This window comes from Pseudomonas sp. 10S4 (genome assembly GCF_034344865.1).
Taxonomy (GTDB): Bacteria; Pseudomonadota; Gammaproteobacteria; order Pseudomonadales; family Pseudomonadaceae; genus Aquipseudomonas.
Genome location: NZ_CP133774.1, coordinates 6,603,156 through 6,710,535 on the forward strand (window position 1 = coordinate 6,603,156; position 107,380 = coordinate 6,710,535).

Annotated in this window: 125 protein-coding genes, 4 tRNA genes and 11 pseudogenes (2 of these 140 only partly in view); 51 read left to right on the forward strand and 89 right to left on the reverse strand. The window is 57.1% G+C overall.

Annotated features, from left to right (window positions below; genetic code table 11):
• The 10 genes and pseudogenes from RHM58_RS30775 to RHM58_RS30820 all read right to left on the reverse strand — a co-directional run.
• Positions 1–50 carry the beginning of a SurA N-terminal domain-containing protein gene (locus RHM58_RS30775; protein ID WP_322269031.1) on the reverse strand. The gene continues 1,822 nt to the left of window position 1, outside the view, so only the first 50 of its 1,872 coding nucleotides appear in the window; its start codon is at positions 48–50; the stop codon falls past the left edge of the window.
• Between the two features lie 233 nt (positions 51–283).
• A complete protein-coding gene (locus RHM58_RS30780) occupies positions 284–556 on the reverse strand; it encodes an HU family DNA-binding protein (protein ID WP_002552737.1) in 273 nt (90 codons plus the stop codon).
• A 149-nt stretch (positions 557–705) separates the two neighbouring features.
• Positions 706–3,104 (reverse strand): annotated as a pseudogene (lon, locus tag RHM58_RS30785) (endopeptidase La).
• Positions 3,105–3,265: 161 nt separating this feature from the next.
• The gene (gene clpX, locus RHM58_RS30790) at positions 3,266–4,549 is read right to left on the reverse strand and encodes an ATP-dependent Clp protease ATP-binding subunit ClpX (protein WP_007901798.1); all 1,284 of its coding nucleotides are present in this window, start codon (positions 4,547–4,549) and stop codon (positions 3,266–3,268) included.
• Between the two features lie 112 nt (positions 4,550–4,661).
• On the reverse strand, positions 4,662–5,297 hold the full coding sequence (clpP, locus tag RHM58_RS30795) for an ATP-dependent Clp endopeptidase proteolytic subunit ClpP (protein WP_054053844.1): 636 nt from the start codon (positions 5,295–5,297) through the stop codon (positions 4,662–4,664).
• A 94-nt stretch (positions 5,298–5,391) separates the two neighbouring features.
• On the reverse strand, positions 5,392–6,702 hold the full coding sequence (gene tig / locus RHM58_RS30800; protein WP_201204718.1) for a trigger factor: 1,311 nt from the start codon (positions 6,700–6,702) through the stop codon (positions 5,392–5,394).
• A gap of 401 nt (positions 6,703–7,103) precedes the next feature.
• A tRNA-His gene (locus RHM58_RS30805) sits at positions 7,104–7,179 on the reverse strand.
• Positions 7,180–7,256: 77 nt separating this feature from the next.
• Positions 7,257–7,341: transfer RNA gene (locus RHM58_RS30810), tRNA-Leu, on the reverse strand.
• Between the two features lie 56 nt (positions 7,342–7,397).
• Positions 7,398–7,473, reverse strand: a tRNA-His gene (locus tag RHM58_RS30815).
• 34 nt (positions 7,474–7,507) lie between these two features.
• Positions 7,508–7,584, reverse strand: a tRNA-Arg gene (locus RHM58_RS30820).
• A gap of 272 nt (positions 7,585–7,856) precedes the next feature.
• On the opposite strand from RHM58_RS30820, the gene folD reads away from it, so the two are divergent.
• Both folD and mddA read left to right on the forward strand, forming a co-directional pair.
• Positions 7,857–8,711, forward strand: coding sequence for a bifunctional methylenetetrahydrofolate dehydrogenase/methenyltetrahydrofolate cyclohydrolase FolD (gene folD / locus RHM58_RS30825; protein ID WP_201197050.1), 855 nt, complete (start codon positions 7,857–7,859; stop codon positions 8,709–8,711).
• 199 nt (positions 8,712–8,910) lie between these two features.
• Positions 8,911–9,711, forward strand: coding sequence for a methanethiol S-methyltransferase (gene mddA / locus RHM58_RS30830; protein WP_322270926.1), 801 nt, complete (start codon positions 8,911–8,913; stop codon positions 9,709–9,711).
• 33 nt (positions 9,712–9,744) lie between these two features.
• Here the strand turns inward: mddA and RHM58_RS30835 are convergent, their stop codons facing one another.
• Complete coding sequence (locus tag RHM58_RS30835) at positions 9,745–9,939, reverse strand: hypothetical protein (RefSeq protein ID WP_322269032.1); 195 nt, start codon at positions 9,937–9,939, stop codon at positions 9,745–9,747.
• Between the two features lie 154 nt (positions 9,940–10,093).
• The gene (locus tag RHM58_RS30840; protein WP_322269033.1) at positions 10,094–10,609 is read right to left on the reverse strand and encodes a hypothetical protein; all 516 of its coding nucleotides are present in this window, start codon (positions 10,607–10,609) and stop codon (positions 10,094–10,096) included.
• 869 nt (positions 10,610–11,478) lie between these two features.
• On the opposite strand from RHM58_RS30840, the gene RHM58_RS30850 reads away from it, so the two are divergent.
• Entirely contained in the window at positions 11,479–11,688 is a 210-nt protein-coding gene (locus RHM58_RS30850; protein WP_322269034.1) for a hypothetical protein, read from the forward strand.
• 204 nt (positions 11,689–11,892) lie between these two features.
• Here the strand turns inward: RHM58_RS30850 and RHM58_RS30855 are convergent, their stop codons facing one another.
• Entirely contained in the window at positions 11,893–12,774 is an 882-nt protein-coding gene (locus RHM58_RS30855) for a LysR family transcriptional regulator (protein WP_322269035.1), read from the reverse strand.
• A 274-nt stretch (positions 12,775–13,048) separates the two neighbouring features.
• Between RHM58_RS30855 and RHM58_RS30860 the strand changes: the two are divergent.
• The 4 genes and pseudogenes from RHM58_RS30860 to RHM58_RS30875 all read left to right on the forward strand — a co-directional run bounded on the left by RHM58_RS30860 (position 13,049) and on the right by RHM58_RS30875 (position 16,503).
• Positions 13,049–13,947, forward strand: a pseudogene (locus tag RHM58_RS30860) (NAD-dependent epimerase/dehydratase family protein).
• Positions 13,944–14,789: an SDR family NAD(P)-dependent oxidoreductase gene (locus RHM58_RS30865; protein WP_322269036.1), complete on the forward strand. Its 846-nt coding sequence runs from the start codon at positions 13,944–13,946 to the stop codon at positions 14,787–14,789. The pseudogene RHM58_RS30860 and the gene RHM58_RS30865 overlap by 4 nt, the downstream one beginning before the upstream one ends.
• 24 nt (positions 14,790–14,813) lie before the next feature.
• Positions 14,814–15,284, forward strand: coding sequence for a nuclear transport factor 2 family protein (locus RHM58_RS30870; RefSeq protein WP_322269037.1), 471 nt, complete (start codon positions 14,814–14,816; stop codon positions 15,282–15,284).
• Between the two features lie 88 nt (positions 15,285–15,372).
• Positions 15,373–16,503, forward strand: a complete 1,131-nt coding sequence (locus tag RHM58_RS30875; protein ID WP_416195282.1) for an alkene reductase — start codon at positions 15,373–15,375, stop codon at positions 16,501–16,503.
• Positions 16,504–16,810: 307 nt separating this feature from the next.
• Here the strand turns inward: RHM58_RS30875 and RHM58_RS30880 are convergent, their stop codons facing one another.
• The 10 genes and pseudogenes from RHM58_RS30880 to RHM58_RS30925 all read right to left on the reverse strand — a co-directional run bounded on the left by RHM58_RS30880 (position 16,811) and on the right by RHM58_RS30925 (position 23,598).
• Positions 16,811–17,440, reverse strand: a complete 630-nt coding sequence (locus tag RHM58_RS30880; protein ID WP_322269038.1) for a hypothetical protein — start codon at positions 17,438–17,440, stop codon at positions 16,811–16,813.
• Positions 17,437–17,895, reverse strand: a complete 459-nt coding sequence (locus tag RHM58_RS30885) for a hypothetical protein (protein ID WP_322269039.1) — start codon at positions 17,893–17,895, stop codon at positions 17,437–17,439. Before RHM58_RS30885 ends, RHM58_RS30880 begins: the two co-directional genes overlap by 4 nt.
• Positions 17,896–17,942: 47 nt before the next feature.
• A complete protein-coding gene (locus tag RHM58_RS30890; RefSeq protein WP_322269040.1) occupies positions 17,943–19,319 on the reverse strand; it encodes an MFS transporter in 1,377 nt (458 codons plus the stop codon).
• On the reverse strand, positions 19,294–19,734 hold the full coding sequence (locus RHM58_RS34230; protein WP_416195349.1) for a rhodanese-like domain-containing protein: 441 nt from the start codon (positions 19,732–19,734) through the stop codon (positions 19,294–19,296). Before RHM58_RS34230 ends, RHM58_RS30890 begins: the two co-directional genes overlap by 26 nt.
• A 3-nt stretch (positions 19,735–19,737) precedes the next feature.
• A pseudogene (locus RHM58_RS34235) lies at positions 19,738–20,420 on the reverse strand (HesA/MoeB/ThiF family protein); the annotation flags it as partial.
• A gap of 1 nt (position 20,421) precedes the next feature.
• A complete protein-coding gene (locus tag RHM58_RS30905) occupies positions 20,422–20,694 on the reverse strand; it encodes a MoaD/ThiS family protein (protein WP_322269041.1) in 273 nt (90 codons plus the stop codon).
• Between the two features lie 3 nt (positions 20,695–20,697).
• On the reverse strand, positions 20,698–21,414 hold the full coding sequence (locus RHM58_RS30910) for a hypothetical protein (RefSeq protein WP_322269042.1): 717 nt from the start codon (positions 21,412–21,414) through the stop codon (positions 20,698–20,700).
• 28 nt (positions 21,415–21,442) lie between these two features.
• Positions 21,443–22,132: a TfuA-like protein gene (locus RHM58_RS30915; protein ID WP_102678558.1), complete on the reverse strand. Its 690-nt coding sequence runs from the start codon at positions 22,130–22,132 to the stop codon at positions 21,443–21,445.
• Entirely contained in the window at positions 22,113–23,330 is a 1,218-nt protein-coding gene (locus RHM58_RS30920) for a YcaO-like family protein (protein WP_322269043.1), read from the reverse strand. The genes RHM58_RS30915 and RHM58_RS30920 overlap by 20 nt, the downstream gene beginning before the upstream one ends.
• Positions 23,331–23,421: 91 nt before the next feature.
• Positions 23,422–23,598 (reverse strand): hypothetical protein, encoded by a 177-nt coding sequence (locus tag RHM58_RS30925; protein ID WP_158245990.1) that lies wholly within the window; start codon positions 23,596–23,598, stop codon positions 23,422–23,424.
• A gap of 479 nt (positions 23,599–24,077) precedes the next feature.
• Between RHM58_RS30925 and RHM58_RS30930 the strand changes: the two are divergent.
• A pseudogene (locus tag RHM58_RS30930) lies at positions 24,078–25,049 on the forward strand (IS1182 family transposase); the annotation flags it as partial.
• 242 nt (positions 25,050–25,291) lie between these two features.
• Here the strand turns inward: RHM58_RS30930 and RHM58_RS30935 are convergent.
• Complete coding sequence (locus RHM58_RS30935; RefSeq protein WP_322268856.1) at positions 25,292–25,834, reverse strand: demethoxyubiquinone hydroxylase family protein; 543 nt, start codon at positions 25,832–25,834, stop codon at positions 25,292–25,294.
• Between the two features lie 302 nt (positions 25,835–26,136).
• On the opposite strand from RHM58_RS30935, the gene RHM58_RS30940 reads away from it, so the two are divergent.
• On the forward strand, positions 26,137–26,493 hold the full coding sequence (locus tag RHM58_RS30940; RefSeq protein ID WP_201257080.1) for a VOC family protein: 357 nt from the start codon (positions 26,137–26,139) through the stop codon (positions 26,491–26,493).
• 469 nt (positions 26,494–26,962) lie between these two features.
• On the forward strand, positions 26,963–27,124 hold the full coding sequence (locus RHM58_RS30945; protein WP_322269044.1) for a hypothetical protein: 162 nt from the start codon (positions 26,963–26,965) through the stop codon (positions 27,122–27,124).
• A gap of 989 nt (positions 27,125–28,113) precedes the next feature.
• Here RHM58_RS30945 and RHM58_RS30950 read toward each other — a convergent pair.
• The 17 genes and pseudogenes from RHM58_RS30950 to RHM58_RS31030 all read right to left on the reverse strand — a co-directional run bounded on the left by RHM58_RS30950 (position 28,114) and on the right by RHM58_RS31030 (position 43,362).
• Entirely contained in the window at positions 28,114–28,581 is a 468-nt protein-coding gene (locus RHM58_RS30950; RefSeq protein WP_416195350.1) for a lysis system i-spanin subunit Rz, read from the reverse strand.
• A 47-nt stretch (positions 28,582–28,628) separates the two neighbouring features.
• On the reverse strand, positions 28,629–29,054 hold the full coding sequence (locus RHM58_RS30955; protein WP_322269046.1) for a structural protein: 426 nt from the start codon (positions 29,052–29,054) through the stop codon (positions 28,629–28,631).
• Between the two features lie 62 nt (positions 29,055–29,116).
• The gene (locus tag RHM58_RS30960; RefSeq protein ID WP_322269047.1) at positions 29,117–29,482 is read right to left on the reverse strand and encodes a phage tail protein; all 366 of its coding nucleotides are present in this window, start codon (positions 29,480–29,482) and stop codon (positions 29,117–29,119) included.
• The gene (locus RHM58_RS30965; protein WP_322269048.1) at positions 29,479–29,808 is read right to left on the reverse strand and encodes a hypothetical protein; all 330 of its coding nucleotides are present in this window, start codon (positions 29,806–29,808) and stop codon (positions 29,479–29,481) included. Before RHM58_RS30965 ends, RHM58_RS30960 begins: the two co-directional genes overlap by 4 nt.
• A gap of 12 nt (positions 29,809–29,820) precedes the next feature.
• Entirely contained in the window at positions 29,821–30,207 is a 387-nt protein-coding gene (locus tag RHM58_RS30970) for a hypothetical protein (protein ID WP_322269049.1), read from the reverse strand.
• A 29-nt stretch (positions 30,208–30,236) separates the two neighbouring features.
• Positions 30,237–30,818 carry a hypothetical protein gene (locus RHM58_RS34240; protein WP_416195283.1) on the reverse strand — a complete coding sequence of 194 codons (582 nt, stop codon included), beginning with the start codon at positions 30,816–30,818 and terminating at the stop codon, positions 30,237–30,239.
• A 950-nt stretch (positions 30,819–31,768) separates the two neighbouring features.
• Positions 31,769–32,071 carry a hypothetical protein gene (locus RHM58_RS30980; protein ID WP_322269050.1) on the reverse strand — a complete coding sequence of 101 codons (303 nt, stop codon included), beginning with the start codon at positions 32,069–32,071 and terminating at the stop codon, positions 31,769–31,771.
• Position 32,072: 1 nt separating this feature from the next.
• The gene (locus RHM58_RS30985; RefSeq protein WP_322269051.1) at positions 32,073–35,765 is read right to left on the reverse strand and encodes a phage tail protein; all 3,693 of its coding nucleotides are present in this window, start codon (positions 35,763–35,765) and stop codon (positions 32,073–32,075) included.
• A 57-nt stretch (positions 35,766–35,822) separates the two neighbouring features.
• Positions 35,823–36,406 (reverse strand): annotated as a pseudogene (locus tag RHM58_RS30990) (tail assembly protein).
• A gap of 42 nt (positions 36,407–36,448) precedes the next feature.
• Positions 36,449–36,868 carry a hypothetical protein gene (locus RHM58_RS30995; protein ID WP_322269052.1) on the reverse strand — a complete coding sequence of 140 codons (420 nt, stop codon included), beginning with the start codon at positions 36,866–36,868 and terminating at the stop codon, positions 36,449–36,451.
• A 33-nt stretch (positions 36,869–36,901) separates the two neighbouring features.
• Positions 36,902–37,657 carry a C40 family peptidase gene (locus RHM58_RS31000; RefSeq protein ID WP_322269053.1) on the reverse strand — a complete coding sequence of 252 codons (756 nt, stop codon included), beginning with the start codon at positions 37,655–37,657 and terminating at the stop codon, positions 36,902–36,904.
• A 2-nt stretch (positions 37,658–37,659) separates the two neighbouring features.
• Entirely contained in the window at positions 37,660–38,409 is a 750-nt protein-coding gene (locus RHM58_RS31005) for a phage minor tail protein L (RefSeq protein WP_322269054.1), read from the reverse strand.
• Between the two features lie 9 nt (positions 38,410–38,418).
• Positions 38,419–38,757 carry a phage tail protein gene (locus RHM58_RS31010; protein ID WP_322269055.1) on the reverse strand — a complete coding sequence of 113 codons (339 nt, stop codon included), beginning with the start codon at positions 38,755–38,757 and terminating at the stop codon, positions 38,419–38,421.
• A 2-nt stretch (positions 38,758–38,759) separates the two neighbouring features.
• Complete coding sequence (locus RHM58_RS31015) at positions 38,760–42,011, reverse strand: phage tail tape measure protein (protein WP_322269056.1); 3,252 nt, start codon at positions 42,009–42,011, stop codon at positions 38,760–38,762.
• Positions 42,008–42,262, reverse strand: a complete 255-nt coding sequence (locus RHM58_RS31020; protein ID WP_322269057.1) for a DUF1799 domain-containing protein — start codon at positions 42,260–42,262, stop codon at positions 42,008–42,010. The genes RHM58_RS31015 and RHM58_RS31020 overlap by 4 nt, the downstream gene beginning before the upstream one ends.
• A 62-nt stretch (positions 42,263–42,324) precedes the next feature.
• Positions 42,325–42,705 (reverse strand): phage tail assembly chaperone, encoded by a 381-nt coding sequence (locus tag RHM58_RS31025; RefSeq protein ID WP_322269058.1) that lies wholly within the window; start codon positions 42,703–42,705, stop codon positions 42,325–42,327.
• 3 nt (positions 42,706–42,708) lie between these two features.
• On the reverse strand, positions 42,709–43,362 hold the full coding sequence (locus RHM58_RS31030; RefSeq protein ID WP_322269059.1) for a phage tail protein: 654 nt from the start codon (positions 43,360–43,362) through the stop codon (positions 42,709–42,711).
• A 175-nt stretch (positions 43,363–43,537) separates the two neighbouring features.
• Between RHM58_RS31030 and RHM58_RS31035 the strand changes: the two genes are divergently transcribed.
• Entirely contained in the window at positions 43,538–43,774 is a 237-nt protein-coding gene (locus RHM58_RS31035; RefSeq protein WP_322269060.1) for a hypothetical protein, read from the forward strand.
• 1 nt (position 43,775) lies between these two features.
• Here RHM58_RS31035 and RHM58_RS31040 read toward each other — a convergent pair whose 3' ends face one another.
• The 12 genes and pseudogenes from RHM58_RS31040 to RHM58_RS31095 form a co-directional block, all read right to left on the reverse strand.
• Positions 43,776–44,192 carry a phage tail terminator-like protein gene (locus tag RHM58_RS31040; RefSeq protein WP_322269061.1) on the reverse strand — a complete coding sequence of 139 codons (417 nt, stop codon included), beginning with the start codon at positions 44,190–44,192 and terminating at the stop codon, positions 43,776–43,778.
• Positions 44,189–44,842: a hypothetical protein gene (locus tag RHM58_RS31045; RefSeq protein WP_322269062.1), complete on the reverse strand. Its 654-nt coding sequence runs from the start codon at positions 44,840–44,842 to the stop codon at positions 44,189–44,191. Before RHM58_RS31045 ends, RHM58_RS31040 begins: the two co-directional genes overlap by 4 nt.
• Positions 44,839–45,207 carry a hypothetical protein gene (locus tag RHM58_RS31050; protein WP_322269063.1) on the reverse strand — a complete coding sequence of 123 codons (369 nt, stop codon included), beginning with the start codon at positions 45,205–45,207 and terminating at the stop codon, positions 44,839–44,841. Before RHM58_RS31050 ends, RHM58_RS31045 begins: the two co-directional genes overlap by 4 nt.
• 47 nt (positions 45,208–45,254) lie before the next feature.
• The gene (locus tag RHM58_RS31055) at positions 45,255–45,443 is read right to left on the reverse strand and encodes a hypothetical protein (protein WP_322269064.1); all 189 of its coding nucleotides are present in this window, start codon (positions 45,441–45,443) and stop codon (positions 45,255–45,257) included.
• Positions 45,444–45,479: 36 nt separating this feature from the next.
• Positions 45,480–45,983: a DnaT-like ssDNA-binding protein gene (locus RHM58_RS31060; RefSeq protein ID WP_322269065.1), complete on the reverse strand. Its 504-nt coding sequence runs from the start codon at positions 45,981–45,983 to the stop codon at positions 45,480–45,482.
• 3 nt (positions 45,984–45,986) lie between these two features.
• Positions 45,987–46,304, reverse strand: coding sequence for a hypothetical protein (locus tag RHM58_RS31065; protein WP_322269066.1), 318 nt, complete (start codon positions 46,302–46,304; stop codon positions 45,987–45,989).
• Positions 46,305–46,350: 46 nt separating this feature from the next.
• Positions 46,351–47,313, reverse strand: a complete 963-nt coding sequence (locus RHM58_RS31070) for a major capsid protein (protein WP_322269067.1) — start codon at positions 47,311–47,313, stop codon at positions 46,351–46,353.
• Between the two features lie 12 nt (positions 47,314–47,325).
• Complete coding sequence (locus tag RHM58_RS31075) at positions 47,326–48,054, reverse strand: hypothetical protein (protein WP_322269068.1); 729 nt, start codon at positions 48,052–48,054, stop codon at positions 47,326–47,328.
• An 82-nt stretch (positions 48,055–48,136) separates the two neighbouring features.
• Positions 48,137–49,221, reverse strand: a pseudogene (locus tag RHM58_RS31080) (minor capsid protein).
• Positions 49,196–50,611, reverse strand: coding sequence for a DUF4055 domain-containing protein (locus RHM58_RS31085; protein ID WP_322269069.1), 1,416 nt, complete (start codon positions 50,609–50,611; stop codon positions 49,196–49,198). Before RHM58_RS31085 ends, RHM58_RS31080 begins: the two are co-directional and overlap by 26 nt.
• Positions 50,608–52,095, reverse strand: coding sequence for a terminase (locus RHM58_RS31090; RefSeq protein WP_322269070.1), 1,488 nt, complete (start codon positions 52,093–52,095; stop codon positions 50,608–50,610). The genes RHM58_RS31085 and RHM58_RS31090 overlap by 4 nt, the downstream gene beginning before the upstream one ends.
• Before the next feature lies 1 nt (position 52,096).
• The gene (locus RHM58_RS31095) at positions 52,097–52,705 is read right to left on the reverse strand and encodes a hypothetical protein (protein WP_322269071.1); all 609 of its coding nucleotides are present in this window, start codon (positions 52,703–52,705) and stop codon (positions 52,097–52,099) included.
• An 88-nt stretch (positions 52,706–52,793) separates the two neighbouring features.
• Between RHM58_RS31095 and RHM58_RS31100 the strand changes: the two genes are divergently transcribed.
• Both RHM58_RS31100 and RHM58_RS31105 read left to right on the forward strand, forming a co-directional pair.
• Positions 52,794–53,003, forward strand: coding sequence for a hypothetical protein (locus RHM58_RS31100; protein WP_322269072.1), 210 nt, complete (start codon positions 52,794–52,796; stop codon positions 53,001–53,003).
• A 314-nt stretch (positions 53,004–53,317) separates the two neighbouring features.
• Positions 53,318–53,506: a hypothetical protein gene (locus tag RHM58_RS31105; protein WP_201194723.1), complete on the forward strand. Its 189-nt coding sequence runs from the start codon at positions 53,318–53,320 to the stop codon at positions 53,504–53,506.
• Between the two features lie 11 nt (positions 53,507–53,517).
• Here the strand turns inward: RHM58_RS31105 and RHM58_RS31110 are convergent, their stop codons facing one another.
• The 13 genes and pseudogenes from RHM58_RS31110 to RHM58_RS31170 form a co-directional block, all read right to left on the reverse strand.
• Positions 53,518–53,706 (reverse strand): hypothetical protein, encoded by a 189-nt coding sequence (locus RHM58_RS31110; protein ID WP_322269073.1) that lies wholly within the window; start codon positions 53,704–53,706, stop codon positions 53,518–53,520.
• 53 nt (positions 53,707–53,759) lie between these two features.
• Positions 53,760–54,092, reverse strand: coding sequence for a phage holin, lambda family (locus RHM58_RS31115; protein ID WP_085747314.1), 333 nt, complete (start codon positions 54,090–54,092; stop codon positions 53,760–53,762).
• Positions 54,093–54,257: 165 nt separating this feature from the next.
• On the reverse strand, positions 54,258–54,878 hold the full coding sequence (locus RHM58_RS31120) for a hypothetical protein (RefSeq protein ID WP_322269074.1): 621 nt from the start codon (positions 54,876–54,878) through the stop codon (positions 54,258–54,260).
• Positions 54,879–54,996: 118 nt separating this feature from the next.
• Positions 54,997–55,692, reverse strand: a complete 696-nt coding sequence (locus tag RHM58_RS31125) for a hypothetical protein (protein WP_322270930.1) — start codon at positions 55,690–55,692, stop codon at positions 54,997–54,999.
• Positions 55,689–56,297 carry a recombination protein NinG gene (locus tag RHM58_RS31130; RefSeq protein WP_322269075.1) on the reverse strand — a complete coding sequence of 203 codons (609 nt, stop codon included), beginning with the start codon at positions 56,295–56,297 and terminating at the stop codon, positions 55,689–55,691. The genes RHM58_RS31125 and RHM58_RS31130 overlap by 4 nt, the downstream gene beginning before the upstream one ends.
• Entirely contained in the window at positions 56,294–56,881 is a 588-nt protein-coding gene (locus RHM58_RS31135; protein WP_322269076.1) for a DUF1367 family protein, read from the reverse strand. Before RHM58_RS31135 ends, RHM58_RS31130 begins: the two co-directional genes overlap by 4 nt.
• 171 nt (positions 56,882–57,052) lie before the next feature.
• Positions 57,053–57,571 carry a hypothetical protein gene (locus RHM58_RS31140; protein WP_322269077.1) on the reverse strand — a complete coding sequence of 173 codons (519 nt, stop codon included), beginning with the start codon at positions 57,569–57,571 and terminating at the stop codon, positions 57,053–57,055.
• Positions 57,568–58,071: a hypothetical protein gene (locus tag RHM58_RS31145; RefSeq protein ID WP_322269078.1), complete on the reverse strand. Its 504-nt coding sequence runs from the start codon at positions 58,069–58,071 to the stop codon at positions 57,568–57,570. The genes RHM58_RS31140 and RHM58_RS31145 overlap by 4 nt, the downstream gene beginning before the upstream one ends.
• On the reverse strand, positions 58,071–58,865 hold the full coding sequence (locus RHM58_RS31150; protein ID WP_322269079.1) for a hypothetical protein: 795 nt from the start codon (positions 58,863–58,865) through the stop codon (positions 58,071–58,073). The genes RHM58_RS31145 and RHM58_RS31150 overlap by 1 nt, the downstream gene beginning before the upstream one ends.
• Positions 58,852–59,831: pseudogene (locus tag RHM58_RS31155) on the reverse strand (phage replication protein). The gene RHM58_RS31150 and the pseudogene RHM58_RS31155 overlap by 14 nt, the downstream one beginning before the upstream one ends.
• Before the next feature lie 69 nt (positions 59,832–59,900).
• Positions 59,901–60,746 carry a phage antirepressor KilAC domain-containing protein gene (locus tag RHM58_RS31160; RefSeq protein ID WP_322269080.1) on the reverse strand — a complete coding sequence of 282 codons (846 nt, stop codon included), beginning with the start codon at positions 60,744–60,746 and terminating at the stop codon, positions 59,901–59,903.
• A 61-nt stretch (positions 60,747–60,807) separates the two neighbouring features.
• Entirely contained in the window at positions 60,808–61,275 is a 468-nt protein-coding gene (locus RHM58_RS31165) for a YmfL family putative regulatory protein (protein WP_322269081.1), read from the reverse strand.
• Between the two features lie 118 nt (positions 61,276–61,393).
• Complete coding sequence (locus RHM58_RS31170; protein WP_322269082.1) at positions 61,394–61,597, reverse strand: Cro/CI family transcriptional regulator; 204 nt, start codon at positions 61,595–61,597, stop codon at positions 61,394–61,396.
• Between the two features lie 106 nt (positions 61,598–61,703).
• Between RHM58_RS31170 and RHM58_RS31175 the strand changes: the two genes are divergently transcribed.
• The 4 genes from RHM58_RS31175 to RHM58_RS31190 all read left to right on the forward strand — a co-directional run bounded on the left by RHM58_RS31175 (position 61,704) and on the right by RHM58_RS31190 (position 65,258).
• Positions 61,704–62,399 (forward strand): helix-turn-helix domain-containing protein, encoded by a 696-nt coding sequence (locus RHM58_RS31175; protein ID WP_322269083.1) that lies wholly within the window; start codon positions 61,704–61,706, stop codon positions 62,397–62,399.
• Between the two features lie 93 nt (positions 62,400–62,492).
• Positions 62,493–63,170 carry a HipA family kinase gene (locus tag RHM58_RS31180; RefSeq protein ID WP_322269084.1) on the forward strand — a complete coding sequence of 226 codons (678 nt, stop codon included), beginning with the start codon at positions 62,493–62,495 and terminating at the stop codon, positions 63,168–63,170.
• Positions 63,151–64,029 (forward strand): hypothetical protein, encoded by an 879-nt coding sequence (locus RHM58_RS31185; RefSeq protein WP_322269085.1) that lies wholly within the window; start codon positions 63,151–63,153, stop codon positions 64,027–64,029. Before RHM58_RS31180 ends, RHM58_RS31185 begins: the two co-directional genes overlap by 20 nt.
• Positions 64,030–64,502: 473 nt before the next feature.
• On the forward strand, positions 64,503–65,258 hold the full coding sequence (locus RHM58_RS31190) for a hypothetical protein (protein WP_322269086.1): 756 nt from the start codon (positions 64,503–64,505) through the stop codon (positions 65,256–65,258).
• A gap of 300 nt (positions 65,259–65,558) precedes the next feature.
• Here RHM58_RS31190 and RHM58_RS31195 read toward each other — a convergent pair whose 3' ends face one another.
• Positions 65,559–65,798, reverse strand: coding sequence for a YceK/YidQ family lipoprotein (locus RHM58_RS31195; protein ID WP_322269087.1), 240 nt, complete (start codon positions 65,796–65,798; stop codon positions 65,559–65,561).
• A gap of 176 nt (positions 65,799–65,974) precedes the next feature.
• Between RHM58_RS31195 and RHM58_RS31200 the strand changes: the two genes are divergently transcribed.
• The 10 genes from RHM58_RS31200 to RHM58_RS31245 all read left to right on the forward strand — a co-directional run bounded on the left by RHM58_RS31200 (position 65,975) and on the right by RHM58_RS31245 (position 71,377).
• Complete coding sequence (locus tag RHM58_RS31200) at positions 65,975–66,379, forward strand: hypothetical protein (protein WP_322269088.1); 405 nt, start codon at positions 65,975–65,977, stop codon at positions 66,377–66,379.
• Positions 66,376–66,567 carry a hypothetical protein gene (locus tag RHM58_RS31205; protein ID WP_322269089.1) on the forward strand — a complete coding sequence of 64 codons (192 nt, stop codon included), beginning with the start codon at positions 66,376–66,378 and terminating at the stop codon, positions 66,565–66,567. The genes RHM58_RS31200 and RHM58_RS31205 overlap by 4 nt, the downstream gene beginning before the upstream one ends.
• Positions 66,564–66,758, forward strand: a complete 195-nt coding sequence (locus RHM58_RS31210) for a hypothetical protein (RefSeq protein WP_322269090.1) — start codon at positions 66,564–66,566, stop codon at positions 66,756–66,758. The genes RHM58_RS31205 and RHM58_RS31210 overlap by 4 nt, the downstream gene beginning before the upstream one ends.
• A complete protein-coding gene (locus RHM58_RS31215; protein WP_322269091.1) occupies positions 66,755–67,126 on the forward strand; it encodes a hypothetical protein in 372 nt (123 codons plus the stop codon). Before RHM58_RS31210 ends, RHM58_RS31215 begins: the two co-directional genes overlap by 4 nt.
• 158 nt (positions 67,127–67,284) lie before the next feature.
• Positions 67,285–68,406, forward strand: a complete 1,122-nt coding sequence (locus tag RHM58_RS31220; RefSeq protein ID WP_322269092.1) for a hypothetical protein — start codon at positions 67,285–67,287, stop codon at positions 68,404–68,406.
• A 55-nt stretch (positions 68,407–68,461) separates the two neighbouring features.
• Complete coding sequence (locus RHM58_RS31225; protein WP_322269093.1) at positions 68,462–69,451, forward strand: RecT family recombinase; 990 nt, start codon at positions 68,462–68,464, stop codon at positions 69,449–69,451.
• A complete protein-coding gene (locus RHM58_RS31230; protein WP_322269094.1) occupies positions 69,451–70,113 on the forward strand; it encodes a lambda exonuclease family protein in 663 nt (220 codons plus the stop codon). Before RHM58_RS31225 ends, RHM58_RS31230 begins: the two co-directional genes overlap by 1 nt.
• Before the next feature lie 2 nt (positions 70,114–70,115).
• Entirely contained in the window at positions 70,116–70,358 is a 243-nt protein-coding gene (locus tag RHM58_RS31235) for a hypothetical protein (protein WP_322269095.1), read from the forward strand.
• On the forward strand, positions 70,355–70,816 hold the full coding sequence (locus RHM58_RS31240; protein ID WP_322269096.1) for a hypothetical protein: 462 nt from the start codon (positions 70,355–70,357) through the stop codon (positions 70,814–70,816). The genes RHM58_RS31235 and RHM58_RS31240 overlap by 4 nt, the downstream gene beginning before the upstream one ends.
• An 81-nt stretch (positions 70,817–70,897) precedes the next feature.
• A complete protein-coding gene (locus RHM58_RS31245) occupies positions 70,898–71,377 on the forward strand; it encodes a hypothetical protein (RefSeq protein WP_322269097.1) in 480 nt (159 codons plus the stop codon).
• Positions 71,378–71,421: 44 nt separating this feature from the next.
• Here the strand turns inward: RHM58_RS31245 and RHM58_RS31250 are convergent, their stop codons facing one another.
• Positions 71,422–72,198: a DUF2971 domain-containing protein gene (locus RHM58_RS31250; RefSeq protein ID WP_322269098.1), complete on the reverse strand. Its 777-nt coding sequence runs from the start codon at positions 72,196–72,198 to the stop codon at positions 71,422–71,424.
• Between the two features lie 100 nt (positions 72,199–72,298).
• On the opposite strand from RHM58_RS31250, the gene RHM58_RS31255 reads away from it, so the two are divergent.
• Positions 72,299–72,607 (forward strand): hypothetical protein, encoded by a 309-nt coding sequence (locus tag RHM58_RS31255; RefSeq protein ID WP_322269099.1) that lies wholly within the window; start codon positions 72,299–72,301, stop codon positions 72,605–72,607.
• Between the two features lie 4 nt (positions 72,608–72,611).
• Positions 72,612–72,920 carry a hypothetical protein gene (locus RHM58_RS31260; protein ID WP_322269100.1) on the forward strand — a complete coding sequence of 103 codons (309 nt, stop codon included), beginning with the start codon at positions 72,612–72,614 and terminating at the stop codon, positions 72,918–72,920.
• Between the two features lie 79 nt (positions 72,921–72,999).
• On the opposite strand, the gene RHM58_RS31265 is transcribed toward RHM58_RS31260, so the two are convergent.
• Positions 73,000–73,215, reverse strand: coding sequence for a hypothetical protein (locus RHM58_RS31265; RefSeq protein WP_322269101.1), 216 nt, complete (start codon positions 73,213–73,215; stop codon positions 73,000–73,002).
• Positions 73,216–73,264: 49 nt separating this feature from the next.
• Here RHM58_RS31265 and RHM58_RS31270 point away from each other — a divergent pair.
• Positions 73,265–75,177: pseudogene (locus RHM58_RS31270) on the forward strand (DNA cytosine methyltransferase).
• A gap of 61 nt (positions 75,178–75,238) precedes the next feature.
• Here RHM58_RS31270 and RHM58_RS31275 read toward each other — a convergent pair.
• Together RHM58_RS31275 and RHM58_RS31280 are read right to left on the reverse strand one after the other, a co-directional pair.
• Entirely contained in the window at positions 75,239–75,460 is a 222-nt protein-coding gene (locus RHM58_RS31275; RefSeq protein ID WP_322269102.1) for a hypothetical protein, read from the reverse strand.
• A 161-nt stretch (positions 75,461–75,621) separates the two neighbouring features.
• Positions 75,622–75,861 carry a hypothetical protein gene (locus tag RHM58_RS31280; protein WP_322269103.1) on the reverse strand — a complete coding sequence of 80 codons (240 nt, stop codon included), beginning with the start codon at positions 75,859–75,861 and terminating at the stop codon, positions 75,622–75,624.
• An 86-nt stretch (positions 75,862–75,947) separates the two neighbouring features.
• On the opposite strand from RHM58_RS31280, the gene RHM58_RS31285 reads away from it, so the two are divergent.
• A complete protein-coding gene (locus RHM58_RS31285) occupies positions 75,948–76,655 on the forward strand; it encodes a hypothetical protein (RefSeq protein ID WP_322269104.1) in 708 nt (235 codons plus the stop codon).
• Positions 76,656–76,726: 71 nt separating this feature from the next.
• Here the strand turns inward: RHM58_RS31285 and RHM58_RS31290 are convergent, their stop codons facing one another.
• Positions 76,727–76,918, reverse strand: coding sequence for a hypothetical protein (locus RHM58_RS31290; protein WP_322269105.1), 192 nt, complete (start codon positions 76,916–76,918; stop codon positions 76,727–76,729).
• Between the two features lie 161 nt (positions 76,919–77,079).
• Here RHM58_RS31290 and RHM58_RS31295 point away from each other — a divergent pair, with 161 nt between their 5' ends.
• The 6 genes from RHM58_RS31295 to pbpG all read left to right on the forward strand — a co-directional run bounded on the left by RHM58_RS31295 (position 77,080) and on the right by pbpG (position 81,130).
• Positions 77,080–77,403, forward strand: coding sequence for a hypothetical protein (locus tag RHM58_RS31295; RefSeq protein ID WP_322269106.1), 324 nt, complete (start codon positions 77,080–77,082; stop codon positions 77,401–77,403).
• On the forward strand, positions 77,400–77,627 hold the full coding sequence (locus RHM58_RS31300) for a hypothetical protein (protein WP_322269107.1): 228 nt from the start codon (positions 77,400–77,402) through the stop codon (positions 77,625–77,627). Before RHM58_RS31295 ends, RHM58_RS31300 begins: the two co-directional genes overlap by 4 nt.
• Before the next feature lie 49 nt (positions 77,628–77,676).
• The gene (locus RHM58_RS31305; protein WP_322269108.1) at positions 77,677–78,153 is read left to right on the forward strand and encodes an SAM-dependent methyltransferase; all 477 of its coding nucleotides are present in this window, start codon (positions 77,677–77,679) and stop codon (positions 78,151–78,153) included.
• 157 nt (positions 78,154–78,310) lie between these two features.
• Positions 78,311–78,595 carry a hypothetical protein gene (locus RHM58_RS31310; RefSeq protein WP_322269109.1) on the forward strand — a complete coding sequence of 95 codons (285 nt, stop codon included), beginning with the start codon at positions 78,311–78,313 and terminating at the stop codon, positions 78,593–78,595.
• Positions 78,596–78,867: 272 nt separating this feature from the next.
• The gene (locus RHM58_RS31315) at positions 78,868–80,061 is read left to right on the forward strand and encodes a tyrosine-type recombinase/integrase (protein WP_322269110.1); all 1,194 of its coding nucleotides are present in this window, start codon (positions 78,868–78,870) and stop codon (positions 80,059–80,061) included.
• Positions 80,062–80,191: 130 nt separating this feature from the next.
• Positions 80,192–81,130 (forward strand): D-alanyl-D-alanine endopeptidase, encoded by a 939-nt coding sequence (pbpG, locus tag RHM58_RS31320; protein WP_322269111.1) that lies wholly within the window; start codon positions 80,192–80,194, stop codon positions 81,128–81,130.
• A 54-nt stretch (positions 81,131–81,184) separates the two neighbouring features.
• On the opposite strand, the gene RHM58_RS31325 is transcribed toward pbpG, so the two are convergent.
• From RHM58_RS31325 to RHM58_RS31335, 3 genes are all read right to left on the reverse strand, one after another.
• Entirely contained in the window at positions 81,185–81,400 is a 216-nt protein-coding gene (locus tag RHM58_RS31325) for a hypothetical protein (RefSeq protein ID WP_322269112.1), read from the reverse strand.
• A gap of 17 nt (positions 81,401–81,417) precedes the next feature.
• A complete protein-coding gene (locus RHM58_RS31330) occupies positions 81,418–81,624 on the reverse strand; it encodes a DUF6021 family protein (RefSeq protein WP_322269113.1) in 207 nt (68 codons plus the stop codon).
• A gap of 110 nt (positions 81,625–81,734) precedes the next feature.
• Positions 81,735–82,463, reverse strand: a complete 729-nt coding sequence (locus RHM58_RS31335) for a peptidase C39 family protein (RefSeq protein ID WP_322269114.1) — start codon at positions 82,461–82,463, stop codon at positions 81,735–81,737.
• A 167-nt stretch (positions 82,464–82,630) separates the two neighbouring features.
• Between RHM58_RS31335 and RHM58_RS31340 the strand changes: the two genes are divergently transcribed.
• Complete coding sequence (locus tag RHM58_RS31340) at positions 82,631–82,801, forward strand: hypothetical protein (RefSeq protein ID WP_201204730.1); 171 nt, start codon at positions 82,631–82,633, stop codon at positions 82,799–82,801.
• A gap of 68 nt (positions 82,802–82,869) precedes the next feature.
• Here RHM58_RS31340 and RHM58_RS31345 read toward each other — a convergent pair whose 3' ends face one another.
• Positions 82,870–83,619: a TerC family protein gene (locus tag RHM58_RS31345; RefSeq protein ID WP_322269115.1), complete on the reverse strand. Its 750-nt coding sequence runs from the start codon at positions 83,617–83,619 to the stop codon at positions 82,870–82,872.
• 29 nt (positions 83,620–83,648) lie between these two features.
• Positions 83,649–83,891 carry a hypothetical protein gene (locus tag RHM58_RS31350; RefSeq protein ID WP_322269116.1) on the reverse strand — a complete coding sequence of 81 codons (243 nt, stop codon included), beginning with the start codon at positions 83,889–83,891 and terminating at the stop codon, positions 83,649–83,651.
• 240 nt (positions 83,892–84,131) lie between these two features.
• Here RHM58_RS31350 and nhaR point away from each other — a divergent pair, with 240 nt between their 5' ends.
• Entirely contained in the window at positions 84,132–85,031 is a 900-nt protein-coding gene (gene nhaR / locus RHM58_RS31355) for a transcriptional activator NhaR (protein ID WP_201255454.1), read from the forward strand.
• Here the strand turns inward: nhaR and RHM58_RS31360 are convergent.
• The gene (locus tag RHM58_RS31360) at positions 85,018–86,178 is read right to left on the reverse strand and encodes an MFS transporter (RefSeq protein WP_201255453.1); all 1,161 of its coding nucleotides are present in this window, start codon (positions 86,176–86,178) and stop codon (positions 85,018–85,020) included. The genes nhaR and RHM58_RS31360 overlap by 14 nt on opposite strands.
• A gap of 336 nt (positions 86,179–86,514) precedes the next feature.
• Here RHM58_RS31360 and sstT point away from each other — a divergent pair, with 336 nt between their 5' ends.
• Positions 86,515–87,747: a serine/threonine transporter SstT gene (gene sstT / locus RHM58_RS31365; protein ID WP_201255452.1), complete on the forward strand. Its 1,233-nt coding sequence runs from the start codon at positions 86,515–86,517 to the stop codon at positions 87,745–87,747.
• Positions 87,748–87,890: 143 nt separating this feature from the next.
• On the opposite strand, the gene RHM58_RS31370 is transcribed toward sstT, so the two are convergent.
• Positions 87,891–88,400 (reverse strand): DUF1993 domain-containing protein, encoded by a 510-nt coding sequence (locus tag RHM58_RS31370; protein WP_201197038.1) that lies wholly within the window; start codon positions 88,398–88,400, stop codon positions 87,891–87,893.
• Between the two features lie 139 nt (positions 88,401–88,539).
• Here RHM58_RS31370 and RHM58_RS31375 point away from each other — a divergent pair, with 139 nt between their 5' ends.
• Positions 88,540–89,187 carry a YceH family protein gene (locus RHM58_RS31375; protein ID WP_201204742.1) on the forward strand — a complete coding sequence of 216 codons (648 nt, stop codon included), beginning with the start codon at positions 88,540–88,542 and terminating at the stop codon, positions 89,185–89,187.
• Positions 89,188–89,318: 131 nt separating this feature from the next.
• On the opposite strand, the gene RHM58_RS31380 is transcribed toward RHM58_RS31375, so the two are convergent.
• Both RHM58_RS31380 and RHM58_RS31385 read right to left on the reverse strand, forming a co-directional pair.
• Entirely contained in the window at positions 89,319–89,837 is a 519-nt protein-coding gene (locus tag RHM58_RS31380; protein ID WP_201255451.1) for a cupin domain-containing protein, read from the reverse strand.
• Positions 89,838–90,000: 163 nt separating this feature from the next.
• The gene (locus tag RHM58_RS31385) at positions 90,001–90,819 is read right to left on the reverse strand and encodes a shikimate 5-dehydrogenase (RefSeq protein WP_201255450.1); all 819 of its coding nucleotides are present in this window, start codon (positions 90,817–90,819) and stop codon (positions 90,001–90,003) included.
• A gap of 247 nt (positions 90,820–91,066) precedes the next feature.
• Here RHM58_RS31385 and RHM58_RS31390 point away from each other — a divergent pair, with 247 nt between their 5' ends.
• From RHM58_RS31390 to RHM58_RS31400, 3 genes are all read left to right on the forward strand, one after another.
• Positions 91,067–91,402 (forward strand): hypothetical protein, encoded by a 336-nt coding sequence (locus RHM58_RS31390; protein WP_201255449.1) that lies wholly within the window; start codon positions 91,067–91,069, stop codon positions 91,400–91,402.
• 248 nt (positions 91,403–91,650) lie between these two features.
• A complete protein-coding gene (locus tag RHM58_RS31395) occupies positions 91,651–91,845 on the forward strand; it encodes a hypothetical protein (RefSeq protein WP_123409983.1) in 195 nt (64 codons plus the stop codon).
• Positions 91,846–91,945: 100 nt separating this feature from the next.
• On the forward strand, positions 91,946–92,128 hold the full coding sequence (locus tag RHM58_RS31400; protein WP_201204751.1) for a hypothetical protein: 183 nt from the start codon (positions 91,946–91,948) through the stop codon (positions 92,126–92,128).
• Here the strand turns inward: RHM58_RS31400 and RHM58_RS31405 are convergent.
• Positions 92,125–93,186: an AI-2E family transporter gene (locus tag RHM58_RS31405; protein ID WP_201204753.1), complete on the reverse strand. Its 1,062-nt coding sequence runs from the start codon at positions 93,184–93,186 to the stop codon at positions 92,125–92,127. The two genes, RHM58_RS31400 and RHM58_RS31405, sit on opposite strands and share 4 nt — an antisense overlap.
• Positions 93,187–93,346: 160 nt before the next feature.
• On the opposite strand from RHM58_RS31405, the gene yegQ reads away from it, so the two are divergent.
• Positions 93,347–94,684 (forward strand): tRNA 5-hydroxyuridine modification protein YegQ, encoded by a 1,338-nt coding sequence (gene yegQ, locus RHM58_RS31410; RefSeq protein ID WP_322269117.1) that lies wholly within the window; start codon positions 93,347–93,349, stop codon positions 94,682–94,684.
• 176 nt (positions 94,685–94,860) lie between these two features.
• Here yegQ and RHM58_RS31415 read toward each other — a convergent pair.
• Positions 94,861–95,496: pseudogene (locus tag RHM58_RS31415) on the reverse strand (LysR substrate-binding domain-containing protein); the annotation flags it as partial.
• Here RHM58_RS31415 and RHM58_RS31420 point away from each other — a divergent pair.
• Positions 95,475–96,038 (forward strand): annotated as a pseudogene (locus tag RHM58_RS31420) (DMT family transporter); the annotation flags it as partial. The pseudogenes RHM58_RS31415 and RHM58_RS31420 sit on opposite strands and share 22 nt — an antisense overlap.
• 136 nt (positions 96,039–96,174) lie before the next feature.
• Here the strand turns inward: RHM58_RS31420 and RHM58_RS31425 are convergent.
• Positions 96,175–96,891, reverse strand: a complete 717-nt coding sequence (locus tag RHM58_RS31425) for a FadR/GntR family transcriptional regulator (protein WP_201255447.1) — start codon at positions 96,889–96,891, stop codon at positions 96,175–96,177.
• A gap of 302 nt (positions 96,892–97,193) precedes the next feature.
• Between RHM58_RS31425 and RHM58_RS31430 the strand changes: the two genes are divergently transcribed.
• Both RHM58_RS31430 and gudD read left to right on the forward strand, forming a co-directional pair.
• Positions 97,194–98,519 carry an MFS transporter gene (locus RHM58_RS31430; RefSeq protein ID WP_416195351.1) on the forward strand — a complete coding sequence of 442 codons (1,326 nt, stop codon included), beginning with the start codon at positions 97,194–97,196 and terminating at the stop codon, positions 98,517–98,519.
• Positions 98,520–98,543: 24 nt separating this feature from the next.
• Complete coding sequence (gene gudD, locus RHM58_RS31435; protein WP_201255445.1) at positions 98,544–99,887, forward strand: glucarate dehydratase; 1,344 nt, start codon at positions 98,544–98,546, stop codon at positions 99,885–99,887.
• A 121-nt stretch (positions 99,888–100,008) separates the two neighbouring features.
• Here gudD and RHM58_RS31440 read toward each other — a convergent pair whose 3' ends face one another.
• The gene (locus RHM58_RS31440; RefSeq protein WP_322269118.1) at positions 100,009–100,893 is read right to left on the reverse strand and encodes a LysR family transcriptional regulator; all 885 of its coding nucleotides are present in this window, start codon (positions 100,891–100,893) and stop codon (positions 100,009–100,011) included.
• A 146-nt stretch (positions 100,894–101,039) separates the two neighbouring features.
• On the opposite strand from RHM58_RS31440, the gene ampC reads away from it, so the two are divergent.
• Together ampC and RHM58_RS31450 are read left to right on the forward strand one after the other, a co-directional pair.
• Positions 101,040–102,209, forward strand: coding sequence for a class C beta-lactamase (ampC, locus tag RHM58_RS31445; protein ID WP_201256206.1), 1,170 nt, complete (start codon positions 101,040–101,042; stop codon positions 102,207–102,209).
• 321 nt (positions 102,210–102,530) lie between these two features.
• Positions 102,531–103,325 carry an SDR family NAD(P)-dependent oxidoreductase gene (locus RHM58_RS31450; RefSeq protein ID WP_322269119.1) on the forward strand — a complete coding sequence of 265 codons (795 nt, stop codon included), beginning with the start codon at positions 102,531–102,533 and terminating at the stop codon, positions 103,323–103,325.
• A 118-nt stretch (positions 103,326–103,443) separates the two neighbouring features.
• On the opposite strand, the gene RHM58_RS31455 is transcribed toward RHM58_RS31450, so the two are convergent.
• Positions 103,444–104,007 carry a DUF4174 domain-containing protein gene (locus RHM58_RS31455; RefSeq protein WP_201256200.1) on the reverse strand — a complete coding sequence of 188 codons (564 nt, stop codon included), beginning with the start codon at positions 104,005–104,007 and terminating at the stop codon, positions 103,444–103,446.
• A gap of 227 nt (positions 104,008–104,234) precedes the next feature.
• On the opposite strand from RHM58_RS31455, the gene RHM58_RS31460 reads away from it, so the two are divergent.
• Positions 104,235–104,702 (forward strand): GNAT family N-acetyltransferase, encoded by a 468-nt coding sequence (locus RHM58_RS31460; RefSeq protein WP_322269120.1) that lies wholly within the window; start codon positions 104,235–104,237, stop codon positions 104,700–104,702.
• A 163-nt stretch (positions 104,703–104,865) separates the two neighbouring features.
• Here RHM58_RS31460 and RHM58_RS31465 read toward each other — a convergent pair whose 3' ends face one another.
• From RHM58_RS31465 to RHM58_RS31475, 3 genes and pseudogenes are all read right to left on the reverse strand, one after another.
• A complete protein-coding gene (locus RHM58_RS31465; protein ID WP_201256199.1) occupies positions 104,866–105,465 on the reverse strand; it encodes a biliverdin-producing heme oxygenase in 600 nt (199 codons plus the stop codon).
• Between the two features lie 391 nt (positions 105,466–105,856).
• The gene (locus RHM58_RS31470; protein ID WP_201204772.1) at positions 105,857–106,642 is read right to left on the reverse strand and encodes a sulfite exporter TauE/SafE family protein; all 786 of its coding nucleotides are present in this window, start codon (positions 106,640–106,642) and stop codon (positions 105,857–105,859) included.
• Between the two features lie 220 nt (positions 106,643–106,862).
• A pseudogene (locus tag RHM58_RS31475) lies at positions 106,863–107,380 on the reverse strand (MFS transporter) (it continues 698 nt past the right edge of the window).

Genomic DNA, 107,380 nt, shown 5'->3' on the forward strand with positions numbered 1-107,380 from the left:
ATGGTCTTGGCAATCCAGCCTTGTGAATTGTCCCTGATATTCTGCAGCATGCGTCCCCCAGAAACGGTTGAACTTCAAAGTTAGGCAACCGTGGAGCGTGGGTAGAATCCGGATAGAAGAAAGGCGCATCCGAGGATGCGCCTTCTCGTAACTGACGGAGCGGACCGAGGGCTCGAACATGCGACCCTCGGTGTCTCAGATCAGCGATATGCTGACTGGACTACCGCTCCGCTGCCAGGTCAGGCATGACCCCGACCCGGATAGGCAAAAACCTGAATCGAACTTAGTTGACAGCTTCTTTCAGTGCTTTACCGGCTTTGAAACCTGGTTTTTTAGCAGCTGCGATTTCCAGCGTCTTACCGGTCTGTGGGTTACGACCAATGCGAGCTGGACGATCAGTTACGGAGAAAGTACCGAAACCAACCAGAACAACAGAGTCGCCAGCCTTGAGAGCGCCAGTGACGGATTCGATTACAGCGTCCAGCGCACGGCCAGCAGCAGCTTTCGGGATATCAGCGGATGCAGCGATAGCATCAATCAGTTCCGACTTGTTCACTCTAAGTCCCCTTATATCTATTTTGAGTATGATTCTAAGTTTTTTGGTGAAAGCAAAAACGAGTGCTGAATGGCCTACAGACACTTAAGAGCCGCTTTATAACAAGGGCTCTAAAAAGCTGTCAAGGAAGCCCCCCAGGCAAATGCGTACTAATGCGTGCTAATTCTTTCCTTAGAGTCAGACTCGCGTTTTTCATCCTTTGCAACTATCTCAGGAGCCACATCCGGTAAGGGCTCCGGCGCGTATTGCAGCGCAATTTGCAGGACCTCGTCAATCCATTTAACCGGTTTAATCTGTAGATCTTGCTTGATATTGTCAGGAATTTCCTTCAGATCGCGTACGTTCTCTTCAGGAATGATCACCGTCTTGATCCCGCCACGGTGTGCAGCGAGCAGTTTTTCTTTCAAACCGCCGATCGCCAATACCTGGCCACGCAAGGTGATTTCGCCGGTCATGGCGACGTCTGCGCGTACAGGAATCCCGGTCAATGCTGACACCAGGGCCGTGCACATGCCTACACCAGCGCTAGGGCCGTCCTTCGGGGTCGCCCCTTCCGGCATATGGATGTGCGTGTCGCGCTTCTCGTGGAAGTCCAGGGGGATCCCCAGGCTCTTGGCACGGCTGCGGACAACGGTCAGGGCTGCGGTGATCGATTCGACCATCACATCACCCAGCGAACCGGTCTTGATCAACTGGCCTTTACCCGGTACGACGGCAGCCTCGATGGTCAGCAATTCGCCACCCACCTGAGTCCACGCCAGGCCGGTCACTTGACCGATCTGATCCTGGGATTCAGCCAGGCCGTAGCGGAATTTACGCACACCCAGGAAGTGTTCCAGCATCTCGGCGGTGACTTTCACCGAGAAGCGTTTCTCCATAGCATGCTCTTTGACCGTCTTGCGGCAAACCTTGGCAATCTGGCGCTCAAGCCCCCGTACACCGGCTTCGCGAGTGTAATAGCGGATGATGTCGCGGATCGCTTCGGCTTCGAATTCCAGCTCGCCTTTCTTCAAGCCGTTGGCAGCAATCTGCTTGGGCGAGAGGTATTTGACGGCGATGTTGATCTTCTCGTCTTCGGTGTAACCCGGCAGACGAATCACTTCCATCCGGTCCAGCAGCGCCGGTGGAATGTTCATGGAGTTGGAGGTGCAAAGGAACATCACATCGGATAGGTCGTAGTCGACTTCCAGATAGTGATCGTTGAAATTGTGGTTCTGCTCAGGGTCGAGCACTTCCAGCAACGCCGACGCCGGGTCACCGCGCATGTCGCTGCCCATTTTGTCGATTTCATCGAGCAGGAACAGCGGGTTGCGAACCCCCACCTTTGTCATCTTTTGAATCAATCTTCCTGGCATCGAACCGATGTAAGTACGGCGATGACCACGAATTTCCGCTTCATCACGCACACCACCGAGGGCCATACGGACGAATTTGCGGTTAGTGGCGTGAGCAATCGACTCCGCCAAGGAGGTTTTACCAACCCCTGGAGGACCGACCAGGCACAACACCGGACCACGAATTTTCTTCACGCGCTTTTGCACGGCGAGGTATTCGAGGATGCGTTCTTTGACTTCGTCCAGACCGTAGTGGTCGGCGTCGAGAATGTCTTCTGCACGGGCAAGGTCCAGACGCACCTTGCTCTGAGCCTTCCACGGCACCTGAACCAGCCAGTCGATGTACGAACGCACCACTGTCGCTTCCGCAGACATTGGCGACATTTGTTTCAGCTTGTTCAGTTCGCCCTGGGCCTTGGCCAAGGCATCTTTGGGCAGGCCAGCGGCATCGATGCGCTTTTTCAGCTCTTCGATTTCGTTGTGGCCTTCCTCGCTGTCGCCGAGCTCTTTCTGAATGGCCTTCATCTGCTCATTCAGGTAGTACTCGCGCTGACTGCGCTCCATCTGTTTTTTGACGCGACCGCGAATACGTTTTTCGACTTGCAGCAGATCGATCTCGGCATCCAGCAACGCCAGAACGTGCTCGACCCGGGCCGACAAATCGATAATTTCGAGGATTTCCTGCTTCTGCTCGATCTTCAGGGCCATGTGCGCGGCCATGGTGTCAACCAGGCGGCCTGGCTCGTCGGGATGCTATTGAGCGAGGACAGGACTTCAGCCGGGACTTTCTTGCCCAACTGCACATATTGTTCGAACTGAGCCAGCAGGCTGCGAACGAACACTTCCGATTCACGTTCCGGCGCGTCGACTTCGTCAATCAGCGAGACTTCGGCACGGCAGTGACCGTCCACTTCGCTGAAGCGCTCCACGGCGCCCCGCTGCTCACCTTCGACCAGAACCTTGACGGTGCCGTCAGGCAGCTTGAGCAGTTGCAGAACGGTCGCGATGGTACCTACGCGATAAAGTGCTTCTTCACCGGGATCGTCGTCAGCAGGGTTTCTCTGAGCCAGCAGAAGGATCTGCTTGTCGCCCGTCATCGCAGCCTCGAGGGCTTCGATGGATTTCTCGCGCCCCACGAACAGCGGGATAACCATGTGCGGATAAACCACAACATCACGCAATGGCAGGAGAGGCAATTCGATGGTTGTCTTCATGATTTCGCCTCTACGGCGGCCATAAGGCCGTAAACAGATGGAAGTAAGCTTGAAACCAAGATGGGGGCTGCTTTCAAAAAAAACAAGCGCAAAGAGGGTGTTAAAACGCTTTAAAAGAAAAGGGGCCCGAAGGCCCCTCCTTTATTCCAGCAGCGCGACGCTTAAGCGTCTGGCGCAGCCTTGGCAGTCGGCTCACTGTTTTCGTAGATATACAGTGGCTTGGACTTGCCTTCGATAACGCTTTCATCGATCACTACTTTACTCACCTCGGACTGCGAGGGGATTTCATACATAGTGTCGAGCAATACACCTTCGAGAATCGAACGCAGTCCACGGGCACCGGTCTTGCGTTCCAGGGCACGTTTGGCGACCGATTTCAGTGCGTCGGCCCGGAATTCCAGGTCCACGCCTTCCATCTCGAACAACTTGGCGTACTGCTTGGTCAGAGCATTTTTCGGCTCGGTGAGGATCTGCATCAAAGCAGCCTCATCAAGCTCGTCCAGCGTGGCAAGTACCGGCAGACGGCCGACGAATTCCGGAATCAGACCAAACTTGACCAAATCGTCAGGCTCGACTTCACGCAGGGATTCACCGACTTTCTTGCCTTCTTCCTTGCTGCGCACTTCTGCGTTGAAACCGATGCCACCCTTGGTGGAACGGTTTTGAATGACTTTCTCCAAACCGGAGAACGCACCACCGCAAATGAACAGGATGTTACGGGTGTCGACCTGCAGGAATTCCTGCTGCGGATGCTTGCGACCACCTTGCGGCGGAACGGAAGCGACCGTGCCTTCGATCAACTTGAGCAAGGCTTGCTGCACGCCTTCACCGGAAACATCCCGGGTGATCGACGGGTTGTCAGACTTACGCGAGATCTTGTCGATCTCATCGATGTAGACAATGCCCATCTGGGCTTTTTCTACGTCGTAATCGCACTTCTGCAGCAGCTTCTGAATGATGTTCTCGACATCTTCACCTACATAACCCGCCTCGGTGAGGGTGGTTGCGTCGGCGATGGTGAACGGAACGTTCAGCAAACGAGCCAGTGTTTCGGCAAGCAGGGTTTTACCCGAGCCTGTCGGGCCGATCAGCAAGATGTTGCTTTTGCCAAGTTCGACGTCGTCATTCTTTTTGTCACGCTGGTTCAGGCGCTTGTAGTGGTTGTACACCGCTACGGCCAGAACCTTCTTCGCACGTTCCTGACCAATTACATACTGATCAAGGATGCCGCTGATTTCTTTAGGCGAAGGCAATTTATGCGCGCTGCTCTCGGCCTGGGCTTCCTGCACCTCCTCACGGATGATGTCGTTGCACAGGTCGACGCACTCGTCGCAAATAAAGACCGAGGGGCCGGCAATCAACTTACGCACTTCATGCTGGCTTTTGCCACAGAAGGAGCAATAGAGCAGCTTGCCGTTGTCCTCGCCGTTGCGGGTGTCAGTCATTCGTTCGATCCAAATCCGATAGGCTTGCAACACAAGATGAAGGCTATTGCGGGCTTTTTCAAGCCCGCTGGTGATCGGAGCAGCCGACCTAGCCTATTTTGAGCTGCTTATTTTAAGCGGGGCGCTGGCTGATCACTTCATCGATCAACCCATACTCACGCGCAGCTTCTGCACTCATGAAGTTATCGCGGTTGGTGTCACGCTCGATTTCTTCAAGAGTGTGCCCGCTATGCTTGGCCATCAGCGTGTTGAGACGCTCACGAATGAAGAGGATTTCCTTGGCATGGATTTCGATATCCGACGCCTGGCCCTGGAAACCGCCCAATGGCTGGTGAATCATCACGCGCGAGTTCGGCAGGCAGAAACGCTTGCCAGGGGCACCGGCCGTCAGCAGGAACGCGCCCATGCTGCACGCTTGACCGATACAGGTGGTCGACACGTTTGGCTTGATGAACTGCATGGTGTCGTAGATCGACATGCCCGCCGTCACCGAACCGCCCGGGGAGTTGATATAGAGATGGATGTCCTTGTCCGGGTTTTCCGCTTCAAGGAACAGCAGTTGCGCACAGATCAGGTTGGCCATGTAGTCCTCTACCGGGCCAACCAGAAAGATCACTCGCTCCTTGAGAAGGCGCGAGTAAATGTCGTAAGCGCGCTCGCCACGAGCAGACTGCTCGACAACCATCGGGACCAGGCCGCCTGCGGCCTGGATATCAGAGTTCTGCTGAATATACGAATTACGGAACATGCTCTGCAGTCACTCCCAAATAGTTATGTCTTGAATACGCATAAGCCAGCACGAAGGCTGGCTTATGGTGATTACTTCTTACCGCAAAAAGCGATCAGTCGGCTTGTGGAGCTTCTGCCGGCTTGACTGCTTCTTCGTAAGAGACCGATTTGTCGGTCACGTTAGCCTTCTGCAGAACAGTATCCACAACTTGTTCTTCCAGCACAACCGAACGGACTTCGTTCAGTTGCTGGTCGTTCTTGTAGTACCAGGACACAACCTGCTCAGGCTCTTGGTAGGCCGAAGCCATTTCCTGAATCATTTCGCGAACGCGGGCTTCGTCTGGCTTGAGGTCGAATTGCTTGACCACTTCAGCCACGATCAGACCCAGAACAACGCGGCGCTTGGCTTGTTCTTCGAACAGCTCGGCCGGCAGTTGGTCAGGCTTGATGTTGCCGCCGAACTGCTGAACAGCCTGCACGCGCAGACGGTCAACTTCGTTGGACAGCAGAGCCTTAGGCACTTCGATCGGGTTGGTGGCCAGCAGACCGTCCATTACCTGATTCTTGACCTTGGATTTGATCGCCTGACGCAGTTCGCGCTCCATGTTCTTGCGAACTTCGGTGCGGAAGCCTTCCAGACCAGTTTCCTTGATGCCGAATTGAGCGAAGAATTCTTCGTTCAGCTCTGGCAGTTTTGGCTCGGAAACAGTGTTCACGGTAACGGTGAACTCAGCGGCTTTGCCAGCCAGGTCGAGGTTCTGATAGTCCTCTGGGAAGCTCAGGTTCAGAACGCGCTCTTCGCCGGCTTTAGCGCCAACCAGACCGTCTTCGAAACCAGGGATCATGCGGCCGGAACCGATAACCAGCTGAGTGCCTTTGGCGGAACCGCCAGCGAACACTTCGCCGTCAACCTTGCCAACGAAATCGATGTTCAGTTGGTCGTCGTTCTGAGCAGCGCGATCGGCCACTTCGAAACGGGTGTTCTGCTTGCGCAGCACGTCCAGCATTTTGTCCAGATCAGCGTCAGCCACGTCAGCGCTCAGGCGCTCAACGGCGATACCGTCGAAACCGGCTACAGTGAACTCCGGGAACACTTCGAAAATTGCGACGTATTCCAGATCTTTGCCAGCTTCGATCGACTTAGGCTCGATCGAAGGAGCGCCAGCCGGGTTCAGCTTCTGCTCAACAACAGCTTCGTAGAAGGAGGACTGGATCACATCGCCTACGGCTTCCTGACGTGCATCAGCGCCAAAGCGACGCTTGATTTCACTCATTGGCACTTTGCCTGGACGGAAGCCAGCAATCTTGGCCTTTTGCGCGGTCTGCTGCAGACGCTTGTTGACCTGAGTCTCGATGCGCTCAGCCGGCACGGTGATGCTCATGCGGCGCTCAAGAGCAGAAGTATTTTCAACAGAAACTTGCATGGATATTCCTCGTTGCACAGACGTTAGCCGGCCGTTTCCGACCCCAGAATCAAGGGCATGCATTCTAGTGGGTCAAACTCAAGAAGTCACCCTACTGAAAACGGGTAAAAAAGCAGCAGGCAATTTATAGGCGAGGGACAAACGGTTGCGCCTCGCCCTGTTAGCAAATACAGCCAATGAAACCAGGGCTCTGCACCAACCCTTCTATATAGAAGAAGTTGCCAATTATCTCCCTGACAGCCGATCTTGCGAGCAAGGCCGGCGGGTGGCGCGGCATCATCGAGAAACATAAATACGACGAAACACCCCGCCCCTGCGACCCAGAACCTGCAGCCGCTGATCACTCGAACCGCTAAAACAAAAAAGGCGCCAGACTGTTAAATCTGGCGCCTCTCGAAATATGGGGTGGACGAAGGGGATCGAACCCTCGACAACGGGAGTCACAATCCCGTGCTCTACCAACTGAGCTACAACCACCATATTGCCTCACAAAGAAGCCAAAAAACTTCCTTGCTGCGCCCCCTTCAAGCCAACGGCCTGAGTGAAGCTGTATTTGGTGCGGATGAAGAGACTCGAACTCTTACACCTTGCGGCGCTGGAACCTAAATCCAGTGTGTCTACCAATTCCACCACATCCGCGCTTGAAGCTTTTAAAGCAAAGGCGCCAGACTATTAATCTGGCGCCTTTTAAAATATGGGGTGGACGAAGGGGATCGAACCCTCGACAACGGGAGTCACAATCCCGTGCTCTACCAACTGAGCTACAACCACCATGTGCTGCGCTACTTGTGCCAAAGCTGCCTAATGGCGCACCCGGCAGGACTCGAACCTGCGACCATCCGCTTAGAAGGCGGATGCTCTATCCAGCTGAGCTACGGGCGCCTTATTAATCTGTACTCTTGGAGGACTACAAACTAAGTGCTTCCAGTCTTGCAGAACCGTAATCCCGCTCGACCTTCTCATCCAGTGCTAGGCTGTGCCCGACAAGTGCGACGAATAGTATAGAGCGCCCCAAAGGCAGTCAAATCCTTTTTAAAAAAATTCATTTAATTAAAGGGCTTAGAGGAATTTGCAGACCAAGCGCCTTTGCCCTCACCTCTTGGCATGCGAGAATGCGCTCTCTTTTTTCCCCTCTCGATGGTTAACCACGCGCAATGACTGCACAACTAATCGACGGCAAATCGATCGCCGCCAGCCTGCGCCAGCAGATCGCCAAACGAGTTGCCGAACGTCGCCAGCAAGGCCTGCGCACCCCCGGCCTCGCGGTGATTCTGGTCGGCAGCGATCCTGCCTCTCAGGTTTATGTCTCGCACAAGCGTAAAGACTGTGAAGAGGTCGGCTTCCTTTCCCAGGCTTACGACCTGCCTTCTGAAACCACTCAAGAAGCACTGACCGATCTGATCGATCGCCTGAACGACGACCCGGCAATTGACGGCGTTCTGCTTCAACTTCCTTTACCTGCCCACCTGGACGCGTCCAAATTGCTGGAACGCATTCGTCCGGATAAAGACGTCGACGGTTTTCACCCTTATAACGTCGGTCGCCTGGCTCAACGCATTCCGCTGCTGCGCCCCTGCACCCCTAAAGGCATCATGGCCCTGCTGGAAAGCACCGGTGTGGATCTTTACGGGATGGACGCAGTGATTGTCGGTGCCTCCAACATTGTTGGTCGTCCAATGGCGATGGAACTGCTGCTGGCGGGCTGCACCGTCACCGTCACCCACCGCTTCACCAAGGATCTGGCAGGCCACGTCGGCCGCGCCGATCTGGTCGTGGTTGCTGCCGGCAAGCCGGGCCTGGTCAAGGGTGAGTGGATCAAGGAAGGCGCGATCGTGATCGACGTCGGCATCAACCGTCAGGAAGACGGCAAACTGGTCGGTGACGTAATCTACGAAACCGCCCTGCCCCGCGCCGGCTGGATCACCCCGGTACCGGGTGGCGTCGGCCCGATGACACGTGCCTGCCTGTTGGAAAACACTCTATACGCAGCCGAAACCCTGCACAGCTAATTCCACTGGTTTGGCGTACAAACAGAGCCCCGCTATTTAGCGGGGCTTTTTGTTATCGGCCGCACGCTGGATGAAACGCCTGCGGCCATCGGACAAACCAGCAGCGAATTTCAGAATTAAGTACACACTGAAAGATAAACGCCCTACAGACGCCAGCAAGGCAACCGGATACAAATGGCTCACTCGCCAGGAGTCGTCCATGAAGCCGCAAGACCTACCCGAACATCGTTTGAGTCATTCCACCGGAAAAGTGGCGGGCCTGCTTTACAGCCTCTGCTGTTACCTGTGTTTTCTGCTTACTGCGCTTTACCTGATGGGCTTTCTCTCAGGCATCGGCGTGCCCAAAGACATCGACTCTGGTCCCAGCCTCGACTGGCGCCTGGCCACCCTCGTCGACACCTTGTTGATTACGCTGTTTGCCGTACAACACAGCGGCATGGCGCGAAAGGGTTTCAAACAGTGGTGGACCCATTTCATCCCGGCACCGATCGAGCGCGCGACCTATGTGCTGGTCACCTGTCTGGTGCTTGTGCTGCTTTTCTGGCTCTGGCAACCCATCCGTGCGTCGATCTGGCGCCTGGAATCTGCCTGGACTCAAGGCATGCTCACCGGCGTGTTCTGGATCGGCTGGGGCGTGATATTGCTCGCTACGTTTCTGATCAGCCATTTCGAATTGCTTGGCATAAAGCAGGCACTCGATGCCTGGCGCTCGCCCAAGCCGGAAAACCCCACCTTCAAAACGCCTTTGCTCTACAAACTGGTGCGCCACCCTTTGTACCTGGGGTTTCTCATCGTGTTCTGGGCGACACCGTCCATGACCGCCGGGCACCTGTTGTTTGCCGCGCTAAGCACCCTGTACATCCTCATCGGGGTTCATCTGGAAGAAAGAGACCTGGTAGAACTGTTCGGAGAAGACTACCGACGGTACAGACAACGCGTCGCAATGCTTGTGCCCCTGATCAAACGCAAACCCGACGCCTCTAGCAACCAGCAAAAGTGAGTCAATCCAGCCCTATCAACCCCCCCAAACTAATTACTCTCCTCCCCGATTTGCTTGGCGTTTCGCCTTCTGAGCATCAATACACAAGACTCTGAAAAACTTGGAAAATTGCATCACAGAGGCCTCCTTGGCTGCCTTTGTCTCTTCTACTGGATAGAGTTGCGCAGAGGAAAACATTGTCTGTGTCAGGCCCTTTTCGTCGCTGACCGGGTCGTAGTCAGTGATCATCGATTTAGTCTTCTCAATCGAAAACTCGAAAGTAGCGCCAGAGCCAACACTCCTACGACAAACCTCATGAAGGTCACTCCTATGGAAAGGCCTGCCCTGTTGCACCAGGCGCCAGAAACGAAAGAGCCCGGCGGGCGGATTGGGCTCTGTCGAGTCAAGGCCCCGCAGCAACCGATGGCTTACTGCGTAGATGTTGCACCAAAGACAGCACGGCAAAGAGAACAGCGAATACAAACAATATAACCAGAACAAGTTTGACGGACATGTCTGTATCCGACCGCTCCAGCGCAATGCAACTGGCCGCGTTTGAACAGCGCGCAGTGCACGACAGAACGCCGTTGATTTGGCAGGTCAGTACTCTTTTCTCGATATGGGTCAGCTCGATACTTCCCCCGCTGACCAGGCTGTCTCTGCGGGTCAAAATGCTCAGACTTCCAATATAGAAGGCCAGGTAGTGCCCCGTTTCTGGGCTCTTCGTCAGAAGTGTCACGCCCGCACCTTTGGGGAACTGAGCGTGAACGAAAGTGCCCTTGAAATGCTCGACAGTCTTTCCTTCAAGGTCAAAGTTTGAATCGGATGGAAACAGCAATGCGGGTAGACCGAGCAGACATAGCGCCATGAAGAATACGGCAAGACGCCCTGCTTTATTTAGTGCGTTGTATTTTATCAATTCGCATCGCTCAACGTGGATAGAGGCAATTTACCACTATCCTGCGATGGCTCCATCCCGCCTGTACGACTCCCCAGTAACGCCCCGCCACAGCGCTTTCCCACCGAAGACTTCGAATTCCAACTTCCACTCGCGCTTGTACCACTCAGTGCAAACCTGCCAGCAGCCCCAAGCACCATGCATACACGAACGGTCGGTCGAGCAGCGGCGTGCTGTCGGCTGAGGCGAGGAAGATTGCTGATGCCCGACTGACGCAGCGCCATCGCAAACGCAAGTAGTCGCCCGATGTGTTTGCGCCATCGGGCGCATCGGAGTTCATCCTTTCATCTTCAACACCCGGCGGCCACTTCGCCAAGGCCTTGGAAGCCTTTAAAATAAAGCCGCGCAGCCAATATAACTGCCGTCACACGTGCGCTACGATGTGCCTCAGGCAGGCATGAACCCGCGCTCATTGCCGGGCAGTTTGGGCACAGCGCTCAAGTGCTTTTGTCGACTTACGCTCGCTGGCTGAGCTCCACTACCGACTGGTCAGAAGTCGAGAAGCTGGAAAGCCAGAGTGATACAAAATTGGTACAACATTAAATATCTTTCACTTTTCGGCCTTTGTTTACAGGCGCCTATCGTTTTCCTGGCACATACTCCTAATATTAAAAATGGGTTTTGCCGGGCTTTCTAAAGTGGCAAACCCCAATGTTTATTGGGGTTTACCTACCCTCCTCCACACACGAAACACCCACGAAACGCATGCATTGGTACAAAAATTGGTACGAGATTCATCCCCCTCCTCCGGCGTCCTGCCGAACTGAAACCCATCTTTCCCACTCAAGTTTCGCCCCTGCTACGCTGCGATCTTCCACAGAGGAATCGCGATGCCAAACTCAGACCTGCTCCCTTCCCTGCTGTACAAAATCAACGAGAACCAGCTCGCCCTTGAAGCGGCCATTCTGGAACTGTCGAACTGGGTAGAGGCGCGCGGATCAGCAGACGTAGCCGAGAATGTTCGCGGCGCCCTGGATACCATCGAAAAGAATGAAGAGTTCATCAAGATGACTCTGGCGGTGATGATGCCCCCCGAGTAACTGCAATCGGCCAAGAGCGGTCACCCAACAAATGGCCGGAAACGATAAATAGGATTGGGCGATGCGGCGTCGTTAACAAGCGTCGGGGGGAGCACCTAAAAAGTCATTGGCAATTCGATCAATCATGCACGAGGAAGATCCGCTGAAAAGCTGAATGGGGCTCCGCGATAGAGCAGGTCGAGCGGTGTAGACTTGCTTAACGAGTCAGTGGCATATGCGCCGAAAAAAATCAATGAAAGCCCGCAGCTTCGGCGTCACTTGGCGACCGGAAGGCCAGAGCAAATTGAAATGGCCGCCCTCACTGGTGTAGTCCCCGAGCACCTCTACCAGTTGGCCATCCTCCAATGCGTCGCGAACAACGAAATCAGCGGCGTAGGTGATTCCCAACCCTTGCAGCGCAAAGCTCATACGTCCCTCCACCGAATTACACACCATTGAACGCGGCAACTCCAACTCCACTGGGTGGTCATCTCGAGTCAAGACCCATGTCTGTAATTTTCCGGTCTTAGGGAACCTGAAGTGGATGCACGAATGCTTGAGCAATGCCTCTGGACAGAGTGGGACTCCACGTCGTGCAAAGTAGTCAGGGGAGCCCACTATGAGCATGCGGTATGTACCCAGCGGGCGAGCCGACAAGCCTGAGTCTTTTTGCACGCCACTGCGAATCACTGCATCGAAACCTTCACTGATGACATCGACCAAACGATCGGTGAACTCGACATCCAGCTGTATATCTGGATAGAGCTGCTGGAACTCACCGAAAATCGGCAAAAACGGTCTTGCGATCATGGGCAGGCTGATTCGCAATGGCCCTTGGGGAGCCGATGCATTTTGAGAGAATTCCTCACTGGCAGCCTCCAGCTCTGCGAGAACGCGGCGGCAACGCTCAAGAAATTGTGTGCCTTCGGCAGTGAGCGTGATGCTGCGTGTGCTCCGATGAAACAGTCGAACCCCGAACTTTTCCTCCAACCGCGAAATGCTTTTGCTGACAGCAGATGCAGAAATCCCCAGGATCCTCCCCGCCGCAACAAAACTTCGAGCTTCGGCTGCCTGCACGAAAACCCCGATGCCACTCAAACTTTCCATTTACCCTCCAATCCATGGCTATAAAGCTCCATTGATGACTCCAGTGTCAACTCTGAACGGAATCAGAGCCTGTTTTTTCGATGGATTTTCGCGGTTATGGTTGTTTTCAGTGCAATGGGTGACTGGCAGCGCATCAAACCCAATTGATGCACGCCCTCTAAAACTCATCCCCCCAGCCGCCCATTGATGGCGCGCACTCGCACTGACCGTTTGAGCGAAGCGCTCAACGCATTCAATCCCGGCAACTATTGCCCAACCAAAAAGGCTTATCCCCATGAATATCTTTCTTACCGGCGCCAACGGCTTCGTTGGCGGTAGCGTCGCTACTCGCCTGATCAAGGCAGGACACGCCGTCCGCGGCCTGGTCCGCGACCCAAAAAAGCCGAACAACTCAAAGCACTTGGCATCGAACCGGTGATTGGCAGTCTTGATGATCACGACCTGCTGGTCGCTGAAGCACGTAACGCCGATGCCGTGATCGATGCGGCTAACAGTGACCACGCAGGTGCCGTCGAATCCTTTATCGAGGCCTTGAAAGGCTCCAATAAGGTGCTGATCCATACCAGCGGCTCGAGCATCATCGGCGACGACGCACAAGGCAACTACCTGAGCGACAACATCTTCGATGAAGACACCCCGTTTATCGTCGAGGCGCTGAAACAACCACGCTACGACATTGACCTGCGCATGATGAAGGCCGCCAACGAGGGCATCCGCACCGTCGTGATCTGCCCCAGCAACATCTATGGCGTAGGTGGCGGCCTGACCGACCACAGTTTCCAGCTTCCCTTCCTGATCGCCCGTGCTCGTGAAACCGGAGTGGTACGTATTGTCGGCAAAGGCGTCAACAGCTGGTCCAACGTGCACATCGAAGACGTTGCGGAATTGTTCCTGCTGGCGCTGCAAAAAGCCCCGGCCGGTGCGTTTTATTTCATCGAAAACGGTGAAGCCTCATTCGCCGAGATCGGTGCAGCGCTTGCCGAACGTATGGGACTTGGCCCGGTGCAATCATGGCCGGTAGAAGAAGCGGCGAAACACTGGGGCGAAATGCACGCGCATTACACCTTCGGGACTAACAGCCGAGTGATCGCCAAACGCGCACGAGCGGAACTTGGCTGGGCGCCGCGTAACAGTTCGATTCTGAACTGGGTCAAAACCGAGATGCCACTATGAGCCAGCCAACCAATGAACGTGTCTGGCTGGTGACGGGCAGCGCCAGTGGTCTGGGTGCGGGTATCGCCAAGGCCGCGTTGAACAACGGCGATTCAGTCATCGCCACAGACCTGGACCTTGCTCGACTGGAACAGACCTACGGCAGCTACGACGGTCAGGTCCTGGTCGCCGTGCTGGATATTCGGGATGTCGCCCAGGCCGAATCGGTGGTCGAGGCCGCCCTCAAGCGATTCGGCCGTATCGATGTACTGGTCAATAACGCCGGCTATGGCCAGTTCGGCCCCTTCGAGGAAGTCGAGCCCCAGGCCATCGAGCGACAGTTCGCAACCAATGTATTCGGCACGTTCAATGTGACCCGCGCCGTGCTGCCGGTGATGCGCAAACAACGCTGGGGGCATGTCATCAACATGTCGTCGAACGGTGGTTTCAAAGGCGTCTCCGGGGCCTCGATGTACTCGGCGAGCAAGTTCGCCATCGAAGGCTTTTCCGAATCCCTGGCCCAGGAAATCGCCAATTTCGGCATCAAGCTCACGTTGGTTGAACCCGGGGCTTTTCGGACCGACTTTCTGGACAGCCGCATGCTGAAAATCGGCACCCGTGCGCTGGATGACTACAGCGAATTCCGCACCAGGGCCCTGGAGGTGTTCGAAGCGCGCAATCACCAACAAGTCGGTGATCCGGACAAGCTCGGCCTTGCCGTCGTGAAACTGGTCGAGCAGAAAGAGCCGCCGTTGCGGTTCGTCGCCGGCGCAGATGCGGTGCAAGTCGTTGAAGACAAGCTCGCTTTCGTTGCGGCAGAGCTTTCCCGCTGGCGAGCGCTTTCAACGTCCACCGATTTCTAAGCCTTTACCCACGAGGAATTCCTTATGAGCAATAACGACCTTGCAAGCCGTGTAGAAGCCATCGAAACCCGCTTCGCCCTTGACCGCCTGATCGCCGAATACGCCCAGGCATTCGACACCCGTGATGAAAGTCTGCTCAGAGGTATCTGGCATGAGGACGCACGCCTTGACCTCGGCGCAGCTTTTGGCAGCTACGAAGGTGTTGAAGCCATCGTCGAGTCGGCCCACACCAATTGGAAAGCCATGCCACACATGCACCACTGGATGGCTAACGCATTGATCGACATCGACGGTGATACCGCTACCGCAAGAGCCGCCGTTGACTGCCTTTGTACCCATATTGAAATGGGCCCGATCCAGATCAGCGGTTTGTATCACGACACATTCGAACGCCGCCAGGGCCGCTGGGCCTTCATTGAGCGACGCTTCGATCTGCACTTCCTGACCCCATTGCCTAACTGGAAGCCAATCGCAGGAGGGGAAGCGGCGTCATAAGCCAGGCAGATTGTTGAAAAGCCCTTGAGTAATGGCCTGCATCCCCCAGCGCAGGTCTGCGCCCACTCCCCTTCTACAGGAATAAATGATGATTGATTTATTCGACTCCTATTCGCTGGGCGACCTCGCCCTGCCCAACCGTATCGTCATGCCCCCGCTTACACGTTCACGGGCAGCTGACGATGTAGCCGATGACATGACCGCAACTTACTACCGCCAGCGCGCCACCGCGGGCCTGATCATTTCCGAAGGCATACCCATCTCTCGCGAAGGCCGGGGCTACTTGTACATTCCGGGAATTTCCACTGCTGAGCAGATCGCCGGTTGGCGCAAGACTACCGATGCCGTGCATGAGGCCGATGGAACGATATTCGCCCAGCTCTGGCATGTCGGACGGGTATCCCACACCTCCATTCAAAAAGACGGCATCGCCCCCGTCAGCGCCAGTAGCAAAGTCGCTCGCGAGGCTCGTGCATTCGGCTACGACGAAGAGGGTAATCCCGGATTCCTTTACACTTCGACGCCGCGCCAACTGGCCACTGACGAGATAGGGCGTGTCGTTGAAGACTTTGTCATCGCCGCACAGAATGCGCGCGATGCAGGATTTGACGGCGTGGAATTACATGGAGCCAGCGGCTATCTGTTCGAGCAGTTCCTCAACCCCAATGTCAACGACCGCAATGATCGTTACTCGTCGCAACCTCTGGCAAACCGTTTGCGGTTCACGTTGGAAGTGATTGATGCCGTCTCTGCGCAGATTGGCGCCAAGCGTGTCGGAATCCGATTCACCCCTTACGGCGAACTTTTCGATATGCCCGCCTATGCGGACACCGAAAGTACTTACCTTGAGCTGGGGCGCGAACTGGCCAAGCGGCAGATCGCCTACATCCACCTGATGGACCAATCAGGGTTTCGTCTCGAAGACATGGTTCTTGCAGAAAATACACACTTCAAGCGCACCCTTGAAAAGCTGCGCCAGGTATTCGATACCGGGGCGCTGATCCTTGCTGGCGCTCAGACGCTGGACAGCGCAAATCAATTACTGGAAGCAGGTCTTGTCGATCTGGTGGGGTTCGGACAAGCGTTTATTGCCAACCCGGATCTGGTCGCTCGCTTTCAGAACGGTTGGCCTCTCAATGAGCCGGACCGAGCGACCTACTACGGCGGCGATGCAAAAGGCTACATCGACTACCCGACCTATGTCGAAACAACCGCCTGACGCTCTGGCTCGAAGATGGGCGCAAGCTGAAACGCGGACACCTCTGATGTCCGCTTGGGGTCGATGGCTGCCCTTGGTGACAGGCAGAAATCGGCCAATAGGGGACGTTCGGGCCATGAGGCTGCTTACAGAAAGTAGCTGCTGATATCAAACTACACCCGCCTAGCCACTGCCCCAATTCACGCCTACCATACACCCACCTCGTATTACCGCGGCTACGTGCTTGGCGCTCGGCTCGGTGAAACGTCGGACCGCCATGTGCTCGGTGACAATCGGGCTAGCGCCCGTCGAAAGCCTTCCACTTTGGTCACATCCCCCGGGTTCTGTGGGTAATGACGCCATAGGCATAAGGAAGTAAACCCTCCAGCCAGTCTCGTGGGTAGATCTCGACGCTATTCTCCAGTGTCGCGAGGACCCAGTTGGGAAGCCATGACATATCGCGGTCCGAGAAGTTGACTTCGCCTGCGATCAGCAACGCCAGCGTGGTACGCAGCGAAGACTTGTCCTTCAACAATCGTTCTTGCAGCGCTTGGCAAGCGTCCGGGTCATCCAGTAACACGCGAAGATCGTTGGGTTTGCTCAGCTTCAGCGAGGCTGGAAGCAGAGCCGATAAGGCCGGTAACGACTCCTTCCAGCGTTTGTGCACCTCGAGATCAATTCCGACGAAGTCCAGCGCCGGAGGCTCAAGCGGCGCGTGACGGATAACCGTGGGTGTCAGATAGCGCAGGCGAAGGCTCATGATGTCCATGAAGAGCCGGTCACTGGCACATAAAGACTCTAGGGCAGCTGCGGTGCGTGGTGTGGTTGATGGAGGTGGGCCGATAATGAACGTCGCATTGCGTCGGTGGGGCAGGTAATGAATGTCGCCCCAACTGTCGTTCAGGCAGTGGGCGAGCCAAGCCTGGGGCGCAGGGCCGTTGAACGGGTCCAGATTCATGGGGACGCCAAAAGCGTTGAATACCACATGACCGAGGGGTTGAGGCGGCTCTTCAATAGTTGGTGGAACCCGTGATCAAACACTATCGGGGCATAACCGCTCTGGGTGTAGAGGTCGACAATAATGACGTCGTACCGGTCGGGGGTGACGTCCAGGAAGTGCGCGGCATCAGCGACCACGCTGTCAAAGTCGATATGCGCTGCAAGTCGGTTCCGGTTATCGAGGCTGCGAACTAGTGCGGTCTCGTCCAGATCAACGGCCAACAGATGGGCAACTCTGGTGCTGGCTGCGATCGGCGCCAGCGCCACACCGTCCGAAAGCCCCAGCATCAGAACCGAGATTCGATCCTTGGACGGGTCCCCCAGGAAACCGGTACAGCCCATATCATCATAATATTGGCCGCAGAAGATCTGTTCATGTCGAGCAGATTCAGGTCGATCCTTGAAGTCCGGCATGGTGAAAGGCAACTCCATTTGTAAGAGGCGAGGGGCCGCGAGGCACGTCAGTGCGCAAACGCTTCAGGGTATTTTTCCAGGTAGGCATCATTGAGCTGCGTATCCGGGGAACGCATGAAAGTTTTGAAATCGGGTACCAGAAAGACCAGCAGAGACAACAGCAGCACCATGACACCCAGCAGCGTGATTGTCAGTGCAACCCCCAGATCGGCGATCAGGGTGTTCATCGCAAAACTGCCCAAGGGGCTGGCCGCCGCAGACAGAAATGAAACCGTGGCAAAAATCCGGTTGCGATGGAGCTTGGGCGTCGCCAGTAGCCTCACTGCTGAGGTGGGGATGTTGATCAACATCAGGCCTACGCCGCCGCAGAAAAAGGCCGCGGGTACGATGAACGACGATGAAACGGTGCCGACCACCACCAGATTGCACCCCAGTAATGCAAAACCTGCGGACACACACATGTCACGGGGAACCCGGTCGGATAGCCAGCCGATGATCTTGTAACTGCCCGCCAGAATGCCCAGCCCGAAGCACGAATCCAGAAGACCGATGTAGGTGACCGGGTACTGAATGACGTCCTTTACGTACAGGGGGATCAGGATGGTGAAGAACGGAAACAGGGCAAAGTTGATCAGCATTGCAATGATGGCCAGGTAAAATTCGACCTTCACTCCGTAAACCACTTTGAAGCCGGAATAGATCATGCTGAAGCCGCTGGCACACGGGGCTTTTTCGCCTTGGCCAGTGGCGCCGATGTGGCTCGGGATAGTCGCGATCAACGCCCCGGCGATGAGAATCGCAAAAAAATCGGCAGCAAAGGCGAACGTGATACCGAACCCGTAAATCAACCCGCTGGCCAGTACCGGCCCCAGCAGAATAGAAAAGGACGACATCACGCTTTTGGTCCGAAAGGCCAGGGAGACTTTATCGTCGTCTGCGAACAAAGGAATGATCGACGCCTGGAGAGGGTCGCGCACACCGACAATCGCACTGCTGATCATCATCAGCGCGCCCACCGTCCAGGGATTGAACGACCCCGTGGCGGACAGCACCACCATCAACAGCGCTGTCAGCAGGCTGATCCATGAGGCCAGCTTGATGATCAGGATTTTGTTGTACTTGTCCCCCAGCCATCCCAACAGGGGTTTGGCTAACACCTCCGCCGCAATGGAACAGGCAATCATGTTGGCGAAGTACAGCGCAGAGCCGGTTTCCTGCAAGGCCCACCAGGCCACCGCCAGTTGATTGCACCGTCCACCCAGAACCATAAGCAAAAAGCTGAATTGCACTTTCAGTAGACGCCGGTCGATGCCGGGAAAGCCCCACGTGATGCCTGAAAAATTTGCACTCATTGACGTACCTTTGATCCAGATAGGGCTACTGCGCAAGCCGGGGCGTTCAAGAAACGACGGGGTGACGGTCATCAGGGTAGATCGCCAGATATTGCTCGATCCCACCCTCAAGGCTATAGAGTTCCGCATCCTGGTTGACGCTGCGAACGGCCAGTAGGGCTGCCTTGCTTCTGACGCCGGATTTGCAATAGAAAACGATACGGCGGGTGGTATCGAGCTCTTCCTGGCGCTTGATGATGTCTTTGAGCGGAATCAGTCCGCCGCCCAGAGAACCTTGTTGATGCTCGCTGAGGTCGCGCACATCGACCAATTGAAATGGCGCGTGTGTCGCTATCCAGTCATGCAGTGTGTCGGGTGACAACCAGTCGCTGTCGCGCCACGCCGGTGTGGTTGCGGCGCCAAGCGTGCTCGCAGGGGACCTGCTCCGTGTTTTTTTGTTGACGCTCAACAGGTGGAAAGTGTTGTCCAGGCCGTCGATAGACAACAATTGCCCGCTTAATGGCGCACCGGCACGGAGGATGAGCTTGAGTACTTCATTGGCCTGAAAGCAACCGAGCAAGCCAGGTATGACGCCCAGAACTCCCGCTTCCGAACAGTTCTGTGTCAAGTGCGGTGGCGGTGGTGTTTCGAACAGATCACGGAAACACGGCCCCCGCTGTTGGGTGTGTCGGTCGTAATAATTAAAGACCGATACCTGCCCCTCGAACTGACTGATCGAGGCATAGACCATCGGTTTTTCGCATTCGATACACGCGTCACTGATGAGGTATTTGGCGCTGAAGTTATCAGTGGCGTCGACGATGATGTCGTATTCCGCCAGCAGCGACAGGACATTGTCCGGGTTCAGCGTCGTGGCAACGGTGTGGACGACGATATCGGGGTTCATCTGGTGAATGCGGCGCTTGGCTGCCGACACTTTCAGCTCGCCTACATCGCCCATCGAATAGAGAATTTGTCGGTGCAGATTGCTCACGTCGACGATGTCGTTATCAATGATGCCTAGCGTCCCGACGCCAGCACCGGCCAGGTACAGGAGTACCGGGCAGCCCAGCCCCCGGCTCCGACCACCAGCACTTTGCTGTCTTTGAGGCGCTGCTGCCCCTCTGCGCCGACCTCGCTGAGGATGATCTGGCGGGCGTAACGGGATGTGTCCGTCTTCAGGTTGCATTGCATGTCAGCCACCTGCCACTGCGTTGATCAGAACCAATTGCGCGTTACTTTCCAGGGGACAACGGCGGTCATGCTCACTGGTCACGGGCATGCCATTGACGAACAACCCCACGAAGGGCAGCGGGTACAGGTCCTCAGAGAAGACCGGGCCAATCAGGTCGGGAAACCGTGCGGTCAGGTTGTTCAGCACATCGCTGACACACAAGCCCTCAGTGGCGTGTGTTTTATGCTGATGGGTATACGTCATGAATTGCCGGGGAAAGTGTACGACTGCCATGGGTCATCCTTGAACGGCGTCAGTTGTCAGTTCGCTGGAAAACGCATCCAGCCGGGAGGTGATCAGTTTTCCGATGTCGGACAGTTCGGCCGAAGCCTGGAGAGTGGCCAGGCTTTTGAGGAAATACTGGTGCAAGTAGTCGAGTCGCTCGGGACGAGCTCGCGCGGAACCGCTGGCTAGCAACCGCTGGTGGTAGTTAACGGCGCTGACGGCAAAAAGACACGCCAGCAAAACACCCCGGGGGTTCTTGCCACCGGTGCCCGACGGCAGTATGTAGTTGTTCGAACTGTCCTTGAGCTGGAAGTCGTAAATCTCGGCGATCAAACTGCACCAGATATGGGACAGTTCATGCACCAGTAACTCTTCAAGGTCCGTCATGCTGGTAAACGCGTCTTCGCCCAGAAACATTTGTTGTGGCAGCACGGGATTGGTCAGGCTGACTTGCTCAGTCAGCAACTTATATATTTTAACCGGCAAGTCCAATAACCCGGCCCATTCCGGCAGCAAGGCTTTGAGGTTGCTCTTCGCTTCGGCCACCATGAACAGCTCGGCATGACCGAGCATTTGATGGGGTGGAAACTCGGGGGCACCTTCGACGTGCCGGTTATACAGGGCGGTGGCAAAGTCTGGTTTTAAATAGGCGGTTAACGGTAACTCGCCGCCCTCGATATTTTTACGAACAACCGCAACGAGTGTTAAAAGTTTTATGCTGTTGAACATCGGATGCACAAAGGGCAAGCCGTTTATTTCACACAGTATCTCTGAGGGCGACATTCTGTTTTACCGTCCATGGTTGCAATTTGAGAAAGTCGATCAAGTCCAGGCTCTTAATTCTGTAGGCAGAAAAGTTGGCCAGGGCACTGTCTATTTGTTTTTCCGCGATAGGGAGTGCCAGCAAGACCTCTTTCAAACAACTTAGTGTTCGATGGCCGTACCACATGTTTTTCAGGTAGTGAAGGACGTGTTGTTCTTGTGCCGGCGTAATGACCTGTTCCGTCGCCCACTGTCTTAAAAATTGCCTGATATGAATAAGTGGTTCGCTAAGTGACAGAAAAGGCTCTTGTGCTTGATGTACCAGGGTTACTTCGTCGTCGGACATGTCCGGATCGCTGGCGAATTGTCGATACACTTCGCCAAAACCTGTCATTCCCAGCGAATCCATTTCACAGGCGCGAATCGCCCCCATTGACGACAATCCCCAGATGCGCCAACCCGCGCCCAGGGCGTCGAGTATCTCGGCATGGCCGACGGCAGGATGTGCATGGAACACGCCATCGACAATGGCGAGGTTCGAAGGGGGATATTGCGCCACCAGCCGTTCGATATCGCCGCGTTTGACGGGTGGGTGGATCACCACACCGCCCAGTAATTGACTGTCTATTCCTTGCAGGGAGGGACCCGCAAACAGCGTGCAGGCTTCAAGCGCTTTGTTTGACATACGTACTTAACCTCGGACCGACCCTTTTCAAACCGGGTTCAAAGGCTTCAAGCCCCGGAATAATAATTCTGACCACCGTGATGTCGTCCGACGCTTTGCTGAGCAAGACCCTTAGCACCGTACTGAGCCCGACGCGCTGCAACCGCTCGATGAGCAACTCCCAGGCCGATTCGATCGTGGGGATTGCGGCGTCCTGGCAGTCGATGGCGGAGTAATCGATCATCTGGTCCCGGGAGGTCGCCACGGTACGCAAGCGTGCGATAGCTTGAAGTTCGGCCGAACGGCCCTTTTTCTCGAAGTATTTGACACGCTCGATGATGTCGTCACGGCCGCCGTGTATGTGGCTCAAACGGCTTTGGGCCGCCTCGCAGATGGCGCGGATCAAGGCGATTTCCTTGATGGGATGCAACCCTGAACCGGTGGCCACGGAGATGGGCGCCTGGGAAGACTCTTCCATGATAAAAGCCTGAAAGTAGGCCAGGCCAAAACAGTTCTCGGTATAACGAACCGACAGGCTCAACCCCGCGGCATTGATTCTATTGATCAGGCTGTCGATTTCTGCGCTGTAACGGTCCAGATTGACGAGGCAGGAGCAGTCATGCAGGTGATTGAACGCTTGAACATCGCGCTCGATGAGTTCGCAAACAGCGTGTACCGAGGCTTCCACCAGGTCATTGCCGGAAGCCAGGCCACTGGAGCTTTCCCCGAAGAGTTGTTGCCCGGGGTTCTCCGGGTAGGGAATGAACACCAGTTCGGCAGGTGCAAGGACCTTTTGCTTGCGCAATACATCTTCAGCTTCGACGGCCATGATGAGCGAATCGGCCTTGGCAGCGAAGCCATACAGCATGCAGAACTGATTGAACGCGATTCGTCCTTCGTGGCTTTCGGTGAGTTGCTTCGGCGTGCTCTTTACCAGTTCCAGTTGCGCCGTGTTGTATTGCGCAAGGCTGAACTCAATGGCTTCCATGTACGCGCCGATCTTGGCTTCTGCTGGCCGAAGGCCTTTACCCGCATTAACGCACAGCGAACCCTTCAATGCATCGGGTCGTATACTGGCAAACACCGGAATACCAATACGGTCCAGCCAGGTGGTATCGGTCACTCGGGTAATGCCCAAGCGAGGGGCAATATCGTTGACGATAATTTTTAATGTTTCTTCGGCACTGCGGCGACGAAGGCTCGAACTAAGCCTTTGCATATTGGGTCACCTTTTAGTGATGAAAGATTTAAAACAAGCATCATGTTCGACACAATAAAAAACGGGAGGGAATTAATTCCCTCCCGTTTTTTCAGGCTGCGATTTTTACGTCTTCAGCCAGAGCCAGCGTCAACACGTTGTTGTTTGACTGATGTGCCACAAAACCGGCGTGCATCAGGCTTTCATCGTTCAGAATGACGGAGAATTTTTCCGCAGTTTCTGTGTCCAGTTCAAGCTCGAAGGTTACATCATTAACTAGAGAGTCCATATTCTTAGTCCTGTCCGTAGTATTGCGTTTAAGAAAGTTTGTTGCGCAACACCTATAAGTTTTGGCAGATCATAGAGCTAATGTCAAACCAATATTTACTGGCTTAATATTGTTGCGTATTTATATCTCTGCGAAGTGTCGTCAAGTTACTTTAAACATTGATCACAAAAGACTTGTGCACTCCAGGCACAAATAGCAATGACACATGCGGTAGCGGGATTGGTCCATCGATTGAATGAGCTCAGCAGTTTTTAAATTTCTAGCCGGTGTAATGAGACTGGTGAAGTGGTGCGGCTTTTGTACAATCGCCAGCGCAATTGAGCGAAAGGAGCTGCAATCGTGATGGCCGCCCTGTCACCGTCGAACCTCGGCTGATAAAACGTGCCGCTATCACCGAGAAATTGCCTTACGTCGGGCTGCTGGTCTCCACCATGACCGGTTTTATCGCCATCCTCACAGAAACGCGTTGCGGAGCATCTGAAAGACAGCGCAATGCCGAGTTGATGTGGCTAACTGGGCATTTAGCTCCGGACTTCAAAACCATTGCTGACTTTCGCAAGGACAACGGCAAAGCCGTCCGCAGCATCTGCCGGCAATTCGTAGTTCGCTGCCGTAACCTCAACCTCTTCTCACAATCGATCGATCACCATCGACGGCAGCAAATTCAAAGCCGTCAACAACCGTGACCGTAACTTCACCCAAGGTGACGTGAAGGCACGCATGCAGCAGATCGAACAAAGTATTGATCGCTATCTTGCGGCGATGGATTCGGCGGATCGGGCAACGTCCGAAGTGGCCGAGGCCAAAGCAGAGCGGCTGAAAGAGAAAATAGAAACCCTGAAACAGCAGGTGCAGAAACTCAAGGAAATCGAGGCGCAGCTACACGAAAGTCCGGACCGACAAACCTCTCTCACCGATCCAGATGCACGTTCAATGGCACTAGCGGCCGAGGTACCGGAACGGTTGGTTATAACGTACAAATAGCCGTTGACGACAAACACCATCTGATCATCGCCCATGAGGTGACCAACATTGGTAATGACCGGGCGCAACTGAGCAATATGGCGAACCTGACGCGCGAAGAGATCGGGGTTGAATCGTTGACGGTGGTAGCCGACCGAGGCTATTACAAGGGCATGGAAATCCTTGCCTGCGAGCAAGCCGGAATTACTACCTTCGTACCGAAACCACTGACATCCAGCAGCAAAGTTGAAGGTCGATTCGGCAAGCAGGACTTCATCTACGTCGCTGCGTCGGAGGAGTATCGGTGCCCTGCGGGACAGTTACTAACCAGACGACATTCGACGGTGGAAGACGGGATGCTACTGCACTGTTATTGGTTCTCGGGCTGCCAGTCCTGCTTAATGCAGAAGCAATGTACGACGGGTAAGGAGCGGCGACTGAAACGCTGGGAACATGAGGCTGTAGTCGATGCGATGGAGGTTCGGCTGAGCGCCTGTGGGATAGCGGTGGCGCTTAGGCCCTGAATGTCTGCTTCTGGCCGAGGCTGTGTAAAAACGTTTTTGAGCGTGACAGGTACTCAAAATAGACGCGCACACTTCAATTTTGGCGACGCGTTTTTACACACTTTGGGCCGTTTTCTGCCCCTCGTGACAGGCCGAAATCGGCCAGAAGCGGTCAGTCATTTGTCTAAAAGATTGCGGCAGTGAAACGGGATAATTACACCTGCTTTCTAAGATCGCATACCCATCCAGATTACCGCTTCAGTCCATGCAGTCACCATCGGTGTCAGTACCCTAAACCAGGGATCGCGCACATCAATCTGCACTGCTGAGTGGTCATGATGGTGCTGCTCCTCCTCCACAATCGAAGTAATGGCCGCCACCGCGTGGAGATCGATATTGCCCAGCACATCAAGTTGATGAGCCAGGTGCTTAAGCACCACACTTTCAACCGCGACGGTAGTGGCGACAATTGCTTTGCGGCCACAGATGCCAGTAACCAGACCCAACGCCAGACCGCCGATGCCACACAACCAATAACTACGACAGCGGGGATAATTGCGACGTTGCAGCTCCTCCTGAAAAACCGTCCGATGGCGGCGCTCGTGGGAGAGGAACTCCTTAAGTTCATCCACCATGCCCGGGACGAAAAGCCGGGCCATAAACAACTGTCCGCTGTAGATACAGATCGCACCATGCTCGCCCGCATGGTCGACCTTCATCATGCGGTTGCCGAGGTCTTCGCCCTTAGCCGTATAGTCTGGTGAATTCACATTGAGATTTCTTGTTCGAGGGGCTTGGTCATCGGGCCTGTCCTTGCTCTTGAGCCAGCATCGTGCTGTAACGCCAAGCAGATAAGCAAGTGAGTTCACAGGGCGGTCCCTCACCATCGTCGATTTGGCCGATCTTTAAGCAGCTGACAGACCGCTTTGGGCGTTCTCTGCCTGTCACAAAGGACAGCAGTCGACCCATGGCGGTCACTCATGATGTAGCGACGGCAATAGACATCTGCCTCAACGCTGGAATGGCCAAATGTCCTAAACTCGCTTCCTCCCAATCAACCAAGGAAGCGTCAATGGGCATGCAAGGAAAAGACCGTCAGATCGACAACATTGAGTTCAATGTCGTTGACATCGATCGAAGCAAGACCTTCTACGGAAGCATATTCGGCTGGAGTTTCGTTGACTACGGCCCGACTTATACCGAGTTCAGCGACGGACGCATGAGTGGTGGATTCACTACAGGAGAGTCAGTGCGAACGGGTGGGCCTTTGATCATCCTATATGCGGATGATCTTGAGCAAACCCAGCTAAGGATCAAATCAGCGGGTGCGACCATTAGTCGTGAAGTTTTTTCGTTTCCGGGTGGTCGCCGTTTCCACTTCATCGACCCTGATGGCTATGAGCTAGCCGTGTGGTCGACCTCTCCTTGATATCGAGGCGAGCCCTCAACGTTACGGCTGCAACGCTTTAGGGCGGCAGCAATGTCTCCGACATTACAGAAACAGCCAAGGATCACTGTTGTTTTGTAATGTCGGCTCTTGGCCGAACTCTGCCCTTCATGAAGGGCTGCTTTGGGTCCAGAGTGTGTAAAAACGCTTCGCCAAAATTGAAGTGTGCGCGTCTACGTTAAATCTGAAATTTATCGGCACGTCAGCAGATGTGGATTTCGCGTAGGAGCGCGATTTTCAGTCCGGTTTTGAGTACCTGTCGCGCTCAAAAACGTTTTTACACAGCCTCGGTCGATTGCAGTCCTTCGCAACAGGCAGCATTCGGCCAATAGCAAGAATGCAACTCAGCCCTTCAAGGCTGTACACCACCCAAATTCCTACAGCTCGTCGCCTCACCCTCGCCCGACTCCCGCGCCTCGACTACTGTATATTAGAACAGTATAAATAAGGCATGACCGTGGACCCTCTCGACATCGAAGACACCAGCGACTGGCTTGGATGCCCGACAGAACTGGAAACCGCCGCCCACTACAACCGCATGCTGGAAAATGAAGCCCAGGAACTGACCTTGCAGCTACGCAAAGCTCGAGAGGACATCTTCGGATTGGCATAAATGAATAGCCAGCTGAGCGGCGAAAAGGCGAGCTCGAGCCGCGAACTCAGAAGGACGCTGGAAGATGTCAGCCGACTCAGCACCGAAACATCAGAAAGGGATCGAACGATTTACAGCTTGCGCATGATTGAAGCTCAACAGGACACCCTGCTCAGGTAGCGCAATGAGCGTCACCTTCAATCACTCAACGAGAAACTTCCCTGACATAAGCCTGGCGAGCCGCCAGCACGTTCAGTCCTTGATTGACGGATACCAAAAATCGCAATACGTATTACTTGACGAAATCGCGAATCAACCATAACGAAATTTTCAGTACGGATGGCAGATAGTTGGATTCCGTATGAGGCGCCTATGTCTCTGCGCCTTTCCGAAAATGCTGCTATACCAAGATAGCAGCCAAGGAGGGTTCACGATGTTGTTCCTTATGTCATTGTTAGCTAGGCCACCGAGATGCCGTGACTTCGTCAAGATTGATAAGAGTGGAATCTGCGTGGCTCTTATTCGGTGCACCCAATCACCTGGCGACTCGTGGGCGGAAGTCGATGATTTCTGCATGAGCTGGCTGGGCAGACCATTTACTAGTAGAGGCATTCTAATCCCAGCAGGCCAACCTGATTGTCACTTAGTCCCAGACTGAAATCCGCATAACAAAAGGGAATCTCGTCTTTAGGAGACAATTTCAGGCCCACGTACCCGCCAGCAGCAGGCTGATATATTTTGAGCTGCTACCAGATATGCTAATTATCTCCCTGTGATATGTAGGCCTGTTCACACGCCACTCCAATTCACCGATTTTTATCAGCATCTACCGCCAGCGGTCTGTCGACCGAACACAATCCACCTATCGCAGTAGTGAATCATCGCTGATACTCTCGCCGCCACGTTCGCCAGGCATTAAGGGATGTAGGCGAAAATAGAAGCCCCGAAGCCGCGAACCTTTGGGGCTTTGCTTTTTCTGCAATGAAAATAAATTCTTCTGCCTCCACCAGTTAGCGATTCAACTCCCGAACGTACGCCTGGCACGCCGCCAACGCGATCAGTCCTTGGTCGCCGGCATCGGTGATTCCGATAATTCGTTGAGCATGCGCTGGGTCAAGTCGGGCGCGCGAGGTTCCATGAACCAAGCCGCCGGCGCCAGTACCGGCTGACACTGAACAGCCACTGGCTGGATCCGCGGCATCGAGGAGGACTGACAGCCGTAGATCAGAAGTGGCAAGGCGATCGCGCAGGCGAGCCTGATTGGTTTGAGCATCGGTCAGTTCCTTGTAGTGGGTTTGGTCGCTGGCCGATAGGCGCTGCTCGAGCGCCAGCCGCTTATCCTGCTCGTTCCGTTGCTGGGCGGCGGCGGCCAGAGTCAGTTCATTTAGCGTCTCGCCCTGCAACCGTGTCTGTTCGGCGAGCTGCCTCCCGTAGCGCCAGTCTTGAACCTTCCAGGTGCCCGCCGCACTGCCGGCCATCAGCGTCACGATCAGCACCAGCAGCCCGACCAGCTTCTGCACCGGGTTCATGCCAATGCCCGCCGCACGCCTTCAGTCAGAACCGTTTCGGGGTAGGCATACCCGGCGTTCTCGTGATGAATGATCGCTTTCACGAAGCCCTGCATCACCACCGGCATGGTCAGATCGATCTCTGCGCCAGGCCGAGTACCGGTATTCGCCTCGACAGCGCGTACATAAGCGTCGGTGTCATTCTCTACCGAGGGTGCCCACCGGCTGATGATCGCCTTCACCGTCTTCAGCCCGTGCTTACGCTGGTACGTCAGCAACAACTTGCCCAGGGCTCGGATACCGTTCTCGGGCACGTCGAATCTGGCAAAGCGTTTTTCGATAGCGGGATCTGGCTTGAGTTGGCCCTGCCACTGATTAGCCGGGTTGTAGTCAATGTTTCCGGGGTTGCGGTTGCGCACCCCGCGCGTCTCAGTTGCAGTCATCACTTTTCTCCAGGCAAAAAAATACCCGCTCGATGACGGGTGCGTTGTGTTGCAGCTGCGCGCTACGTTAGATCTACGGCCCGAGCTTCGGGGTCGGCAACGATCACGGGAGACACTGGCTCGCCCGGCCATACCGGCGCGATATACCAGGTCGGTTGGACGGTCACCTTGCCCAGGGAAAACTTGTAGGCCTTCCAGGCTTTCAGGTTAACCAACAACGCCGTCTGTTCAGCTTCGTCCTCTTCGGTCGCTTCGCCGGCATCGATGCCGTAACCGAGCGTGTCGACACGGTCTTGAATGCGAGCGATCTGCACCACGGCCGAACTGTTGCGCGCTGCCAGCTCAACCTTGGCGACAGCAAGGGCGGCACTCGCCGCAGCGGCGTCCTTCATGGCCTTGGTCACCAGCTTGCTCCAGTCGATGTTCATTGAGTCACCTCCCCGGCGATGATTGGAACCGGCAAAGGTTTCGGCAGCAGCACGACGCCATCGGGAACGTTGAGCAACGGAACAGGGTAAGCCTGCTCCTGACTGAAGTTCGCCGGCAGCGGAAGACGTAGCGTTACCTCCAGAGTCTCGCCGGTTCGAGTCACGGCTTCGCCGAACCACTGCGAAGTGAATGCATCCAGCGGAAGCGTGTCGCCGTCGCCCATGTTGGCGAAATCGAAAGACTCGCCATTCAGGATCAAGACGGCGCCCCGCTTGATGACGGTCAGCTCTGCGTCAGAGCGGATGGGTGAAAGTTTGATGATCATTTTTGCTACCCCTTAAAACCATCGGCCAACGGCCATAAGACGCGATGCTCGACCGGTCGCATCGCTGTAGAAGGACACGCGTACCCAGTTGGCAGCGGTATTGCTCGGCGCTGCTGCGGGCGCGATCAATCCAGTGCCCGAGTTGGGGGCACCAGTCATGACGGGGTCTGAACCAGCCACAAAGGCTGCCGGGTATGTCCACGTCGAAACGGAACTGTTCCAACTGTTACCCGATGCAGTGGTGGCGGTTGTTGCGCCGGTTGTGCAGGTGCAAATCTGTGTGCCATCGGCAAAGCGAACCCAGTTACCGTTGGTGTTCGAGCCGCTCTCGACGACATTCCTGCCGCCCAGCTGAAGCCCCACTGGGACGTTGAGCACACCGGCATAGGAGTAGGTCATGAAAGGGCCACCAACGGTGTTGGCCTGGTTCACCGTTCGCCAACTGAACCCGCCTGTGCCGCCGCCTTGGTTGCAGGTGAACGAAACCGCCCCAGACATATTGCTGCCGTTGGTTTCGTGCCAGCCGATATAGCCGCCCGGGCCGACGGGCTCGCGCCGTTGCTCACCTTCAAAGAATTGAACACAGGGGCATAGGCGCCGCCGGCGGCAGGCATGGCACCGAGTGCATACAGCAGATCGGTTGGGGTGTTCGCAGCAATCCCGGTACCACCCTTAGTCACCGGCAGAGTCTCGTAGTTACCGGTGGTGCCGAGCGCAGCGAGCTTGGCGCCGTAGGTATTCACCAACCCGCGCAAGGCATCAGCGGAGTCCTTCACATAGCCCTGCAGCGGCGCGAGTGCGTAACCGCCTGCCGCGTTGGTCGCACCCTTGTAGGGAGGATCAATCGACATGGCCACGTCACTGGCGATGTTGGTCACTTCGTACCAGCCACCGTCAGGCCCACGGAACGCATCGCCCACTCGGCTATTGGCAATAAACGCAGTACCAGTACCAATAACGGCATTGGAATTTTGGACGACGGAAACCGTCCCGGCTTTGTACCAGGGCATAGGGTGGTCCTTGGATCTGAATAAGAAACCCGTGATGGGATGGATTGGTAAAGGCGGGTTAATTGAAAGGGAAAGGTAGGTTTTCGGTTGTTATCACCAGTGCTGTAGGCAGCAGTGCGGGGAGATTAGAGAACGAGATGGGAAGTGAGTACCCTTGATTGAATGGACGGGCCTGTGTAGTTGCAGGCGAGGCTCCGAACATAAAGGAGATCCCACCACTACGCCCGTAGGCACCCTCCAAGCCAGAGTAATTTAAGAATGAGTAGAACTCGCTTCGAGATAGAAAGTCCCAATACATCACGCCGCGCGACCATGGCAAAAACGCTGCATACTCAACACCTGAATTGATAGGAATATCAACAAACGAATCGACCTGACCTGTGTAAACAATTCCCCCTACGGCCTGATAAATTTGGCGAACTCGATTCGCCCCCTGAGTAGCAGGTTAAGTATCTACCATATTTATCGGTCGCCCCAGGTCCGGCCGCTTGTATTGCCGCAATAATATTTAGTGGCGGCTGCAAAGAGTTGAAAGTGATTCGACCATTGGTGTCGTACGTCTTTAGAAACGTGGTCCCGGACATATTGTCGGCCATCAGATCGAAACAGTAGAACTTTGTACTTGTAGATGCGCTCGAATAATAAAAAGTAATGCTGCTACCTGATACGGAGGTCCCGTTAAAAACTCCTGTTCCGGTAATAAAAACAATGGGCGATATGGCGTTAGATACCGTGAAGCCCCACAGCCCGTCACCGAAAGAAGGTGATGCGCTGGCGGTTGATACGGTCCAGTTCGCACCATCGTTAGGATCAAGCTGGGCTGATCTCAATTGTTTTCGCGTCCAATAAGACTGCAAGGCCATATACCCGCTCTTTACCAGCCCGTAACAAATCAGGTTGGTGTCAAAGAGAATTTGGCCATTATCTTTAAATGCCTGGAAAGTTTCCAATTAGTAATACCCGTAAAATATTCGGCAGTTGGCCGAAAAGTATCCCCAGCCGTTCGTTGCGTATGAGTAAACCCATGACAAAGAGCCTGGCATAAGCGTGACGCCCGGCTTCTTGCCTTTCTCAAGCTGCAAATCCACTAGCGGGACGACAATGTAGTACTGCGTCTTCCCCGCAGGAGGCCCAGGGATAGCGGCCGAGCCATTGGCCCCGCCCGTATCGACAAAGCCCTGCATCTGGCTGATGTTCATGGTCATGTCGACCAGCAGGCGCCCAGCGGAGTCGTACGTGGTCAGTCCGGTCATGTCAGACGCTCATGTTGATGGCCAGGACGCCATTGGGGTGGTAAAGCTTCACGCTGCTGTTATTGATGGCGATCCTTGCCGATCCGGCGCCCTGCCCGTTCATCTCAAACCCCCCATTTTTGAAAATTGCCCAGCCGGTCTGCCCCATCACATAGTTCGTAGAGCAGATGTAATCGCCGATCTTGGCGTTGGTGATCGAGCCATCCTGAATAAAAGCGTCCCGGATAAAGGTCTGGCCACCAGTGATTCCGAAGAAGGAAGTCGGGTTCTGGGTATTGGTGTTCATCACCAGGAAGGTGTCAGCACGCACCACAAACTGCGATGTTGTGCCGGCGGCCCCGCTTTCCAGACCCAGACCAAAACCGGCTGCATACGGCTGGCCGTTCGCCGTGAGCTCCATCCGCACCGACCAGATCGCTGCCAGTTTGCCGTTGGTGGTAGCAAGGGCGCTGCTGGTCTGCTGAACCGCTGCACTCGCCCCATCCGCTTTCGCTTGCGCCGTATCAACTCGCGTTGAGAGCGCACCTACCGCATCAGATCTGGTAGTGGCTTCGGCCTGGATAGCCGCCTGGTTGCTTCCGACCGAGGCCTTCAGCGTCTCGACCTGCTGAGCCATCGCGAGCTGATTAGTCGCCATCGTCGTCTCAACGATGCTGATCTTCGACTCGTTCGTGCCTACGCGAGAATCTAGGAGCGTAGTGCGCTGCGTCTGCGCGAAGTCTTGCTCGGTTCGAACGCGAACCTCTTGCGCATAGTTCGCGGTGGCTTGCCAGCCATTCAACGCATCCAGCAAATCCCCGTGTCCATCATCATTGCGAGAAGAAGCCTGCAATGCCTGGAGCTGGCTGGCAGTGGACGTTGTCTTGCCGTCGACCGTTGAGATATCTGCAGTGTTCTTGGTTACCTGTGCCGCGAGGCCATTTACCGTCTGCACTACCTGACCGGTGTCGAGCCAATAGGTTACGTTCGGCGGAGCGTTGCCGGTGCCGGCCGGCACCGCAACCTTGGCGGTGTACAGGCGCTGACCGAGTCGGACCGATTCGCCGATGGCATAGGCCTTGGTCGGGTCGTATTCCAACGTATCGACCAGCTCACCGATCTCTTCTTTCAGCTCGCCGAGCCGCTCGTTGACTGAGCCCGGACCATCGCCATCGATCAAATTGATTCGGCCCAACAAGTGCTCACCGAATTGGCTTTCGGTCAGCTTGTCGGTGAGCAAATCCAGCACCGGGCCAGCCTCAGAACTGGCCTGCCCCATCACACCGTTCACGACTGGATAGAACGGACCAATGTTGCCGGTACGATCCACCAGACGCGCCCAGAAGAAGAACGTGGCGCCCGCCCGAAGGCTCTGCATCGCGTAATCGCTTTGCGGGTAGGCCAAGTCTGCCAGCTTGGTTGCAGCGCCCAGATTATTGTTCGGGCCGTACCAGATCTCCGTGCGCTGAGTGTCTTCGGCGCCGGCAGGGAATCCCCACTTGAGGCCGATGCCGAACAGCAGCGAGGTGGCCGTCAAAAACGACACCGCCGGCGGCAAACCTTCTTTGCCTTTCAGGTTGGTCAGCATCGAGCTGCGCCAGGACGACGAGATATCGAAGGCGCTCACCGCGCGGACGCGAGCCAAGTAGGCGCCGGCGTAAATACCCACCACATCGATGCCGGTGGAACCGGTGCGCGGCAGCTTGATCCAGTTACCGCTGTCCTTGCGCCACTCGACGTCATACCCAACGGCGCCATTCACTGCTGGCCAGGCGATGGTCATGGTCGCGACAGCAATGCCCTGCGACACAACCGAATTCGACGTGAGGGTAACGCTGGCCGGCGCCGGAACCACGGTGATCGGGATCACGCTGATCGGACGCTCTTCAAGCCGCGCGCCGGTATCGATATTGGCAAACTTGCCTGGCTCGTACTGGAGCGCACTGATTTCAAAGTCGCCCTCTGTGGTGCGCTTGGTGCTTAACACGCGATACAGCGGGATCGCCAAGTCATCTGCGTCCAACGCCCACTGCAATTGCGGCAATGGCGTCTCGCTGTAGTTGGTGGTCACGGTCACCGCACGACCGTTGACACTCTGCACAGTGCGACCTTCGGCGCGTCCTCCCGGCAGGTTGATGATCAACCGGTCGCCGGCCTTGGCTTGAGTATCGCGATCAAGCGTTACGACCCGGCCAGTAGCCTCAGAGATACGGCCGCCCACTTGTCGACCTGCCAGCAGCGAATCTGCTACCGGGATGATGTGGCCCGGGAGCGGGATAACTCCTTCCATGCCAGTCTTGAACGACACGGTTCGGTCCTGATTGTTGCTCAGGATCGCCCACTTACCGCGGCGCTGGGCCTCTGACGCGCGAGTACAGCCAATGGCGCTCAGTTCGGTCGGTTTATCGCCAAAACGGCGCTGCAAGGCCAAGTCAGCGAACGGAATGACGTCAGTGTCGTAGTTGTTCGCCGGGTTGTCGTAACTAACCAGGGCCCGGGTGTAGCGGGTCTTGGCTGAGGCGCTGCCGTACGAGAACTTGCCGTCAACAACGTTGGCCCGGGTGAAGACGTAGTCGAAGTCTTGCGCACGCGGCATATCGGCTTGCATCACCAGTTGGCCCTGGGCCCAGTAGGTCATGCCCCGGTAAATGCCGGCGATATCGCGTAACAGCGACCAGGCATCTGGCCGGCCTTGCAAGTTCATATCGCACAAGAAGCGTGGCTCAGTACCGCCCAGCCCATTCGGCACCAGCTGGTCACAGTATTGCGCTATCCGGTAAAGCTCCCACTTGTCGACCATGAACGACTTGATGCGCTTGCCCAAGCCGAAGCGGTCTTCAGTGCACACGCCGAACGTGATCCAGGCCGGGTTATTGGTCCAGGCCTGCTTCATGGTGCCGTCCCAAGTGCCATTGTAGGTTCGGGCAACAGGGTCGTAGTTGCTCGGCACCAGCCATTTACGGCCTTTACACTTCACGGTCACGGCCGGAATGTTGCTGAACTGCTCGGCGTCAAACTCGATGTAGAGCAATGCGGTGTTGGGGTAGCGAAGCTTTGCGTCGATTACCTCTGTGTAACCGGCCACCAGCATGGTGTCGGCGATCTTGTTGGTGTTCTGGTTCGGAGTAATCCGGCGAACACGGATCTGCCAGCCAGTGGTGGCCACCGGCAGGTCAACACGGCGCGAGCGCTCGTATCGCGTCGTGGTCTTCCCGTCCACGGCTTCAATCAGGGCTTGCTGGTAAGCGCCACCGTCGGTGGATACGTCAATTGCATACTCGATGCGGTACCCGCCAACGTTGCCGCTATCGTCCTGCCGCTGCAGCGCTGGCCATGCCAGGCGAACACGCACGGCTGAAAGCTGGGTATTGGTGATCGATCGAACCCACGGAGAGTCGCTACGAAGTTCGATGTTCAGCGTGGTTTCGTTCTCGACCGACGGGATACCGGGGATATAGGTCTGATCGACGGAGCCCGGGCGCCAGTCCCACTTCACGTTCGGGAAGTTGAAATTGCCGCCGGCATCCTTGATCGGCGTGTTGTCGAGATAGATGTCGTAATCGGTCGGAGTGCCGTCGAATTCGCCCTCGCCCACGGCGATCAGGAGTTTTGCAAGGTTGGTCGAGCGCAGGCTGTCGCTGGCTTCAACGGGCGCCTTAGGGCTTGTGCTGCCGCCTTTCTCGCCGTGGATCTCGATGTTCTGTGCTGCGCTCATGCTTCCCTCCAGGCATAAAAAAACCGCCTCGCGGGCGGCCTGCTTGCTGTGTCCTGACTACGTTTTATCTTCGGCGTAAATCGATGCGGAAATGATCGCTCCACCCCACCGTCGCTCTCCAATGCAGATCGGTACCGGGTTGCCGCTGGCAGTGGTGTTCTTGGCGCCACCAAAGGCGTACGACGGCATGTTGTCCGGGAAGCGCTTTGCTTGAGGCCCGACGCTTGAGGGCTGAGCATTTGAACAACACCACCAAGGACGAGTGCAATACCGATTGGCGCAGTTGGTGCTCCAAAGAAGCTGGCGACGATGAGGACCACACCAATAATGGTCTGTAGAATACCTGCGCGCTTACTTCCTTCAATGACCGGAACAACCCTGATTTCGCGGGCACCGCCAAGATTGAAACTCTCTTGGCTCACATTTTTACGATTCCTGAAAATAGCGAACCGCATACCCAGTCGGTCAAGTCTTCGAATTTCCTGCTCGAACCCTTGAATTGTGGCCTTCAAGGCGCGAAAAACTTCCCACGTATCGCTTGAATCCATCTGTCTGGGGTGGTCTCTACCAAACTTCTGGGCGAGCGATCCAGAAAGCTTGATTACAGTCATCGGCGTGTAGTGAATGGCGGTTGCAGACATACTTTTCTCCCGGCAAAAAAAACCGCCCGAAGGCGGCTCTTGTCAGAAGGTGGTTGGCTTCACACCTACCGACCCGTCTCCTGACGTGTAAATTCTGAATTTCTTCTCCTGTCCGGGCTTAACGATTGTCTCGGTTTCAAGCCGTTCAGCGTTAACGCCACATAAAGCCTGACCTTCAAGCCCCGCGCCAACAAGCCACTCTCCGCTAGGAACTTGGAAAACGGCTTTCTCTTTAGGATTTAGACGAGCAACAGGCTTCCCGTTTAAAAACACCGTCGCGTAACAACCTCCCCCGGCGAATCCGCTATCTCTCGTAACGACGATCTGGCCGCCTCCATCCGCCTTCCGTTGGAAATCTGTAACTCGTTCAGCCGGTGCAGGCAGCGCCTCACTAGAAGGGACTGGGGATGTAGCACACCCAGCCAGGACCACTATTGCCAACGCTCCTACGAAAAATTTCATGCAGGTCACTCCTGTGGAAAGGCGCCAACCATATCACTGAGCGTCTTTGTGGCGCAGCACCAGGCGCGTGCGCTGTAGCCATGGACCGCCGAAGACAATGATCTCCGAAGGCCTCCCGTACAGGTGATGCAGCAGGAAGGGTCCGGGGCCGAAGGTCGCGGCATCCTCGCCCCGTAGCGTCGGATCAGAGCCGAGAAATATCCCCGCATGGTTTGGGTGAACCGTCCGCCCAACTTCCATAACGACCATGTCGCCGCGCTGTGGCTGATCGACACGGTAGAACCCGGCGGCCTCGTAGTTCGCCTCGTATAGACTGGCGTTATCGGCACTTTCCCACCAGCCATCGGCGCGCTTGAAGGCCTCGAACTCAAGCCCCCACTCTCGCCGATACCACTCAGCGCAGATCTGCCAACAGTCCCAAACACCATGCACGAATGGCCGCTTCAGCAGCGCAACATCGCCCGTTGGCATGACAGTGCGCAGATCACCCTCGGGCCAGCTCAGTATGTGCCAAGGCAAGGCAGTGGCCTCGCACATGGCTAGGTCGCGCGGCGACGGCCTGCTGGTCGCGTCCGGGTGCGAATGAACGATCCCGATCACCTCGCCCAAGTCTTCCGCCGCTGCGTAATTTTCCGGGGCAATCCGGAATTCTTCGTTCGGCTCGGCGGCGATGTTTAGGCACGGGTAGTACTGCTGCTTTCGCCCAATGCCGAGCAACAGACCGCAACACTCTTTCGGGTACTCAGCCGCTGCGTGTTCCTGAATCGCGCTCAAGATGTGCTTATGCATGATCAACTCCGCGCGATGAGGGAAACTGCTGGGAAGCCACCGAATGGCAGCGGGTTTCCCGCGCCGAAGCGCGGATCGCACCCCTTGCCCAGCGTTGCGTCACACTCGTCCAGTTCCGGGTTGTCGGTGGGTATGCCGTCCTTCGTAACGTAGCCGCCGGTGTATCCGCAGTTCGGGCCGCGATAACCACCCGTGAGACACCAGTGGCAAAGCGTGGTCATTTGCCGGCCGATTGACTCGCCGCCAACATCACCCGGGCTGGCCAACTCCCAACTGACCGTCTCCCCGTCCTCATTCGTTTTCTGATCGATGTACCAGACCTCGATCGTCTCTTGGGTTGGGTCGGCCGTTGGATTGCCGGCCGGAAAGTTCTGCGCATCGAGGTACGTGCCCAGCGTGTGGCGCATCGTCAGCTTGAACTCGAGTAGATCGTCGAACGCCAGGCATAACGCCGTGATGCGTCCATTGACGTTGCCGACCGACAGCGTGGGCCGGACCGCCGTACCATCACCGTTGGCCTCGATGCCGTCGATCTGCATTGGCCAGGCACCGTACTCGTTACCTTGGAACCAAATTGCTTTGGCGGGAAGCTGGTCGGCGGCCTCGCCGGCGGCGATAAGTTCGGCAGGCGTGTGCGGAATGGCGTGCCCGTGAAAGCGCAGAACGTCTGCGCCATAGTCCGAGCCGTCCAACTCAAAGAGCAGCACTTCGCTGCCAGGCTGAAGAACCTGGATATCACTGATCAGCGGCATGGTTGCCCCTTATGGTTGGAAGGCCCGGTCAAAGGTGGCCGTGAGTTTGAAGACGGCCCCGCCCATGGGGGTAGGGACCGGTTTTTTGCAGGTGAACAGGCCCAGCTCACCGAGCGGGGTTGTCCAGAGAAACGCCTTGGCGCCGGCGTGCCGATCGAAGAACGCCATGATCTCCTGCACCTTGCTTTTTGGCCCGGTGTAGGAGATCGGATAGGAGTCCACTTTGTTGTTCGGCCCGTCGCCGGACTCTTGCTTGTAGCCATCGCCAAACTGCGCGGTGCGCACCCGATAGGTGATATCGGGCGCATCTCCGTTTTGTGTTGGCCAGGTGAAGCGCTCGATTGCCATGGCTATCTCCCGTTGATCCTTTTCCAAATTTCGCCGCCCGGCTGAAGCTCCTTGGCGATCGCTCTATCAACCACCGATTGCGCAACTTGCTGCACGCCTTTGCCAAGGTCTGCCGAAGCCTGCTGGTTGTTTGCGGGTGAATCAGCACCGCCGGTTTGCACGGATACGGCAACAGGAAAGTTGTACGTGTCTCCGCCGCTGCCACCGCCACTACCACCGAGCGCCGCGATACCTGGCCCTGCGCCGGAAGTCAGCGGCGTAACGCTGCCGCCATTGGCGCCGGTCATAAGGAATGACCTGCCGCCCTCGTTGTACAACTCCGGCCCCAATTCGTTGACTTCGTACAGGGAGTTCGGCGCAACCGGTCCGCCGGCGGCTCTGTAGCCAGAGAAGTCGACATTGGTATATCCGGCCTGCGACGCCCCTGCAGCCGACGAAGCGGCACCGGCAGAGCCGGAAGCAAACCCGCTACTGCCACTGCCACCGGTGAAGTAGCTGGCAGCCGCACCGACCAGACTGCCAAGCAATGCGGAACTGGCCTGCCTCGCAGCAATTCGCGCCATATCCGCTAGGATCGATTTGGCGAAGTCCCCGAAAGAGGCTTTCCCGGTCATGGCGAAGTTGACGATCGAGTCCTCCATCGAACTGAAAGCGTTCGTGAACAAACTCCGCGTTTGCCCGGCAATATCCCGCGCCGAATCCAAGTAATTGGCCCACGCCGATGTCGCGCCCTTGGTCCAGTCACCCTGCGCCGCTTCGACGTCGGCATAGTTCTGCCGGATCTGGTCGGTCGCTGCTTTGTTCGCATCCGCGAGAGCCTGTGACTTCTGTTTGAACTCTTCCGGGTCCATGTTTCTGGATGGGTCGGAGCGCTGGTTTTCCAGTTCCAGGGACTGCTGAGCAAACCGGTCTTGCTGACTGTTCAGCTCGCCGGACAACGCGTTTTGCCGATCGCCCTGGCCAACGCCATTGACTGCGCGTTGGCCTGCAAGCGCCAGAGCCTTCTGCTGCTGTCCGAGGGCTGCAACGTATTGGCTGACTGCGTACGTTTGCTTGTCGAGGCGTCCTTTCTCGTTGGTAGCCAACACCTCCTGCTGGCTGTCGGCAGCCTTCTGCGCCTTGACCATGGCTGTGCGAGCATCGGCGATCTTCTGGTCCAGCTGGATGCGCTGCGCTGCCGTGGTGCTGGACTTGTTTTTCACGGCTTCCAGCGCCGCGATCTCGGCCTCGTACGCTGCTGCAACTTCATCCCGTTCGTTGCCGATCAGGCCTTCACGTTTTTGTGCGTACTCGGCCTGGGAGATCAGCCCGGCTTTCTGCGCCGCATCCAGTTGCTTCTGGGCATTGCTGTACTCGGCCAGAATGGCTGTGAGCTGGTTTTTTGCATCGTTGAAACCGGTGAGGTCGACGCTGCCAGCCGCTACGGCGGGATCCTTGTTCTTGTCCTTGATATTTTGGATCGTCTTCGCCACGTAATCGGGCTTTACGAGCGGACTATCCGGGTTCGCTTTGCGCAGGTCATCGACTGACCGCTGATAATCCTTGATCAGCTTGTTGCGCTTTTCAGCATTGGTGAGATTTGAATCGCTGATCGCCTTCAGCTTTATCTCAGCCTCAAGCCCTTCCTTCTGAATGCGAGTTTGATCACTGTCAAACTTCGCGTTGTCCTTCAGGGCCGCCTGCTTGTCTTGCAACAGGTTGAGCTCATCCTGCAGCGACTCCATTCGCTTTTTCGCATCACCATCCTCAAAACCTGTGCCCAGAGTTGATTGAAGATAGGCAAGCTTTTGGGTTATTTCGGTGATTCGCAGTAGGTCATCCTGATCACGACCGACGTTTTTCAAAGCGTCCAGCGTCTTCGCGGTTTCACCTCGAATCGCGAGCCAGGCTTTTTCAACAAGGCTCAGGTTCTGAACGATCTCGCCTGCGCGCCCCTTCACCGCATCGGCGTAACTATCGGTCAGCAGCTTCGATGCCCCGATCTCATCGCCCTGCTCTTTGAGCGCCACTATCTGCGCGTAAACCGATGCGGTCAGGAAGTGATACTGGTCATTCAGCGACTTCGCAGCAGCAACCGGATCATCAGCAATCTTGACGAACTCCGCTACCGTGGCATCGACAGACTTGCCGGTGGCTTTTTCCATCGCCAAAGCGGCTTCTGAAATCTCAACGAAGCTCGCACTGGCGATCTTTCCATTTCCTGCCAGGCTCGCAAGCACATCAGCCGCCGCTCCAGTGGTGCCCACTGTCGCGCTGATCTGCCGCGCCATTTCGGCGAGCTCGCTAGCGTTGGTGCCCGCGTAGTTGCCGGTCAGGATCAGGGATTTGTTGTATTCCTGAGCCTCCTTGCTGCCCTGATAATAGGCGTTGGTGAGAACGGCAAGTGCGCCCGCGGCCAAGGCAATCGGTGCGGCAATTGCTGCAAATCCGATCGCCGCACTACCAGCCCCAGCACCCAATTGAGCGACGGCGCGAACACCGCTGCCCCAGTCACCAGAAGACAGGGCATTGCCAAGCTGAACGACGTTTTCCTGCGCCTGACGGGTGCCGAGTTTTAGCTTATCGAACGCACTGGCTGCCTCCCCCATGCCGGCCCGGTCCTTGCCAATCTTGGCCAGGGCCTCGTTGTAGCGATCGGCATTGATTGCACCAACGCGGAAAGCCTCATGTGCGGCCTTTTCCTGCGCCTCCAACTTGGCCAGCTTCGCGGTCACTGGATCAATGCCATTGACCGTGCGCTTCAGCGCCTCAATCTGACGGTTTTCCGCGTCAATCAGGCGCTGTTTCTGTGCGACTTCCTTGATCTCGGCTTTTTCAATCTTGTCGTAGGACTTGCCGAGCCGTTCCTGGTAAGCCTCCTGCTGCTCGATAGTGACCAGGCCGCCCTTGCGGGCGCGCTCAAGCAAACCTTCCGCCTGAACCAAAGATTCCATGCTGGAGATGTTGCTGGACATCGCCTTGTCGAGCTGGCTGATGATGGCGATTTCACTGGTCGCGCTTGCGCCTGATTTCCGTCTCGCATCGGCCTGGCGCTCGCTGGCTCCAGTCGACTTATCAATTCCCTGCGCCGCCTCGGCCTCGGCTTGCGCCACCTTCTTTCCTGTGTCTGCCAGGCTGGTGCTGGCCTTGCCGAGTCCATCAACCGCCTTTTCGGCCCCCTCGGCAGCGGTGACCAGTTTGTCGAGGTCATCAGCAGCTTTAACCGCCGACGACGAATTGACCTCGATGCCCAGGGACGCGAAGTTGGTACTCATTTACTGTCCCTCTGTTCCGCCATCACCTGCAGGGCATCGGCTTCCATGATGCGGAGATCCGGGAAAATGTCGGTGACCTGAGCCCGGGTTAAACCGAGAAAGCCAGCGACATCGCGAATTGACGTGTAATCCAAACCGGTAGCGCCGCACGCACCTGTACGCCATTGGGTGCTCAGAGCCTCGAAGACAATGAAGGCCTGCCAGTTAGCCGGCCAAATTTCACAGTCTTGCCCGGTCAGATCACCCACCATGAAGCCGAAGGTCTTCAGCTCTTCAGCCGAAGGCCCTTGCTCGTAGAGGGTGCGTGCAGCGCTTAGGAGTTTCCCAGGCGAGCCTTGCTGAACGCATCGGAGTACGCCCCCAGCACCGCGCTGGGAGTCGCGCTGATTGAGCTGACCAGGATGCGGAGATTCTCGTCTGTGAACTCTTCGTCCACATCCCAGCCGGAGACGATTGTCTTGAGCTGCTCCACCTGAAGATCGATCAGCAAGGTGGTGAACTGCTTGAGTCCCACCTCTTCCGATTTCAGCCCCAGCGCCTTATGCCGCTCGCCCCAGTCGGCGTACAAATCTGCCAACTCGGTTCGGTCGCGATACTTGAACTCAAACCCCACCTTCACCGGTTCGCCGCCAACTGTCGGGAGCATGACGTCGGCCTTGAAGGTTGGGTTTTGGATAAGCGTGAACTTGGCCATGGGTTACACCACCGACAGGTAGCGGGTTGGCTCGGACTGCAACGCCAAGTTCACGGTACGGGTGAGCAGGTTATTGCGGGAGACGGCCGGCTGTTTCGAGAACGAGGTGTATGCCCCGTACAGCAGCATGTCATTGCCCGGAAGATTTAAGCGAGCCGCCTGCACCTGCTTGCCCGCATCAGCCTTGAGCAGCACCGCATTGAAGGCCTGAGTCGGGTCATCGGCGATGGTCAACACCATGCTGGCGGCAGACTTGTCGGTCGGCATCTGTTTGCCCTGGTCGTCCTCAAGGAACACCACGTCCAGATAGTTCTGTTCGCCACCGGAGAAAGCCAGGTCAGTGACCTGTGGAATTTGCACCCAGGTGAGCACCTTTCGCATGGTTCCGGCGCCGTTGCCAGCCGGGAAGATCTGCGTGTCGGTGGTATCGATCGCTTCCAGGGTAACCGCCGAGGCGGTTGCGGATTTCACGCGAACAACCTTGTTATCCAGTTGGCTCCAGCCGGAACTGAGCAGGACGATATCGCCGGCGTCGAAATCAGCGCCGACGACCGAGGCTACCGCCTCGGATGCGTTGGAAATGGCAGTGAATGGCAGTGCAACCTCATAAGTTGCGGCGTGCTGGAACTTGCCGCCGTTGGGGATCTTGTAGCCCATGGGTTTTTCCTCTTTGCAGAAATGACAAAACCCGCTCAATGGCGGGTTCTGGGGTTGCCCAACGGGCGCGTTAAGGGAGGTTGAAAATCATTACTTTGATCGCATAGACCAAAGAGATGGTACGTTGCGAGCATTGCGGCTTTAGCCATATCTAAGATATCGACCCGGAGCAACAATGAAACAGGATGTAGTTCGTATCGCTAAAAAGTTAACGATCCTCACAGTGGTGCTGGCTGCGCTTTCAGCTTATGGAGCGAACTCGCACTTCGGTCTCGAAACCTGGGCAGGGGACATCGGCCTGTTTGCAGGCCTTTGGGTAGCGGCCTTGCCTATGACAGCTCTTATTGTTTTGATATTTGCAATTCCATGGTACTCAATCAAGTGGTACCGAAATCGCCGAAGTAACGTGTAACTCACTGAGTGTCGGCTCGGTACAGAAACGAGACAGGCACGGTAAACGTGGTGTCGTCAGGAATGCCTGGGCCGGGGTCTACCGGGCTCATGGTCACCACCGTCAGCGCGCCCTTCGTATTGCGCTCGTACAGCGGAAACAGCACCGCGATCTGGTCGGCCAGCACACCGGCCGCGCCGCGATACTTACCGGAAGGTGTCACGATGCTGACCTGAAACACGCCGGTATACATCTTGTGGTCGCCGCAGAGCGTGTTGCTTGCGGTATCGGCTGGCAGCGTGAACGCTTTCAGGTAAGTGGCGCCGTCGCCGGGTGTATATGCCTCGTTCTCGACGACGACCTTCAGCGGTACTGGCAACGCTTTCGCCCAGGCGATCAGCTTGGCCTCATAGATCGAGGCGATTAAGTTATGGCTCATACCTGGTTGTTCCTGATGACTTCATCGACGATCTGCTGAAAGCGAGCCAGGGTGATCCGGACCATGCCGCCGGGTGCCTGTTTCGAATGTCCGTACTCGAGTGGCACCGCATACGGCAGGTTGTTGACCAGGTACGCCGTCTGGCCGATGGTCAGTGACTGCACCTGAGTCCTCAGCACCGCCACCGAGACATTGCCCGACGGGTCGATCTGATCAAGCACGCCGTCGGCGGGCGAATCGATTGAAAATTGCCAGTTCCCGCGGAACCGCCCGCCGACGTAGCCCTTGCCAGCGACCAAGCCGTTCACGTTGTAGTTCTGGTCGCGCTCGGTCTTGGTCAGTGGCTTGGCGTACTTCACGCCGCGCTTCAGCTTGCCGGCCTTCGTGAAGTTGCTGTCGGTCAGATTGATGACCGTATTGCGCACGGCCACCTTGAAGTCATAGGCATCAGCCGCCGCGGTGTTGGCTTGGCGATGCGCGACGTTGGCCGCCCAGATCTCGGGGTTGCCCACCGGCGACATGCGAATGACGCTGCTGCCGACCTCGATAACGATTTCGCGGAAGGTGGCGTCGAGCCCGGCCTGCGCCTGCTCGGCAAACTGGCGGATGTTCTCGGCGAAGCTGCCGTTGAGGCCTGAGTATTTGCTCATGACCGAACCTGCAACTCGTAGAGAGTTGGCGTGCCGGCCGGGTTGATCTCTTTCAGCGGTGGGACGATTGACCAGGTGCGACCTTGGACGATGACTTTGTTCAGTAGGCCGGGCGCCCACGTAAGCCCCTGCGCGGCGATCTTGAGCTTCTTGTCGCCCTGTTTGATCAGGCTGTTGTTCTGGAATTCTTGACCGGTGAAGTCGAGCAGGATTCCTTGGGCGCTCTGCTCGATGATGGTGTCAGGGCCTGCGGTGCCGGTTTCGGGGTCGTACTTGCCGGCGGTGGTCGCCCGGATGATCACGGGTTGGCCGAACTCTGTGATCATCTCCAGAGCCATCACGGCCATTTCGTCGTAGAAGGCCATGGTGGCTCCAGATGTGAAAAGCCCAGCGCGATGGCTGGGCCTTTGGATTATTTGATGCGCTCCTGCCGCTGCTTAAGCATGAGATCTGCCAATCCTGCTGCTCTATTTGCGATAGCCATTGGCAAAAGAGATAGCGAGTCGAGAGGCGATCCTGTGTCTTTTACAGGCAGTGCTGAAGTCGCGATGACGGCCGCAGAGTAATACTGATCCCATGCTGTTTTTTCTTCTTGAGTCATATCCACCTCCGTTGTGCAGGAGGCATGAAGCTATCACTACGCACGCACCGCGAACAGGCCCCGCTTTTGTAGGTAATCAGCAAACTGCGTGGCGCTCGGACGATCCGGCGCCGCTGGCAGTAGCCTGTTACTGGTGTTTGGGATTGCAGCGTACTGCCGCGTCACTGCCCCCTCGACGCGATCCATCAGAACTGCACCTTTGCGCTTCTCTACGGGGTCGATATCGTCCTGATGGATCTCAGCAGCCAAGGCCATCTGGCCGTACTGGATTCGCGCAGGCAGGTAGTTGTCGGGCTTGATCTGCTGATCCAGCTCGATACCTCGGCGCGGCCAGGCCAGAGCCTGATCGCTATCCGTCTTGCACCCCTTCCAGGTCTTGCCATCCATCGCCAAGGCGGCCCGGCGAAGCAGCGCTTCTTGCGCGACAACATCGGCAGGAATGACCACGCCGAACTTCACGGCGTACATGGCCAAGTCCTCGGCAGATGCGTAGCTTTCGGCATCTGGCTTGCCGGTACCATCCTCGATGATGAGAGTCATGAATCAGCTCGCAGGAATGAGTTTGAGAAGGTCGAGCTTCGGAGCTTTAGCGTCATGCTCGATGCCTTGAGCTGTCAACCAATCACGTAGTTCGCCGACTCCCATTTTTCTCGGATCGGTTTCGAACTCGCCTTGCTCACTGCCGTGATCTGCAAGCGTTACTTCGACACCCACTGCCTCGTAAGCGGCTGCGATCTCAGGATAGTCGCCAACGATCACAACCGTCGTTGCGTCGCGCTCAATCAAACGAAACAGATCGGGATTGCGATAGCGCTTTTCCGGATCGAAGCCATCAAGCTGATTGCTGTACGTCAATTCCATGATGCTCTCCATGGCGGCCATTGCTGACCGCGCCCAGGGGTTGTTGTTAGCCGCCAACTGGAGGCATGGTGGTCAGCTTGATCATCACGCCGGCCGTGACCTTGTTGCTGCCAGCATGTTTGACCCAGTTGGCAGCGGAACCAACGGCGGCCAGCGTTGGGTTCGAGCCGCCACTCGCTGCCTTCCAGCTGTAACCCAGCACATCGATGTTCACGGTGCCTTCAGCGCGGTAGCCGATACCGAGGTTTTCTTCGTCGTTCACTTCGTAGGAACGGAAGCCAGGGGCCTGGGACTCGGTGATCGTCACAGCGTTTGGCAGCAGGCCGAAGATCACGTCCGAAGGCGCGGTATCGGTCACCAGCACCGGCTTGCCGAGGGTGCCCGGCAGGCCGCCGTAGATCACAACGCCCGCTTCTTCGTAGATCTTGTTGGTGATCGCCTCGTCGACAATGTCGAAGTAGGCGCTGGAGTGCATGACCCAGAGCGCGATCCGGCCGAACTTGTCACCGAACTTACGCATGCCGCGTGTCAGCGTCTTCTTGCCGTCGGTTTCGATGTTGGCGGAAACCACCATGTCGGTGTTGGAGCCAATGGCTGCGCGAAGGCCGGCCGTGGCGTACTGGATGAAGCCTTCCAGAGTAGCGTCGGCCACATCGGCACCAACAATCTGGGAGAACTCTTCAACCGGACGACCACGGCGCTTGAATGCTTCTTCAGTCGTCTGATACGGGCCGTACTTCCATGGAGCTTTGACGCCAACGGCTTCGCCGGCGCTGATCTTCTTGGCAGTAACCTTGCCTTCGGAGTTGACGTCGCGGTGTTCCAGCGAGCCGTTCAGCTTGTACAGAGCGCGCTTACGGAAGTCGCCTTCGATCAGCTCATTGTCGAGCACCATCGCGCCGTTGGACGATGCGTTGAAGATATCAAGGTTGTCCTGAACGCGTTCCAGGTATGCGGTTTGCGCCTCATCGTTGTAGATGATCAGGTCGCTATTAACGGTTGTAGCCATGGGTCAATCCCCTTACTTGGGCAATTGCAAATATGCGGTTTGGCCGTGCTGGCGCTGGTAATTGCGCTTCTGCTCGGAGGTCATTTCGGAGCGCTTGAATGCAGCCTTGCCGCCACCCCCGCCCGGGGCAAATGTCCCTGAAGCCCTTGGCCACAGGTGAGGTGCGCTTTCACGCAAGGATTCCGCCCATTCGAGCGGGGTCAGAGGGGTCTTGCCGTCTTTGCCGAGGATGGTCTGGCCGGACTCATCAACGGCGACTGCATCGCCATCTTCGTTAAGGGTGAACACGCCTTTGGCGCGCAGGATGATGTCGTCTGTTGCTTCAGGGAGTGCACCAGCCTTCAGTGCTGCGCCACGCACCGAGTCGCCCAAGACTTTGCCCTGGAACTTGGCAGCGAAGGACTCTGCCTTCTCAGCGCGCTCGCTGATGGTCTTCAACTGTTTGTCGTAGTCGCCACGCAGGCGCTCCGTGCGGCGGTTGAAGACCTCGTCTACCTTGCCCTCTGTCAGCAGCTTGGTTTCTTCGTCCTGGCCGGCACGACTCAGCAGCCCTTTGACGGCGTCGATGTCGATGCCTTCAAACTGGGTTTCGAACTGGGTCAGCTTGCCGGTAGTGTCTTTCAGCTTGCCCAGCAGCTCCGTGTTCTTGGTTTTCAGGCCCGAGACGGATGCTTCAACGGCAGTCGCAATAGCGGCCTTGATTGCCGGGTTTTCCAGGTCGATTTCGTTTTCTTCTGCCACGTTGATGCACCCCTTGGGTATGTGTTGCCCGCTTTGCAGGCAATAAAAAACCGCCCGGAGGCGGCTGATTGAAAGTGTTTGATCAAATTCCGGACTTAGCGAATGCGAGTGGTTCTAAAGCCTTCATCTGCGCCAGCGTCAACGGAGAAAAATTGCGGTCAAGTTGCAGCTCCGCGAAACGCTGGATGCTCAACCCGCCTTCACGGAATAGCTTTGCCCGAACAGGGCCAATAGCCTCATTCTGAAACGACGCCGGCTGCTGCTGAAGCCAGTGGTAATAGTCGAGGCTCGCATTGACCTGCCCGGGACCATCTGCACCGACCGATGCCCGTGTAGCACCCTTGGCGAAAATCTCGCTGAGCTTCGTCAGGAATATGAAGGTGGTGCGGCAGTTCGGGTGAAACGGAGGTCTTGGCCCGGAATCTACTGGGAATCGGCGCCCATCCATCGAGCGACATTGCTGGCTGGTCTTGCTGTCCAGCGTGGCGACCATTTCAATTTCAGCCACGATATCCGTGTTGGCCTTGGCCACCTCCATGCGCGCCTGAGACGACACATGCTGAATTGCGGTGTGCACGACCGTGCTGGCATTGCGGTTGGTGGTGGCCAGGATGCCGTCTTTGTAGCCGGTCGCCTTGGTACCGCGAATGTTGCGGATGATCTGGAAGTTCGTTTGGCCCTCGAAGAAGCCCTGCCGGATCGTACCGGTGACGCGCTCGCGCTCGCGGTGGTCCAACCCTTGATGAAGGACTTCAGCAGCTTGCCGCCGCCGGTACCGCGCACGCTGAGCGGGTTCGTCAGGACCGCCGCTCTGATGGCCGCCGCCGTCGGCGCCGCAACGTCGAGTGAAACCCCGACCGGCGCCGACCTGGCCAGGCTCGTCGCCTCAAACTCGGCCTCGTAATTGGCAATGTCGATCAGATCGAGATTCAACTGAACGCTGTAGCGGTCGAAGATGCCCAGCAGCAGGCTGTCGACTTCCTTCAGCAACGCTTCAAGCCGTTTGACGTTGTACTCGGTCAGATCCGACTGAGTGAGCCGGTCCCGGATCGAGCGGTCAATCTCCTTGAGGAACGGCGCGAACTTGCCGACCTCCCCGGCCTTCAACTTTTCAAGGAAGACAGCGTGCCGGATTGTGGCGTCAAGAATTGCTTGGTTTGCCGCCATTTGGTGTTACCTCATCATCCAGGCCCAGGCCATCGCCCTGCTCTTGAAGCTCGCCGTCGATCTGCTGGTCTGTGCGCTCCGGGGCAATCAAGCCCAGCTTGCGCAAATAGGCCCGCAGGTCAGCCTTCGCGAAACCGCCGTTCTGCCACAAGCCAACCAAAGCCGTGATCATCTGCGGATCAGCCGTCAGCTCGACGAACTCCTGATTGACCTGGTACGCAACCTTGTCGGTGATGCCCATGTAAAGGCCGCACCACATGATCGCTCGGGTGTAGGCCTCACTGACGTTGGCCACGCAGCCGGCCAGCACTGAGGTTGACGCAGACTGATCGCCGCGGGACTCGGTAGCCGTTTTGGCAGCCAGTGACGCAACGACCATTCGGGCGCCCAGCTCGATCATCATCTGATTCTTGTCGGCCATAGCCTCTTTCACCAGAGTGTTCGGCAGTGGCTGCGCATATCCAAAGGCGCCGCCGACCGGAAGCAGCATTGGCGCCCGGGAGCCGACGTAGACGCCCTTTTCCTCCAGCAACTTCACCCACTGCTCGGTCAGCCCGGAAATCCAGGGCTGAGCCTGGCCGCACCAGAAGACGCTGTCTTCATAGTCGGCGCTGTTGCGGTAATGACCCAAGTTGATCATCGCAATGTCGTACAGCGGCGATTCGTCGATAGTCGGATCGTTGTTCTGTGCACCGACGAAGGTGAACGGGATTTCTTTCAAACGCCCGGCAATCCCAGAAGGCGTGAAGGTGCTGATCACTTCAAGCGGACCTTCATCTTTGGGTCCAGCGCGACGCCAAACTCGGCAGACAAAACCTTCAGCCTCAAGTGCAAGCTCGCGGAACTGCTCGACAGCTTTGAATCCGAAGCCCTCCTCAACCTCCATCATTTCCCGCAACACAACCAGGGTCAGCACGTTGTGGCCGTTCACCATGCCGGTGCGCCAGTTAATGATGTCCTCAGCGCAGTACGACAAGATCACCGAGTGGCCGCCGGCGCCTTCATCCTGGTGATAGTCGACGTACAGGCCGTGACGCCCAGCTTCGAGCACCTTCTCCAGCGTGCCTTGGGAGTGCTGATAGATGCTCACCCCAGAGCCGTTGGCGTTGTCCTGCAAGTACTCCAGCTTCTTCGGTACGGTGAGTGTCGGGTCTTTGTGGAAGGCCAAACCCAGTAAGCCGTTTCGCGTGTGCCCGGTGGCGTTCTTGAACACTGCCCGCTCGCGGTAGGCTTTGTTGCGGTCGGAGTTTTCCGGTGACTTGTCGTGTGCGTTGATGTACGGCAACCGAGAAACCACGCGGTGCTGACCTGCGCAAACATCGCGGACGGTCGCCCAGCGGTCCAGCACCTCGATGTAGTCCGCCCGCTTGAAGGAGACGTCGTTGCTCATCGGGCGTATCCCATTTTGATAGAGGTGGCCGGCTTCCTGGCGCTCTTCGCTACAGCGAAGTACCGGAATCCGTCGGAGCCGTGAGAGGTCCAGTCATGAAGCGGCTTGTCTTTCCAGCAGCCGCGCTTGTCGTCCCATTCCTTGCGGTAGTTCTCGATGCAGTTGATGCCCTGCTCACATTTCGACTCATCGAATACGCAGAGCGGGAGGATTTCCCGGACCTGCTCGATGCCGTCGTTGATGCCGATCTTCGGGACCACCTGAAACGTCATGCAGTACTTCTGTCCGTCGATCTCGTAACCCTCGCTGGCGAGCTCACGGCGGGTCTTGGCATCGCTGCCAAACTCACGATTGTCGATGTCGTGCGGCCCCCAGTGCTCGGAATAGGTGTAACCCTTGTCCTTGAGCACCTTCATGTAGTGCCGTAGCCCTTCACCTGAACTCTCGTAGTAATCGATGACGTGGTATTCGGTGCCAACCTGCCGCACGAACCAGATGGCCGTGGAGTCGCCGACGCCGATGTCCCAGAAGGTCATCACCGGCAGATGGCTGTTGTCTGGTATCGCGCCGATGCGCTGCTGGGTGTAAAGCTTCGTCAGTTGCTGCGCGTAATAGGCGCCCTCAACCGACTGCTGGAAGGCTTCGACAGGGATAGACGGGTATTCCCGCTTCATGTCGTCGCCGAGCGTCTTCTCTTTGGCCGCGTACCAGGCGCGCTGACCGTCGTTCGTGGCGATTCCGTGCTTGGCGTGCAGCTCGTTGAAGTAATCGGTCAGGCGCTGCGGGATGACCACGTCAGTCGGGTCAAGCCAGTAGGCTTTGTTCTTCCACCAGGAGAAAAAGAAAAACTTCCAGTCCAGCAGGCCCAGGGGCACGCCGGCCAGTTGCTGACGCTCCGCACTCTGCGAGTAATCGAAGAAGTAGCCGGCCCGACCTTCCGCCGTCGACTCAATCGTGACGAAGCAGTCGGTGGCCACGGCCTCAAATGCGCCAGTGACAATCTCGCGGGCCTTGTGCGGGAACTTGGCGCAGATCTTCCCGAACTCGGACACGTGCAGATAACGCAGCGTGCCGCCCCGGAAGGACGTGGAAACGTAGACCGAACCGCCTTTGCTGAACACCAGCTCGCCGGCGGAATCGTTGCTCGCCGGGTTGGCGGCGCGGATCTCGGCCGGCAGGTTGTCGTAGGCGTACTTCACCTTCTCCCTGAACAGACGCTTGGCGTCGTTCAGGGTGTGAGCGATCAGCGCGCACTTGGCCGACTCGAACAGAGCCGCGTCGAGCTGGATGATGCAGCACTCAGTGGTGAAGCCGAGCTGCCGCGCCTTCAAGATGATGTTTCGGGTATGCATCCCGTCGAAGTATTCGATCTGCTCGTCCGTCATCCGGAAGCGGACCTTCTTGCCCTGCTTATCCGTGATGAAGTAGAGATTGTTGATCCGCCAACGTTTGTCCCGGAGCAGCTTCATGTGCTCGGGTTTCATGTCAGGCATCCTTCGATAGTTCGTCCATCATTTTCGATAGTTCGTCGGCGTCATTACCGCCAGTCTTGGTGTCGAGGTCGTAGGCTTGGCGCTCCAGGGCGATCAGGGTCTTCAGCGTCTCGGCCATTTCCTTCATCGTCTTGGAGCGGCCCGGCAGATCGATGATCTTCTGGTACAGATCGTTCCGCTTGTCCTGCCCTTTGTCGTCTTCGGAACGCAGCAGCTCGCCCAGCTCTTCGAATAGCTGGCGGTTGTCTGTCAGCCCCTCGAGCTCATCTAGCAGCTTGTTTGCGAGGCGTCGGCCGCGTGATATGTCGCCACGGTGAGCCATGCGGATGTTCGCAATGACCTCAGCATTGACCTCAATTATCTCTCGCTCGGTTTCCACTGATTTGCTGGCAACCTGAGTGGCAACCTCTCTTTTGGCAACCAGTGAATCAGCCTTCGCTTTGATCTTTGCCTTCAGGTCCCGCTCCCACCCGTTCGCCTTGGCGCGCTTCTGGATAGCGGTGTGAGAAACGCCACAGGAGGCGGCGATCTCTCTTACGGAAAGCAATCCCGCCCGATAGGCGCGTTCGATTGCCTCCCAGTCGGGTTGCTTGGTTGTCATGAATTGTCTCAGGCGGGGGTAAACAGAGATTGCAGTAGTGCTGTGTTGTCGGTATTGGTGAGGATCAACTCAAAACAAGGAGAGCAACATGTCCGAACTGTTCAGAAATCTAAACAGAGCCGGTATGTCTGGGCTCGGCACACCATTAAACACTCGCGAGGCGGCAGTCGGGGCTGCACTTGTATTGATAAACTCAAAAGCTGCGAACTCCCCGGATAAGACGGAGACACTGAAAGAGGAGATGGAGCGCCTCTCGGTTTATGCCGATCAAATCCAGGAAGCACTGAAAGTTAAATGATCCCTCGTGCCGTACTCACCTGCGGCACACCTACCCTTCCACGCCCCTCAGCAGCACATCAATCAGCTTCTGTTCGCCCAGTCGAAACAGGCAAACGCTTGAAGGTCGTCCGCGACAGGTCCAAACCCAATGGCCCTGACCTCTCCACTCACGGCCTGCATCGCCAGCACGCCAACTTTGCACGCGCCGAGTTCGCCCGACTTAAGGTCATCGGCAATCTTGCGGCGAAAAGAGACGCTTCATCGGCCATCCCCCCGGATCCAGGGCTACTGGACTATGCTTAGGGCCTGATAAGCCCAAAAAGGATGATGGAAATGATCGAGCGCATAACTGAACAGTTAGTCGTTCAGGCCGCCAGGGAATGGGCGGCGCGTAAAAATAAAAGCGATGCGAGCGCCGTAGCTAATGCACAGGAAAAGATGCTCACACTAAAGTTCAAGCTGACCGACGACGAATACAACCGGGAATTAAAAAAGCTTTACCGTGAGTACGAGAAGTCATAGCAGACGCGCGCTCAGCTCACCATGATGCTGGTCTGCACTTGGGCCTGCCCGTGCAAGAGAGATACGACCAACCCTTGAGGCAAGCCGGCATCTTTGGCAGCACCTACCGCCTTGGCGATGGCGCTATCCAGATCAGTGACGGCCTTGTTGATGTCTGGGCTCATCGGTAGAACGTGGCGCAGGCGGGTGACGTTGCTCATGCTCATCTCCAATTTCGCGACACAATTTGCTCATTCGCGAAACGTGTCGCGGATTACTCGGCCTTGCGACTCGGCAACTTGAAGTCAGTCACCCGGTCAGCGATGTTCCGGATCTTCTCCACACCCAGGAAGCCAACCCAGCCACCGGCAAAGGTGGCCATGCTCTGGGGTAGCCCGAAGAAATCCAGTCCGCTGATGATGGTCAGGGTCAGGCCGCCGCAGATCGCCCCCTCCACCAACATCTGGCGCCGCGTGCCGCCGCCGTAGGTGATCCGAAGAACGGCCATAGCGCAGGACAGCGCAGCCGCATAGAGGATTGGCGAATGCTGGCTCAACCACGCAAGCGCAATCGCCCAGGTGTCTGGTTTGTCTGGCATGTTTGGCATCTCGGTTCCTCCCCGTCAGGGAGTCGTGAATAAGTAGCAGGACTCGGCCTGCGGATTTGAGTCAGCCCCAGCAGCACTCCCAGCTTAGAGCGATGGGTGTGGTGGAGCCGAAAACGAAAAAGCCCCTGCATGTGCAGAGGCTCTTAATAAATGGAAACGCTATTTTTAAGCGGAGCTTTGACAGCTCAAGCGATCAGCTATTTCTTTCTTAACTTTCTTCCAGTCGCTATGCAGATCTTCAAAGTCGCCGGCGAGCTCCCACCGCGCTGCATAAGCCATCAGACCGTAATGCTTTCGCAGTTTGCAGGCCAACTCATAAGCCTCATAGCCCATGAAACCTATTACCGTCGCCCTAGAATCAGGCCCCTCCATGGGATCTACGGACTGATCATAGACATAAAAAAGGTATTCATCCGCATGATCTTTGGTTGTCGCAAACCATGCGACTTCACTCGCAAGATCGGTATCGATTGACTTTAAAACGTCTCGGCCAACTTCAAGCTCAGGATAAATACAGGAGGGCCAATTCTGATAACGGGCGTGTACATCTAACTGGGCACTCATCTCGCGATAGCGCCTTACATTTCGACTTGACTCTCGAGCGTATTGATCCAGTTTTCCAACCACCTCAATAGCAGCAAATTTTGCTTCCTTTCGCCGATCTCCGCTCTTGAAAACCCAATCTTTAAGCCAGCCGATCAAGGCTGCCACCACACCACTCGCTAGAACGATTTTTACTATATCGCTCCAACCCAGTACCGCGGTAGCCATTTGGGTTGATTCCATTTCAAGCTCCATAAAAAAACCCAGCGCTTTGGCTGGGCTTCTAATCATTCCCAATCACACGCAGGAATGACATGATGGGATTAATTTCGCTCATCCGCTCACTGATGTCAACAGGCAATTACGCGGCTTGTTCAATCAGCAGATCTTCCGCCTCAAGAATGTCTCCAGCATGAGCCAGCGCCTTGTTCACCAAGTCGTCAGCAGCCTGTTGAATCGTCAGCCGCCACCGGCGCCGAGTCGACTCCGGTGTACCGTCGTTGTCCCAGGTGTTCATGTCATAAAAACTGTCCTTCAGGACAATCATGTCGGCAGAGCGAGAGTCGTCCCGCTTCGCCTTGGCCTGGCCAGCAGCCACCGCAGCCTTCACCAGCGATTCCCGGCGCCAATCAGGAGCATCAAGCGGCAGCTCTACCGACACCGAACTGACAATCTTCGGCCGAGCGCCCTTCAGTTGAGGGATAGCCCAGGCGGTGAGCGCCTTGTAAAGAAACAGCTTCGGCGCAGGCGTGGCGATAAGCGATTGCAAAGCCGCCAAAGACTGAACCTTGCGGCCTTTGTGAGTGCTGTACTTGGCGACCAGCGCATCCCAATGTTTTGGCTCAAGGCCGTGGTGCAGCCTGGCCGATACCCAGCAGTCGACCTGGGTGCGATCAATGGTGTCAGCGCCGCGCGAACGAACCAGTGTCGCCAGATCGCCGCCCTCCTCCTCGTCGGCAGAGTTGTACAGCTTCTGCCATGCCTGTTTGCTGGTATTGTCGATGGCTTCGGCAGCGAGAGCCGAAACAACCGCGTTCAGTACGCTTGGATAGATCATGCTGCCCCCTTCAATTCCTTGATAAGTGCCCGGCATTCGGACTTTATGGTCTTCAGTTGTTCAATGGTGTAGCGCTTCGGTTCGTGCGGCCCCTCCAGCCAATCCAACTTGTCGGCGCCGATGCGCTTCACCAGCTCAATGCGGTAATTGACGATGTTCCCGGACTGGTGGTTGTTGCATGGCGCGCATTGGCGCCACACATTCAGCGGTTCGAATCGGAGCTCTGGATTGCCACCGACGGTGCGGTAATGACCGGCGTGCCACTGGCCGTTGTGGTATCGCCCACAGCTCACGCATGGCAGCGCGGCGTCACGCAGGCGGATCCATTCGTTGAACACAACCTGCGTTTCGCGCAGGTGGTCGGCCCAGGTCTTCAGCTTCTCCTTGCGGACCTTTATCTTGCGTCGCTCGACATCCGCCAGGGCTTTACGCGTGGTTGCCTGGCCCTTCTCTGACTTCCCGTGAGCGACGGCGCACTCGATCTCTCCGCACACAGCCTGGGAGTCGCGCACAGGCGTGAACATCACTCGGCAGGAAGGGCAACGTCTCCGGCGTGGGCCGCCGGACGTGAGCGGGGTCTTGCGCTGCAGCGGGGTGCGCTTCATGCGTAACTCCCCAACTGATCGGCCGCAGAAAGCGCGTCAGCTTCATTTTCAAAGTGCGCGGACAACACCAGCCGCCAGCAGGCGTTGAAGACGTCGCGATAAAGCGGCTCGAAAGCAGTGTCGTCCATACTTGCCCAACTGATCGACTTGGCCTCTTTGCGGATCCCTTCAGGCGTGTGCACCAGGTGGAAGTGGCCGGCCTCGATCGTCACCCACTCACGGAAGGCTTCGCGGGACTTGTCCACGGCCGGGAAACGTTCGGCGCGGGCCAGCTCAAGTCCGGTAACGTATGCCGCGACCGCATCAGACAGCTGACCCGGCTTTCCGCTTTGCGCTTCGAAGAACTTGGCCAGCCCCTGAATGCCGCGCATCTCCTGGCGCGGAATCAGCCCGCCGACCGGCTCCCAGTACTCCCACGCCAGATCGAGCATCGAGAAGAATTTGCCGTGGAACTTGCCATTGCGCATGCGGGTGAACTTGCCGTGAATGATCTGGCCTGCCTTCCACTTCTGAACGGTTTCACGGTCCGCCTCGGTGGCTGGCACCAGGCCCTGGGCGGTGCGGATAAGTGCGAGTTCAGCCATGGGATGCCTCCCCTACTTCGCTGGCCAACTTCCCTACGCGCTCCTTCGCCAGATGCACTAGATCGGAATAATCGCTCGCATTCATCGCAGGGATGCAGACAAAAAGAACCCCGGCTGTGGCGAGTGCGTGCGCAGCCTCCATAGACTGACGCAGATCTTTTGGGAGAGCCTTCATGCCTGCTCTCCCTTGCCCGTGGCGGCATCGATACTTGCCAGAATTGCTTTGCGGCGAGGAAAAAGCGGCGACACTTCCCCGGTTTCATCCAGCATGTGGCGAACCTTGGCATCGGACATGATGAACTCGCGGCATCCAGCGAGAACGGCCGCCATCGATTCGTTTTCAGCCTTGAGCTGCCCCGCCCCACGCTGCACAACTTCCATCTGGCTACGCAGGGCGCCGGCTTCAGCGCTGACGTGGTCGAACTGGGTGGCGAGGTGCTCTTCCAGCGACACCTGATCACGCTGCCAGTCGATATCGTCGTGGTAGTAACCGAAGCGTGCGCAGAGGCTGCGGTGGAAGTTTTTGAAGCTGGCATCCAACCGCTCGTTCTCGGCGACCAAATCGGCGATGGTTTCAACCGTGCAGACGTCAAACAACTCCCCGACGGCCTTGCCGAATTCACTCGAGCCATTGCAGTTTTCGGCGCGGCACGCGTCGAGCAGCCGCTTCAGTTCAGTGTGGTCTGTCATTGCGATATCCCTTTCAGCAGTTCCTGCAGCTGTTTCAGCTTGCCGACGGCTTCAGCATTACCTTCGCGCTCCGCCTCAACCGAAAGAGCAACTTCCTCTATGCGAGTGGCCAGTGCCTTCATGCGCTTGCTGAAGTCATCAGCAAGGCCCGCCACTTCGCCGGAAAGGCTGGCCAGAACGTCCAGGGCGCCTTCGGTCTTTTTGATCGAAACAACGGTTTGCTTGGCTGCCTGGCTCACGGCTTGCTCCTTGATTGGTTTGGGGGTTGCTGCGTCACGCTGAAACTTGCCGCCGACCGGCTCACGGATCAGGCCGGCATCCTTAAGCTCGCCAAGGGCGCGGCGGATGGCGTAGGGCGATGCCCCGGTGGCTTTGGCTGTCGATACAGCGCCGTGGATTTCGTGGTTGCTCCAGCTCGTTTGAATCGGGACGTAGCCAAAGACCTTTTGGGCGATTGAGGATTGGCCGGCGAGGATCTGCTGCTGCCTTGCTTCGTTCATCAGAAGCTCTCCTTACGTTGCGCGGCAGCAATGGCCACGCGGAACTTGCGCTTGCGCAGATAGGTGTCGACCCGATCTGCCTGAGCCTTCTTGAGCCGCTCGCGCTTTTGCTGGGTCTTCGCCGCGTCGACGATCTGCCGCACTTCAGCAAGCTTCTCGCGCAACTGCGGTGACGGTTTAGCTTCGGAACCAGTGAGAAGCCCGGCGATGGCTTGGCCATCGGTAGTGATGGGCGCGATTCGCAGATCAGCCAGGTACTGAGTGCCAGTCTGCTGAGTGATCAGTTGCATACGGACTGCCGACTCGATCGCTGTAACCCGGCGCGCAGGATCAAGGCCGAGGGAAACGCTCCAAGTGGTCGGTTTGGCTTCAGCCCGGGCGGCAGAAACCAGACGCTCGTAGGCGCTGTTAAACGCCATCCGAGCGCCGACCACATCTCGACGACTCAAGATCGGCTGGGCAGCGACCATCGCTTGGCGTATTTCGGCGGTCATCACGACTGTTTCAAATTCGTCGCCCCCGGTCAGTGCGATAGACCAAGCTTCGTCTTTGCCTGGGCGGCCATCGGCTGCTTGGACGCGCTGCAGAATGTCGGCCATGGATAGGCGGCCTTTCACCTCAATTCGGCAGGCCTTCAGCGCCGCCTTGACGATAGGCACCGCGTAAGCGCAAAGGTCCTCAGCCATCATCGCGGCAGTGCCTGGGTTCATTTCCTGACCCATGGCTTCAGCGGTTGCGCAGATGGCGGCTGCCAAACCGGCAACCTGCTGATCGTTCATCTCAGAGGTATTCATTGCGCTCTCCCGCCTGGCGCCCAGCCAGAACCATTTGCGCGGCTTGCTCTGCTGCTGAAAGGTTCGCTTCGGTGCGCTCCATCTGGCGGGCCGTGGTCCCATTGATGCGCTGACCGGTAACCCACTGGGTGTGGTAGCTCTCGGCGTTGGCCAGCAGATCGTTGAGGCTGTGACATTTGCGCAGCACGGCGGCATCGCTGGTTTTCAGGAAGTGGGCAGCAACGTGGTGCGCAACATCAGCACCAAGGCGGCTGACAAGCTGCCCGAGCTGGCCGCCGACCTTGGCGTTCCACACCGGCCAGGCGCCGTAGCGCTTGCGGTAAGCCATGGCGTAGTTCGCCCAGGTCTTGAACGTCTTGCAGGTCTGGTCTTTTGGGCCGGGCATATCGGAGGGAATCTCAACCCGTGGCGCTTCGGTGCGATCAACCACCAGCACCAAGCCGCGGGACTGGGCCGGCTTGCCGGTACCGTCCTGCATATCCTGATTACTGGTTACCTGATTGGTACCCTGATTATTGGTACCCTGATTTGTCGGAGATTTTTCCGACCCTGGCCCGGATTTTTTCCGACCTTGCTCGGAGATTTATCCGAGCAAGGTCGGATATTTTTCCGACCATCGATAGCATCAGAGGTCGGATATTTTTCCGACCCATCCAATTTTCGGTTCCACTCTTTCGCCTTTTCGGTCAGACGGATCAGCGTGATGCTGGAAGTACTCGACAACTCGATTAGGCCGGCATCACGCAACGCTTTCAGCAAGCGGTAAGCAGTGTCCGGTTTGTCGGTGAGAAGCGGCAGCTCTTCAACGATCTTGCTCTTGCTCAGCGCGAAGTAAATCCCGGAATCCGTCTTGATTGGATTGGCCCAGCTCGGGCTCTCGTAGACGAAGGCAAACAGCAGGGCCTGCTGAGAATTGAGCCCCCACTCCAGCGCCTTCACCTGATTGATCGTGACGGTGTATTGCATGTCATGCGCTCATAAGAGTGGTGTTGGCCGTGTCGTAACTCTCGACAGCACGAAGGTGTTCAGTGTCGATCACAGAGGACCTCCGAGAAGATCGGCGTCACGGCGCGCCCAGAGAGCCTGAAGCTTCGTCAGCCCCTTACCGGTTACTCGTGGAGTGGACACGGTGGTCTTGCCATTCTCTGGATGCTCGAAGGTGCTGAGCTTCGCAGTGAGGTAGCCGGACTCAATCGGGCCCTGCATCGGTTCGTTTTTGCGGATGGTGACCCAGCGGCGCTGACGCAGAAACGCCATTAGACGATTCTGGCCAGTGCCGATCAGTTTCGCGGCCTCGGCCACCGAGTAGGTTTCGTGCGTCACAGTGACAGCGTCGAAGAAAGCCGTCTTTGGTGCGTCGGCGGCGACCTTTTGCTCAAGCATCAGGTTTTCGTGGGAAAGCTCAGTGTTGTCCGCTTCCAGCGCGACGACCTTCTTCACGTTGTCGGTGAGCAAGGCCAGCAAGGTGCGTGGGTCATTGAGAGCGGCGGCGTAGTCGAAGGCTGGCTTGGCGTGAACCAGACGCCAGAAGTCTTTAACGAGGCGCTTCTTGAATTCGCGAACAATCGCGCTGTTGCGCATATAGGTAAGGATCAGCGTCGACTGCTGCTCGTTGAGGAGAGCGAATTCTGTGGGGCGCCCTCCTGTACTTTCGGATTTGAAATCCAGAAGTCCGAACTCTTGAAGATCGGACTGGTAGGTACGGGCCAGCTTGATAACGCTGGCGTGATCCACTTCACAGCCTGCGGCGATGGCGAGAGTGGTTGTGACCGCCTCACCATCTACAAGGCTAACGATTTCGGTACGCGACACGTTTTCGAAATTAACAAAACGTGTCGCGACATTGGTCTGGGTATTGACGGGGATAGATTGTGTATTCATTATTACCTCGCTGATGTAGCAATGAGCCAGGCCACGAACCTGGCTTTTTTGTGCCTGTGATTTAGGCGCGGGCTTTGTGCAACTCTATTACCGCCCCGACAGCCTCAAGGCTGGCCGACATGTACTTGGCATGCAGGGCGCGAATCTTTTGGGCTTCGCTCGCGTCGATCTCGCCGTCTTGCAGCGCAGAAGCCACCATCTGATCCAGGGCGCCACGCTGGGCAGATGCAGCCAGCGAGCGCTGGTACAGATCGACGTTGTCCAACTCCCCCGCTTCCGGGATCTTCACGAACACACCGCCATACATTGCGCAGATGTAGTCCGGTAGATGCTCGGTCTTCGTTTCGCTTTCCAGCACGAAGATCTCTGCGTCACTCAGCGGCTTGCATCCGGCCGTTTCGTAAATCTGGTTTTCCAGTCGTTTGTCCTTGATGCCGAGGCGAGCCGCTGCGCAGTCCATCCCGCCAGGGAAAGCGTTGGACACCGCCGCCATTACTTGGCGGCGGGTCTCTAGCACGGTGGTTTTCATGTCCTAGTTTTTCCTTGAGTCGTTTGCGTTCAAGATTGCTTCGTCGCCTCTACAGGCATTGCGCTTGCCTGACCTAGGCGACCTCCCTTTCAGCCCCGCTTGGAGCTGATGATAAGATTTAGGCGGCCGTTCTTTTGGCGGACTGAACCGGAAATGGGCGAAGCTCTTCGGCGGTGTACTTCCCGTCTTCATGTTCAATTACATATACGACACGACCGACGCGAATCGCCTTGTTTAAGGCTCCTTGGGACATGCCGAGCAGCACTGCTGTCTTGGTCTGGCCGTTGGCTTCTGCGAATTGAGATAGCGGGATTCGGCTCATAGCCAGAACTCCAGTGGTTCACTTAAGGGCAGGTTATCTCCACGGGAGATACTTTGCAACTCCACTGGAGATGGCGACGTATCGCCATTGGGAATATTCTTGAAAAATGAGCACAGAAAGACGCGATCTAGAGGACTGGGAAAAGCAGGAGTGCGCAGCACTCAAGGCTGCCTTGGCCGAACATAATGCGGGGCTGCCGAAGGGCAGGAAGCTGACGCAGGAAGAAATTGCTCATCAGGTTGGCATGAGTCAGGGCACGCTGGGCAGTCATCTAAATGGCCATAGACCGGTAACTCAAAAGCTAGCGGTTGCTATGGCGAAGCTTCTTGACGTTCCGATATCGAAGTTCAGTAAAAGGCTGGCCGGACAGATAGCGGATATGGCCTCCGCGGTTGGCGAGGCGCCAAATTCTGATTCATTGATTACTTGCGAAACAAGCGAAGAAGCAAATCCAGAGACCCCTTCGACTCAAACAATTAAGGACAGGCATAAAGATCCGCGAGAGGTGATCATGGCCTTGTTCTTAATTGCCACGAAAGCATCGATTACCGGACTAACTGAAGCGCATGCGAAGAGAATCCTCGCTATCAGAGATGAGATGGTCCACCCGCGAACCCAAACCTATAGCGCCCTTCCGACCGGTCTTGATGGAATCGCCGCAGCGGCCTTCAAAATTTCCGAGGAAGGCGGATTTTCAGATGATCTCTTCTCGATGCTTGAGCACGGGTTGAGCAAACATAGCCACAAGGAACAGGCAAAAAAAGATGTCCGCCCAAAGAAGTCTCGTACCGAGCGAAATTGAGCTCGGCCTATTTTTGACGGGGAAACGTGTTGAGGATCCGGCGGTCTGCGGACAACATCCTCTTTTTACGGCATCGTCCAACTTAAGGGCCAGATGCGGTACAACGCCTACGTGAAAATGATCCCCGCCAGGCTTGTCTATGCCGAGGTGCTCGCATCGCTTCTCGGTCGGGCGCTCGGCTTGCCAGTCCCGCTTACAATTCCGGTTTACGCGAAGGGGCAAACTGTTGGCATAACAGCCGCACATGTGCTCTGTGTAGCTAGCCTTGACTGCGGAGCGGCTCCAATCGGAAGGATTGCAAGACTGGATGACGTTAACGATCTGCTCACAAAGTGGACGCATATCAGGACAGCAATTGTCTTTGACGAGTTGATAGCCAATGCCGATAGGAATCTCAAGAACATCCTATTAGGAGCTGATGGCAAGATCTGGCTTATCGATCACGAAGAAGCCCTACGCGATCCCCTGACAACTGCACACAGGCAGATACAGAACTATCTCTTGAAGAGGCTATCTGAAGATTTGAGTCAGTTTGAGCTGCGGCGCACAGCGCAGAGGCTTAAGGAGGAGTCGCTGGGCTTTGTAGACATAGACATCTCTGCTGAAGCGCTCAATGGCATGCCTACGGCGTGTCAGGTTACAGGCGCACACATGGATGCCGTGGTACAGTTTCTCACTGACCGAATTCAGCACATGCCGAAGCTTCTCGAGAGCGGCTTAGGCCTCAGTCAAACACATTTAGATCTGAACTATGACCGTCCACGCGCCTAACATTGAAGGAATTCCAGATTTCCCCGCCTTCGAAGCACAGTGGGCGCCGATCTATCTGGAACCTATAGTCGAATCAGGTGAACGCCTGACCATTGGCGTGGTTGCGGGCTCCGAAGGGCAAGTATCCGGCAGCCTGACGATCACCGACAAAGCCCTCCAGTGCCTGTACGGTGAATCCGCCTCTGGCATGAAAGCCATGATGGAGCTCGCTCTCAAGAAGGCTTTGGTTTACGCAAAAAAAGGTTTTGTTCAAGGCTACTCATCCGGGATTCATGGCGTTGTCCTAGGTAAAGCACGCGAAGGCATAGGCTATGATCTGGAAGATATAATTTCCCAAGGGATAGATCTCTGTTCAAGCCTCAGCCTGATCCACAATGAGGATATCAAGACTAGCCATGACAGATCCTCGTACTGGAAGCGCGTTCAAAAGGCGATGGAGCGCGTAGACAAGAGCCTTGTGCCACATTTCAATGTACCCGTCGATGTGACAATTCGCGGTTCGAGATTGGCCTTGCAATGTGACTACTTCTCCTCTCGAATTGCCGTTAACGTCTGTGCTTTTTCGGGAAACTATCGCCTCGCACAGCTATTCGATGCTGCCACTTCGAAGGTGTTCAGGCTTGAACAGCTTAAAGATCATGACGCTCTTATTCGTCACGATCACAAGGCCGCCATGATGCTCGTTGTTCCTCAGGATGCAGTGATTGATCAGTTGAAGCCGGTGGCAATGAGGACTTACAAAGAGAGGATCCTCATGCTGGAGGACATGGCAGACAAAAAAGATTTTGATCTTGTCATGGTCCGCAGTGCGTTCGAAGGTGCCAAGCAGATACAAAGACTGGAAAAATCAGCAGCCTAGCCAGATAAGCACCTCTCCTAAAGCCCGCCAATGAGCGGGTTTTTTATCGCCTGCAATAATTATTATCTCCATTGGAGTTGACATGAATATTTCCATGGGAGATATTTACTACATCGCAGCGACACACAGCCACTGCGAAGGGCCTCAAGAGACCCGCCGCTCTTTAACAGTCAGGAATCTTCGCGGATCGATCCCCGGCAACGGGAACAGCGCGAAACACAAACTTCGATCTCCACGCAGGCTCTGGAACCTGCCGGACTCCCCTTATGGGAGGACGCCAAACCATGCAAGCCAGCCGACGAATAACACCGAACACGAAATGTGTAACGCCGGCCAGGTGGGGAAACCGCGGCGACGAGTATGGGACGGAATGAACTACCGAGGATTTCTCGGTGGTTCGAAAACAGATTTCACTGGCTGGCCTTGGCGACAGGGCCAGACGGGAAATCAACCGATCAAACACGGAGCATCAAATGAGCGAACAAACACTTCAATCGCTGCTCGCCGAGCGCGTCACTGCTTTTGCAAACAGCGAGAAGCCAGTCGAAATCATCGACGAGCACGTCAAGAAGATGTTCACCAGCGTGATCGACAACTGTTTTGGTCGTTACGGCGATATGAGCAAACAGGTTGAAGAGGCAATCAAGGCAGCGTTGCCAGCCAACTTGGCTACGGTCTTCGAGCTGACCCGCTACAACGACATGATTGCCAAAGCGCTGAAAGAGAAGTGGGAAGCCAGCGGTGTAGAGGCCGACATGGTCCGTCGCGCCCAGGAAGCCATCGACGAAGTGCTCACCAAGGATCAGATGCCCGAAGTGGTCAGCCTGCAGGACCTTCTCGAAGCCTTCATTGATGAGCACAAGGAAAGCGCAGCAGAAGAGCACTGGGAACGGCCGGACATTCGTTTTCAAGAATCCGAATACGGAGGCATGCACATCTACTTCGACAAGAAGCCAAAAGAGGAATCGCCTTACAGCAGCCGCGAACGCAGCGAGTACAACCTGGATAACGCGATCCACATCTCTTTCGATAAGCGCGGAAATGACCGGGACGATAAAGGCCGTCAGATCGGCAGCGTCTACGCCGCCCGCATCGACGGCGAAAAGATCGGTCAGACCCTGCGTTTCAGATCGAAGTTCGAGAAGCTGCTCGCCGCACTCTACTTCGGCGCCTCCAAGATTCTGGTGGACTGCGAAGAAGACGATTTCAGCTACGGCATTTACGACTGACCCCAGCGCCACGTCAGCCTGACGATAACTGCCCGAGCACCTGGTACTCCCTAGCACCAGGACGCATTGGAGTGTGATCTGGTCCAGACCCATTTTGCCCGGCCTATGTTGGGCATCGCCTTGCAGTGGCGACCAGATCACACCCCGATGCGGACGAATCCCCGGCTTATACCGGCCACCTGCATCAACCTGGGAATCAACACGGCGGTGAAAGTCCGCGCCGGAGACGTAACCGGAACCGCACAGGCGAGTCTGGGGGCATAGTCGGCCCCGGGCAACAGCGGGCCCCTGCAGCTCACATCAGCGCTCGCATTTGCTTAGTAACTCAAAAGGAAGAAACACCGTATCCACAACAGCAGAAAGCGGTAAATCAATCACTAAAAAAGGCACAAAACCCAGGCGCGGCGAGTCCTCCGTCAACACTCCCCAATCAAATCGGGTCCCAATGTAAGGGCAACCTTCGTAATTTGCTCGATGATACAAGGCAGCACACCCGCTTGAGCAAGCGATCAAGACCAGCAATATCAGCCTCTTAAGCACGTAACGTCCTTATTTCTTCCATGTGTGCTGTGTAGACGCAGCCGCAAGAAGTTAGTCACCCCTCCCCTCCGACACCACTCGCATGCGACTTCCCACGGCGCCCTCCGGCTGCTAGCCGTGCTGAGAGGTCGCAGCCGAGTTTTGTTGGATCAACACCCGCCACTTTGGAGCAGACCATGTCAGCACTGCGCAAGCCAATCCCCGAAGACGACTTTCTCGAAACTCAGGCCGGTCAGGATTGGCTGGCTGAGTCTGTGAATGACCTGTTGAGTCGGCGCGATGTGGAGGCGCCAAACCCGGTTGGCCGAAGCGTTGTTCTGGTCAATGCCGACCAATTGCCTGAGGCCCTGGCAGATCACATGGCTGCGCAACGTGACCCAGACCATTGCATCGAAAAGATCTTGATCGAGCTGGTCAAGCGAGCGGACGACAGCTTACTGCATCGCTGGGCGGTCCGCGCAGTCGGCGGCGACCCGCTCACTGTCCGCTCCATGGCGGTCGGCCTGATCGCAGAGCATGCCAACGAGTACCGCGACGCAAAACGTGAGAGCGATCGGCTCGAACAGGAATGCGGGTTTTGAGCCCTCATATTCTGATCGACCAAGCCCTCGACGGCGTGGCCGAACCAGTTGGTCAGGAGGACATCAGCCTCCTGGTGCAATCACTCATCACCCGCCTATTCACCGATGGGGCGATCACCACTGAAGAGTTCAACCACTACTGCAAGCGACTGCGCGACATCTGTCTGCGGCGCAAGGAGACGGCATGAGTACGGCACCGGTTAAATCACTGATCGACGAGCAGCTCGATGAGATCGAATCAAAGCTGGTTCTGCTGGGTTTCGGTCTTCCCTTCAATGAGGTGATCGGCAAGTCCCGCGAAGCCCTGGTCGCCAACCTGCCGCGTCGTCTTGCGGCGACCATGAAGGGCGGCCGGATCGCGGTGAGGGTTCGGTCGTGAGCTTTTTCGAAGACAGCGTGGCTGACGGAAGCCACTGTATGAGCTGTTGCGGCTTCATCGGCGAAGATATTGGCTACCCGCGTTGCTGTCGGAATTGTGGCGGCGAAGGAAGCGAGCCAAACCCCGTGGGACACAAAAAACGCATGAAAGCCGAAGCAATGGCCCGCTTCGATACCTGGCTGACCAAGACCGGGCTTGCCTACAAGAAACACAACAACGGCTTCCACGTTGTACTGAAGCTTCCTGATGGTCGAATGATCGACTGCTGGCCAAGCACGAAAAAGTGGCTGCTTCGAGGTCAGCGTATTAGTCGTGACGGCAAGGCGCTTCATGAGCTGGTGCTGCGGCAATTGAGGCCGTGGTCATGACCTCCTACCAGCGCGCCAAGCGCTTTTGGTTCTGGCGCGGCTCAGCCATCGCCCTGCTCTTCTTCACTGCCTGGATGCTGGCAAGCGCCTATTCCGGCCAGATCACTCAATAACCCTCACACCTTTCAAGGCTGCGCACCGCGCGGCAAGGAACTGTCATGTCCGCAAAACAAGCACTCGCGCAAGACTCGCTCGAAATGGGCGAAGCTGAAGCCGCACAAAACTCCGTTGTCCCTTCGGTTGCCGTCACCGATATCGCGGAATACCGGCCGCACGAGGAGCAGATCGTTCGCCTGGAAACTACTTACGCGAAGCTGGTCGTTGACTGCTCGACCAGCGAAGGCTTGGCGAATGCGAAGGAAGTTCGCGTCGATATCCGCGACGTGCGCTACGCCCTGGCAAACACCACCAAGACCGCGCTTGTTCCGTATCAGCAGAAGGTCAAGGATGCCCAGGGTCGCGTCAACCAGGTTAAGGAGTTCGGCGAGGCGTTAAAGGATCGCGTGTTGGCGATTGAAGCGCCGGTCGACGAAGCAATTAAGGCCGAAGAGAAGCGCGTAGCAGACGCCAAGGCCGAGCGCGAGCGTGTCGAGGCTGAACGTGTCGAAACCATCCGGGCAAAGATCACCCGCTTCAGCTCTGTCGCCGCTGCCTATGCGAGCCGAAGCGCTGCCGATATCGCCGACATCCTGCAAGGCGTGAAGCTATCGGTGATCCTCCCCGAGGAATATGCCGAGTTCGAAGCTGAAGGCACCATCGCTCGCGACAACGCCATTGAGCAGTTGGAAACACTGCACAAGTCTGCCGTTGAGCGAGAAGAAGCGGCCGCCAAGTTGCTGGCCCAGCAGAAAGAACTCGACGAACTGCGCGAGAAGCAACGCATTGCCGACGCCGAAGCCGAGGATCTGCGCAAGCAGCGTGCCGAAGAAGACCGCCTGCGTTTGAAGAAGCAGCAGGACGATCTGGACCAGCAGCGCCGCGACATGGAAGCGCAGCAACGCCAGCAGCGCGAACGCGACGCCCAGTATCAACGTGACCAGGAAGAGCTTATTCGCCTGCGCGCCCAGGCTGCCGCGCCGGCCACGGTCACTCCAGTGGCTGCTCCAATAGTCGAAGAGAAGGCCGAAGTCACGCCGATCACAACGCATGCAGCAGCTGCTGAAACCGACGACGTTACTACAGCCGCCCCATTGGTTGACGACATCGTCGAGATTGTCGCTCTGGGCTTCGATGTGAGTATCGATACCGCTCGCGCCTGGCTTCGCGCCATCCGCTTCTAACTCCCCTCTTTCCATCTAAAGGCCGACCAACTCCTGGCCGGCCACGGAGAGCGCAATGACCGATTCAGACACCCAAGCACAAACCGGCCTCGCCACGTACCACGATCCATCGCACAACGCGGCAGCGCTCATTCTCGACCCTGGCACCATGAAGTCGATGAGCGACCTCGCGCTGATGATGTCGAAAGGCGTGACAGCGGTCCCCAAGCATCTGAGGGGCAATCAAGCTGACTGCATGGCGGTGGTGCTACAGGCAATGCAGTGGCAGATGAACCCTTTCGCTGTCGCCCAGAAGACGTTCATCGTCAACGGCGGCGCATTGAGCTACGAGGCGCAGCTCGTCAATGCAGTCATCACCGCCAAGGCGCCAGTCAAGGGCCGCTTGAACTTCGAGTGGTTCGGTGCCTGGGAAAACGTCATCGGGAAAATGCGTGAAGTCACCAGCCGGTCCAAGAAGGACGAGGACACTGGCGAATTTAAGAAGTATCGCGTTCCCGGCTGGAGCTTTGACGACGAGAAAGGTCTCGGGATCAAGGTCTGGGCAACCTTCAAAGGCGAAGACGAGCCGCGCGTTCTGGAACTTCTGCTCACCCAGGTCCGCACGCGGAACTCTACGCTTTGGGCAGAAGACCCCAAGCAGCAGATAGCCTACCTGGTGACCAAAAAATGGGCGCGACTCTTCTGCCCTGACGTCATCCTCGGCGTCTATACACCCGATGAGTTCGAAGACTCGTACGGCGGTGAAATCGATATCACCCCTGCGAAGCAGGCTTCAAACATTGCTGCCGCTGCTGACGTGTCGTTCGGCCCTAAATCCCCATCGCCGGAAATAGACGGAGTATTCGCGGATCTTCTGGTCGTCGCGAAGCAACAGGACATCGACGCCTATGCCGCAGCCTGGGCAGGCCTCAAGCCTAAACAGCGCGCAGCCATCGGCCTTGAATGCCACGAAGCGCTCAAGAACATGGCGGCGACCGTTGATGCCGACTTCACCGATATGAACCGCACCAGCGACGACCTGAATCAGGCTGAGGAAGCGGCATAGTGAGAACGGAACTTCAAGGCACTGAAAAGTGGAATGCAGACCGATCTGGCCGAGTAACCGCCAGCCGGTTTAAAGACGTTCTGGCCTGGGGTAAGTCCGACAAAAATGGCAAGCGCGAGCCGATGCAAGCGCGTACCTCCTACATGCGCGAACTGTGCTTCGAGCGACTGGCAAAGAAGTCGAAACACAACGTCAGCAGTGCTTCCATGAAGTTGGGCCACACCGAAGAGCAGAAGGCGCAGGACGCCTACGAGATGTTGACCGGCAACATCGTCGTACCGTCCGCGTTCATTGTCCACCCGAAGTACGACTGGCTCGGCTGCTCGCCAGACGGCCTGATCAACGATGACGGGGGCACCGAGTCGAAGTGCCCTTTCAACGAGGCGATTCACGTCAGAACTTGGCTCGAAGGCATGCCCGAGGAACACATGCCGCAGGTCCAGGGCTGCATGTTCGTTACGGGCCGGAAATGGTGGGACTTTCTGTCGTTCGATTCTCGCCAAGATGAAGAGTGCCAGCTCTACATCGAGACGATTCACCGCGACGAAGACTACATCGCCAACCTGCACAAAGAGCTGGTCCAGTTCAACCTGGAACTGAATCGCATGGTTGATGAAGTCGCGGACAAAGCCAGGGCGCAAGCCCATAGATTAGGAGCCTGAGCATGATCAGCCTCAACCTCAACGCAGTTCGAGTGAAACAAACCGAGTCTGATCGAATCGCTGCTGCGATGGCTGATTTCTGGACGCGGCCCGGCGGCACCTTCAAAGAGTTGCCGCCGGTTCGAATGGAGCCCAAGCCGGCGCGACGGGAATGGGTAGACCCTGGAACGGTACTCAAGCGGCGGCCAAAGCCGATATCGGCCGCCGACCGCAAGGCTCTACGCAAAATGGCGGACTCGCTATGAGCAAGCGCAAACCGCACAACCTCAAAGCCCGCATAGACCGATCATGTAGATCGCTGCTGGCCACCAACCACGTCGCAGTGGTGAACATCGACCCCAGTGGTCGCCAGGGCATGATCAACTACAAGTCGCTGAAGAACATCGCTCCCGGGAAGATTGGTCAAGCCGTGTGTGGCATCCCTCACCGCTGGACGATATACCTCAGCGCTCTCTGTATCGATGCCCGCGGTGACCGCTACAGCAAGTCAATTGAGGTGGCGCCGGACGGCGTTTACCTCTCCGACCACCTCGAAGAGGTAATCGAGCATTGCTACAAGCAACTGCGCGACTCGGCCAATCAAAGCCAGATGGTGGCTTCTGGCTGGATCGCTATTCCTGAAGCGATATCGCTCGACGAGGCTCACGCAGCGCGGATTTTTGAAGCGGTCGGTGCCTGGAATCAGCGGAAGGTCGCGGCATGAGGCGAATCAATAAGTTGGTCAGCGCTCGGCGCAGGTCTGTATGGCTGGCATTGCCGGCCAGTGGCATAGAAGAGGTTGTCCATGGCGGCGGATGGAAAAGCGCGATCAGCAAAGGCAGCGCTGAAGCGGCAAGCGATGAGGGAGGTGGAGTTGCGGCACACGGTCCGCTGCGGCATCAAGCAGATGCTGAGCGACCTCATGTGCTGGAACGATATTAGCGAGATGGGCGAGGCTTTACAGCTGCTGATCCTGAATGCAGTCCCTGAAAGCGCCTTGTTATATCGAAACACCGATATCCCACTGATGCCCGCCGAGATGATTCGGCACCACGCACGGCAAGGGATTCAGGACCGGCTTGATGATCTGGCTGGGCGGATGTTCGGAGCCAGTCACAAGCATGTGATCGAGCTACTGATTCTGTGCGCTCACGACGCCGGGCCGGAAGGCTCCGTCGGCTACCTGCAAATTCCGCGACACGAAATCACGATCAATGAAAACGTGTCGCGGAAATTGAAACTTGCCTGCGACCGCGAATCCCTTCGAATTTGCAGCGACGAATGAACAAGTGCTAGGAAGAGTATCAATCAAATTAAACCAACCCATAGTCATGATCGAAACGGAATATGTGAAGCAACAACCGGAATGTCAGCCAAGTCTAATGATATGAGCAGTGCTTCAAGGGACCTCTCTGACATTTCTTGATTTGGTGTTGGCCCCACATGAACAGCCTTAATTGCTTTTATATCGAATTTCTTTTTAACGTACGGTACTAGATAATCAGATTTAGCCCTGAAGCTAACATCAGAATTTAGTTCTTCCGGTGAAACAGCTCTAACCTCTTGCTCCTCTCCAAAATGCGCATTTTTGAATTTTGCTGCCTCTACCAGCAACCGCCCATACTCAGCCAATCCATTGGGCCCAATCGAACCATCCGCCGAGATGTCACTGGCAATTTTCTCTAACACATCGTTTCCAAGCAGATGGGCAGCGGCAGACTTCTCATCCTTGGTATAAACACAATCATATAGATCGAATCCGTCACTTAGAACTGATCTATCTAGCTCAATCGCGAACCTACCGTATGCACGCCATTGACTAAGAGAGTTCCCCGAGCAACTAAATGAACAACTAAATAAAGCATATCCAGAATCTTGAATTGCTGCCGAATCTTGAAATTGACTATTAATGAAATCAAACGCCCTATTTTTTGAAGCGTCTGGATACCCAACCAGCTCATAGATTTCCAGCCAGCTCACTATCTCAGCCAAGCCCGTTTTAAGCTCTTCTTTGTCATTCATAAAATTTATATGCGTAAACCAAAACTCTCTATTGGTAAGAATTGATTGAATCGCATGAATGTCCGTGTAATGGAAAAGCGACATTGAACCCCCGTGACAATGACGATAGTAAATGCAGCTACACATACCCCACTTCTACGAATCACGCCAGCCGGCGAGGCAGGCGTCTGCCTGGAGATACCCCGTGAGCATTCCCGCAAATGCTTTGAGCGACGAAGAGTGCCTGCACTACGCCGCGCTTGATCCGGCGGCCGCCGCCGAACTTACCCGACGCCTGACATCGCAGAGCATCGACCCAAGCGCCGAGCGTGAAGAGTTGCGCGAGGACATCCGGCGCCTCGAAAGCCAGGTTGATGACGACGCCGACGAACTGAACACCCTGCAGGACGATGCCGCAGAGGCCCGCACCTGGATCAAGCGAGCCATGGACCCGGACGACCGGGAGCTTTCACTGAATGCGCTTCTGCAAAAAGCACTCGACTGCCTGGAGTAAAGCCATGAGCACTTTCGCCGTATTTGGAATGAGTGAGAACTGGGCTCGCGAAGAGGCCCGGGAACAAACAAGCACCCACAAGACAGAAAATGGAAAGCGGCTCGAGCGGACAATCCCGGAATGGGAAGCAGCGGTAGAGGCCTATGTGGCGAAGATCATGGCCGGCAAGAAGTGCGTCCGGCTTTCTCCTATGTTCGACGCCCCCAGTACGCCCAGCAGTTCATGGATATGGCGCGCCGCAGTATCACCTGCCGCGACCTGCGCATCAGGACGAAAGCAGTTCTGGTCGATGCCAAGGGCAAGCCGATCATGAACGCAAAGACCAGTGTGCCGAAGGTTGGGTTCGCGGATTGGATTCCTGAGCGGTCGCACGCAGCCTAACCCGCACGCACTTATCTCGCAGACGACTCCGAAAATCGGTCGATCGCTTTCCTGTAGTTCGCCAGCTCAATGATCTGCCTCAGGCAAATGACCACCTCAAGCTTCTGCTTATCGTCGGGAATCCCGATTCGCTTGAGCATCAATCGAGCGTCTTCCTCGATCGCCTCGAGTGCATCGATATCACTTTGCAATCTCATGTCGGCCTCCAGCCAGGATGAGTTCGACATAAACAAATACTCCAACTAACTGAATCACGCCAGCCGGCGAGGATGCCTTATGTCCGCACACCAGAAGAAACCCCAGTTCATCCATGGCCAGCAGAGCATAGGCCTGCCGTTCGAAAAAGAGCTGGTGGTTGACTTGTTCGCCGGTGGCGGTGGCGCCAGCACCGGTATTGCCCGGGCGTACCGCGAGCCGGATGTCGCGGTGAACCACAATCCCATCGCCTTGGCTGTGCACCGCGCCAATCACCCGAATACAGCGCACTACGTGGCAGATGTATTCGAAGTTGACCCTGTGCTTGCCACCGGTGGCCAGCCCGTTGGCATTCTCTGGGCTTCGCCGGACTGCCGCCACCACAGCAAGGCAAAGGGCGGAGCACCTCGCGATCGCGGAGTACGCGGCCTGGCCTGGGTTGTTGTGCGTTGGGCACACGCTACCCGGCCGCGCCTGATGTTCCTGGAGAACGTCGAGGAGTTTTGCGACTGGGGTCCGATCGACGAGGAAGGCCAGCCAATCAAGGCTGAGCGAGGCCGAACCTTCAAGTCGTTCATTGCAGCGCTTAGTAATGGGTTGCCCGCAGACCACCCGGACATGCCGGAGATTCTCGAGTCGATCGGCGAGTACGTGCCTGTCGAAAGCCTGGTACGTGGTCTGGGCTACAACGTCGAGTGGCGCGAGCGCATCGCGGCCAATGCCGGGGCTCCGACCATCCGCAAGCGCCTCTACCTGGTGGCGCGCAGTGACGGCAAACCAATCATCTGGCCCGCTGCGAAACGCCACAAAACGCCGACGGCGAAACAGCAACCTTGGCGTACCGCCGCCGAGTGCATCGACTGGAGCAACCTGGGGCGCACGATCTTCCGCGAAAAGCCGATGGCGGTGAACACCATGCGTCGCGTGGCCAAGGGTTGCTGGCGCCATGTGCTAACCAGCCTGAAGCCGTTCATTGTCCCGATGCGCGGAACATCAGCAGCACACACCAGCACTCACGGCGTGGACGAATCGCTATCGACCATCAGCGCCAGCGGCACCACCACGCTCTGGTTCAGCCGGTCGCCGCGCCATTCCTCACCGAGTGCGCCAATGGCTCGGCGCAACGCAACTTCAGCGCGGTCGAGCCGCTGCGCACTCAGGTAGCGCAGGTCAAAGGTGGGCACTTTGCGTTGGCAGCCTGCCACTTGACTCACCTCACGCACCACGGGGAGCGCAGCGGGTATTCGCCGGATGATGCTTTCCGCACGGTGACCGGCGCCAACAGGGGCGAGCAAGCCCTTGTCGCTGCGAACATGGTCACGTTGCGAAAAGGATCGGTCGGAGCTGACGTAGCCAACCCGCTTGGCGTGGTCGCTACCAGCACCGGGCACCATGCTGTATCGGCGGCCTTCTTCGAGCAGGCGAACGGCGGGTTCTACGACGGTGATGGCCGCGTCGCAGACTCGCCGCTCTCGACCATATGCCAGTCCGGCGCCAACCAGCGGCTGGTGAATGCCTACCTGGTGAAGTACTACGGAAACGAGAAGGACGGTATTTCGCTCACCGAGCCGATGCACACCCTGCCGACAAAGGATCGAGTTGCGCTGGTTGAGGTTGTGCAGGTGCCGGATACGCTCACGCCGGAACAAATGGAAGGTGCTCGCCGCTGCGCTGCCTTCATGCATGAGCACTTGCCCGAGCACTTCAAGGACGCGGCCGAGATGGTCATGGTCGGCGGCTATGTGCTTGTGGATATCACTCTGCGCATGCTGCAACCGCCTGAGCTGAAGGCTGCGCAAGGCTTCAACAAGGATTACATCATCGATCGCGGCCTATTCGTCGACCCGGTGACCGGCGCCGAAGAGTGGCGCGCGATCAACAAGACGGACCAGGTCCGGCTGATTGGCAACAGCGTCTGTCCGGATGAAGCCGAAGCGCTAGTCGCGGCCAACGCTGCCGACATCATCGAGCTTTACCAGCGCCTCGCGGCCTGATCAGTCAAGCGAGAAAGACCGGACCGAATTACCAGGGTCGCTCTGAAACGTGGCAATTGCGTCAGCGCGGCACCGACCAAGACTTACCAAGCGCCATCCGATGATCACCGCCAACTCGAAGGCGAGAAAGAATGCTTTTAGGTGCTGACAAGGAAAAGAACACCCAATGGCCAGAACCATCTGTCATTGGTTCGTTGTCAGCGACATACAGCGCAATCTCGCTCTTAAGCATATTGAGGGCTTCAGACAGTTCAGCCTGAGTCAGTTTCCGATACTCGCTCATCAGATCACTCCTTGATCCGGCTCCATGCCGGCCTTCAAGCAATAGCTCACAAACTAAAAATCCGCCACCGCCCGGGCATGACCCGACATAGGACACCCCATGCCCACAGAAAAGCGCATCTACCTCAGCGGTCCAATGACCGGCCTGCCCGACCTCCCCGCCTAAGCGTGGATCAGTCGACTTGCCTGGTGATGATCAATTGTGGGGATAAATCCATAACGCTTTTGATGCTCAAGCCATGTTCTTACCAGTTCCTCATCAAAGCGCCAATCGCGAACTTTCATCAGCATGAGCGCCGTGCTGGTGATTCGATAGTGACCGCATTTCTGACAGACTCTTTCTTCGTAATCATCGCCAACATCGGCTTCGATCGCTGGCTCGCCACAAATAAAGCATGTCATGAATTTCCCCTTTCGAATGGTCGTCGAACTGTAGCTGATTCTTTGAACCTATTCACCGACCGGGCATGACCCGGTAAGGACGCCCCATGCCCACAGAAAACAAATCGGTCGAGCCCAACTTTGACCTGAACACGCCAGATGGCGGACGCGGTTACATCGACAACCTGTTCAAAACCGTGCTGAAGCGTCACGACTACCGCCAGTACATCAATGAGCGGCTGGCCGGTGACTTTGCGTGCACGCTGGCGCAGCACTTGGAGAGCGTCAAAGCTCGCGAGCAAGCCCTGCAACTGCAACTGAACGCAGCGGATCAGCGGATTGATGAGCGGGCAGCCAAGCACCATAGCGAGGATCCGCTCGGGATGGTCGAGCCCGTGCCGATCATCAGCTTTCCGCGAGAGCTAAGCGATGATCTTGCCGAGCTGATAGCCGGAAAGGCCCGGGTCTGCGGTGGTGGTGCATTCGATATCTGGGAGGCAATTTGCGACCAGTTCGGAACGCCTGCCGCTCAGCGGCAAGACGAGCCTGTGGTTGATGAGGCCGAGCGACAAAAGCTGATCGCGTACGGTCGCAGCTGCGGACTCGATGAGGCGTCGACGATGTGCAGTCGCATGGCCTACAACATCTACTACCCGGCCGGTTCCCGCTTCAAGTACTTCGTGCCGAAGATGCAGGGGCAGTTGGGAGATCTGCTGATCAAGGCAGCGAACGCGATCGCTTCGTTGCCCGGCGGGCCATACGACCGCTTCAAGGCAAGCCAGCAGAAGAAAGCCGAAAAGTCAGCCGCAGCCTAATAGGAGTACATCTGTAACTCCCTCCCCCTTCAAAGTCAGCCGCTATAACGACGTCACGGCAAATTAGACACTCAGATAGCAGGCGGGAGGTTGTTAAAGGCATCCCAGCATTTATAGGCGTCGTGCTGCCTCTTGTTTGCAGCATCCCACTCGGGACCTGAAACGCACCCAGATGAAACCAGCATCATCATCCCCATGGTGGCAGCATCAAGCTCTAATAGAAGCTGGTGAGACTCAAATCTGAAGTCGTCTATAGAAGCCATTGCCATTCTCCTGGGCGGAACTCACCGCCATTGAGAAACAGCCGCTCCTCGGACGGTGGAGTACGAAAACGCCAGTTAATTCATCACATCTGACCACTGGTGCGCTTCAAACCTAACCCTCCTCCTTCAAAGTCAGCCGCCATAGCGGCAAAGGAACAGTCATGCCTGAAGAAACCGTTTTGATTCAACGATTGCCCGTGCAGCGCGACGATTGCGGACTTTGGACACACCCGGCCTGGCCTGACGATGGCGAAGAAAGCGCCATCCTGAAGAGCTGGTTTGCTGAGCACTGCCTTGAATTTTCCCTGATCGAGCTGGAAAGCGACGGGCCCGAGGAAATGGTCACGGAATACTTCGAGCAAGGCCTCGTCAACTGCACCGCCTGGGAACCGACCATGCCGCCTGGCAACGGCTGGTTCATCTTCTCGATCCACGACACTGATGACGGTCCGATCTGCGTTTGGGTCCGGCGGGTGGCGCCATGACGGTATTCATCATGGAGTATCGGAAGATTGGCTACACGCTTGCCGATGGCGTTCATCCAAACCCAAACCGTGGGAAGCGACGATTCAATGTCGACTCAAAGGATATCGGGACTGAGGACGTCAACGTGGTGTTGGTTGCCGCTAGCGCCCTGGAAAACACGCCGGACGGCTACAAGCTGTTTTCAGTTCGGGACCGTGACGCAGGTGTTGAGGTGAAGCCATGATCGCCCTCGCCTGGTTCGCCTACGTGTACTGCTACAAGGGGCTGCGGTGATGAGCGCCGCGGTAAAAATCCTCGACCCATGCAGCGCCAGCCGGATGATGTGGTTCGACAAGCAGGACCAGCGCACGCTGTTCGGCGATATCCGCGATGAGGAGCACGTCCTTTGTGATGGCAGGGTATTGAGGGTTGAGCCGAACGTCATCATGGACTTTCGCTCACTACCCTTCGAAGACGGCACTTTCAAGCTGGTCGTCTTCGATCCGCCGCATCTGACCCGGGCCGGGGTTGATAGCTGGATGCACGCCAAGTACGGCGTGCTGACCGCAGACTGGCGTGACGATATCGCCAAGGGATTCGCCGAATGCTTTCGCGTGTTGGCCACCGATGGAATCTTGATATTCAAATGGGCCGAAGCTCAGGTTCTGGTCAGCGAGCTGCTTGCGCTCACCGATCAAAAGCCCCTGTTTGGACACAAGTCCGGCAAGCGAGAAAAGACGCACTGGATCACGTTCATGAAGCGTGAATAGAAACCGCCCCATCAGCCACCAAAACGAACCGTAGTTTCGGTAACTGATGAGACGCAAGATTCAACAATAGCTCACTTGCTCAACTCGCAACGCCCCCTCATCTGATTTTCCTCTTCCACCTACCAGCCTGCCGGTGAACGGCGGGCGAGGAATCCTCATGACCAAAGATCAGCTCCCGGCACTGGCAGCGGCAGTTTCACGTGCCATCGAAGCTGGCAAGGCCGCCGCGGAAGCAGCTCTGGATGACGGAGGCAGCGCAAACCTTGATCGCGTTTACATCCGCGTCGGCCTCCTCCGCGAAGGCACCATGGATAAGGCAGGCATTACGGGATGGATGCAGGCCGCCAGTACCTACCACGCCCGGGCATTTCACCTCAGCCCCCTTTCGCTGGCCAAGGCAACCGGCGTTATGCCGGCGTGCAGGCCATGTACAAATCCCTGAAGGCCGAAGGCGTCGAGTGCGGCGTCTGGTACCAAATGGATTAACGAATAACCACCTTCTACCGCTACGCGCGGCATGGAGACAGCTATGTCCGAGAAAGAAGAAACACCCGAAACGTACCCCTTCGACAAAGTGCCAGAAGAACGCATGGCCATGTTGCTCGAAACCACAAAGCGAGCCCTTGAAGGAAAACGGGCGCGCGGAATTATCCCCGAAGGGGTGTGGAACAAGATTGACGGTCGGGTTTTTTATAGCATCAGGAGATATGAAGCATGGCAAGAAAGCCAATGGGAATGCCCGCAGGAGTTGAGCTTGCAGGCCAGTCCGTTCGCATCCGGTTTACGTGGAACGGCGAAAGACGCTGCGAAACTCTCACCCATCCCCAGACGCCAAAGGGGATCAAGGCGGCCGCAGATCTACGCGATAACGTAATCAGCCTGGCCAAGCATGGAGTTCTGGACGAAAAGCGGTACGCCGAGATATTCCCGAACTCCAGCTACTTGATGCAGGCCACAGGCCTGACGTTCGCCCAGTACGCCCAGACATGGATCAATAGCCTGGAGATCGTTCCGGGCACACGCCGCAACTACAAGGGCTCGATCAACATCTATTGGATACCGGCATTGGCTACCGTGCCAATGACAGTAATCACGCCGATGTTGCTGAAAAGGATCATTGGGGAAACACAGTGGGAGAGCCCGACAATCAAGCGGACGGCCATCTCGCGGATCAGCGCCTTGTTCAAGGCGGCGGTGCGGGATGAGGTGATTGAGCGAAACCCGGCGACAGCTATCAAGCTGCCGGGCCGAACTAAAAAGCCAATTGACCCGTTCACTGTCGACGAAGCCGACGTCATCATCAAGTGGATGTACGCTAACTTCACGGCCAAGGCAGTGCAGATCTATGCGCCCTATTTCGAGTTCGCTTTCTATTGCGGGATGCGGACGGGAGAGCTCAGGGCTCTTCGTTGGGATGAGATCGATCTGGAGAAGCGCGTAGCGCATGTTTGCCGGATCGTCGTAGACGGGGTGATCGAGGAGCGGACGAAGACCAAATATGCCCGCAAGGTCATGCTCAACAGCCGAGCCATGCATGCACTGACTGAAGCGAGAAAGATTGCTGATGCCCGACTGACGCAGCTCCATCGCAAACGCAAGGAGTCGCCCTATGTGTTTCCGCCGTCGGGCGGATCGGAGTTCATCCTTTCATCGTCAACTCCGGGCGGACACTTCGCCAAGGCCTTGGAAGCCTTGAAGATAAAGCCCCGCAGCCAATATAACTGCCGTCATACGTGCGCTACGATGTGCCTTATGGCGGGCATGAATCCCGCGTTCATCGCAGGGCAGCTTGGGCATAGCGTTCAGGTGCTATTGTCGACATACGCTCGCTGGCTGAGCTCCACTACCGACTGGTCAGAAGTCGGGAAGTTGGAAAACCAGATTGGTACAAAATTGGTACAACATTAAATATCTTTCACTTTCTGGCCTTTGTTTACAGGCGCCTATCGTTTTCCTGGCACATACTCCTAAAATGCGTCGCTTTTTAAGAAATAGCCCGTTACAAAAACGGCATATCCACCCTTATGAGTTCGCCCGCGTGAAAATCCGTCTTTCCATCCTGAGCCTATTTTTTGCATTTACAGGGACTGTTATCACGCCAATGTCCGATGCTGCGGAGACCACCGCAGCACCCCGAGACGCCTCACAATTGAAGATTGCTTCCGGCAGCGCTTTGCTGATGGATTTGCAGACCAATAAAATCATTTATTCCAACAACCCGGACGTGGTTGTACCGATCGCCTCGGTCAGCAAGCTGATGACCGGCCTGGTGGTGGTTGAAGCCCATCAGAACATGGAGGAATACATCAACGTCGATATCAGCCACACACCGGAAATGAAAGGTGTGTTCTCCCGGGTCAAGCTCAACAGCGAGCTGCCACGCAAGAAGATGCTGCTGATCGCCCTGATGTCCTCAGAAAACCGCGCCGCCGCTACCCTCGCCCACCACTACCCGGGCGGTTACGTCGCGTTTATTGCGGCAATGAACGCCAAGGCCAAGGCATTGGGCATGAGCAGCACTCACTTCGTCGAACCGACCGGGCTTTCCCCGCGTAACGTCTCGACGGCCCGCGACCTGAGCAAATTGCTGATCGCCGCCCGTAAGTATCCGTTGCTGACCGAACTGACTACCACCAAGGAAACGACTGTCTCGTTCCGTAAACCCAACTACACCTTGGGCTTCCACAACACCGATCATTTGGTGAACAAGGCCAACTGGGATATCAAAATCACCAAGACCGGCTTCACCAACGACGCTGGCCACTGCCTGGTATTGGTCACCACCATGGCCAATCGCCCGGTTGCCCTGGTGATCCTCGATGCGTTCGGCAAGTACACGCACTTTGCCGATGCCACGCGGATCCGTAGCTGGGTCGAAACCGGCAAGAGCAATAACGCGCCGTCGGTTGCCTTGCAGTACAAAGCTGCGAAGAACCTGAAACACCGTCAAAGCGGTGTGGTTGAAGCGTCAAAGTAATCCGCGACAACCAAAACAAAGCCCCGAATATTCGGGGCTTTTTTTCGTCCAGCGTTAATCGTTAGGCAACGGCATCTGGTCGTCATCCGGAATGCCATCCCCGGCACTCGGGTCTCTGTGGCCATGGGGATGCTCCGTCGACACCACCATTGGGCGCGCCATGGGATCCCTTAACGGACTGTCCGGATCCATCACCGGGTCCATATCGTCTTCGGGAGTCGTCGGGACGCTGGCCGGACGTTTGTCGTCAAAACTCGAATCGGTAGACATAAACACCTCACTGTACGTCAGGGTTTGAGATCGGCGAGCGGATCGTAAGGCTTCGCCGGTTTCTTATCGTCCTCGCCCGGCGCCACATCCTTCGGCGCTCTGGCAGGCCCGACAGGATCGACCTGAGGATCGGCGAGGTCCGGCGAATCGGGATCGAAGTCCAACTCATGGCCGGACGAATGCTCGGATGAGTGAGGGCCGCTTGGGGAAGTGGGCTGAGACATAGAAGCCTCCTTGGGGCTGACCCGCAAAACATCCGGGCCTTATCCATAAGAGGCCCAGGGCACACGACGGTGCCCTGGAGGTGACGAACGGAGCTACATGACCAACAGAGCTACTGAGCCTTCAATGCCTTGGCCGCCCGCGCAGCCGCCTGCTCCTGGCCGGCCTGACCCAAATCGCTTGCCGCCTTGAGCCAGCGTTGCTCATCGACCTTGGCCGGAATCTGGTTTGGCTTCTGGATCAAAACAGCCCAGCCGCCAGCGTCCTTGAAGGACGACTCAAATGAACTGAAGCTCATCAGCAACCGATGGTTCATCCCCGAACGCAACAACACCGTCTGCTTATGACGGTTGTACCCGGCAAGGATGGCGTACCGCGGCTCGGCCCAGAACGCCGAGCCCTCAGTGAAACGCACCATCACCGGATAACCGGCCGCGACCTGGGTCAATAGCGCAGGCAGATTGCTGTCGACGGGATAGACCACCATGCCGTACTCGCGGGCCAGATTCTGCATGTTCTGCTGCAACTGCGCCTCGGCGCCCGGCAAATGCAGGGGCTTTTCGAGCAACCCTGGCGTAATCACGACACCTTGCTGGGACAGCAGGCTGGCCAGGACTTGTGGCCCGCTTTCATTGGCCTTGCCCCGGTAGAACGTACCGCTGAGCTCCACACGTTCCGGCAGACGCTTGACCTCAGGCGCCACGCTACCGGCGCAACCCGCCAGCCCGGCCACGCAGCCCATTACCAGTACCGCAGCTCGAATTCGAGAAAATACCCGCACCATCATCACTCTCTTGTTCAGACGCCAGGCAACCGTACTCCCGGCTTGGCTGTTGATCATAGGATGCCGCGCCGCAGCGGTATAGCCTTAAGCGGTAGTCGTTTGCTTTCGATAGAGCGAACGGGTTGGTGACAGGAGACCTTTGGTCAATAGCCTGAAACATGGCAGCGACTAGACTGTCATTTGAATAGCGTGTACGCCCGCAGCAGGGCAAAGAGGAGGCACCGATGAGCCTGACATTGACAATCGTAATGCTGATATCCGGCTGGCTGACCGTCGCCGCCGCCATGTTGTGGGGAGTACTGCGCATTACCCGACGTCACTATCATCACCCGGTGCAATCGGCGCCCGCGGCGAAAGCCGACCAACCAGCGACACGTCCCGCCACCGCGCACTAAGGACAGCCGAACAAAAACGGCCGCCTGGGCTCTTTCGAGCACAGGCGGCCGTTTCTTTTCAGCGCCGGTTAAGCTTCAGCAGTCAGTCGCTTCTGCTTTGCCCGCCGGGACATCATGTTCAGCCCCTCAATCGTTGCCGAGAATGCCATGGCAGCGTAGACGTAGCCTTTCGGTACGTGGGCGCCGAAGCCTTCGGCGATCAGCGTCATGCCGATCATGATCAGGAAGCCCAGAGCCAGCATTACCACGGTCGGGTTGTCGTTGATGAACTTGGCCAGCGGGTCAGCAGCCAACAACATCACCAGCACCGACACCACCACCGCGATGATCATGATCGGCAAATGCTCAGTCATGCCGACGGCAGTGATGATGCTGTCGATGGAAAACACCATGTCCAGCATCAGGATCTGACCAATCGCCGCCGCAAAGCCCAGGCTCACGCCAGAGGTGGCCGACTTCGGATCTTCCGGCGCCGGGTCCATGCTGTGATGGATCTCGGTGGTTGCCTTCCACAACAGGAACAGGCCACCGGCGATCAGGATGATGTCCTTCCAGGAGAACACCTGGCCGAGGATATCGATAACCGGCTCAGTCAACTGCACGATGAAAGCGATGGTGCTCAACAGCGCCAGTCGCAGGATCAGTGCCATGCCGATACCGATACGCCGCGCCTTCTGGCGGTGCTGCATCGGCAACTTGTTGGTCAGGATCGAGATGAAAATCAGGTTATCGATGCCGAGCACGATCTCCATGACGATCAACGTGGCCAGGGCGACCCAGGCGGTGGGGCTTGCAGCAAGTTCTAAAAGGTATTCCATGGGTCAGTCCTGACTCGTTTTAAGACGGTTTAGATTTCCTGGGACGAAGATTCGGTTTTTCCCGATTCTTTCTCCGGTTGTTCTTTCTTGCCAATCAACCCGCCGGAGGCATCGCTGATCGCTTGCTCTGCGGCTTTATGCGTATCGTCGATGGCCTGCTTGGCGGTTTCGGCGGCTTTGCCCATCAGTTGCTGGGCACTCTTTTCTGCCTGGTCGCAACCGGCCAATACCAGTAAAGACGTGATCAACAGCGCCGTAGCGGTAAGTTTCATGGGGCTTTCCTCGATAGAACGGACAAGCGCGAAAAGGCGCGCTGTCGATAGCGAGGCATTCTAGGGAGACAAACACTTCAGGAAAATTCGTATTTTTAGCGGTTATACTTCGGTTTATACGAACTCATAACTTCTGGAACTGAACACTTGATGTGTAGGAGCTGCCGAAGGCTGCGATCTTTTGATCTTTTAAAAGCAAAGATCGCATCCTTCGGCAGCTCCTACGGGGGATGTTGGCACATGCTGAATTATCGACAGCTGCATTACTTCTGGGTGGTGGCCAAGACTGGCAGCATCGTGCGCGCCTGTGAGCAGCTAAACCTGACGCCACAGACCATCAGCGGGCAGATTTCCTTGCTCGAACAAACCTACGGCATCGAATTGTTTCGGCGGGTCGGGCGCAATCTGGAACTCACCGAGGCCGGGCGCCAGACCTTGCCGTATGCCGAGCAGATGTTCCAGCTCGGTGGAGAGTTGGAGTTGATGCTCCGCGCCCAGCCCAATGAACAACAGATTCTGTTTCGGGTCGGCGTGGCGGACGTGGTGCCCAAATCCATCGTCTATCGGCTGATCGCGCCAACCATGGAGTTGAGCGAGCCGCTGCGCATTACCTGCCGCGAAGACAAACTGGAACGTTTACTCGCCGACCTGGCGATCCAGCGCCTGGACCTGGTGATCTCCGACAGCCCGATGCCTTCGCACCTGGACATCAAGGGCTACAGCCAGAAGCTCGGGGAATGCGGGATCAGCTTCTTCGGGACTCCAGAACTGGCGGCGCAGTACGGTCAGGACTTCCCCCGTAGCCTGCACGGCGCACCCTTGCTGATCCCGGGGCCGGAAACAGTGGTGCGCAGTCGTTTGCAACGTTGGTTTGCCGAGCAGCAGATTCAACCGCGTATCGTTGGGGAGTTCGACGACAGCGCGCTGATGCAGGCCTTCGGCCAATCCGGCAGCGGGATTTTTATCGGCCCGAGCGTGATTGCCGACGAGGTGAAACGCCAATACGGCGTGGAGTTGATCGGCCAGACCGACGCGGTCACCGAGTCGTTCTACGCCATTTCGGTGGAGCGCAAGGTCAAGCACCCCGGCATTGTGGCGATTACCGAAGGTGCCCGACGCGAGCTGTTTACTGAACTGTGAGAGTCTCACGAGGCTTCATGGTCATCAGCGCCATGGCCAGCAGGATCGAAGCGAGGATAAACGCGGCCGCCGCGAAACCCAGACCGCCCAGACCAACAGCGTTGATCACCCGGCCGCCAACCATGGCGCCCAAACCGATCCCCAGGTTGGCCCCGGCAATGTTCAGCGACGCAGCAAAGGCCGGCGCCTCAGGCGCAGCCTTCATCAAACGCACATGGCTGACCAGGAATAGCGCAGCCTGAGTGATCCCCCAAATGCCCATCGCCGCCGCCAGACCGAGCGGCGACTGAATGTTCGGCACCAAGGCAATCAGGCCGGCAATCAAGAACGCGCAGAACATCATCGACGCGATCAGCGGATGACGATCCACCGCGCGGCCGCCCCACCAGTTGCCGATCAACCCCACCGCACCGAAGCCCATCAGGCACCAACCCACCAGCGTGCCGTTGAAACCGGCCAGGCGTTCAAGAATGTCCGCCAGGTAGGTATAAGCAGTGAACATGCCGGTAAACACCAGGATCGACAGCAGCACATGACCGATCATCAACGGGCTGCGCAGGATTTTGAACTGTGAACGAAAGCTCACCTGATTCTGATGCAGGATGGTTCTCGGCAAGTAGATATACAGCAGCAAGGCTTTGGCAAACGCGATCACTGCCAAAATGCCGAAGGCGCTGCGCCAGCCGAATGCATCGGAAATCAGCGTGCCCACCGGAATACCGAACACCATCGCGCAGACAATCCCGAAACCGATCTTGGAAATGGCCCGCCCGGCATGATCCGGTCCGGAGATGTCCACCGCTGTCTCACTGGCCAAAGCCCAGAACACCGGCAACCCCAACGCCGGGATTAACCGGGCGAAAGCCATCACCCAGATATTCGGCGCTAATGCCGCAACGGTGTTGGCCACGCCGAACATGATCAGAATCGAGATAAACAGCTTGCGCCGCTCGAACCTTGCGAAGTACGCAGTCAGGAACGGGCCAAACGCGGCCACGGTGAAGGCGAACAAGGTCACCAGCAATCCCGCCTGGGGAATCGTGACGTCCAGGTCCCGAGCGAGCGCCGGCAACAGGCCGACGATGATGAACTCTGTGGTCAGCACCGTGAAACCGGCGGCAGACAACAGAAGAATGGGCAGAAGCATGTGGAACTCCAGAAAAACGACGACGCCAGCGACAGCCTGAAGGCCCACTGGCGGATTTGAAAATGAGGATGGTGAATCTTATCAGAGTGTTTCCGACAGCGGTGGCTCAGCTCGGACATATCCGCTTAAACAACCGGGCGGCAGATCGTCACAGGGCTGAAGGATCAAGACTACCCTGTGATAAAGTCCGCGCCCTGCGATTCGTACACCCTGTTCATCGGCCAGTTTTTTGGCATTGATGTCGCGTTACCCCCTCGGTTCTTTTCATGTGGCCTGCCCGGCTTGTTGCTGCATGACCCACGGAACCCTGCACCCAAAAAAATCAGAGATACCGTTATGAGCGCTTCATCCCCTTCCCTATTGCACCGTTTGAAACGCACCAGCCTGGTCACGCAGATCATCATCGGTTTGATCGCAGGCATTGCCCTGGCCCTGTTCGCCCCTGAAGTGGCGAAGTCCACCGCGTTCATTGGCAAAGTCTTTGTGTCGGCCCTGAAAGCCGTTGCGCCGATTCTGGTGTTCGTGCTGGTCATGGCCTCGATCGCCAACCATAAGCACGGTCAGGAAACCCACATCCGGCCGATTCTGTTTCTGTACTTGCTGGGCACCTTCGCCGCTGCCGTGGTCGCGGTCGTCGCCAGCACGTTGTTCCCGTCGACGTTGGTCCTGGCGACGCACGATGTTGCGGTGACCGCACCAGGCGGCATCAGTGAAGTCCTGCAAAGTCTGCTGCTGAGCGTGGTCGACAACCCGGTCAGCGCGCTGATGAATGCCAACTTCATCGGCATTCTGGCGTGGGCGATCGGCATGGGTGTTGCCATTCGCCATGCCGGTGACACGACCCGCGAGGTACTCGGCGACTTATCCAACGGCGTGACCTTGATCGTGCGCCTGGTAATCCGTTTCGCGCCGCTGGGGATATTCGGGCTGGTGGCTTCGACCCTGGCCACCTCGGGCTTCGGCGCCTTGATCGGCTACGTGCACCTGCTGGCGGTATTGCTGGGCTGCATGGTGTTTGTGGCGTTGGTGATGAACCCGATCATCGTGTTCTGGAAACTGCGCCGCAACCCGTATCCGCTGGTGCTGATGTGCCTGCGGGAAAGCGGCATCACCGCATTTTTCACCCGCAGTTCGGCGGCGAACATTCCGGTCAATCTGGAATTGAGCAAACGCCTGGGCCTGCACGAAGACACCTACTCGGTGTCGATCCCGCTCGGCGCGACCATCAACATGGCGGGCGCGGCGATCACCATTACTGTGCTGACCCTGGCCGCCGTGCATACGCTGGGGATTGCCGTGGACATTCCGACCGCTATTTTGCTCAGCGTCGTCGCGGCAATCTGCGCATGTGGCGCCTCGGGTGTGGCGGGCGGTTCGTTGTTGCTGATTCCGCTGGCGTGCAGCCTGTTTGGGATTCCGAGTGAAATCGCCATGCAGGTGGTGGCCGTGGGTTTCATCATCGGCGTGCTGCAGGACTCGGCGGAGACGGCGTTGAATTCGTCCACCGATGTGTTGTTCACCGCCGCGGCGTGTTTGGGTGAAGACGAAAAAGCGCAGCGTTTGGCCTGACACCACGCCCCCGTAGGAGCCAGGCTTGCCGGCGAAGGCGTACTCAAGATCGCCTTCGCCGGCAAGCCTGGCGCCTACAGAAGATCAAATGAAAAAGCCCGCCAAGGCGTAAACCTTGGCGGGCTTTTTTGTAGCCGGGTGGTTTAGAACGCGCCCATGTAATCACGCTTGCCCACTTCAACACCGTTGTGACGCAGCAGTGCGTAGGTGGTGGTGACGTGGAAGAAGAACTGCGGCAGGCCGTAGGTCAGCAGGTAAGCCTGGCCAGTGAAGCGCTTCTCTTTCGGCGTGCCTTGACGGGTGATGATCTCGATCCCTTCCTTGCCATCGATCTGCTCAGGCTTGAACTCGCCGATGAAGGCCAGAACCTTGGCGATCAGCGCTTGCAGTTCGGCGAAGGTTGTTTCGGTGTCGTCGTACTTCGGCAGCTCGACTTCAGCCAGACGCGCGGAAACGCCCTTGGCGAAATCTACGGCGATCTGCACCTGACGCACCAGCGGGAACATGTCCGGGTACAGACGGGCTTGCAGGAAAGCGTTCGGGTCGATGTTCTTGGCGGTGGCGTGGGCTTCGGCCTTGTTCAGAACGTCGCTCAGGGCGTTGAGCATTTGTTTGAAAACCGGGACGGAGGCGGCGTACAGGGAAATGGTCATGGCAGTCTCGTGTTGTGGCGGGGTTGAAACATGCGCCGATTATAGCCATGCCCGAGCGCCCTGCGGCTTGTCTTTTATCCAGCAAGGATTACGCTAGGCGGCTTCGACTGCACGCTTTGACAGCAAAGGGAAAAGCGCGATGAGCACTGAGCAAGAAACGACCTTCGACGAACCGCGCCTCAACAGCACGGAAATCCGCATCCTGGGCTCGTTGATCGAGAAGCAGGCCACCAGCCCGGAAACCTATCCGCTGACCCTCAATGCCCTGGTCATCGCCTGCAACCAGAAAACCAGCCGCGAACCGGTGATGAACCTCACCCAAGGCCAGGTCGGCCAGAGCCTGCGCGCCCTGGAAGGCCGCGGCTTCACCAAATTGGTAATGGGCAGCCGTGCCGACCGTTGGGAACACAAGGTGGACAAGGCGCTGGAACTGGTGCCAGCCCAGGTGATTCTGACCGGGCTGTTGTTTCTGCGCGGCCCGCAAACGGTCAATGAACTGCTGACCCGCAGCGGTCGCATGCATGAATTCGAAGATGCGGAACAGGTGGTGCATCAGCTCGAGCGTTTGATTGCCCGGGGTCTGGCGTTGCTGATTCCGCGTCAGGCCGGTCAGCGTGAAGACCGTTATATGCATGCACTGGGCGACCCGGCGGATATTGAGGTGATTCTCGCGGCAAGGCAGAACCCAGTGGAACGTGGTGCGGGTGGCGGCGTGTCGGTTGAGCGGATCGAAGAGCTTGAAGCGCGGATAGCGGCGCTGGAAGAGCGCTTGGCGCGCCTCGAATAACCGGCACACATCGTCAAAAAATGTGGGAGCGAGCTTGCTCGCGATAGCGGTCTTTCAGGTGAATCAATGCTGGATGTGCCGCCGTCATCGCGAGCAAGCTCGCTCCCACAGGAGATCGGGGGTGCTGGTAGTTACTCGCCGTCCCAGTAATCCACGCCATCACCCGGCCGGGCGACCGCGACAAACCCCGAGGCATTGCCTTGGGCATCAACCTTGAAGTCATCCATCACCGCATACTTGCCGGAATCCGGGTATTCGCAGATTTCCGGTGATTGCTGGGTACTGACCGCCAAATAACGCAGCTCCGCGTTACTGCTATTGATGATCTGATGCGCCGCCTCAGGACCGCCCGGCGGGCAGGCGATCACGTCGCCGGCGCGAATCGGGAAGCGCTCGGCACCGAGGCGAACCTCCCCTTCCCCGGCCACGACGAAAAACATCTCCTCGTTGACCCGATGACTATGAAACGGACTGCCGCGCATCCCCGGTTCCAGCGCATACAAGCGATAACCGAGCTTCTGCGCACCCAGTTGCTGGCCGATGCGGGCCGTGCGTTGTTGATAGCGGCCGGCGGTGTCGCCGGTCGGGGCCAGCGACTCAGGCAACGGTAAAAGCTCGGCCTGATCCAGATTGAGAATACGCGGATGCATGGAGACCTCGGTCACTGTATTTGTTGTAGGAGGCAAATCTTCGTTTGCTGGGGGCCAGTATAGAACTGGCCAGACGCAAAAAGATCGCAGCCTTCGGCAGCTCCAGGGTGTACGCAATCCATGGAGCTGCCGAAGGCTGCGATCTTTTGATCTTTAGCCGTTATCAGCTCCGGGCAAACGCCACCGCGGCCTTGAACTGCTCATCCGTCGGCCGCACGCCGGTATAAAGCACAAACTGCTCCAACGCCTGGATCGCAATCACTTCCAGCCCGGTAATCACCCGCTTGCCTTCAGCCCGACCGCGCACGATCAGCGGTGTTTCCGAGGGGATCGCCACCACATCGAAGACAGTCTCGGCAGAAGCGATGGTTTCAGCGTCAAACGCCAGTTGATCGGCATCCAAGCCGCCGGTCATGCCGATCGGCGTAACGTTGATCAGCATCTGCGGGCTCCGCGCCCCCAGTTCGGCTTGCCACTCATAGCCCAGGGATTCGGCCATTGCCCGCCCGGCGCGCTCGTTTCGGGCGACGATCAGGCCGTTTTCGTAACCGCCATCACGCAAGGCACTGGCCACAGCCTTCGCCATGCCGCCACTGCCGCGCAGGGCAAAGGTCGACTCTTTGGGCACTTGATGGGTTTCCAGCAACTGGGCGATGGCGATGTAATCGGTGTTGTAGGCCTTGAGGTGGCCGTCGGTATTGACGATGGTGTTGATCGATTGAATGGCCGCGGCCGAGGCGTCCAGCTCATCGACCAGCGCGATGCAGGCTTCCTTGAACGGCATCGACACGCCGCAACCGCGAATGCCCAAGGCACGAATGCCACCCACAGCGCCGCTAAGGTCCTGGCTGCTGAAGGCCTTGTAGTAAAAATTCAGCCCCAGTTGTTCGTACAGATGATTGTGGAATCGCAGGCCAAAGTTCCCGGGGCGTGCTGACAGAGACATGCACAGCTGGGTGTCTTTGTTGGGGTTCATCTGCATGAAACTTCTCCTTTTAATGCACTTTCAGATAGACGGGATTAGCCATTGCACCCGTTCTGTTCGATCATAGCGAGGTGTCTACACCCCGGTATTGCGGGGCTGTAAAGACGTCGGTACAGAGCCTTACACAAACTTTACCTAGTGGCTGTGCTGATTTTCAAAAAGTCGCTGTCTTAGAAGTATCCCCGCGATAATCCTTGGGTCTATTTGCAGATTCAAGCGCCGGGTCGAACAACGAGGAATTATCATGATCCGTAAACTTCCTGTCTTAGCTTTGCTGATCGGTGCATTAGCTGTCGCCGGACAGGCGCAAGCCGGTGGTTACTATTATCACGGTGGTCACGGTGGCTGCTGCTGGGGTGGCGGTCACGGTGGCTGGGTCGGACCGGCCGCTGTCGGTGCAGTCCTGGGCGCTGTGGTAGCGGGTTCTGTGTACGCCAACTCGGGTCCGCGTACGGTTTACGTACAGCAACCGGTCTACGTCCAACCGCAGCCGGTCTATGTGCAGCCACAGCCGGTCTATGCACCGCCGCCACCGGTTTACTACCAGCCACAGGGCTACTACGTTCAGCCTCGCTATTAAGGCCCACACGAGTAGCGTTCAGCTGTAATTGGAACAGGCACCGCCGCAAGGCGGGGCCTGTTTTTGTTTCTGAAGTCTGAATAAATGTCACCAAGGTCGCTGTCAGGACAGTGCTTGCGACTAGAATCGGCATCATTGACGTAAGCCCTTCCTTCACATTGAAGAAAACGGTCATATTTATGTCATGTCAGGTCCGCAAGCTTGGGCCTGTCCGTAAACAACAGGTTGATAAAAACAAGGACGACCTCATGCCAACGCAAAACCCGCACCGCAATGTCGGCTTGTGTACCTCCAGCAAGGTGTACAACGCACTGACCGAACTCAAGCACCTGGAAGGTCATCGCAGCGCCAAGTTCCTCTCGCTGCTGGCCGAAAACCTGGTGCGCAAAGGCCTGCTCAACGAGCAGGAAGTGGTTCATATGCTCGATCTGGTAGTCGATTGACCGCCATACTCGCTGGCATCAATGACCACTATCAAGAACGTTGATTGTCCGTTGAACCGCGCGGTCCGTAAGGTGGCTCCATAGATCGATGGAGGTACTTATGTCCCAGGTTCAGATCATGTCCGTTATCGGCAGCGCCGTTCCCGCATCGCTCAGAGAGCTAGGACTGCTCGCCTGTTGGTATGTGATGCGCGACGGCGAACCGATCAGCGGTCCGCTCACCTCGCTTCCCGCCGCCCAGGCCCTGTCGCAACGCATCGGCATCGTCCGGCTCATCGCCTAAGGCAGCTGAACCTGCGGCTTGCTTTCGACATAGATCGCCCAGCTCGACATAAACAGCGCGGCGATCAACGGCCCGATTACAAAACCGTTCAGACCGAACACGGCCATACCGCCCAAGGTCGAGATCAGGATCATGTAGTCGGGCATCCGGGTGTCTTTGCCCACCAGGATCGGCCGCAGCAGATTGTCCACCAGGCCAATCACAAATACCCCGAACAACCCCAGCACCACGCCCTGCCAGATCGCCCCGCTGAGCAGGAAGTACACCGCCACCGGCGCCCAGACAATCCCCGCCCCCACCGCTGGCAACAGCGACAGAAACGCCATCAACACCGCCCAGAGCAGCACACTGGGGATATCCAAAAACCAGAAAATCAAGCCGCCCAACGCACCCTGCGTGATCGCCACCAACAAATTGCCTTTGACGGTGGCCCGCACCACGCGATTGAATTTAAGCTGCAAACGGCGTTTCTGGTGTTCCTGTAACGGCACGGCGGTGCGGACTTTGCGCGCCAGCTCGGCGCCGTCCCGCAGAAAGAAGAACAACAGGTACAGCATGATGAAAAAGCTGACGATGAACTCGAATGTCCCCTGACCAACACTGAAAACCTGCGTGGCAAAGAATTGACTGCCTTGCATCGCGCCCTTGACGATTTTGTCCTGCACCCCCTTCAACTCACCTACGCCGGACCGATCAAGCAAATGCTGGAAATACGGCGGCAAGCCATGCTTGAACTGCGACACATACCCGGCGATGTCCAGCTCGCCGCTTTCGATGCGGTTGTACAGCGACGCGCCTTCCTGAACCAGCAGGACACTGAGGATGATCACCGGCAAAATCGCGATCACCAGACAAATACTCAGGGTGCACAGCGACGTCAGGTTGCGCTGCCAGCCGAACTTCAATTGCAGCCGCCGCTGCATCGGCGCGAAGACGATGCCGAGGATGACCGCCCAGAACACCGCACCGTAAAACGGCAACAGAATCCAGATAAAGGCCAGGGTCACGACGACCAGCAACACAAGCAGCGCCCTGTTTTGTAGCGTGGTTTCTTTCATGTCCGATCCATGTCAATCCGCAACGGAGCAGGCGCTCCTTGATGCTTAGTCCGCCACGGTTCGCATGAGTGCCATCCGTTTGTTCATCAAGCATAGATCCAGATCAATGATCCCTGAGGGCAAGCCCTCTATCCTCGGCTGCTTTGCGATCGATACCGCCATGCCCCTTGCCACACCACTCTCAATCCCAGAGCTGCTCGCCCCCGCCGGCACTCTGAAAAACATGCGTTATGCCTTCGCCTACGGCGCCGATGCGGTGTACGCCGGGCAGCCGCGCTACAGCTTGCGGGTGCGCAATAACGAATTCGACCACGCCAACCTGGCCCTCGGCATCAAAGAGGCGCAAGCCCAGAACAAGCGCTTCTACGTGGTGGTCAACATCGCGCCGCACAACGCCAAGCTCAAAACGTTCTTGAAAGACCTGACTCCGGTGATTGCCATGGCGCCGGACGCGCTGATCATGTCCGACCCGGGCCTGATCATGCTGGTACGCCGGCACTTCCCGCAGATGCCAATCCATTTGTCGGTGCAGGCCAACACGGTGAATTGGGCGAGCGTCGAGTTCTGGCAGCAACAGGGCTTGAGCCGGATCATCCTGTCGCGGGAACTGTCCCTGGAGGAAATCGCCGAAATTCGCCAGCAAGTACCGGCCATGGAACTGGAAGTGTTCGTCCACGGCGCGTTGTGCATGGCCTATTCCGGACGCTGCCTGCTCTCGGGCTACATGAACAAGCGCGACGCCAACCAGGGCAGTTGCACCAACGCTTGCCGCTGGAAGTACTCGGCACAGGCGGCCACGGAGAATCAGCTCGGCGAGATTGTTCAACAGTTCCAGCCTGAGCCGACTTTAGGCATCGGCGCACCGACCGATCAGGTGTTCCTGTTGCAAGAAGCCAATCGTCCAGACGAGTTGATGCCAGCCTTCGAGGACGAACACGGCACCTACATCATGAACGCCAAAGACCTGCGCGCCGTGCAGCATGTCGAGCGTTTGACGCAAATGGGCGTGCATTCACTGAAGATCGAAGGCCGAACCAAATCCCACTTCTATTGCGCCCGCACCACTCAGGTGTATCGCCAGGCCATTGATGATGCGGTGGCCGGTCGCGCCTTCAATCGCAATCTGATGACTGATCTGGAGTCCCTGGCCCAGCGCGGCTACACCGAAGGGTTCCTGCGTCGGCATGTGCATGATGAGTATCAGAACTACCAGAACGGCAGCTCGGTGTCGGAGCGACAGCAGTTTGTCGGGGAATTGACCGGCGAACGGCACGATCGCCTGGCCGAAGTGAAGGTGAAGAACCGCTTTGGCCTGGGCGATCATATGGAACTGATGACGCCCAAGGGCAACTTCCACTTTGATTTGCATCAGTTGCAGAACATCAAAGGCGAGCCGATTGAAGTGGCGCCGGGGGATGGGCACACGGTGTATGTGCCGATTCCGGATGCGGTGGATTTGCGGTTTGGGTTGTTGATGCGCGATGTGACCGGCAATTGAAAAATCAGCGCAAAACCTGTGGCGAGGGAGCTTGCTCCCGTCCGGCTGCGCAGCAGTCGTAAAACCTGCATCCAGGGTGTGCCTGACGAATCGCGGTTGCCTGTTTTGGGGCTGCTTCGCAACCCAGCGGAAGCAAGCTCCCTCGCCACAATGGTCATTTGTAATGCCACAAAAGATCACGCGAACTCTTCGCGCAACATCCCCACAAACGCCTCTCGCGCCGGGTGAACCCCGACGTTTTCATGCCAGTAAAACAAATTCTCGACAGCCGTCAGTTCGGGGAATTCATACCCCGCGCATCCCGCCCCTTTGGCGTACTGATCAAACACCCCTTTTGGCACCAACGCCACGCCAGCCCCGGCACTAACGCAACCGACAATCGCACCATAACTGGCCAGGCTGACAATCGGCAGCGCCTGCCCCTGGCGCAGCAACCAATGTTCCAGCGCCGCCCGATACGGACAGCCCTGCAGCCACATAAACACGGTTTTGTCCTGCAAATCCGCGATGTCGCGCACCGGCCCCAGCGACGTTGAAGCAATCAGCAGCAGCTCTTCGCGGTACATCGGCGTGCGCTTGAGTTGTGAGCGCTCGACATCCACTGCAACGATGGCGCCGTCGAGGCGGTGATTGGCGGTGTCGTCGAGCAACTGGCTCCAGGTTCCGGTGGTCAGCTCCAGGGCTACGCCGGGATAACGCTGGTGGAACTTGGCGAGTAATCGCGGCAATCGACCGATGGCCGAAGATTCGATGGCGCCGATGCGCAGCGGCCCAGACGGGTCGGCGGATGGAGGATCGGGTGAGCGGCTGGCGCTGGGGCTGTGTGTTGCTGGGGTTGATCGGCGTGGTGATTGTGATGGCCGGCGATAAAGGCCTCGGCGGCATTGATGCCCACGGCTTGCTGATCCTGCTGGCGGCGGTGTCGTGGAGTTTTTACTTTGCGCTGCAGAAGCATCACACCGGGCGTTATGACGGTTTGACCCTGACTTGCTACACGGTCTGGTGCGGGACCGCGTTGTTGTTGGTTTATCTGCCAGGGCTGGCGGATCAGGTAGTGCGAGCGCCGGTTAAAGTGCAGATAGTGGTGATTGGGTTGGGCGTGTTTCCGAGTGCCTTGGCGTACCTGGCTTGGGCGTTTGTGCTGGCCCATGTGGATTTGAGTCGTGCGGCGATGACGTTGTACCTGGTGCCGCCGACAGCGATGGCGATTGCCTCGGTTGCGCTGGGTGAGCGGCCGGCGATGATAGTTATCGTCGGCGCGCTGGTGGTGTTGACCAGTGTGTTGGCGTTGAATCTGGAGCGGCGAGTGGTGGGGCTTCTGACGCTATCGCGAGCAGGCTCGCTCCCACATTGACCGCGAGAACACTGGAGATCCCCTGTGGGAGCGGGCTTGCTCGCGAAGAGGCCGTGTCAGTCGACATCCATGCTGCCTGATACACCGCTTTCGCGAGCAAGCCCGCTCCCACAAGGGGTTTGTGGTGTTGTTGGGATCAGGTGTTCCCTGATGAAAACCGGTCGCGGCTGTTGGTCAGGTGCAGCCACATCGCCGCCCGCGCTGCGTCCGGGTCCTGGCGTTTGATGGCGTTGAGGATTGCTTCGTGCTCTTGATTGGCCAGTTGCCCGAGCTTGCTCAAATCCGTCGAACCGCGCTCGGTCGCGTTGACCCGCGTCCGGGGAATCATCGCGCTGCCCAGTTGCTGCATGATTTCGGTGAAGCACACATTGCCGGTCGCTTCGGCGATCAGCAGGTGAAAGCGCTTGTCGGCTTCAACGCAACTGTCGTTGTTGGCGAGCAGGCTTTGATAGTCATCCAACGCTTCACGCATCTGCGCCAATTGCTGATCGGTACGGCGAATCGCAGCTAGCGCGGCAGCCTGGGTTTCCAGGCCCATGCGCAATTCCAGAATGCTGCGCACCCCCAGCGCGGTGTCGACGTTCAGTCGCAGCCCCTGCTCCGCTGCGCGCTCGATCACGAACGTGCCGATGCCGTGACGGGTCTCCACCAACCCCGATGCCTGCAGCTTCGAAATCGCCTCACGCACCACCGTTCGGCTGACCCCGTGCTCCTGAACAATCGTGTTCTCCGACGGCAGCTTGTCTCCCGGCAGCATCTGGCCGAGCAGGATGCTTTGGGTCAGCTTGGCCACCAGGTCATGAGCCAGGTTGTGGCTGCGCTTGCGGGCAGGTGCGTCGAGGTCTTCTTGCATGGCGATCATCCGAAAAGCGGGGCTATCCGGATCGTAGCACCGGGCTCGCCCGGAATCTCATGAAAACAACACTCAACTTGTATGACAACACTCAACAATCAGCGCTTCAACCCCTCGAAACAGCCAGAACAAAACATCTAAAAGAATAACAAATTGCCTATAAAGCGCCATTTCGTTGGATATCAGCGCTTGCGGGATCAAAAAACCTAGTTGTATGATGTCTATCAACGCGAAACGCCCAGCAATACCCCGCATAAAAATAATCAGTGGGAGAAAAGCAAGTGAGTACATCCGCATCCGCGATAAACGACGGCGCCGATTCAGTCCTGAAATCCGCCATCTCGAAAGTCAAACGCCACGTCCTGCCGCTGTTCGTGATCATGTTTATCGTCAACTACATTGACCGCGTAAACATTGGCTTCGTCCGCGCCCACATGGAGCAGGATCTGGGCATCGGCGCTGCCGCCTACGGCCTCGGTGCCGGCCTGTTCTTCATTGGTTACGCGCTGTTCGAAGTCCCCTCCAACATGCTTCTGCAAAAAGTCGGCGCGCGCATCTGGCTGACCCGGATCATGCTGACCTGGGGCCTGGTTGCCGCCGGCATGGCGTTCATCCAGAACGAAACCCACTTCTACATCCTGCGTTTTCTGCTCGGTGTTGCCGAAGCCGGGTTCTTTCCCGGGGTGATTTATTACTTCACCCGCTGGTTGCCTGGGCTTGAACGCGGTAAGGCGATTGCGATCTTCCTTAGCGGCTCGGCGGTTGCGTCGCTGATCTCCGGCCCGCTGTCCGGGATGTTGCTGCAACTCAATGGTTTCGGCCTGCACGGTTGGCAGTGGATGTACTTCATTGAAGGCATGTTCTCGGTTGGGCTGTGCGTATTCGTCTGGTTCTGGCTTGACTCCAAACCCCACGACGCCAAATGGCTGAGCCGCGACGAACAGGACGCGCTGGTCAAGGCAATCGACGACGAACAACTCGCTCGCGAAGCCGCGACGCCGATCAAACCGTCCCTGGGCAAACTGCTCAAGGACCGTCAGATCATCCTCTTCTGCCTGATCTACTTCTTCATTCAGTTGACCATTTATGCCGCGACCTTCTGGCTGCCGAGCATCATCAAGAAGATGGGCGACCTCAGCGACATCCAGGTCGGGTTGTTCAATTCGATCCCGTGGTTGCTGTCGATTGTCGGCATGTACGCCTTCGCCGCGTTTTCGGCCAAATGGAAACACCAGCAAGCCTGGGTCGCCGCTGCGCTGCTGATTGCTGCGGCCGGGATGTTCATGTCCACCACCGGCGGACCGATCTTTGCCTTTGTGGCGATCTGCTTCGCGGCGCTGGGTTTCAAATCGGCGTCGTCGCTGTTCTGGCCGATTCCCCAGGCGTACCTGGATGCGCGGATCGCTGCCGGCGTGATCGCGCTGATCAACTCGGTGGGCAACCTTGGCGGCTTCGTCGCGCCGACCACGTTCGGTCTGTTGGAAGAACACACCGGTTCGATTCAGGGCGGGCTCTACGGTTTGGCGGCGACTTCGATCATCGCCGCAATCATTGTCTTCGCCGCCCGCAACACACCGAAAACCGCACCCGCCGCTGCCCCCGGCAAACCCGCTTCCAGCCACGCCTGAACCTCAGTTTTGAAGGACATAACAATGAACGCACAAGACACTGCAAAAGCGCCGATCATCACCAGCATGCAAGTGGTTCCGGTGGCGGGCCACGACGGCATGCTGCTCAACCTGAGCGGTGCTCACGGTCCGTTTTTCACCCGCAACATCGTGATCCTCACCGACAACGCCGGGCACACCGGCGTCGGTGAAGTGCCGGGCGGCGAACGCATTCGCCAGACCCTGGAAGATGCGCGCTCGCTGGTGGTCGGCAGCCCCATCGGCACCTACCAGAAGATCCTCAATCAGGTGCGCCAGACCTTCGCCGATCGCGATGCCGGCGGCCGCGGCCTGCAAACCTTCGACCTGCGCATCACCATTCACGCCGTCACTGGCCTGGAGGCCGCCCTGCTCGACTTGCTCGGCCAGCATCTGGACGTGCCGGTCGCGGCGCTGCTCGGCGAAGGCCAGCAGCGTGATGAAGTGAAAATGCTCGGCTATCTGTTTTACGTCGGCGACCGTAACGAAACCGATCTGGCCTACCGCAGCGAACCAGACGCCGACAACGACTGGTTTCGTGTGCGTCACGAAAAAGCCATGACTGCCGACGCGGTAGTGCGCCTCGCCGAGGCCGCCCATGCCCGTTACGGTTTCAAAGACTTCAAACTCAAGGGCGGCGTGCTCAGCGGCGATGAAGAAATCGAAGCGGTCACCGCCTTGGCCGAACGCTTCCCTGATGCGCGCATCACCCTTGACCCGAATGGCGCGTGGTCACTGAAAGAAGCGATCCGCTTGTGCCGCGATCAGCATCACGTCTTGGCGTACGCCGAAGATCCGTGCGGGGCGGAGAACGGTTACTCGGGCCGTGAAGTCATGGCTGAATTTCGCCGCGCCACGGGGCTGAAAACCGCGACCAATATGATCGCCACTGACTGGCGGGAGATGGGTCACGCGATTCAATTGCAATCGGTGGATATTCCGCTGGCTGACCCGCACTTCTGGACCATGCAGGGCTCGGTTCGGGTGGCGCAGATGTGCCATGAATGGGGCCTGACCTGGGGCTCGCATTCCAACAACCATTTCGACATTTCCCTGGCCATGTTCACCCACGTTGCGGCGGCTGCGCCGGGTGAAATCACCGCCATCGATACACACTGGATCTGGCAGGACGGCCAGCGTCTGACCAAAGCGCCGCTGCAAATTGTCGGTGGCTGTGTGCAAGTGCCGAAGAAGCCGGGGCTCGGTGTGGAACTGGATTTGGATCAACTGGCCAAGGCGCATGAGTTGTATAAAGGCATGGGCCTGGGCGCGCGGGATGACAGCGTGGCGATGCAGTTTCTGATTCCGGGCTGGAAGTTTGATAACAAACGGCCGTGTTTGGTGCGTTAACCCGACTGACACACCACCATCCCTGTGGGAGCGGGCTTGCTCGCGAAAGCGGTCTAACAGTCACATAGATGTTGGATGTGCCGCCGCCTTCGCGAGCAAGCTCGCTCCCACAGGGTCCGCATTAACATTCATTCATCTGCGCAGCATGTAGAAGCCATTGCTTGAACGCCACCATCGCCGGCGTTTCAGGCCGCGACTGCAAGCGCGTCAACCAATAACTACCCGTGGTGATGTGAATGGCAAACGGCTGCTCAATCGCCCCCGCCGCCAATTGCCGAGCGAACATCAACGGCGGCGCCAACGCCACACCCGCACCTTGCAGCGCCGCCTCCATCATCGCCAGCGATGAGTCGAAGATAATGCTTTGTGGCGGCGCAGCGTGGGTCGAGAGGCCCGACGCCTGAAACCAGTCCGGCCATTCATCCGTGCGATACGAACGCAACAACGTCTGCTGCAACAAGTCGACGGGTGATGCCAGTTGCCGGGCGATCTCGGGAACGCACAACACCGACAGCGGCGCCTCGATCAGCCGCACCGCTTCAATTCCATGCCACGCCCCGGCGCCAAAACGAATCGCGTAATCCAGCCCTTCAGCGGCCACATCCACCCGGTTGTTGTTGGTCGACAGGCGTAAATCTATGAACGGATGTTTCGCCTGGAAGTCGGCCAGACGCGGCAACAGCCAACCCACTGCGAACGTCCCCACGGCACCCACCGTCAGCACTTCCCGGTAATGTCCGCCCTCAAGTCGCTCCAGTGTTTCGGCAATTCGGTCGAAGGATTCGCGCAGCACCGGCAGCAGGGTTTCGCCCTCGCTGGTCAACATAAGGCCACGGGGCAAGCGTTTGAACAGGGTTACGTTAAGCTGGGCCTCAAGGCTTTTGACCTGATGACTCACCGCCGCTTGCGTGACGCACAACTCCACCGCCGCCCGGGTGAAGCTCAAATGCCGCGCCGAGGCCTCGAAGGCGCGCAGAGCGTTCAATGGTAATTGCGGACGAATCATGGCCACTCCCAAACTTTTCTAATGGCTCGTGCGAAATATCATCGGTTGTCGATCAGCGGCGCACTGCCTAAATTTGCCTCGCCGTTCACCGGCCGGTGGCGGGCAGTCTACCGCTTAGCCGAACCAATTCGCATGGAATAGAACCAATGACGGACACAATCACCATGACCAGACTGACTATTTTCGGGGCTTGCGCAGCATTACTCAGCGCTGGCCCGTGCTTGGCGCAAGGTCAGACAGACCAGCAGATTCAAAGCGCGGTCGACGCCGCCATTCGCCCCATCATGCAAGCCCAAGGCGTTCCCGGCATGGCCGTGGCAGTGACCATCGATGGCAAGCCGCATTACTTTAACTACGGCGTCGCCAACAAAGAAAACGCCCAAGCGGTCACCGAAAACACCCTGTTCGAAATCGGCTCGGTAAGCAAAACCTTCACCGCCACTCTCGGCGGCTACGCCCAGGCCACCGGCAAACTGTCCGTTACCGATAAGGCCAGCCAGGTCTTGCCGGCGTTGCGCGGCAGTGCGTTCGATAACGTCAGCGTGTTGCAACTGGGTACTTACACCGCCGGTGGATTGCCGTTGCAGTTCCCTGATGCGTTCGATCACGCAGATAAAATGCTCGGCTACTTCAAACAGTGGAAACCGGTGTATGCCGCCGGCACCCATCGTCAATATTCGAACCCCAGCATCGGGCTGTTCGGGTATCTGGCCGCGCAAAGCCTGGGCCAGCCTTTTGATGAGGTGATGGAGAAGACGCTGTTGCCGAAACTCGGGTTGAAGCACACCTACCTCAAAGTGCCGCAAGATCAGATGGAGATTTACGCTCAGGGCTATGACAAGAACGACAAGCCTGTGCGCGTCAGCCCGGGGGCGCTGGACTCTGAAGCATACGGTGTGAAAACCAGTGCGGCGGACATGATTCGGTTTGTTGAGGCGAACCTGAAACCTTCGGGACTTGAAGCGCCAATGCAGAAAGCCATTGCAGCGACTCATACCGGTTACTACACGGTTGGTGACATGACTCAGGGCTTGGGTTGGGAACGCTACACCTACCCGATCACCCTCGATAAATTGCTGGCCGGTAACTCGACGCCGATGGCCATGGAAGCGCATAAAGTCCAATGGCTGAACCCGCCGCAGCCTGAGCCAGGCAGTGTATTGATCAACAAAACCGGCTCTACCGGTGGCTTCGGTACTTATGTTGCGTTCGTGCCCGCCAAAGACATTGGTATCGTGATCCTGGCCAACAAAAACTTCCCGATCCCGGAACGGGTCAAGGCTGCTCATCAAATCCTGAGCGCACTGGCCGAATAATCCCCGGCACCGTTCTTTTGTGGTGTGGTTACCCATCAAAAAATGGATTGTGGCGAGGGGCTTGCCCCGTTGGGCTGCGAAGCAGCCCCAAAACCAGCAACCGCGCCCCTTCAGACACACCTCAGCGCAGGTTTTACGACTGCTGTGCAGCCGAGCGGGAGCAAGCTCCCTCGCCACAGGGGTGGTTACCAATCAAATAACCGGTTGGAACGCGACCTTGTGGTCAGGGAGTTAGTGCAGGACACAAGTTTAGCGATCTCTTGAACTAGGCTAACCGCCACGCAGTCATCCCTCTTATCTCCCTTCAAGAGCGATCCCTCCATGAACATCGATCTCTCCACCAAAACCGCCCTTATCACCGGCTCCACCCAAGGCATCGGTTTTACCATCGCCAAAGGCCTGGCCCTGTCCGGTGCCGAGGTGGTGATCAACGGCCGCAAGCAAGACGCTGTCGACGCCGCTGTCACCCAACTCAAGCACCTGCTCCCCTCCGCCAACGTGCGTGGCATCGCTGCCGATGTCGGCACCGCCGAGGGGTGTAAAGCGATGGTCGCGGCGCTGCCCCGCGTGGATATTCTGGTGAACAACGTCGGGATCTACGGTCCGCAGGATTTCTTCGAAACCGACGATGATGTCTGGGAGAAGTTCTTCGAAGTGAACGTGATGTCCGGGGTGCGGCTGTCCCGGGCCTATCTTCAGGACATGGCCAAAAACGGTTGGGGCCGGGTGGTGTTTATCTCGTCCGAGTCGGCGCTGAATATTCCGGCGGACATGATTCATTACGGGTTTACCAAGACTTCCAACCTGTCGATTTCCCGTGGTTTGGCCAAGCGCATGGCCGGCACCGGGGTGACGGTGAATGCGGTTCTGCCGGGGCCGACGTTGTCCGAGGGTTTGCAGGACATGCTGAAGGATGCGCAGCAAAAATCCGGTGAGCCGATTGAAAAAGTGGCGGCGGACTTTGTGATGGCAAACCGTCCGACGTCAATCATTCAACGGGCGGCGAGTATGGAGGAAGTGGCGAATATGGTCGTTTATGTGGTGTCGCCACAGGCGTCGGCCACTACCGGCGCGGCGCTGCGGGTCGACGGCGGAGTCGTGGACACCATCGCCTGACCGGGTCACCACAAAACCTGTGGGAGCGGGCTTGCTCGCGAAAGCGGTGTGTCAGGCAACATCAATACTGAATGTTCAGCCGCTTTCGCGAGCAAGCTTCGCTCCTACAGGTGATTAATCAATCATCCGGCTGCTCAACCGGTTTGGCAGGCTTGGCCGGTTTACCCGATTTGGTGCCCTTGGCCCCTTTGGTCGTGGCCGGTTCGGCAGCTACTGGTGGCGGGGTCGGCGGCGCAAGCTCTTTCTCGGCCGCCGGCAGGGCGTCGATGGTGTCGAAGACTTTCTTCAAGTCGACTGACTTCGATTCCTCCCCCGAACTCTCAAGCTTCGTCTCGCCATCCTTGCCCACCAGGATGACTTTGGGCAACGCCCCGGCACCGAGTTTCAGCGAACGGATGAGCGCCATGGTGTCCTGCTGGCCGAGATCCTTACCATCAAGCTGACCGAACATGTTCAACACGCTGTAGACCTTGATATTGCGCTGGGCGATCCCCTGTTTGTTGGCCGGATCCTCCAACGACTTTTTCAGGCTCACCCAGACCGGGTCGACGGTACTGGGTGCGATTACGATTAGCGGTCGGGCCCTGCCCACATCCGCAGCCAGGGGTGAGTCGCTGTCGGCGGCGAACAGGGGGCCGGCGAATGCCAGCAGAGTAGCCAGGGTCAATGACCTGATGAGCATGCGCATCTCCTTTTGATATCCACGCTCTAATGATTGCGCATCGCGGCGATCGTTCCGGGTGACGATCCACGAATATGTTTCGCGTTGACCAAAGCTTAGGTCAGGGCCGGCATTGCGCAACAGACTGTGAAGGATTGTGAGCAGCAATTGATTACGGTTTATGTGCGCTTTATGGTGGAGTTCCCGGCCTGCGAACGCATCGTCGGCACCCGGAAAAGGAGTTTCAGTTGGCCATTCATCTCGACTACCTCTGCGATCACCCCGCCCTGATCGCCGAATTCGCCGAACTCAATTTCAACGAGTGGGGCCATTACAAACCCGGCAATACCCTTGAGGCACAAACCGAACACATGCGCGCCAGTTGCGGCAGAGGTTCGGTGCCGACGGTGGTGGTGGCCATCGAAGACTCGCAATTGCTTGGCGGCGCCCTGCTGCTGGCCCACGATCTGGACTCACGCCCGCAGTTGACGCCTTGGCTGGCCGGGGTCTACGTCAAGCCCGAACACCGTGGCCGAGGAATTCCCTCGCAACTGGTGACACGCATTGTTGAGGAAGCCGCGCAGGTCGGTGTGCCGGAACTCTATCTGTGTACCCCCAACGCTCAAGCGCTGTACGCCAAACTGGGCTGGGAAGAAATTGAAGAAGTGGACGACAACGGCCTGGTCACGGTGATGAAGCGCAGCACTGCGCCTTGATCAACACCGAGAGCTATCTGTGGTGAGGCGTTTGCCGATGATCAACTCAGGTTCACTCAGCGTCAGCAGCACGCCTTGGGGCCGGATCGCTCCCGGAATGCGGATCGATCGCCTCACTGACGCATTGGGCGAGCGGTATCGAGTTGCCCGGCGCTCAGGCGGCTCATTGCAACACCTTACAGTTCTCAAGCCAGTCCTCGAACGCCTTGAAGGTCGCCTCGGCCGCCACCACCGATTGCGCACGTTCGGCAGGGTTACGTACTTCATACAGACAGGCCAGAAAGCCTCGCCACATCATCAAGGTCGACGCGCCATACACCGCGAAAAACCGCCCACCTCGGTGTTCATCAATCCCCAGGCGCGAGTACAACCCGTTGCGTAGGGATTGTCCGCCCAGGGTTGCGCCCTCCAGGACATACAACACGCCCAGTACGTCAGCAACCGTGGTGATTTTCAGGGAAAACCGGCACAGGGGAATCGCCACAATCTCATCCACATCCAGGCCCAATGCATTCAGGTCGGCTTCCAGGGAGGGGGTTTTGCTGCGAATCAGCCAGTTCAGGTCAGGAATGGTCATTGCCAGTTGGAACAGCAGGTTTTCCAGTGGCCGATAGAAACCGTAATAGGCTTCGATCAGTCGGGTATAGAGGCTTTGATCAGCCGTATAGAACGGGATGCGTTTATCCAACAACTGGTGCTGCTGGGTGGTGGCGATGCGCAGCTCGCTGAGAATCAGCGGCAGGCTTTTTGGCGGGGCGGTCATGACAACGCGTCGAGGCAATACCAGGCGGTGTGGAGTTGATGCTCAGCGGCGTCGATTAACGCGTGCACATGTCACCTCTTCCTGATCAATCACGGGGGAGTGCCGACAGGTCATCCGCGCATGAATGAAAGGCAGGCTTTGCACCGTAGCATCTATGTGCGGGGAGAAGGGGTTGTTTTTCAGGCACTCCGCAGTGAAAAAACTGATTGTTTTGTCAGGAGCAATCTGTGGCGAGGGAGCTTGCTCCCGCTGGGTCGCGAAGCGGCCCCAATCCAATCGCCTACGATCCTCCAGAAAGACCGCGCTGGCCGTATTACGACTGCTCCGCAGCCGAGCGGGAGCAAGCTCCCTCGCCACAGGTCATGGTTAGATCAACAGGATTTTGGGTGGATCAAAACGCCAATTTATAGCCGATCAACACCAGCATCGTCGCCAGGCACGGGCGCAGCAGTTCGTCGGAAATGCGGCCGGTCAGGTGGCTGCCCAGCCAGATCCCGGGAAGCGAACCGACCAGCAGGAAACCCAGCACATGCCAATCCATATTGCCCATGCTCGCATGGCCAAGGCCAGCGACCAGCGTCAGGGGCACGGCGTGGGCGATTTCCGTGCCGACCAGGCGGCGGGTCGGCAGCAGCGGATAAAGGATGAACAGCGCCACGGTGCCCAAGGCGCCGGCACCGATGGAGGTCAGGGCAACCATCGTTCCGAGGATCAGGCCAGTGATGACCGTCAGCACGTTCAGGCGCGTGCCGCTGGGGTTGTAGTTGCCACCGGCGCGTTTGTGAGCGAAGTCGAGCAGGCGTTTTTTGAAGAAAATCGCCAGGGCTGTGGCAAACAGCACGAAGCCCAGGGCTTGCTTGATGATGGCGTTCATCGCCTCGGGCGCGGTGTGCAGGCTGCTCAGAAACCACAGGGTCATGGCCACCGCTGGCACGCTGCCGAGGGTCAGCCAACCGGTGATTGCCCAATCGATGTTCTTGTTCTTGCGGTGCACCAGCACGCCGCTGGATTTGGTGATGGCCGCGTACAGCAAGTCCGTGCCTACCGCGGTGGCCGGGTTGACGCCGAACCACAACAGGATCGGCGTCATCAGCGAACCGCCGCCCACGCCGGTCATCCCGACGATAAAGCCAACCACCAAGCCTGCAACGACTAATCCGAAATTACCGAAATCCATTAACACGCCCACAAAAAACGCATGAAAAAACTGGTCCGCAGCATAGCGATTTTTCTTATAACTACTTATATCGATGCGGTCTATCGTTATGTCTAAAACCCAGAAAACACATCAATCCTGTAGGAGCGAAGCTTGCTCGCGAAGGCCGTGTCAGTCGATACAGAGGTTGAATGATGGTCCGCCTTCGCGAGCAAGCTTCGCTCCTACATGGATTGGGTTGTCAGTGCACCCGCCGTCCTGGCTTGAAGCTGTGGTGGCGATTGATCCACACCGTGGCGAAGGCAATCAGCGACAGGACCAGCAGTGCCCATGGAAATGAAATGACCCCGACGCGGTCCAGCAGCAGGCCACCAAACAGGCCGCCCCCGGCGATGGCGACGTTCCAGGAGGTGGTGAGCATGGCTTGCACCACGTCGACGTGTTCACCCGCCGAGTCTGCCGCCGCTGTCAGCAACAGCGTGGCCGAGCCGCCAAACGACAGCCCCCACACCGCCACGCAGGCACAGACCACCCACGGCGACGACATGGCCACGGCCAACACCAGCGCCGTCAATGCAAACACCGCCAGGCTGATCAACGTCAGTTTGCGCAACCAGCGGTCTACCAGTACGCCAGTGATCCAGATCCCCGCCAGCGAACTGATGCCGAACACCAGCAGCACCAGGTCCACCCGCTCGCCCAGCCCGGACTGCACCAGGAACGGCGCGATATAGGTGTAAAGAATGTTGTGCCCGAGCA

Excerpts from the sequence above, each read along its gene's own strand:
- clpX (WP_007901798.1), bottom strand. The coding sequence starts at position 4,549 with ATGACTGACACCCGCAACGGCGAGGACAACGGCAAGCTGCTCTATTGC.
- clpP (WP_054053844.1), bottom strand. The coding sequence starts at position 5,297 with ATGTTCCGTAATTCGTATATTCAGCAGAACTCTGATATCCAGGCCGCA.
- tig (WP_201204718.1), bottom strand. The coding sequence starts at position 6,702 with ATGCAAGTTTCTGTTGAAAATACTTCTGCTCTTGAGCGCCGCATGAGC.
- folD (WP_201197050.1), top strand. The coding sequence starts at position 7,857 with ATGACTGCACAACTAATCGACGGCAAATCGATCGCCGCCAGCCTGCGC.
- mddA (WP_322270926.1), top strand. The coding sequence starts at position 8,911 with ATGAAGCCGCAAGACCTACCCGAACATCGTTTGAGTCATTCCACCGGA.
- RHM58_RS30835 (WP_322269032.1), bottom strand. The coding sequence starts at position 9,939 with ATGATCACTGACTACGACCCGGTCAGCGACGAAAAGGGCCTGACACAG.
- RHM58_RS30850 (WP_322269034.1), top strand. The coding sequence starts at position 11,479 with ATGCCAAACTCAGACCTGCTCCCTTCCCTGCTGTACAAAATCAACGAG.
- RHM58_RS30855 (WP_322269035.1), bottom strand. The coding sequence starts at position 12,774 with ATGGAAAGTTTGAGTGGCATCGGGGTTTTCGTGCAGGCAGCCGAAGCT.
- RHM58_RS30865 (WP_322269036.1), top strand. The coding sequence starts at position 13,944 with ATGAGCCAGCCAACCAATGAACGTGTCTGGCTGGTGACGGGCAGCGCC.
- RHM58_RS30870 (WP_322269037.1), top strand. The coding sequence starts at position 14,814 with ATGAGCAATAACGACCTTGCAAGCCGTGTAGAAGCCATCGAAACCCGC.
- RHM58_RS30875 (WP_416195282.1), top strand. The coding sequence starts at position 15,373 with ATGATTGATTTATTCGACTCCTATTCGCTGGGCGACCTCGCCCTGCCC.
- RHM58_RS30880 (WP_322269038.1), bottom strand. The coding sequence starts at position 17,440 with ATGAATCTGGACCCGTTCAACGGCCCTGCGCCCCAGGCTTGGCTCGCC.
- RHM58_RS30885 (WP_322269039.1), bottom strand. The coding sequence starts at position 17,895 with ATGCCGGACTTCAAGGATCGACCTGAATCTGCTCGACATGAACAGATC.
- RHM58_RS30890 (WP_322269040.1), bottom strand. The coding sequence starts at position 19,319 with ATGACCGTCACCCCGTCGTTTCTTGAACGCCCCGGCTTGCGCAGTAGC.
- RHM58_RS30905 (WP_322269041.1), bottom strand. The coding sequence starts at position 20,694 with ATGGCAGTCGTACACTTTCCCCGGCAATTCATGACGTATACCCATCAG.
- RHM58_RS30910 (WP_322269042.1), bottom strand. The coding sequence starts at position 21,414 with ATGTTCAACAGCATAAAACTTTTAACACTCGTTGCGGTTGTTCGTAAA.
- RHM58_RS30915 (WP_102678558.1), bottom strand. The coding sequence starts at position 22,132 with ATGTCAAACAAAGCGCTTGAAGCCTGCACGCTGTTTGCGGGTCCCTCC.
- RHM58_RS30920 (WP_322269043.1), bottom strand. The coding sequence starts at position 23,330 with ATGCAAAGGCTTAGTTCGAGCCTTCGTCGCCGCAGTGCCGAAGAAACA.
- RHM58_RS30925 (WP_158245990.1), bottom strand. The coding sequence starts at position 23,598 with ATGGACTCTCTAGTTAATGATGTAACCTTCGAGCTTGAACTGGACACA.
- RHM58_RS30940 (WP_201257080.1), top strand. The coding sequence starts at position 26,137 with ATGGGCATGCAAGGAAAAGACCGTCAGATCGACAACATTGAGTTCAAT.
- RHM58_RS30945 (WP_322269044.1), top strand. The coding sequence starts at position 26,963 with ATGACCGTGGACCCTCTCGACATCGAAGACACCAGCGACTGGCTTGGA.
- RHM58_RS30950 (WP_416195350.1), bottom strand. The coding sequence starts at position 28,581 with ATGGCCGGCAGTGCGGCGGGCACCTGGAAGGTTCAAGACTGGCGCTAC.
- RHM58_RS30955 (WP_322269046.1), bottom strand. The coding sequence starts at position 29,054 with ATGACTGCAACTGAGACGCGCGGGGTGCGCAACCGCAACCCCGGAAAC.
- RHM58_RS30960 (WP_322269047.1), bottom strand. The coding sequence starts at position 29,482 with ATGAACATCGACTGGAGCAAGCTGGTGACCAAGGCCATGAAGGACGCC.
- RHM58_RS30965 (WP_322269048.1), bottom strand. The coding sequence starts at position 29,808 with ATGATCATCAAACTTTCACCCATCCGCTCTGACGCAGAGCTGACCGTC.
- RHM58_RS30970 (WP_322269049.1), bottom strand. The coding sequence starts at position 30,207 with ATGACCTACTCCTATGCCGGTGTGCTCAACGTCCCAGTGGGGCTTCAG.
- RHM58_RS34240 (WP_416195283.1), bottom strand. The coding sequence starts at position 30,818 with ATGCCCTGGTACAAAGCCGGGACGGTTTCCGTCGTCCAAAATTCCAAT.
- RHM58_RS30980 (WP_322269050.1), bottom strand. The coding sequence starts at position 32,071 with ATGACCGGACTGACCACGTACGACTCCGCTGGGCGCCTGCTGGTCGAC.
- RHM58_RS30985 (WP_322269051.1), bottom strand. The coding sequence starts at position 35,765 with ATGAGCGCAGCACAGAACATCGAGATCCACGGCGAGAAAGGCGGCAGC.
- RHM58_RS30995 (WP_322269052.1), bottom strand. The coding sequence starts at position 36,868 with ATGAAATTTTTCGTAGGAGCGTTGGCAATAGTGGTCCTGGCTGGGTGT.
- RHM58_RS31000 (WP_322269053.1), bottom strand. The coding sequence starts at position 37,657 with ATGCATAAGCACATCTTGAGCGCGATTCAGGAACACGCAGCGGCTGAG.
- RHM58_RS31005 (WP_322269054.1), bottom strand. The coding sequence starts at position 38,409 with ATGCCGCTGATCAGTGATATCCAGGTTCTTCAGCCTGGCAGCGAAGTG.
- RHM58_RS31010 (WP_322269055.1), bottom strand. The coding sequence starts at position 38,757 with ATGGCAATCGAGCGCTTCACCTGGCCAACACAAAACGGAGATGCGCCC.
- RHM58_RS31015 (WP_322269056.1), bottom strand. The coding sequence starts at position 42,011 with ATGAGTACCAACTTCGCGTCCCTGGGCATCGAGGTCAATTCGTCGTCG.
- RHM58_RS31020 (WP_322269057.1), bottom strand. The coding sequence starts at position 42,262 with ATGGTGGGTGATCTGACCGGGCAAGACTGTGAAATTTGGCCGGCTAAC.
- RHM58_RS31025 (WP_322269058.1), bottom strand. The coding sequence starts at position 42,705 with ATGGCCAAGTTCACGCTTATCCAAAACCCAACCTTCAAGGCCGACGTC.
- RHM58_RS31030 (WP_322269059.1), bottom strand. The coding sequence starts at position 43,362 with ATGGGCTACAAGATCCCCAACGGCGGCAAGTTCCAGCACGCCGCAACT.
- RHM58_RS31035 (WP_322269060.1), top strand. The coding sequence starts at position 43,538 with ATGAAACAGGATGTAGTTCGTATCGCTAAAAAGTTAACGATCCTCACA.
- RHM58_RS31040 (WP_322269061.1), bottom strand. The coding sequence starts at position 44,192 with ATGAGCCATAACTTAATCGCCTCGATCTATGAGGCCAAGCTGATCGCC.
- RHM58_RS31045 (WP_322269062.1), bottom strand. The coding sequence starts at position 44,842 with ATGAGCAAATACTCAGGCCTCAACGGCAGCTTCGCCGAGAACATCCGC.
- RHM58_RS31050 (WP_322269063.1), bottom strand. The coding sequence starts at position 45,207 with ATGGCCTTCTACGACGAAATGGCCGTGATGGCTCTGGAGATGATCACA.
- RHM58_RS31055 (WP_322269064.1), bottom strand. The coding sequence starts at position 45,443 with ATGACTCAAGAAGAAAAAACAGCATGGGATCAGTATTACTCTGCGGCC.
- RHM58_RS31060 (WP_322269065.1), bottom strand. The coding sequence starts at position 45,983 with ATGACTCTCATCATCGAGGATGGTACCGGCAAGCCAGATGCCGAAAGC.
- RHM58_RS31065 (WP_322269066.1), bottom strand. The coding sequence starts at position 46,304 with ATGGAATTGACGTACAGCAATCAGCTTGATGGCTTCGATCCGGAAAAG.
- RHM58_RS31070 (WP_322269067.1), bottom strand. The coding sequence starts at position 47,313 with ATGGCTACAACCGTTAATAGCGACCTGATCATCTACAACGATGAGGCG.
- RHM58_RS31085 (WP_322269069.1), bottom strand. The coding sequence starts at position 50,611 with ATGAGCAACGACGTCTCCTTCAAGCGGGCGGACTACATCGAGGTGCTG.
- RHM58_RS31090 (WP_322269070.1), bottom strand. The coding sequence starts at position 52,095 with ATGAAACCCGAGCACATGAAGCTGCTCCGGGACAAACGTTGGCGGATC.
- RHM58_RS31095 (WP_322269071.1), bottom strand. The coding sequence starts at position 52,705 with ATGACAACCAAGCAACCCGACTGGGAGGCAATCGAACGCGCCTATCGG.
- RHM58_RS31100 (WP_322269072.1), top strand. The coding sequence starts at position 52,794 with ATGTCCGAACTGTTCAGAAATCTAAACAGAGCCGGTATGTCTGGGCTC.
- RHM58_RS31105 (WP_201194723.1), top strand. The coding sequence starts at position 53,318 with ATGATCGAGCGCATAACTGAACAGTTAGTCGTTCAGGCCGCCAGGGAA.
- RHM58_RS31110 (WP_322269073.1), bottom strand. The coding sequence starts at position 53,706 with ATGAGCAACGTCACCCGCCTGCGCCACGTTCTACCGATGAGCCCAGAC.
- RHM58_RS31115 (WP_085747314.1), bottom strand. The coding sequence starts at position 54,092 with ATGCCAAACATGCCAGACAAACCAGACACCTGGGCGATTGCGCTTGCG.
- RHM58_RS31120 (WP_322269074.1), bottom strand. The coding sequence starts at position 54,878 with ATGGAATCAACCCAAATGGCTACCGCGGTACTGGGTTGGAGCGATATA.
- RHM58_RS31125 (WP_322270930.1), bottom strand. The coding sequence starts at position 55,692 with ATGATCTATCCAAGCGTACTGAACGCGGTTGTTTCGGCTCTCGCTGCC.
- RHM58_RS31130 (WP_322269075.1), bottom strand. The coding sequence starts at position 56,297 with ATGAAGCGCACCCCGCTGCAGCGCAAGACCCCGCTCACGTCCGGCGGC.
- RHM58_RS31135 (WP_322269076.1), bottom strand. The coding sequence starts at position 56,881 with ATGGCTGAACTCGCACTTATCCGCACCGCCCAGGGCCTGGTGCCAGCC.
- RHM58_RS31140 (WP_322269077.1), bottom strand. The coding sequence starts at position 57,571 with ATGACAGACCACACTGAACTGAAGCGGCTGCTCGACGCGTGCCGCGCC.
- RHM58_RS31145 (WP_322269078.1), bottom strand. The coding sequence starts at position 58,071 with ATGAACGAAGCAAGGCAGCAGCAGATCCTCGCCGGCCAATCCTCAATC.
- RHM58_RS31150 (WP_322269079.1), bottom strand. The coding sequence starts at position 58,865 with ATGAATACCTCTGAGATGAACGATCAGCAGGTTGCCGGTTTGGCAGCC.
- RHM58_RS31160 (WP_322269080.1), bottom strand. The coding sequence starts at position 60,746 with ATGAATACACAATCTATCCCCGTCAATACCCAGACCAATGTCGCGACA.
- RHM58_RS31165 (WP_322269081.1), bottom strand. The coding sequence starts at position 61,275 with ATGAAAACCACCGTGCTAGAGACCCGCCGCCAAGTAATGGCGGCGGTG.
- RHM58_RS31170 (WP_322269082.1), bottom strand. The coding sequence starts at position 61,597 with ATGAGCCGAATCCCGCTATCTCAATTCGCAGAAGCCAACGGCCAGACC.
- RHM58_RS31175 (WP_322269083.1), top strand. The coding sequence starts at position 61,704 with ATGAGCACAGAAAGACGCGATCTAGAGGACTGGGAAAAGCAGGAGTGC.
- RHM58_RS31180 (WP_322269084.1), top strand. The coding sequence starts at position 62,493 with ATGCGGTACAACGCCTACGTGAAAATGATCCCCGCCAGGCTTGTCTAT.
- RHM58_RS31185 (WP_322269085.1), top strand. The coding sequence starts at position 63,151 with ATGACCGTCCACGCGCCTAACATTGAAGGAATTCCAGATTTCCCCGCC.
- RHM58_RS31190 (WP_322269086.1), top strand. The coding sequence starts at position 64,503 with ATGAGCGAACAAACACTTCAATCGCTGCTCGCCGAGCGCGTCACTGCT.
- RHM58_RS31200 (WP_322269088.1), top strand. The coding sequence starts at position 65,975 with ATGTCAGCACTGCGCAAGCCAATCCCCGAAGACGACTTTCTCGAAACT.
- RHM58_RS31210 (WP_322269090.1), top strand. The coding sequence starts at position 66,564 with ATGAGTACGGCACCGGTTAAATCACTGATCGACGAGCAGCTCGATGAG.
- RHM58_RS31220 (WP_322269092.1), top strand. The coding sequence starts at position 67,285 with ATGTCCGCAAAACAAGCACTCGCGCAAGACTCGCTCGAAATGGGCGAA.
- RHM58_RS31225 (WP_322269093.1), top strand. The coding sequence starts at position 68,462 with ATGACCGATTCAGACACCCAAGCACAAACCGGCCTCGCCACGTACCAC.
- RHM58_RS31235 (WP_322269095.1), top strand. The coding sequence starts at position 70,116 with ATGATCAGCCTCAACCTCAACGCAGTTCGAGTGAAACAAACCGAGTCT.
- RHM58_RS31240 (WP_322269096.1), top strand. The coding sequence starts at position 70,355 with ATGAGCAAGCGCAAACCGCACAACCTCAAAGCCCGCATAGACCGATCA.
- RHM58_RS31245 (WP_322269097.1), top strand. The coding sequence starts at position 70,898 with ATGGCGGCGGATGGAAAAGCGCGATCAGCAAAGGCAGCGCTGAAGCGG.
- RHM58_RS31250 (WP_322269098.1), bottom strand. The coding sequence starts at position 72,198 with ATGTCGCTTTTCCATTACACGGACATTCATGCGATTCAATCAATTCTT.
- RHM58_RS31260 (WP_322269100.1), top strand. The coding sequence starts at position 72,612 with ATGAGCACTTTCGCCGTATTTGGAATGAGTGAGAACTGGGCTCGCGAA.
- RHM58_RS31265 (WP_322269101.1), bottom strand. The coding sequence starts at position 73,215 with ATGTCGAACTCATCCTGGCTGGAGGCCGACATGAGATTGCAAAGTGAT.
- RHM58_RS31275 (WP_322269102.1), bottom strand. The coding sequence starts at position 75,460 with ATGAGCGAGTATCGGAAACTGACTCAGGCTGAACTGTCTGAAGCCCTC.
- RHM58_RS31280 (WP_322269103.1), bottom strand. The coding sequence starts at position 75,861 with ATGACATGCTTTATTTGTGGCGAGCCAGCGATCGAAGCCGATGTTGGC.
- RHM58_RS31285 (WP_322269104.1), top strand. The coding sequence starts at position 75,948 with ATGCCCACAGAAAACAAATCGGTCGAGCCCAACTTTGACCTGAACACG.
- RHM58_RS31290 (WP_322269105.1), bottom strand. The coding sequence starts at position 76,918 with ATGGCTTCTATAGACGACTTCAGATTTGAGTCTCACCAGCTTCTATTA.
- RHM58_RS31295 (WP_322269106.1), top strand. The coding sequence starts at position 77,080 with ATGCCTGAAGAAACCGTTTTGATTCAACGATTGCCCGTGCAGCGCGAC.
- RHM58_RS31300 (WP_322269107.1), top strand. The coding sequence starts at position 77,400 with ATGACGGTATTCATCATGGAGTATCGGAAGATTGGCTACACGCTTGCC.
- RHM58_RS31305 (WP_322269108.1), top strand. The coding sequence starts at position 77,677 with ATGAGCGCCGCGGTAAAAATCCTCGACCCATGCAGCGCCAGCCGGATG.
- RHM58_RS31310 (WP_322269109.1), top strand. The coding sequence starts at position 78,311 with ATGACCAAAGATCAGCTCCCGGCACTGGCAGCGGCAGTTTCACGTGCC.
- RHM58_RS31315 (WP_322269110.1), top strand. The coding sequence starts at position 78,868 with ATGGCAAGAAAGCCAATGGGAATGCCCGCAGGAGTTGAGCTTGCAGGC.
- RHM58_RS31325 (WP_322269112.1), bottom strand. The coding sequence starts at position 81,400 with ATGTCTACCGATTCGAGTTTTGACGACAAACGTCCGGCCAGCGTCCCG.
- RHM58_RS31330 (WP_322269113.1), bottom strand. The coding sequence starts at position 81,624 with ATGTCTCAGCCCACTTCCCCAAGCGGCCCTCACTCATCCGAGCATTCG.
- RHM58_RS31335 (WP_322269114.1), bottom strand. The coding sequence starts at position 82,463 with ATGATCAACAGCCAAGCCGGGAGTACGGTTGCCTGGCGTCTGAACAAG.
- RHM58_RS31340 (WP_201204730.1), top strand. The coding sequence starts at position 82,631 with ATGAGCCTGACATTGACAATCGTAATGCTGATATCCGGCTGGCTGACC.
- RHM58_RS31345 (WP_322269115.1), bottom strand. The coding sequence starts at position 83,619 with ATGGAATACCTTTTAGAACTTGCTGCAAGCCCCACCGCCTGGGTCGCC.
- RHM58_RS31350 (WP_322269116.1), bottom strand. The coding sequence starts at position 83,891 with ATGAAACTTACCGCTACGGCGCTGTTGATCACGTCTTTACTGGTATTG.
- nhaR (WP_201255454.1), top strand. The coding sequence starts at position 84,132 with ATGCTGAATTATCGACAGCTGCATTACTTCTGGGTGGTGGCCAAGACT.
- RHM58_RS31360 (WP_201255453.1), bottom strand. The coding sequence starts at position 86,178 with ATGCTTCTGCCCATTCTTCTGTTGTCTGCCGCCGGTTTCACGGTGCTG.
- sstT (WP_201255452.1), top strand. The coding sequence starts at position 86,515 with ATGAGCGCTTCATCCCCTTCCCTATTGCACCGTTTGAAACGCACCAGC.
- RHM58_RS31370 (WP_201197038.1), bottom strand. The coding sequence starts at position 88,400 with ATGACCATTTCCCTGTACGCCGCCTCCGTCCCGGTTTTCAAACAAATG.
- RHM58_RS31375 (WP_201204742.1), top strand. The coding sequence starts at position 88,540 with ATGAGCACTGAGCAAGAAACGACCTTCGACGAACCGCGCCTCAACAGC.
- RHM58_RS31380 (WP_201255451.1), bottom strand. The coding sequence starts at position 89,837 with ATGCATCCGCGTATTCTCAATCTGGATCAGGCCGAGCTTTTACCGTTG.
- RHM58_RS31385 (WP_201255450.1), bottom strand. The coding sequence starts at position 90,819 with ATGCAGATGAACCCCAACAAAGACACCCAGCTGTGCATGTCTCTGTCA.
- RHM58_RS31390 (WP_201255449.1), top strand. The coding sequence starts at position 91,067 with ATGATCCGTAAACTTCCTGTCTTAGCTTTGCTGATCGGTGCATTAGCT.
- RHM58_RS31395 (WP_123409983.1), top strand. The coding sequence starts at position 91,651 with ATGCCAACGCAAAACCCGCACCGCAATGTCGGCTTGTGTACCTCCAGC.
- RHM58_RS31400 (WP_201204751.1), top strand. The coding sequence starts at position 91,946 with ATGTCCCAGGTTCAGATCATGTCCGTTATCGGCAGCGCCGTTCCCGCA.
- RHM58_RS31405 (WP_201204753.1), bottom strand. The coding sequence starts at position 93,186 with ATGAAAGAAACCACGCTACAAAACAGGGCGCTGCTTGTGTTGCTGGTC.
- yegQ (WP_322269117.1), top strand. The coding sequence starts at position 93,347 with ATGCCCCTTGCCACACCACTCTCAATCCCAGAGCTGCTCGCCCCCGCC.
- RHM58_RS31425 (WP_201255447.1), bottom strand. The coding sequence starts at position 96,891 with ATGCAAGAAGACCTCGACGCACCTGCCCGCAAGCGCAGCCACAACCTG.
- gudD (WP_201255445.1), top strand. The coding sequence starts at position 98,544 with ATGAACGCACAAGACACTGCAAAAGCGCCGATCATCACCAGCATGCAA.
- RHM58_RS31440 (WP_322269118.1), bottom strand. The coding sequence starts at position 100,893 with ATGATTCGTCCGCAATTACCATTGAACGCTCTGCGCGCCTTCGAGGCC.
- ampC (WP_201256206.1), top strand. The coding sequence starts at position 101,040 with ATGACGGACACAATCACCATGACCAGACTGACTATTTTCGGGGCTTGC.
- RHM58_RS31450 (WP_322269119.1), top strand. The coding sequence starts at position 102,531 with ATGAACATCGATCTCTCCACCAAAACCGCCCTTATCACCGGCTCCACC.
- RHM58_RS31455 (WP_201256200.1), bottom strand. The coding sequence starts at position 104,007 with ATGCTCATCAGGTCATTGACCCTGGCTACTCTGCTGGCATTCGCCGGC.
- RHM58_RS31465 (WP_201256199.1), bottom strand. The coding sequence starts at position 105,465 with ATGACCGCCCCGCCAAAAAGCCTGCCGCTGATTCTCAGCGAGCTGCGC.
- RHM58_RS31470 (WP_201204772.1), bottom strand. The coding sequence starts at position 106,642 with ATGGATTTCGGTAATTTCGGATTAGTCGTTGCAGGCTTGGTGGTTGGC.